Origin of the sequence: Myxococcus sp. CA051A, from assembly GCF_013336705.1 — a bacterium.
In the GTDB taxonomy this organism is placed as follows: domain Bacteria; phylum Myxococcota; class Myxococcia; order Myxococcales; family Myxococcaceae; genus Myxococcus; species Myxococcus llanfairpwllgwyngyllgogerychwyrndrobwllllantysiliogogogochensis.
On sequence record NZ_JABUMS010000003.1, the window covers coordinates 170,936 to 286,278 of the forward strand.

The window sequence follows — 115,343 nt, forward strand, 5'->3', positions numbered from 1 at the left end:
GCCGTGATTTCCACATGGTCGATGTGGTTGCGGTTCCACAGCGGCTCGAAGATGGCGTTGGCGAAGCGGAAGACCAGGATGTTCTGGACGGTCTCCTTGCCCAGGTAGTGGTCGATGCGGAAGATCTGCTTCTCGTCCAGCACCGCCGCCAGCTCGCGGTTCAGCTCGCGGGCGCTCTCCAGGTCGTGACCGAAGGGCTTCTCGATGACCAGCCGCCGCCAGGGCTTCGCCTGCGGATGCTCCTCGCGCTTGAGCAGCCCGGCGCCGGCCAGGCTGTGCAGAATCTGGGGGAAGGTGGAGGCGGGCGTGGCCAGATAGTAGAGCTGGTTGCCCTCGGTACCCTGGCGCTTGGCGACCTGCTCCAGCCGCTCGCGCAGGCGCTTGAAGGACTCCGCGTCGTCATAGCCGCCGGAGATGCCCTCCAGGCGCGGGGCGAACTTCTGCCACGTCGCCTCGTCGAGCGGCTGCGTGCGCGCGAACTTCCGCAGCCCTTCCTTCACGTGGTCGCGGAAGGCTTCGTCGTCGAGCTGCGAGCGACTGAAGGCGACGACGGAGAAGTGGTCCGGCAGGAGGTTGGCGCGCGCCAGCTCGAAGAGGGCGGGGAACAGCTTGCGCTGCGCCAGGTCTCCCGTCGCGCCGAAGAGCACCACCGTGCATGGGTCCGGGCGCGTGGCGCGCAGCAGCGGGTCTCCCTCTCGGGGATGCGTCTCGATGTGCAGGCCCTGCGCGTCCATTCCGCTGCCTCCTCCGAGTGCCTTCGTGCGGGGCCACCTTACGCCGCTCCCGTTGCCTCGCGGCAAGCCAGAGTGCGCGCAGTGATGTGCGCGTGACGTCTGGAGCGTCCGAAAGAGCGCCTCGCGGGGCCTGCTCTAACGGCGGGCCTCCAGAGTCGCCACGCTCAGTCGAGGGAGGACCGTGCGTGGCGACCCTGGCGCGGACTCAGCGGTCGCCGCCGAAGGTGCCCACGAGCCGGATGTGGCTCTTGCCCGTCTCCGAGCACGTGAGGTCGAGGCTCACGCTCCAGGTGGGGACCTCGGAGTTCCAGGTGAGGCGCCCCGTCCAGGAGCCGCACGCGGAGGTGGGCAACTGGCTGTTGAGTCTTATGCTGGTCACCCGGGAGTCCGGCAGCGTGTAGACGGTTCCCGGCGCCGGCAGGGGACGCTTGATGCGGAAGCTCACCCCGGTGAAGGCGACTCCGCACGTCGGAGCCCGGGAGGTGAAGTGGGTGAGGCTCACGTCGAAGCCGTCGTCCGTGGCGCAGTACGTCGGCGGCGAGCAGAACCACTCACCGGTGGTGGGCGTCGTGGAGTAGGTGCTGGCTTCGTAGAACACGCCCGTGGAGCTGGGGCTGGTCAGGTTCCAGTGGCAGGTGGGCTTCACCGTGCGACAGCACGCGGCGGCGTTCCCGTTGCAGCCGGTCGTGAAGCAGCCCATGGGATTGGTGGCCGTGCCATCTCCCTCGCACTTCATGCCCAGCACCGCATCCGTGCCGGTGCGCGTGCAGGACCACAGCGAGGTCCCTTCGCAGAAGGACTCGCCCGGCGTGCAGAGCTGGGGCGCCTGGCCCATGGGCCCCATCGGTCCCTGCGCCCCTGTGTCGCCCTTGGGGCCCTGGACTCCCTGGGGACCCATCACGCCGCGAGGCCCTTCCATTCCCTGCGGACCCTGTGCCCCCGTGGAGCCTGTCTCGCCGCGAACGCCTTGCGCGCCCTGAACGCCCTGCGGCCCGCGCTCACCGGTGTCGCCCTTGGGCCCCTGGGCGCCCTGGAGCCCCTGCTCTCCCTGAGGACCCGGCGGACCGCCCTCGGGACCTCGGGGGCCCTGGGGACCTTGCGGACCCTGGGTTCCGGTGGGGCCCTCGGTGGTGCAGGCGGCGGTGGTGAACAGGCAGCACAGCAGCAATGGCGCGAGTGCGCGCCAGGGGGTCTTCGTCATAGGGCGCGCCCGGTATCAGCTTGCCCTGCCGGGGGCAATACATCGCATGTGCCGAGACACGGCGAGTACGTGCCCTCGAATCCCTCTCCTCCACGGCGTCTGCCTTCTGGAGCCCCGGGTGAAGCGACCCGGGTTCAGATGCCCGGGGGCGGTGGAAACACCTGGGCGCGCAGCAACTCCGTTCTCCGGCGTCGGTGGGCATTGCCCTCGTCCAGCAAGGTGGCCAGCGAGTAGAGCCGGAGCGCGGGCATGCGCTGCTCTTCCTCCTCCAGGGCTTCGCCGCGCTCCGTGGCCAGGTCCGCGAGTCGCTCGCGCTCCCCGGGCGAAGGCAACTCGCTCGATGGCTTGTACGTGAGCACGCAGCGCCAGCGCTTCAGGCCCCGTTCCGCTTCGCCGTCCCGGATGTCCTGCTCGAGAAGGCGTGTCAGTGCTTCCCGGTCCGGCGCCAGCGCCGCGCTTTTTCCTCCCGGACAGCGAGGGTCCTCCGTGGCCGACAGGCCGATGAGCTGCCACTCCGTCCCGCCGATATGCCGGAAGTTCGGCATCAGGCCGGGCAGTCTCGTCAGGTAGTGGCTCGGGCCGTGTGAGTCGAGAAGGAAGGGGGGCCCTTCCGACAGGAGGTAGTCCGCGAGGGCCTGGGGATTGCCCGAGTGATGCGCGATGGCATAGTCGCCGAGTCCCGCCACGTCGACGAGCTCCGCCTCGCGGAGCACCATGGACTGCCCGCCCAGGTCCGGTGCCGCCACCAGCGGCCGGAGTTGACCGAGCTCGGCGGCGAGCCGCTTCACGCCCACGTAGTGACTGGCGACGTATTGGAAGGGCAGCTCCGGGGATGCCTTGATGCGAGGCGCGCGCAGCGTCGCCTCTCTCAGGGCGGGAAGACCCAGCCAGAGGGCCGCCACTCCCACGGCGCCCACGCCGATGCGCGCGGGCCAGCGCCAGCGCTCACCGCGCGTGGTCAGCCCCGCCGCGCGCGCACGCACGCCCGACAGACCCGACGCCATGCACACGCCCAGCAGGGGCACCAGCGGCGCGATGAAGCGCCACTCGCGCATCCAGTCACCCGAGCGCCATGCGAAGAACCCACCCGCACCCAGGAAGAGGGCGCCGAGCGCCGCACTCCTCGCGGAGGCCACGCCTCCCATCAACCCCAGAGCGGCGCCTGCCAGGGCGAGCTGAACCAGCGGGAGGGAGAGGTGGAGGTAGTCCTTCAGATATTTGCTTCCGTCGAGTTTCCAGAAGCGCTTGGCATAATAGGTGTTGGGGAACAGGTCCGCGAAGTAGGTCCACCGCACCGCGTACCATCCGCCCACCAGCACCAGCAGCCAGCAGGCGATGCCCAGCGCCTGTCGTCCGGTCCAGCGTCGCTCCAGGGTCCGGTGCGTCAACCACAAGAGGCCGGCGCCCAGCAGGTAGAGGAGTCCCTCGGGGCGGGTGAGGCACAGCAACGCCAGCGCCAGGCCCGCGCTCGCGCCCCGGCCCGTGCGCAGCTCGCGCAGGAGCAGGACGCCGGCCGTGGCCAGGAGGAGGGCCTGGAGTCCGGTCTCCATGCCGCTGGAAATCCACGTCATGTAGATGGGGCTGGTCGCGGCCACCCAGGGCGCCGCGACGTCCTCCAGTCGCGGACGGCGGCGCGCCGAGACAGGCCCCCAGAGCGCGAAGAGGGGCAGGGCCAGCAGACCCAGGATGATGCCCAGCGAGTGCGCGTACGTGTCGGGCGCCAGGCCCAGGGGCTGGCTCAGCCCCAGCAGCAGCGTCCACAGGGGGTTCGAGAAGCCCTCCACGGGCTGCGAGTGAGGCGTGACACGCAGCCCCGCCCCCTCGAAGAAGCTGTGGCCGTAGGCGATGGAGATGGCGGCGTCGTCCACGACGGGCGTGGCGAGGTAGCCGCAGTGGTACGCCCCCGCCGCCACCGCGGCCAGGACAAGGCCGGCGGTCAACGCCAGCTCCCAGTCGGTCTTGAAGCGAGGGAGCGGTGGGTTGCTGGGCGTGGGGAGGCTCATGTACTCCGGACTCGAGGCAGGGCGCCGGGATGATAGCAGCGCCAGGCGGGCGGGCGTCCCGCGCACGTCGCGGGGGCCAAAAGGTGATATGCCCGGGCGTCCGTCTCGACCTCTCCCCGGCTTGTCGCGAGAGTCCCCTTCCGCTGCGCCGTGCACCGCGATGAAGTACCTCGTCACCGTCTGGTTCTGGCTCGTCTTCCTGCTCACGGCGCCCGTGCTCTTCACGCTGGGGGCGCTGCTGCTGCTCGTCACGTTCCCCGTCGACCGGGACCGCCGGATGTTGCACTGGCTGGTGTGTGGCTGGTGCCACTGGCTGTGGCTGCACCTGTCCCCAGGCTGGCGCACGCGCTTCGAGGGCCGTGAGCACCTGCCCCAGGGCCCGTGTGTCATCGTGGTCAACCACCAGTCCGCCATGGACATCCTCGCCGTCATGGGGCTGAACCACCCGTACAAGTTCGTGGCGAAGGCCTCGCTGTTCAACCTGCCGCTGGTGGGTTGGATGATGACGCTCCTGGCCTACGTGCCCATCGTCCGGGGCTCGTCCAGCGCCATGCACCAGTTGCTGGACCCATGTCGCAAGTGGCTGCGTCGGGGCATGCCCGTCCTCATCTTCCCGGAGGGCACCTATGCGACGGGCGGACAGCGACTGCCCTTCAAGCGCGGCGCCTTCCAGCTCGCGTTGGAGGAGCACGTTCCGGTGGTGCCCATCGTCGTGGAGGGCACGACGCAGCTGCTCGACGGAGACGGGCCCTGGATGAACGCGCGGGCGTCCATGCGCGTGCGAGTCCTGCCGGCCCTGCCGCCGGAGTCACTGGGCGAGGACGCGGTGGAGCTGGCGGAGCGGGTGCGTGCGTTGTACGAGCGCACCCTCGCCGTCGGCGGCTGAGTCACGCGCATGGGCTGGCTACTCTGGACCTTGGAGACCTTGCTGGCGGTGGCCGGTGCGTGGGCGCTGTCCGCCGCGCTCCTGCGTGAGCGGTCCACGCTGGAGCGCTGGATGGCCGCGCTCCTGTTCGGCGCCGCGAGCATCCTCACCTGCGTCCAGGGGCTGGGCCTCTCGGGGCAGTTGGGCCGCGTGCAGCTCGCCGTCGCGGGGCTCGTGCTCCACGGGGCCATGCTCGCGGTGGCCGTGCTGCGCGTCGGCGGCGCGGAGCTGCTCGCCCGACTGCGCGCGGACCTGGGCGCCCCGGTGCGACTGTTGCGCGACATCCATCGGCGCCAGGAGCTGGCCGCCTGGGCGCTGCTGCCAGCGGCGTGCGCGCTCGTGCTCTCCTGCGTCGTCGCCTGGTACTACCCGAACTGGGCCTGGGACGTCGTCTGGTACCACGTCCCCAAGACGAACTATGCGGTGCAGACGGGCAGCATCACCTGGGTGGACACCTCCGTCTGGTACGTCAACGGCTACCCCGAACTCACCGAGCTGCTCTCCGTCTGGAACGTGCTGCTGCCCCGGCACACGCGGCTGGATGACCTGTCGCAGATTCCCTTCGGCCTGCTCGGAGCGCTCGCGGTGGCCGCGCTCTGTCGCCGGGCGAGCGCGAGCCCCGCGCTGGCCGCCTCGCTGGGCGCGATGTGGCTCACCCTGCCGGCAGTGTTCCTCCAACTGCACACCTCGCACGCCGACGTGGTGGCCGGCGCGCTGTTCATCACCGCCTTCTACTTCCTCACCGAGCGGGACTGGAGCCCCGTCGCGCGCACGCTGACGCTGCTAGCGCTGGGCCTGTATGCGGGCACCAAGGTGACGGGCCTCTTCCACCTCGCGCTCCTGTCGCCGTTGCTGCTGGTGCGAGGAGTGCTCGTCCTGCGACGCGCGAAGGGCGCGCGCTGGCGGACGCTGGGACAGGCGGGGCTCGCGGTGCTGCTGCTGCTCTGGCTGGGCGCACCCACGTACGTGGAGAACGCGGCGCGCACCGGCAACCCGTTCTGGCCCGCGCGCATGCGGGTGCTGGGACGTGAGCTGGCGGGCCCCATCGGCGCGGAGGAAATCGCCGGACCGCCGGCGTTCTTCGGTGCGCCCGGGGCCTTCGCGCGCATGGTGGACAACTGGAGCGCGCGCGAGGGGATGTACTGGCCCGACGTGCGCGAGCGCGCCTTTGGCTGGCTCTTTCCGTACCTGCTCCTGCCCGTGCTGTTGTGGGTGAGCGCGTCGGCCCTCTTCAGTCGTGAGCGCTGGTTCCGGTTGTCGCTGCCGCTGCTCGCGAGCCTGGCGGTGCTGGTTCCCGCGGCGTGGTGGGGCCGCTTCACGCTGGGGCTTCCCGCCGCGGGGCTGGTCGCGTTCGCCGTGCTGCACCGACAGGTGGGCACGCGCTATCTCCAGGCGCCGCTGTCCGCCCTCGCGGCCTTTCTCTGCGTGGCGTCCTTCGCGAAGGCCTCCGTGGGTTATCGGGTGTTGCCCACGCTGGGGCCGCGCGCCACCCCGGACGTGCGAGACGAGGACCGCCTCCGGTTGCAGATTGGCTGGCTGTGGCCACTGGAGGCGATGCACCTGCGCGAGCAGGAGCTGCGCTCCGGTGACGTGGTGGCGTACGACAGCGCGACGTCCTTCCTTGGCGAGTACTGGACGGACGACCTGCGCAATCGCGTCGAGTACGTCAACCACGAGGGCAATGACGGCGTGTACCTCGACAAGCTCCGCGCCCTCCGGCCGCGCTGGGTGAGCGTGCGTCGAGAGAGTCCCGCCGAGCATCTGCTGCGCGCACGGAGTCAGGCCTTCGAGCGGCTCTTCGATTGTCCCCTCAGCTCCGCCGTCATGTATCGAGTCACCCGCGCGGACTGGTAGGTGTCTCGGCGGAAAGCTCCGTGTCGTGGCGCCACCTGGGAGTGAAGGCCACAGCCTCGCTGAAAGAAATCGGTGAGCGTGCGAACTCGCACGACGCATTCGGTTCAGTTGACGGACGGGGCGCACGGGCCCCGTGCTGTATCTTCCGGGCCATGCGCCAACTCTTGATTCTGCTTCTATTGCTCGCAGCGCCAGTCTGGGCCGCCGTACCCACCGGCTTCACCGAGACCGTCTTCCAGTCGAGCACCCTGAATCAGGCCACGGGCATGGCGTGGGCCCCTGATGGCTCGGGGCGCCTGTTCATCACCATCAAGTCGGGGGCCATCCGGGTGGTTTCGACGGAGAACGGCCTGCCGCAGACGACGACGCCAGGCGGCGCCGCGCTGGTGACGAGCCTGTTCGCGACGGAGCCGGTCGTCCACACCAACAGCGAGTGCGGCGTCATCGGCATCGCGTTCGACCCGAACTTCACGGTCAACCGCTACGTCTACATCTTCGTCACCGTCTCCGCGTCGGAGCAGCAGATTGTCCGCTACACGGACTCCAACGGCACGGGCACGGCGCGCACGGTGATTGTCTCGCGGCTGCCCACTCGCGGAGAGAATCACGACGGCGGTGGCATCGGCTTCGGGCCGGACGGCAAGCTGTACTTCGCCGTGGGCGACCTGGGCAACGGCACGGGTGTGGATGCGGACCTGACGTCGATGGCGGCGAAGGTGAGCCGGGCCAACCGCGACGGCACGCCCGCCAACGACAACCCGTTCAACGACGGCGTGGGGCCGAACAACGAGTACATCTGGGCCCGAGGCGTCCGCAATCCGTTCACGCTGACCTTCCAGCCGAGCACCGGCCTGCTCTGGGTCAACGTGGTGGGCGACGGCTACGAGCAGACCTTCGTGGTGAACCGGCGCAACCACGCGGGCTACAACGACTATGAGAACAACCAGCCGGCCGGCAACGACTACATCACCCCCGTCATCAAGTACCGCACCAACAACATCGACACGCGCACCCTCACCGCGACGGGCGCCGCGCGCGCGGGCGGTATCGCCACCTTCACCACCACCGGCAACCACGGCTTCCGCAAGGGCGAGAAGCTCACCATCGAGGGCGTGTCGGATGCCTCGTTCAACGGGGACTTCTACGTCGCCAGCGTCCCCAGCGCGACGACCTTCACGCTGACGCAGACGGGCTTGCCCGATGTCGGCAGCGGCGGTGGCACCGCGAAGACCCAGGCCCTGGGGGCCTGCCTGAACGGCGGCGTCTTCTACGACTCCACGCTCTTCCCAGCCGAGTACCGCGGCAACTACTTCTTCGGTGACTATGTCTCCGGCAAGTTCGCGCGCGCCACGCTGGCGCAGGACAATACCGTGGCGACGGTGGACCTGTGGGGGACGGAGTTCAGCTCGTATGTCGACGCGACGGTGGGACCCGACGGCGCGCTGTACACCATCGGCGTCACCAACGGGCGTCTGCGCCGCATCGTGCCCAACGCTCCCGGACAGCGCCTGGTGGTGACCGGACTCTACCCGCGCGTCGTGGAGGGCGGCCGGGCCACCTTCACCGTGCGGCTGGCGGAGGCTCCCACGGCCTCTGTCGTGGTGGATGCCTTCAGGGCGGCGGGCGGCAGCACCGACCTGCGCCTGTCGGGTGTCTCCACCTTCACCTTCACGCCGGGGAACTGGAGCGTTCCGCGCGTCGTGACGATTGAGGCGCTGGAGGACGCGGACGCGGTCGTGGACACGGCCACCTTCACCGTGGCGTCCAGCGGGCTGACCTCCGAGTCCGTGCTCGCGACCACCATCGAGGACAATTCCGCGCAGTTCGTGCTCTCGTCCAGCAACGTGAGCATCAACGAGGGCGGGACGGCGACGTTCGACGTGTCGATGAACCGCGCGCCCGCGAGCAACGTGAGCGTCACGGTGGCGCGCACCGCGGGCGACACGGACCTCACCGTGCAGTCCGGGGCCGCGCTCACCTTCACGACGACCAACTGGAGCACGCCGCAGACCGTCACGCTGAGCGCCGCCTCGGACGCCGACAACGCGGATGGCGTCGCCACCTTCACCGTGTCGGCGACGGGCCTGGATTCGCGCGCCGTGACGGTGACCGAGGCGGATGACGAGCCGCTGGCGCCCGTCATCACCTCCACGGCTCCCCTCACCGCGGTGGTGGGCAACCCGTATCGCTACGATGTGGAGGCGCGCGCGAGGCCGGTGCCCACGTACACGCTCACCACCTCGCCGCCGGGGATGTCCATCGACGCGGCCACGGGCCTCATCTCCTGGACGCCCACCACGGCGATGACGGTGCCCGTCGAGGTGCGCGTGGCCAACACCGTGTCCCCGGATGCGACTCAGACCTTCTCCATCACCGTGAAGGAGGACGAGGCGCCCCGCGCGGTCCTCACGCGTCCCACGGCGGAGGAGCGCGTGTCCGGTGCGTTCTCGGAGTTCTACGGCGACTGCATCGACGACTACGGCTGCACGCGCGCGGAGTTCTTCGTCGACGGAGTGCGGCGCTACGCCGACGAGCGCACGGACAATCACTTCCACTTCGGCGGCGAGCACAACCGCTGGGACACGACGGATCTGGCGCCCGGTGGCCACCTGGTGAAGTTCGCGGTGGTGGACACCTCGGGGAAGCGGCACGAGGTCGAGGTGAAGGTGTGCGCCGGTGACGGTGACTGCACGCTGGTGCCGCAGGGGCCTCCGGATGCCGGCTCGGAGCCGGACGCTGGCGTGTCACCTGACGCGGGTTCGCAGCCCGATGCGGGTTCGCAGCCCGACGCTGGCCCCAGCCCTCAGTCGCCGGGGGAGGATGACGGCTGCGGCTGCGGCGCCGCGCCCGTGGGCTCGCTCGCGTGGGTGGCCCTGGCCGCGCTGGCGATGTCGCGCCGACGTCGCCGTCAGGCCTGACGGCTGCGTGCCTTGAGCACCGGTGCTCGCCCGGCGGCCTGAATCAGGGTGTCGGCCAGGGCGAGCGCCGGAGCGATGTGGGTCTCCAGCGCCGAGGTGGATGCGGGGACGCCCCGGTGCTCCGCCTCCAGCAGTCCCGCGACGATGGAGAAGCGCTGGTAGTGACGGTGGGCGCGCAGCAGATGCTCGCCCACCTGGGGCGTGGTGAGCAGGGCGTGCGATTCCGGCGACAGGCCCTTCAGGTTGAGCGCCGAATCCAGCGCCACGTCACCCAGTTCCTCGTCGCGCACGCTGAACAGCTTCAGGAACTTGTCGCCCAGCCCCTCGGTTTCCAGGTGCAGCTCCTGGGGCACCACGTCGCTCACGTCCAGGCGCAGCACCATCACGTGGTACGAGCCCTGGTTCTGGCCGCGGACCTCGGTGAGCAGGGAGAGCTGCCGGTCCTGGTGGAGCCCCTGCACTTCCATGAAGTCCTTGGACTGGGTGAAGCTCCAGCCTCTCCGCGTCGCGAAGACGAGCCACGCCTTGCGTTGCCGACGCTTGTCCCTGGCGGCGAGGGTGAGCACGACCACGACGAAGAGCACCGTGCCCAGGAGCGCGAGCCATGGGACGAACGTGGATTCCATGCGGGAAAGCATCCCCCCGAGAGGACGGGCTCGGCCAGTCTCCCTGTCGGGTTCACCGCGCCCCCAGGACGCGTGGGGCCGGGTGGGGTCGCAAAGGCGCGAAATTCCAGGGGCTTGTCCGCATGTCAGAGGGAGCGTGTAAGGGAGCAGGCGCCCGGCGCTTGGAGCAGGCGGCTTCCCCGGAGGAGGCTGCCGGGCGGCCTGAGTGCCGTGGGGTGAGGGAGGGTGAACGCGGGATGCGCTTGCTGCACACGTCGGACTGGCACCTGGGACACACGCTGTACGACGTCTCGCGGGAGGCGGAGCACGGCGCGTTCCTGGAGTGGCTGCTGGACACGCTGGAGGCCCAGGCGGTGGACGCGCTGCTGGTGGCCGGCGACATCTTCGACACCTCCAACCCCAGCGCGGAGGCGCAGGCGGCCTGGTACCAGTTCGTCGCCAAGGCCCGGCGGCGGCTGCCCCGGCTGGACGTGGTCGTCATCGGTGGCAACCACGACTCCGCCGCGCGGCTGGATGCGCCGGACCCGTTGTTCGCGGCGCTGGGCGTGAAAGTGGTGGGCGGGCTGCCGCGTGCGGGGGGCTCGCTGGAGTTGGAGCGACTGCTGGTGCCGGTGCACGACGCGAAGGGACACGTGGGCGCGTGGGTGGCGGCGGTGCCCTACCTGCGGCCCGCGGACCTGCCGCCGGTGCGGGAGGAGGCGGGGGACCGGTTGGTGGAGGGCGTTCGCGCGGTGTACTCGGAGGTGCTGGACGCCGCGCGGCACCGACGTCAGCCGGGTCAGGCGCTGGTGGCCATGGGCCATTGCTACATGACGGGCTCGGAGCTCTCGGTGCTCAGCGAGCGGAAGATTCTGGGCGGCAACCAGCACGCGCTGCCCGTGGAGCTGTTCTCGGACGATGTCGCGTACGCGGCGCTGGGGCACCTGCACAAGGCGCAGCGCGTGGGTGGGCGCGAGGGCGTGCGCTACAGCGGCTCGCCCCTGCCGCTGTCGCTGTCGGAGGCGGGATATCGGCACCAGGTGTTGCTGGTGGATTTGAAGGGGGACGCGCTGGAGGCCGTGCAGTCGCTGCCCGTGCCGCGTCGCGCGGAGATGGTGCGCGTGCCGGCGCGGGACGCCGCGACGCTGGAGGAGGTGCTGGCGTTGCTGGAGGCGTTGCCGGCGCTGGAGGAGGACGCGGTGGAGTGGCGGCGTCCCTACCTGGAGGTCTGCGTGTCGCTGCCCCGACCGGAGCCGTCGCTGCGGCAGAAGGTGGAGAAGGCGCTGGAGGGACGCGCGGCGCGGCTGGTGAAGCTGACGCCCGCGTACACGGGCACGGGCGGCGCGCTGGCGGAGGTCCAGCCAGGGCTGTCGCTGCGTGAGCGCACGCCCGAGGACGTCTTCCGGGCGAGGTATGCGCGTGACTACGAGGAGCCGCCCTCGGAGGTGTTGCTGGAGGCATTCCACACGCTGCTGACCCAGGTGCAGGAGGACGCGTCATGAAGGTCCTCTGCATCCGGGGCAACAACCTGACGAGCTTCGCGGGGACGTTCGCGCTGGAGCTGGACCGGCCGCCGCTCGACAGGCTGGGACTGTTCGCGATTACGGGTGCGACGGGCGCGGGCAAGAGCACGCTGCTGGACGCGCTGTGCCTGGCGCTGTTCGACCGGACACCGAGGCTGGGCGGACGGGGTGGTGTCCCGGTGGGGCGCGCGGACGAGGAGGAGGAGGCACGGCTGTCCGCGTATGACGTGCGCGGCATGTTGCGGCGGGGCGCGGGCGAGGGCTTCGCGGAGGTGGACTTCCAGGGGAAGGATGGGAAGCGCTACCGGGCCCGCTGGTCGGTGTGGCGGGCGCGCAGTCGCGCGGAGGGGCGCTTCCGGCCTCAGGAGATGACGCTCACGGAGGTGGCCACGGGACAGCAGTTCGGCCGCACCAAGGGCGAGGTGCTGGCGGCCATCCAGGAGCGGCTGGGGTTGTCGTTCGACCAGTTCCGCCGCTCGGCGTTGCTGGCGCAGGGGGAGTTCGCGGCCTTCTTGAAGGCGGATGCGAGCGAGCGCGCGGAGCTGCTGGAGCGGATGACCGGCACGGAGGTGTACAGCCGGCTGTCCATGGCCGCCCACGAGAAGAACAAGGGCGAGCAGGAGGAGCTGGCGCGCCGGGAACTCGGGCTGGCGGCGATTTCGCTCATGGAGGCCGGGGAGCGCGGCGCGGCGGAGGGGCGGCTCGTCGAGGAGGCCGAGGCGCGCAAGGGCGTGGAGGCGCGGCTGGGGGAGGCGGAGGGCGCGGCGGCGTGGCACGCGGAGCTATCGGCGCTGGTGGGGGCGCAGCGAGACGCGGAGGAGAAGGAGTCGCGCGCGGCGGAGGCACTGGCGGCGGCGGCGCCTCGGGCGAAGAAGCTGGAGGAGGTCCGCGCGGCGGAGTCGTTCCGAGGGGCGGTGACGGCGGCGGAGGGGGCGGAGCGTCGGTGCGAGGAAGCGGACGCCACGGGTCGGGTCCGTGGCGCGGAGGTGGAGGAGGCGAAGGCTCGGGCGGCTCAACTGCTGGGGGCGTTGCGGGTGGCGGAGGAGGGGCGGCAGGAGGCGCGGTCGGCGCAAGAGGTCGCGGCGCCGGCGCTGGAGGCCGCGGCGGAGCTGGATGCGCGGAGCGTGGCGGCCGCGCGTGACGCGGAGGAAGCGCGGGCGCGGGCGCGGGTGTCGGAGGACGAAGCGGCGAAGGCTCGGGCGGTGCTCGAGGAAGTCGTGGTCCGCGAGGAGGCCGCGCGGGTGGCGGGAGAGGGGGCTCGGGTCTGGTTGTTGGAGAAGGCCCACTGGGAGGCGCTCGCGAGGGAGTGGCCTCGCTGGCAGCGCGAGCTGGAGCGCTACGAGGTGGCGCTGGGCGAGGGGAAGACGGCGCGGGCGGCCGTGGAGAAGCTGCGCTGGGACGTGGACTTGCTGAAGGACGCGGAGCGTCTGAGGCGTCAGGAGCGGGACTCGGCGGCGGAGGCCGAGGCGCGGGCGCAGGCGGCGGCGACGCACGCGGAGACCTCGTTGGGGGAGGGGACGGGCGTGGAGCGGCGGGTGCTGCGGGAGTCACTGCTCGCGAGGCAGGAGACGCTGCGCGCACTGGAGCTGGCCCGGCAGGGCCTGTGTTCGGGAGAGGTCGAGGCGCGAGAGGCCGCGCGTGAAGCGGCGACGGCGCGGGAGGAATCGGAGTCCGCGTCGGTCGCGGTGCGGGACTCGGCGGTGCGGCGGTTGGAGCGTGAAGCGGCGCTGAAGGAAGCGCGCCGTGCGCTGTCCGTGGCGGAGGCGACACAGGGGCATGCGGCGCAGCGGGCGCTGCTTCGCGAGGGCGAGGCGTGCCCGCTGTGTGGTGCCACGGAGCATCCGTATCGGCATGAGGTGCCGGCCCTGGCGGGGTTGGTGGCGGAGTCCGCCGCGCGGGTGGAGACGCTGGAGTCCGAGCGGAATGAGTGCTCTCGCGAAGAAGTGGATGCGAGCGCGAGGCAGGCGGCGGCGCGAGCGCGAGTCACCCAGGCGGAGTCGCGGCGAGAGGGCGCGGCGGCCCGCTGTGGAGAGCACCGTGACGCGTGGGCGCGGGGCCGCGAACAGTGGCGGCGGGTGCGGACTCAGGGCTCGGCGTCTTCGGGAGGTGGGCCTGGACTCAGTGCGCGAAAGGGTGTTGTCGGGGCCCATGACTCCGAGTCGCCGGGCGGCGAAGAGGGTGCGGGAGTTCGTGACGCCACATCGGCCCCGGGAGTCGCCAGCGCGCGTGATGCCGCGTCTGCTCCCGAAGAGGGCTCGGGCCCGGAGGCGAGCGTCTGGCTGGAGGCGATGGTCGCCGAAGTCCAGGCACGGCTGTCCGCGCTGAAGTCCGAGGAAGAGGCGGCGGAGGGACTGGCCCGGACGGCGCGCGAGGCGAGAGCGGCGCTGGAGGCACAGCGCACCCGACGTGAGGTGGCGGCCGATGCGCTCCGGCGCGCGGAAGAGTCCTTCACGCGAGTGGAGGGCGCGCTGAAGGAGGGGCTGGCCCGGATGGAAGCGGCGGACGCGACGGTGCGACAGGTCCTGGCGGACGTGTCCCCCATTTTCGCCTCGGACGCGGGATGGGAGGCCAAGCTGGAGGCCGCTCCGGCGGACTTCCGCCAGAAGTGCGGCAAGCGCGTCTCCATGTGGAAGGAGCGCGAGGACATCGTCCAGAAGGCGAAGTCTCGGGAGGACGAGGAACAGCGACACCGTGCTCACGCGCAGGGCTTGCTGGAGGTGAGCGCTCGCCGTGCCGAGGAGGACGCCGCTCAGGCGACGCTCAAGGGTCAGGCTCGGGATGCAGCGGTGCGGGCCCGCGCCGCGCTGCTGGAGGGCCGCCCCACGGAGGAGGTCCGCGCGGAGCTGCGCGCGAAGCTGGAGTCGGCGCTGGCGGCCTACGAAAAGGCCCGCGTGTCAGCCGAAGCGGCACGACAAGCCGAAGGGGTGGCGCTGGCCCGCGCGGAGGATGCGGCACGCGACCTCACCCGTGCGCGGGAGTCCCGCGAGTCGGCGCGGAAGGAGCTGGAGCAACGGCTGGCGGCCCAGGGTGTGTCGCTGGACGTGGTGAAGGCGCTGCTGGCGAACGATGCCGCGTGGTGCGAGGCGGAGGCTCGGGCGCTGGCCGTGCTGCGCGAGGCCCAGGCCCAGGCGCGAGCGGTGCGCGACGAGCGACGTGAGCGGCGCACGGGCCACGAGTCGAGCGGGCCGCCCCGCTTGTCGGAGGAGGAGGCGACCGCCGCCCGCGAGCACCTGCGAGGGGACGTGGAGGTGCGGCGCCGAGCCGAGGCGATGCTGCGCGCGAAGCTGGAGGCGGACGACGCGGCCCGTGCCCGTCACGGCAGCGAGGCCCAGGCGCTGGCGGAGCGCAGGCGTGCGGGCGAGGTGTGGAAGGCGCTGGGTGACCTCATCGGCTCGCATGACGGCAAGCGCTTCAAGGTCTTCGCCCAGAGCCTCACGCTGGACGCGTTGTTGCTGCACGCCAACGCGCACTTGCAAGAGCTGGCGCGCCGTTACCGCCTGATGCGCGTGCCCGGGCATGACCTGGACCTCCAGGTGGTCGACGGGGACATGGGTGACGAGGTGCGTGGCGTGGCCAGCCTGTCGGGTGGCGAGAGCTTCCTGGTGTCGCTGGCGCTCGCGTTGGGGTTGGCCTCGCTGTCGTCGGAGACGACGCAGGTGGAGACGCTCTTCATCGACGAGGGCTTCGGGACGTTGGACCCGGAGACGCTGGAGGTGGCGCTGGCGACGCTGGACGCACTCCAGGCCACGGGTCGACAGGTGGGCATCATCTCCCACGTCTCGGGGCTCGCTGAGCGCATCGGTGTGCAGGTGCGCGTGGTGAAGCAGGGCGGAGGCCGCAGCCGGCTGGTGGTGGAGGGCGACCTGGGCCTGCCGTACGTCGCGGTTCAGCAGCTCGCGTGAGGTCCAGGCCTCACACGCCCGTGCCCATCAACCCGCGCACCACGGCGGCCACGGCCAGCGGCGTGGCCACACGGTCATCGGAGAGGGCGGCGAGGGCCCGCGCGAACTGCTCCGCGGAGCCGAAGCGCTGCGAGGGGTGAGGCGCCAGCGCGCGGTCCAGCACCAGCGCGAGCGCGTCCGACACCTCTGGCACCTGCATCCGCACGGGCTTCACCCGGCCCCCCCGGATGGCGGACTCCACCTCCTCACCGGGGCCAGAGGGGAAGGGCGACTCCAACGACAGCAGTTCGTACAGCAGCACCGCGGTGGCCCACAGGTCCACCGCCACGGACACCTCGCCCGCCAGCAGCTCCGGCGAGCGGTAGTGCTGCTTGCCCAGGCGTCGCGCGTCGAGCGCCATGCCCGCCCGTGAGCGAGCCACGCCGAAGTCCGCCAGCTTCACCTCTCCAGTTCGCGACAGCAGCACGTTGTGCGGGGACACGTCGCAGTGCACGACACCCAGCGGACGGCCCGTGGTGCTCGTGGCCTGATGCGCGTGCGCGAGGGCCTCCAGCACCTGCCGGACGATGAGCACGGAGATGTCGATGGGCAGCTCGATGCGCCGCCGTCGGCACTGCGCCAGCACGCGCCCCAGGTCCGGCCCCTCCACCAGCTCCAGCGCGAGGTAGCCCCCGTCGGGCAGCTCTCCATACTCGACGAAGCCGACGATGTGCGGATGCCGCAGACACCGGGCCAGCTCCGCTTCATGCAGGAGCTGCTCGTGCGCCTCGTCGTCGTGCGCGCGCTCGGGGCGCACGCGCTTGAGCGCCACGTGCTCTCCGGCCCGCGCGCCGTGCTTCACGCGCGCGAGGAACACCTCCGCCATGCCGCCGCGTCCCAGGCGGGACAGCAACTCGAAGCGGCCACAGTCCCTCGGCCAGGTCTCCTCCACCACGTCCATGACTCAGCTCACCCCACCCACCAGGCTCGCCAGGTAGCCGTCGAGCGTCCGGGAGAAGGTGACGTCGTCACTGAGGAACGCAAGCCCCACGCCGCCGCTGTAAGGGTCATCCAACACGTGCACCACCACCGCCTCGCCCTGCAGATGCTCCCCGTTGGGCAGCTTCACGTCCACGGTGACGACGCTGTCGGGCGGAGGCCGGTGCGCGGTGCGCACGAAGAGGCCGCCGTTGGAGATGTTCAGCGCGTGCTCCCGCACGAAGTCCAGCTCGGTGCGGAACTCCAGCTCCAGCCGCACCGCGAACCGGCGCCCCCGGCGCTGGGGACCGCCCGTTGGCGCGGAGGGCACGCGGCGTGGATCATCCTCCGACGTGGGCACGGCGGCGGGACTCGGTGGCGCCGAGGGAGCAGGAGCCGCGGGTCGCGAGGCCAGCGCGCTCACGTGCTGCTCCAGCGCCCGTGCCGCGGCGGTGCGCTCCTCGCCCCCGTAGGCCTTTCCTCCCGCGAAGATGCTGGTGCGAAGCGCGTCGCGCTCCGGCTTGGGCAGACGCCACAGCTCCACGAAGGTGCCGCCGCTGCGCTTCACCTCGTCGGCGAGCCGCTCCACCGCGGCACGCGGATAGCCCGGGGCCTCCACCTTGAGCTCGATACCGGCCTGCTCGGCCTGCACGGAGACGACGAGCTGCATCGATTGCGCGGAGGGCAGCAGTTCGCCAAGCCCCTCCACCACCGCCGCGGCGCGTTCTGGTGAAGCCCCTCTATTCCACAATGCCGCGAGACCGAAGACAGGCACGAAAGAGACGATAACCGACGCTTCCCACCCCGCGAACAGTGTTCGCCAACAGTCATGCCGCAATCCGTCCATGAGGTTGGACAGAGAGCATACGAAGAGCGACGAAGAACTCGTACCGAGGGGAATAGTCACTGACCAAAAGGCGCAGGTCTTCATAGACTTCAGGTTCCCCCTGACTCATCCCAACCCCCCCGGAGTCAGGGAAATGGAGTCGAATGATGCGTACGTCCTTCACCCGGCTCATCGCCTGCGTGCTCGTGTCAGCTTCGTTGCTGGCTGGCTGCGGCGGGTCGGACCCCGAAGACCCCACTCCGCCCGGCAATGAAGATGCGGGTACGACCCCAGACAGTGGAACACCGCCCCCGGAGGATGCGGGCGTCGAGCCTGACCCGGACCCGGATCCAGGTCCGGTGCCCACGGATGTCGACGACAGCAAGAACCCCACCAAGGACTCCGACTGCGACGGCCTCACGGACGCGGAAGAGTTCGCCAATGTCTATGCCGGCGGGTTGAAGACGGACCCGGGTCGGCGTGACACCGACGGTGACGGCATTCGTGACGGCGTCGAAGTGGGCCGCACCTCGAGCATCAACACCACCTGTTCGTTCCGCGCGGACCTGGACCCGGACTCGCGCACCTCGCCGGTGAAGGCGGACACGGACGGCGACGGCATCCCCGACGGCCTGGAGGACACCAACCGCAACGGCGCGAGGGACCCGGGTGAGACGGACCCCAACGCCCTCGACTCGGATGGTGACGGGCTGAAGGACGGCGAAGAGGACGTCAACCACAGCGGCACGGTGAGCCCCGGCGAGACGGACCCGCGCAAGCGCGACACGGACGGCGACGGCCTGTCGGATGGTCAGGAGCGGACCATGGGCACGGACCCGCTCAAGCCCGACACGGACGGCGACTCGTGCAGCGACGGCGAGGAGGACCGCAACCGCAACGGCGTGCGCGACAGCGGCGAGACGGACCCGAAGGTGGCTGACTGCGCCGCCTCCATCCCCGACGCGGACTTCGACGGCATCCCGGACGCGGTGGAAGTGGCCACCGGCACGAACAAGGACAAGGCGGACACGGACGGCGACGGCCTCGACGACGGCGTCGAGGACGAGAACAAGAACGGCAAGGTGGAGGCGAACGAGTCGGACCCGCGCTTGACGGACACCGACTGTGACGGCCTGCAGGACGGCGCGGGCCGCGATGGCTTCCTGGGTGAGGACGGCAACGGCAACGGCAAGGTGGACGCCAACGAGACGGACCCCACCAACCCGGACACGGACGGCGACGGCCTGCGCGACGGCTTGGAGCGCGGTGTGACGACCGCCGCGGCGCCGCGCAAGGACTGCGGCTACGCGGGCGACGCGCACCCGAGCAGCACCACGAGCCCCACGACGGCGGACTCGGACGGTGACGGCATCGCGGACGGCGCGGAGGATGCGAACCAGAACGGCCAGGTGGACGCGAACGAGCTGGACCCGAAGAACCCGGCGGACGGCGCGCCCAACACGCCGGCGGGCCAGGCCTGCCGCGCGAACAACCTGCGGCCCGTCACGTTCAAGGAGGACAACGGCGCGGACGTGCGGCTCGCGCTGCCTGCCACCTTCAAGGACGCGAACATCACCAACATCACGGTGGCTGGCGCCACGGTGGGCGTCATCGGCTGGGACGACACGAAGCAGGTGACGCTGATTGCGTACAAGCGTGGCGCGGTGGGCGGCTCCATCACCCCCGCGGGCGACGAGGCGGGCATCCGCGGTGCCTCGTTCAACACCGCGACGAGTGACTACGCGCAGACCTTCAACACCTGGGACGGATACGCCGCGCTCGCGGCTCGCTACTCGCTTCCGGGCAGCGAAGACCTGAAGGCTCGCACCAACTCGCTGGTGCGGTCGCTGGTGCCAGGCAGCGCCGGTTCGCTCGCGGGCTCGGCGGGCATCACCGGTCCGTTCACCATCCAGGCGCAGTTCGTCCACCGCTCCAACGACAGCGTGCTGGTGGTGGTCGCCATCACCCCCACGTCCCGCTACAACGAGGCGGGCAGCCTCTTCTCGCTGGCGGACACGGCGGGCGGCTCGGCGCTGGCGCAGTTCGGTGACGCGGACGCGGTGCAGTGCGAGCTGTTCACCTCGCGCCAGGCAGTGGTGGACTTCATCTTCGTGGTGGACGACAGCGGCTCCATGGCCAGCTCGCAGCAGTCGCTGGCGGACGCGGCCACGGCCGTGGCGAACAAGCTGGGCAACTCCACGCTGGACTGGCGTGTGGCGATGGTGACCACGAGCTACACCTCCACCAACACCAACCATGCCAACCGCAACGTGGTGCGTGGCTTCACGCGGAACATCAACCAGTTCCGTGCGTGGCTGACGCAGAACAGCACCTGCGCCAGCGGCCAGTGCAACACCCTCACCATTCCCCCGGGGACGACGCCCACCACCTGCACGAACAACCAGTCGTGCTGGGTGGGTTTGAGCGGCTGGGGCGACGAGAAGCCCATGGAAGCGGTGCGAGCGGCCATCAACACCACGCTCGTGCCGAATGGCACGTCTTCGGACTCGCGCATCCGCGACGGCGCCAAGGTGGTGGTCGTCATCCTCACGGACACGCATGACTACTCGGCGGACTCCATTCAGACCTTCGAGCAGTACTTCAAGAGCACCGGCAACACGCCCGCGACGAAGAACCCGCTGAACCAGGTCATCCAGGTCCACGGCATCATCTGCCCGCCGGAGTTCGCCACCAGCAACACGGCGACGTGGTGTCACAACCAGGAAGACCCCCGCGACCCGAAGCACCTGGACATCATCCAGGCGACGGGCGGCGTGGTGGGCAGCATCCGCAACTCCACCTCCATCACCACGACCATCAACGGCATCATCGACAGCGTCATCGCGTCGGTGGGCTACCGCACGCAGCAGCCGCCCATCGGCGCGTCGGTGAAGGTGTCGGTGGCGACGGTGGCGGACGCGGTGTCGTGCCCCACGGCGGCGGACCTGCCGCGCAGCCGCACCAACGGCTTCGACGTGGATGGTATCAACCGCACGCTGTCGTTCTTCGGCGGCTGCCGGCCGCAGGCGGACAACACGCAGGCGGCGGTGTCCTACCGCTACTGGAGCGACCGGACGACGAACGCCAACGGCGTGCCGCCTCCTTGCAAGACGGACCCGTATTACGACGCGACGGAGGCGGACTACTGCGACGGCAAGCTCTCCTGCAACCGCACCACGGACAAGTGCGAGTGCCCGTCGGACTGCGGTGGTGTCGGCGCTCCGGGCCAGGTCTGCAACACGGACCCGGCGGTGTGCGCCTACACGTGCGCTTCGGATTGCGGTGGCACGTGCGGCACGTATGAGTCGTGCAACTCGGCGACCTGCGCGTGCTCGTGCGTCCAGACGGCCACGTGCGCGGCGGGCTACAAGTTCGACCCGAGCGTGTGCGCCTGTGCGTGTGACACCTCGTCGCTGAGCTGCGGCTCCACGACGCAGCCGGACGCGGCCTCGTGCTCCTGCGCTTGCAAGGCGGACTGCGGTGGCTGCCCGTCGAACACGGCGTGCAACCCGAGCACCTGCGCCTGCGAAGGCGTCATCGGCTGACGGTGACGTGAAGCACCGGCCTTCACTCGAGGGCCGGCGTGGCGGAGTGCTTCCTCGGAAGCTGTCTGGGTCCGAGGAAGCCAGGGGCCTGGTGACGAAACGTCGCCGGGCGTCTGGGACCCGGCTCAGGACATGAAGAAGGCCCCGGTGGCGACGTGCCTCCGGGGCCTTCGTGTTTCTGGGGACTCAGCGGTGGTGACGCGCTACCGGCCCGCGGTGAGGCCCGTGGGCGCGGTGGCCGTGCGGAGGATGGGGTAGACGCGGTGCTGGGTGTCGCGAGCGGGGTGGCGCTCGTAGAAGAACCGCAGACGCGCGCGCGGGTCCTTGGCGAAGGCGGGGTCCTTGAGCTTCGCGTCCCACTCGGCCTTCACGGTGGCGTCCCTGGCGAGCAGCTCCCGCGCGAAGGGCTCCAGCACGTAGTCCTCGATGTATTCCTTCTGCTCGAAGTGGGCGTTGAAGAAGCCCCACGCCAGGAGCGAGTCCGGCGCGGAGGGCTCCAGCAGGTGGGCCACCATCTCCACACCCGGCTGCGCGGTGGGGACGTACAGCGCGCCGGCGGAAAGTGACTGCGTCTGCTTCTCCCACGCGCCCTTCACAGACAGCGTCTGACGGCCCTCGTTGGACTGGGGACTCCACTTCGCCTCGGTGGCGCGGAACACCTCCACGTCGGTGGCGGGCGTCGGGCGGGACAGGCGCTGGAAGCGCAGGCCGTGGGTGGTGAGCTTCTGGGCCACCCAGGCGGCATGGGACGGCGGCACCAGGTAGCCGCCCGAGGGGATGGAGACGGTGAGGGCGGGCTCCACCTTGTCGAAGTACGGCACGGTCCACACCTGCGGCTTGGAGTCGTCGTAGCGAATCCACGTCTGCCCGGAGACGTCGGAGGCGCCGCGCTCATAGGCGTAGCCTCGGAAGGCGATGGGGTGGCTCTGCGGCGTGTTCTTCCACGCGACGACGACGTCGCGCACCTTGCCGGACTGGGCCTCCGCGTCGGCCGCCTTCACGGCGCTCATCATCCCGGCGCCATCGCGGGCGACGAGGCGCAGGAGGCCCGCGACGACGTCGCGCGTGGCCTTCACGCGCTCGGCATAGGGCTTCCACGAGTGCGTCTCCACGAGCACGCCGAACCGGTGGTACGCGGCGGCGTAGGCGTGGCTGAAGCGCGGGGGCGGCACGCCGTAGGCGAAGCCGGACGTCGGGTCATCGTCCTGGAGGAACGAGGGGTAGAACTCCAGGGGCTGGTGGCCTTGCGTCTCCAGTTCCTGGAACAGCTCCTGGCGCAGCTTCACGCCGAGGGGGCGCAGGCTCTCCGGGCCGGACTTCTGCGGCTCGATGCCGACGGCGACGTCGGGCTCGAACTTGGCGCCGTCGGTGACGTGCAGGTCCGCGTAGACGAGCGCGTCCCAGGAGTGGAGGTAGCGCAGCAGGGCCACCATCTCCGGGCTCTCCGCCTTGGCGTAGTCGCGGTTGAGGTTGAGGTTCTGCGAGGTGACGCGCCAGCCCATCTCCTCGGGGCCCACCTGGTTGGGGCGGTTGTTGTGACCGAAGCGCTCGTGGCCGTCGACGTTGAAGACGGGGACGAAGACGGCGGTGACGCCCTTGAGGACACCCGGCAGCGTCTTGCCGGAGAGGATGTCTCGCAAGAGCGCGAAGCCGGCGTCCTTGCCGTCGATTTCGCCGGCGTGGATGCCGCCCTGGAAGAAGACGACGGGGCGATTCTTCTTCGAGTTGGCGGCGGGGGTGAGCGTGCCGTCGGCGCTGGCGACGAGGGCGAGCATGGGCCGGCCCTCGGGCGTGGTGCCGAACGTGTCGCAGCGCACCTTGCCGGGGTAGGCCTTGGGGAAGGCGCGGCAGAGCGACTCCACCTCGGGGTAGCGGCCGGTGCGTGTCCAGCCGCTCTGCTCGGACACGGTGGTGAGAGGCGGTGGAGCCTGGGCGAGCGCCAGGGAGAGGGCGGTGGCGAGGAGCATGGCCAACCCACAACACAGGCTCCCGTGGGTTTCAACCGCCTCGCACGGTGAGCGTTCCACCCACCGGTAGGACGTGGACGTGCTCGTGCGGCCAGCCTCGGCGGTTCCACTCGGCGTCCAGGCGGCGGGGCGGTTCGTCGAGCGGCTCGTCGGTGAGCTTGAACGTGCCCCAGTGCATGGCGAGGAACTCCCGGGCTCCGAGTGCCTCGAAGGCGCGGACGGCCTCTTCGGGGTTCATGTGCTGGCGGCTCATGAACCACTCCGGGTCATACGCGCCAATGGGGAGCAGGGCGGCGTCGAGCTTGGGAAAGCGGCGGCCGATTTCCTGGAAGCCATCGAACCAGGCGGTGTCACCGGAGTGGTAGACGCGGGCGCTGGAGCCCTCGACGACGAAGCCGCCCCAGAGCATCTCGTTGGCGTCGTTGAGGCCGCGTCGGCTCCAGTGTTGCGAGGGGACGTAGTGGACGGTGACGGGGCCCACCTGGGTGGATTGCCACCAGTCCAGTTCGGTGACGGCGAGCTTGCCGCCCCGGAACACGGGGGACTGTCCCAGGCCCGTGACGATGGGAGCGCCCACGTCGGTGAGCGTGGGCAGGTCCAGGTGGTCGTAATGGTTGTGGGAGACGAGGCTCGCGGCGATGGGAGGCAGCTTGTCGACGGGGACGCCGGGCGGGACGTTGCGGCGGATGACGACGTTGATGGCGTCGCGCAGCACGGGGTCGATGAGAAGGGAGAGGCCGTCGAGCTGGACGAGCCAGCTTGCGTGGCCCAGCCATGTGAGGCGCGCGCCCTCGCCGGGGGCGGGCGGTGTGGCGAGCAGGGCGAGGTCCGGCTCCACGCGAGGGACGGGTGCATGGTCGGGCGACTTGCGGCGGCGGCCGGAGAGCTTGTCGGCCACTGCCCATTTGAAGACGCTGCTGAACGGCTGAGGGCCGCTGCCGTCCAGGTTCTTGAAGCGCAAGGCCATGATGCGTGCTCCTCGAAGGACACCGGAGCGCGGAGCTCCGAGCGTCTGTCATGCTCGCGGGACGGTGCGGTTCGCAAGGGGAATGGAGCCCCTACCATGGTCGACATCACACATCGCATGCTCGAGACGAACGGGATTCGCCTTCATGTCGCGGAGGCGGGGAAGGGGCCACTCGTGCTGTTGCTCCATGGGTGGCCGGAGTCCTGGTACTCGTGGCGGCATCAGCTTCCGGTGCTCGCCGCCGCCGGCTACCACGTCGTCGCGCCGGACGTTCGAGGTTATGGGCGCAGTGACAAGCCGGGGCCCGTCGAGGCGTACAGCATGCGGAACCTGGTGGCGGACTTCGTGGGGCTGCTGGATGCGCTCGGGGAGAAGACGGCGGTGGTGGTGGGGCACGACTGGGGCGCGGCGATGGCGTGGACCTGTGCCGCGCTTCATCCGGACCGCTTCAGGGCCGTTGTCGGCATGAGTGTTCCGCATCTGGGGCGTACGCCGATGCCGCCCACGCAGCTCTTCAAGGCCGTGTTCGGTGAGAAGTGGTTCTACATCCAGTACTTCCAGCAGCCGGGTGTCGCGGAGGCGGAGCTGGAGGCGGATGTGCCGCGGACGGTGCGCACTGTTCTGGCGGGCTCCGTCGCGGGCTTCGACACGAAGTCGGAGTTGGTGCGCGCGAGGAAGCAGGGGGACGGGTTTCTCACGGGCATCGAGACGCCCGCGACCTTGCCCGCCTGGCTCACGGAGGAGGATGTCGCGTACTTCGTGAAGGAGTTCGAGGGCAGTGGGTTCCGGGGTGGGTTGAACCGTTATCGCAACATGGACCGGGACTGGGAGGAGCTGCCCGAGCTGGCGACGGTGCGAATCGAGCAGCCCGCGTTGTTCATCACGGGAGAGAAGGACCCGGGGCGCGCGCTGGCGCCGGTGGAGGTGATGAAGCCGCTGGTGCCGAATCTGAAGGACGTGCTCGTTGTTCCTGGAGCGGGGCACTGGGTTCAGCAGGAGCGTCCCGCGGAGGTCAACGCCGCGTTGTTGTCGTTCTTGAAGTCGCTGCCCGCGTGACGTCGCGGTGGGGCGGGTCTGTCACCAGTCGGGGTGACAGACCCAGGGACTGGAGGGACGGCGCTGGAAGCAGCGGTATCCGTCGTCACAGGTGTTGGGGCCCTTGGGGTCGCAGGGCTGCTCGCAGGCCCATCCGTCACAGACGCGGCCGTCGAGGCAGGGTGGGAAGTCCTTGCCACAGCGCAGCTCGCACTCGGACCAGATGCGGTCGGGTAGATGGGACGCGTGGATGAACTCGCACGTCTGGCCCGAAGGGCAGGGGGTTTGTTGGCACTGTGGGCCGAACACCCTGGCGCACGCGGAGGCGCCTTCTTCGTGGCGGATGCAGTGCTGTCCCGCTGGGCAGCCGCTCTTCTCGCAGGTGGGGAGGCAGAGCGGTTCTGGGTAGTCGTCCACACAGAAGAACTGAGGCGGACAGGTGTTGGCGTCATCCAGACTGCACGGTCGTCCGCAGAAGCTTCCTGCGCTGGAGCAATGCAGTCCGGGGCCGCAGGCGCCTTCCTGGGTGTCGGAGATCTCCACGCATCGCTCGCCTTCCTTGCGAATGCCCACGGGCACGCAATAGCGCACCACGGGGTCTTGTCTCGCGGTGGCGAGGAGTCGACAGACATGGCCATCTGGGCACTGCGCATCGGTGAAGCACTGGCTGTCCGCGCAATAGAGCGCGCGAGCGCGCGCATCGAAGAGGCAACCCAGTGGTGGATCGCACCCAACGCGTGTGCCGCAGTTTCGATGGTAGGTCTGGAACCGTGAGCGTTCTTCTGGCGTGAATACAGGACTGACTTGCCGGCCTCTGACGTACTCGGGAAGGTTCGGTTGCAGGAGGCTGCTCGTCGTGAGGACAAGGGGTAGCGGTATCAACAACGCGATGCCTGCCCCCAGCATCGTTCGCACGTTCATTGCTCGCCGCACCTTTGGATGCACGTTTCGCTTTGCTCGCGGCCGCCGTCGCAATAGCGCGTGTAATCGTCCACCGAGCATTTCGTGGGAATGCTCTCCAAGGCATCCTGATGCGCGGCCCGGTCCACGAGGCCGTCACGCCGGTGCACCTCGGGGCAGCCCATGACGGCGCAGGACAGCGCACAGACCCAGAAGGTCATCCACGGCATCGCTGTGTCCCCCCGACAGAGGAAACGACACAGGCATTCTACCGAAGGTAGGAAGTCGCGGAGACAACCTGGTTGATGGGGCGAGTGAGACTGTGCACGCGCCGACATCGCTCACCCACATAGCCCCGCACTCCCTTATATAGAGCGCGATGCTTCCCACCTCCGGCTCCACGACTCGCAAGCTGCTGCTCGCCTTCGGTGCTCTGGTGGCGCTGTTCACCGCCGCATCGGGCTTCGCGCTTGCTCGGCTGGCGGACATCCACGACGCCTCGCACGAGCTGCGTGAGGCCGGCGGCCGGGTCCGCGAGGCACTCGAGCTGGCCACCGCCGTACGAGACCAGTACGCGCATCTGGCCCACACCATCATCCTCGGCAACGCCAGCCACGTTCACTTCCACGAGGAGTCGCGAGCACGCGTCGAGACGCTCACCCGCCGGCTCCGAGAGCAGGCTCAGGACGCCGAGGAGCGCGCCTGGGTGGCGGACATCCAGGAGAACGGTGACGCGCTGGACCGGCTGTATCGCGAGACACTCCTGCCCGCCGTGCTGGCGAAGGACCACGCCGCCGTCACCACCGCCCACGGCCGCGCCCTGGAGCGCGTCTCCCTCATCCAGGCCCGCGCCGAGGCCCTGGCGCGCCGCTTCGACACTTCCATCGGCTCGTTCGAGGAACACGTCGCCGCCGTCGAGCACACCAGCTTCCGCTGGGCCCTGCTCTTCCTCGGAGGCGCGACGCTGTTCGCCGTGGGCGTGGGCATCTACATCGGCAACTCCGTGGCCCGCCCCGTGGCTCGACTGTCCGAAGGCGCTGCTCGACTCGCCCAGGGCGACCTGGACACGCGCATCCCCGAGGACGACCCGGGAGAACTCGGCCGACTCGCCGCGCAGTTCAACCGGATGACCGATGCCCTGCGCACGCACCAGGCCCAGCTCGTTCAACACGAGAAGCTCGCCAGCGTCGGCCGACTGGCGGCGGGCGTCGCCCACGAAATCAACAACCCGCTCGGCGTCATCCTCGGCTATGTGCGCATCCTCCAACGCAAGGCGGAGGGTGCCCTGGCGGAAGACCTGAAAGTGGTGGAGGAGGAGGCCGTGCGCTGCCAGCAGATTGTCGAAGGGCTCCTCGACCTCTCCCGCCCGGGCCAGGGCCCGGTGGAAATAGTCCCCCTGCGCGAGACGTGTGAGGACGTGGTGGCGAGGCTGCGCGAAGCAGAGAGACTCGGACAAGTGGACGTGCGCGTGGAGGGCTCGGCGAGCGCGTGGGCCCAGCCGTCGCGGCTGCGCCAGATTCTCCTCAACCTGGTGAAGAACGCCGCCGAGGCCGCCGGAACCGGTGGCACCGTCGAGGTCCGAATCGCGCCCGCGAAGGACGGCGGCGCGAGCGTCTCCGTCTCCGACTCCGGCCCCGGTGTGAAGCCCGAGGACCGCCGCCGCCTCTTCGAGCCCTTCTTCACCACCAAGTCCACGGGCACGGGCCTGGGGCTCGCCGTGAGTCAGGCCATCGCGGAGGCACACGGCGGACGCATCGAGGCGGACACGGGCCCGCTGGGAGGCGCGCGCTTCACGCTGCGCCTGCCCCCCGCGTCGGCGGAGCGGGAGGCCATGGCATGAGCACTCCAACCCAACCCGGCGTCCTGGTGGTCGACGACAAGGAGAACATGCGCAAGCTGTTCTCCCGCATCCTCGGAGACGCCTACGCCGTGACGGAGGCCGCCGATGGCGAGCAGGCCATGTCGCTGCTGGCCTCGCGCGACTTCGACGTGGTGGTGACGGACATCCAGATGCCCGGCGCTGACGGCTTCGCGGTGCTGCGCGAAGTGAAGCGCCGCGCGCCCGACACGGAGGTGATTCTCGTCACCGCGTTCGCCAGCATCCCCAAGGCCGTCGAGGCCATCAAGGAAGGCGCCTACGACTACCTCTCCAAGCCGTTCGACCCCGACGAGGTCGCGCTCGTCGTGGCACGTGCGTTGGAGAAGCGACGCCAGGGCCGAGAGGCCGCGGGACTGAAAGCCCGGCTCGCGTCGGCCCCCGAGCTCCACGGGTTGCTGGGCGGAAGCGCGGCGATGCACGCCCTGCACGGCCTGCTCTCCCAGGTCGCGGCGAGAGACCTCACCGTCCTGCTCACAGGCGAGACAGGCACGGGCAAGGAGCTGGCCGCGAGGGCCGTCCACAAGGAGAGCCCTCGCGCCGCGAAGCCCTTCGTGGCGGTGAACTGTGGCGCGCTCCCCGCGGAGTTGGTGGAGAGCGAGCTGTTCGGCCACGCGAAGGGCGCCTTCACGGGCGCCACGGTGGCGAAGCCCGGACTCTTCGAGGAGGCCCACGGCGGCACGCTCTTCCTCGACGAGATTGGAGACCTGCCGCTGCCCGTGCAGGTGAAGCTCAACCGGGCCCTCCAGGAGAAGGAAGTCCGGCGCGTGGGCACCACCGTGCCGGTGAAGGTGGACGTCCGCGTGGTGGCCGCCACGCACCGTGACTTGTCCGCCGAGGTGGCCGCCGGTCGCTTCCGCGAGGATCTCTACTATCGCCTCAACGTGGTGACGGTGCGACTGCCCGCGCTGCGAGAGCGACGTGAGGACGTCCCATTGCTCGCGATGCATTTCCTGTCTGGCGCGGGACGGTCTGAAGTGGAGAGCTTCACCGCCGAGGCCCTGCGCGCGCTCGCGTCCTACGACTGGCCTGGCAACGTGCGACAGCTCGAGAACGCCGTGGCGCGAGCCGTGGCCGTGGCCCGAGGTACGCGCATCACCCCAGAGGACCTCCCTCCCGAGGTGGCCACGTCACGCGGTGTCACCTCGGGCGCCACGGCTCCGGGAGTGAGGGCCACCGCCGAATCCCTGGCGAAGCTGCCCTACCGCGAAGCGGTGGACGGCGCCCGAGACACGGTGTCCCGCGAGTACCTCACCGCGCTGATGCAGGAGTTCAGCGGCAACGTCACCCACGCCGCCGAACGCGCCGGAATGGAGCGCGAGAGCCTCCACCGGTTGCTCAAGCGCTACGGAGTGCGCTCGGAGGACTTCAAGCGCTCCGAGTGACGAGCGTCTCAGAACGCCGGTACCACCAGGCCTCCGCGGGATGCGGCACTGCTCTCCGCCTGAAGCGCCCTGCGCGGCGAACCGCGCGACTCAGAACGCCGGAACCACCGCGCCGCCGTACTGGGACTCGATGAAGCGGCGCACCTCTCCGGACTGAAGCGCCTTGAGCAGCACCCGGACCTCGGGGCGGGACTCGTCGCCCTTCCGGACGACGAGCACATTCGCATAGGGATTGCGCGTGGAGGACTCGCGAGCCAGCACCTTCGCGTCCAGCTTCAGGTGCTTCTGCGCCTCCAGGAAGTAGTTGCCGTTGATGACGGCGGCGGCCACGTCCTCCAGCGTGCGCGGCTGCTGCTCGGCGTCGATCTCCCGCAGCTCCAGCTTGCGAGGGTTGCCCACCACGTCCTGCACCGTGGCGACGGCGCCCGCGCCCTCCTTCAGCCGCAACAGGCCCTGGTCCGCGAGCAGATGCAGCGCGCGAGACGCGTTGCTCGGGTCTGACGGAATCGTCACCTGCGCGCCCTCGGGCAACTCCGCGAGCTGACGGAACTTCGTCGAGTACAGCGCCAGCGGCTCCAGGTGCACCGCGCCCGCGCTGCGCAGGGAGAGCTGACGGTCCGCGGAGAAGCGCTCCAGATACGGCACATGCTGGAAGTAGTTGGCGTCGAGCTGTCCATCCGCCAGGGCCACGTTGGGCTGCACGTAGTCGGTGAACTCCACCACCTCGATGCGCACGCCGTCACGCAGGGCCACGGGTACCGCGGCGCGAAGAATCTCGCCATGCGGCACCGGGTTGACGCCGATTCTCAGCGTGGGCACTCCGGGCGCCTCGCCGATGGCGGGAGCCTCCGACTTCTTGCAGCCCGTTCCCACGAGCAGCGCAATGGAGACGGCGGCGAAGGCCAGGGGGATGATGAAAAATGATGCAGGTGGCTTCATGGGGTGTGGATTCCGGAGGAGAGGCCGCGGGCAACAGCGTGACCGGGGGGATATTTCAGTCGTGCGCGCGGCGGGAGTGGGGCGAGGTGTGGTCGAAGCGCGAAGCCACGCCATCCCCAAGCCACTGCACGAGCTGCACCAGCGCCAGCAACACGGCGAGGCAGCCCAACATGACGTCGGTGCGGAAGCGCATGTACCCGTACTTCACCGCGAGGTCTCCCAGCCCACCTCCGCCCACGGCTCCCGCCATGGCGCTGTAGCCGAGCAGGCTGATAACCACGAGCGCGGTACCGCGCACGAGAGATGGCAGGGCCTCGGGAATCAGGACGCGGAAGATGACGCGCCGGTGGGTGGAGCCCATGGCGATGGCGGCCTCCACCAAGCCGGAGTCCACCTCGCGCAGCCCCTGCTCCACCACGCGCCCCATGAAGGGAATCGCCGCGACGACCAGCGGAACGATGGCGGCGGTGGTGCCAATCGTGGTGCCCACCAGCAGGCGAGTCAGGGGGACGATGGCCACCATCAAGATGATGAAGGGCACCGAGCGCCCCACGTTGACGAGCGTGCCCAGCACGCGGTGCAGCGCCGGGCGCTCCCACAGTCCGCCCCGGTCCGTCAGCACCAGCAGCACGCCCAGGGGCAGCCCCGCGAGCACCACCAACACCGTGGCCACCGACGTCATGTAGAGCGTCTCCAGCGTGGCCACCCACAGCGAATGCGTCAGCTCACCAGGCATGGGCCGCCTCCTCCGACGTCAAACCCTGCTCGCGCAGGAACGCCAGGGCCTGGCTCACCGCGTCCGGAGCACCCGTGAGCTCGAAGAGCAGCCGCCCCACGCGCGCCTCGCCCACGCGCTCCAGCGAGCCCTCCAGCAGATGCGCGTCCACGTCGAAGCGACGCGCCAGGGTGGAGAGGATGGGACGCGTGGAGTGCTCGCCCGACAGTGACAGCTCCACGCGCTGACCGCCCCGAAGGACGGCGCTCTCGCCCGTCGTGAAGGGTGGGTAGCACAGCCCATGCAGATGCGAGCCCGGACGGGAGAGCAGCTCCACCACCTTGCCTTGCTCCACGAGCCGTCCCTGCTCCAGCACGGCCACCGAGTCGCAGATGGCCTTCACCACCTCCATCTGATGGGTGATGAGCAGGATGGTGAGGCCGAGCTGTCGGTTCAAATCCCGGAGCAACGCCAGCACCGAGCGCGTCGTCTCCGGGTCCAACGACGACGTCGCCTCGTCGGACAGCAAGATGCGAGGACGCGGCGCCAGGGCGCGGGCAATGCCCACCCGCTGCTTCTGCCCACCCGACAACCGCGCCGGGTAGGTGTCCGCCTTGTCCGACAGGCCCACCAGCGAGAGCAGCTCCGCGACGCGCGCGCGAATCTGCTCGCGTGGCAGCCCCGCCACCTCCAGCGGATACGCGACGTTGGCCGCCACCGTCTGCGAGGAGAACAGGTTGAAGTGCTGGAAGATCATCCCGATGCCCTGCCGCGCCAGACGCAGCTCATCGGGATTCAGCGACAGCAGCTCCTTCCCATTCACCCGCACGCGGCCCTGGGTGGGACGCTCCAGGAGGTTGACGCAGCGGATGAGCGTGGACTTGCCGGCGCCGCTCTGCCCGAGCACGCCGAACACTTCTCCTGGGTCCACCCGCAGCGACACGTCCTGGAGCGCCGACACCTCGCGCCCGCCCTGCCTGTACACCTTGCTGATACCGCGCAGCTCAATCATCCACCGACTCCCTGCGGTGTGTTCGCCAGCTCTTCGGCGAACGCCGCGAACGAACTCCAGTACCGCTCACCGGTGTCGGGCAGCACGGTGAGCACCGTCTTGCCGGGGCCCAGTCGCCGCGCCACCTGCCGGGCCGCGTGCAGCGCCGCGCCACTGGAGATGCCCACGAGCAGACCCTCCCGGCTCGCCAGTTCCCGCGCGGCGAGGTACGCGTCGACATCCGCGACGTCGATGACCTCGTCACAGACGGAGCGGTCCAGCACCTCCGGCACGAAGTTGGCGCCAATGCCCTGGATGCGATGCGGCCCCGCCTTGCCCTGGGTGAGCAGGGGCGAGCGCAGCGGCTCCACGGCGATGACCTGCAGGGACGGGTTCTCCTTCTTGAGCACGCTGCCCGCGCCCGTAATCGTGCCGCCCGTGCCGATGCCCGCCACGAAGGCGTCGAGCTTGCGCACGTCCAGGTCTCCGAGAATCTCCTTCGCCGTGGTGCGCCGGTGAATCTCCGGGTTGGACGGGTTGCGGAACTGCTGCGGCATGAAGCCCTTGTCGCCCAGCTCCTTGATGAGCTCGTCGGCCGCCTCGACGGCGCCGTTCATTCCCTTGGCCGCGGGCGTCAGCACCAGCTCCGCGCCATAGGCCTCCAGGATGCGGCGGCGCTCCACGCTCATGCTCTCCGGCATGGTGAGGATGATGCGGTAGCCCTTCACCGCGGCGACCATGGCCAGGGCCACGCCGGTGTTGCCGCTGGTGGGCTCGACAATCGTCATGCCCGGACGCAGGCGGCCCTTGTTCTCCGCGTCCTCAATCATCGCCAGACCGATGCGGTCCTTCACGCTGCCACCGGGATTGAAGGACTCGACTTTCGCCAGCAGCGTGGCCGCGTCAGGGCCTCCGACGCGCGACAGGCGGATGATGGGCGTGCGGCCAATGAGCTGCGTCACGTCGGGGTAGATGTTGTTGGGCATCCGCGTCTCGGGGTTGGGGCCGGGACTTCGATGCAGCGCCCCGGCGTGTGGGGAAAATGGAACGGCCCGTCTCCAGGTTTCTGGGGGGACGGGCCGGACACGCCTGCGCGCGAAAGACGCTCAGTACGCTCGAACGGACGGACCCGTCGTGACGCGGCAACACATGCCGCGACAACAGGACCCGAACGGAGCGACGAAGCAGAGCATCGGCTTCAGGACGTAACCAATCCGCCGGAGACTGTCAACCCGACCTCCCTTTCACGCGGCCTCCTTCAAGGCCCGGCCCAGCGCGAGCGCGAGGTCCGCTTGCAGGTCCTCCAGGTCCTCCAGACCCACGGAGAAGCGGATGAGGCTGTCGGTGATTCCCCGTCGCTCGCGCTCGGCGGCGGGCACGGAGGCATGCGAGTGCCTCGCCGGCACGGTGATGATGCTCTCCACCGCGCCCAGCGACACGCCGAGCAGCGGCAGCCGCAGCGAGTCCACGAACGTTGCCGCCATCGAGTCGTGGGCGAGTCGGAAGGACACCACAGCGCCGGTGCCTGGATAGAAGACCTCTCGAATCTCCGGCCTGCCTCCGAGCCAGCGAGCGAGCGCCCCGGCCGTGCGCACCTGCCGCTCCATGCGGACCTGCAGCGTCTTGATGCCGCGCTGAAGCAGGAAGCAGTCCTGCGGCCCAAGCACCGCGCCCACCGCGTTCTGGAGGAAGTAGACCTCCTTCGCCAGCTCCGGCGTCCGCACCGCCACGGTACCCGCGATGATGTCGCTGTGTCCGCCCAGGTACTTGGTGGCGGAGTGGATGACGATGTCCGCGCCCTCGGTGAGCGGACGCGAGAGGTAGGGGGATAGGAAGGTGTTGTCCACGATGAGCAGCGCGCCGTACGTCCGCGCGAGGATGGACATGGCGGTGACGTCGGTGCGCCGCAGGAAGGGATTGCTCACCGTCTCGACGAGGAGCCCCTTCGTGTTGGGGCGGAACGCGGCGCGCACCGCGTCCGTGTCCGAGGTGTCCACGAAGGTGGCTTTGAGTCCAAAGCGGCTGAACACCCGGGTGAGCACGCGGTACGTGCCGCCGTAACAGTCGTCGGTGACGACCAGGTGGTCCCCCGCGCTGAAGAGCATCAGCACCGTGGACAGCGCGGCCATGCCGGAGCCGAAGGCGAACGCCCCGGCGCCCTCGTCCAGACTCGCGAGCACGCCCTCCAGCGCCTTGCGCGTGGGGTTGCCGGAGCGCGCGTAGTCGAACTCGCCGGAGTGCTCCAGACCCGGCTGGTCGAACATGGAGACCTGGTAGATGGGCACCGCGGCGGCGCCCGTCACCGGGTCGACTTCATGACCCGTGTGCAGCAGTCGGGTGGCGAAGTTCGACGGGCTGGGAGCGCCCTTCGAGCGCCTGGGCCAAATCGGAGATGATGTCATGGCAGTCCTCGATACCCACGGAGAGGCGAAGCAATCGGTCGGTGATGCCAAGCTGTTCCCTGCGCGCGACGGGGATGTCGGCGTGGGTCTGCGTGGCGGGGAAGGTGATGAGCGTCTCGACGCCGCCCAGGGACTCGGCGAAGAGGCAGATGCGCACGGCGGCGAGCACCTGGGGCACCAGGGCCGCGTCGGTGACGTCGAAGGAGAGCATCCCGCCCGAGCCCGGGTAGTAGACGCGCTCCACCTGGGGGTGGCTCGACAGGAACGCGGCCACCTCGCGAGCGTTCGACTGGTGGCGCTCCATGCGCAGCGCGAGCGTCTTGAGCCCGCGAATCACGAGGTAGGAGTCCTGCGGCCCGAGGATGGCGCCGATGCCGTTCTGGACGAAGGCGAGCCGTTCGCCCACCGCCGCGTCCTTCACCACGAGCGCTCCGGCGACGACGTCGTTGTGTCCGGCCAGATACTTCGTCGCGCTGTGGACGACGATGTCCGCGCCCAGCTCCAGCGGGCGCTGGAGGAACGGTGTGTTGAAGGTGTTGTCCACGATGAGGAGCGCGCCCGCCTTCCGGGCGACGTCCGCGAGCGCGGACAGGTCCGCCGTCTTCATCAGCGGGTTGGTGGGCGACTCCACCAGCAGAGCCTTGGTGTTGGGGCGCAGCGCCGCGCGCACCGCGTCCAGCCGCGTGGTGTCCACGAAGGTGTGGGGGATGTGGAGCAGCTTGTCCACCAGTCGGAACGTTCCGCCGTAGAGGTCCTCGGTGAGGACCAGGTGGTCCTCGGGGCCGAGGAGCTGGAGCGCGCAGTGCAGCGCGGCCATGCCGGAGGAGAAGGCGAGGCCCCGGCTGCCGCCTTCGAGGCCCGCGAGCGCGTCCTCGAGCGCGGCGCGGGTGGGGTTCTTCGTGCGCGAGTAGTCGTACCCGGTGGACTGCCCGAGCGCGGGGTGTTGGTAGGTGGCGGAATGGTAGATGGGCACCGCGACCGCGCCGGTGGTCGGGTCTCTGCGTGTGCCGGCGTGGACGAGGGCGGTGGCGAGTTTCATGACGTGGCTCCAGTTTCCGGGTGGACGGGGCTCAGCGGCCCCGAAGCGTCTGGGAGACGCGGAGAATATCGGCGAGCACGCCCGACGCCGTGACAGCGCCCCCCGCGCCCGCGCCTCGCACGGTGAGGGGGAACTCGCTGTGTCGCGTGGTGGTGAAGGAGACGAAGGACTCGGAGCCGCGCAGGTCCGCGGCCGGCTGGCCCGCTTCGACGGCGGTGAGTCCCACGCGGATGACGGGCGCGTCGGTGCCCAGCCGCGTCGGGTCGATGCGCGCCAGGTAGCGCAGCACCGTGCCGGACTGTCGGCAGCGCTCCACCTTCTGTGTGTACTCCGCGTCGAGTGCGCGGAGGCTTCGCAGATAGGACTCGGGGGAATCGCCCGCGTCCGAGGGCTCCGGGACGAAGGGCTCCAGGGCGACGTCGGAGAGTGACAGCGACAGGCCCAGCTCCCTGGCGAGGATGAGCGCCTTGCGTGCCACGTCCGCGCCGGACAGGTCCTCGCGCGGGTCCGACTCGGTGAAGCCGCGCTCGCGGGCCGTGCGGACGGCCGTGGACAAAGGGACGCCGGCCGTCAGCTCGTTGCAGATGAAGCCCACGCTGCCGGAGAGGGACGCGGTGATGAGGCGCACGGTGTCGCCGGTGCGCACCAGGTTGGCGAGCGTGTCGATGACGGGGAGGCTGGAGGCTACCGTCGTCTCGTAGTGGTACGCGACGTGGTGACGGCGTGCCTCGGCGAGCAGGGCCTCGCGCTCGTTCCAGGGCAGGGCGAGCGGTTTCTTGTTGGCGGCCACGACGTGGATGCTCCGACGGAACGCCTCCGTGTAGAGCGAGGCCACATCGCCGTCCGCCGTGCAGTCGACGAGGATGGGCACGGGCAGCCGGCGCAGTTCGTCCAGCAGCGGCGCCAGTGCGCGCGTGCCCGGCTCACCTCGGACGACGCGAGCGAGCTGCTCCTCGATTCCGTCCAGGGAAAGGCCGGCCGGGTCGAACAGGGTGTGTCGGCTGTCGGCGATTCCGACGACGCGCAGCGCGATGCCGTGGCGCTGGCGGAGCTGTTCCTGCTGGGCGCGAAGCTGCGCGAGGAGCTGACCTCCCACGGTGCCCTTGCCGAGCAGGAAGAGGCTGACTTGTTGATGGGCGAGGTTGAAGGCGGCGTGTGTCGTACGCACCGCGATGGCGGTGTCCTCCGCGTCCACCACGCAGGAGATGGAGCGCGAGCTGGCGCCTTGTGCGCTGGCTCGCACGCCGACGCCGACCGCGCCCAGAGCGCTGAAGAAGCGGCCGGCCACATTGACGCCGTGGCCCATCGCCTCGGCCACCAGGGTGACGAGCGTCACCGGCTCGCGGACGCCGAGCGGCTCCACCTCACGGCGCGCCAGCTCCTGCGCGAGCTCTGCTTCCAGGGCGTTGCGGGCGCGCTGCGCATCGGGTCGGGGGACGACGAGGGCGATGGACTGGCCGTTGGCGGACTGGGCGGTCATCCACACCGTGACGCGGGCGGCGCGCAGCGCGGAGAGGGCGCGCTCGCCGAGCTGGAACTGGTCGGAGAGCTTGCGCACCTCGATTCCCAGCAGGGCCAGGTCCTCGCGCGTGGCGATGCACGTGGGGCGCTGCCCGTCGCGCGAGCCGATGGCGTCGATGAGCGTGCCCGGGTGGTCCGGGTGCATGGTGTTGCGGATGCGCAGGGAGATGCCGGCCTCGATGAGGGGAATCATCGTGCGCGGGTGCAGCATGCGGACGCCGACGGCGGCCAGCTCCAGGCCCTCGCCATGGGTGAGGTGCGCCACGGGGTACGCGTCGCTGACGAGGTCCGGGTCGGCGGTGTGCAGCCCGAGCACGTCGGTCCACACGGTGACTTCAGAGGCTCCCAGTCCCTGCGCCACCAGGGCCGCCGTGTAGTCGGAGCCGTTGCGGCCCAGGGTGGTGGTGCGTCCGTCCAGCGTCGCGGCGATGAAGCCGGGGATGATGGGGACGGTGGTTCCCCACTCGGCGGTGGCTGACTGGAGGCGCTCGCGGGTCCGCGTCACATCCACGCGCGCGGTGCCGAAGGTGTCGTCCGTCACGAGCAGCAGGCGGGCGTCGCGAAAGTGAGCCTCGGTGCCCGCGGCCCTGAGCAACTCGGCGAGGAGGGTGGCGGAGATGAGCTCACCGAAGGAGAGGACCTTGTCCTTGGAAGGCGGGGAACACTCGCGGGTGAGGGAGATGCCCTGGAGGAGTTGCTGGAGTGGGGCGAGGAGCTGGTCGACGCGCGCGGCGAGCGTGGTGGACTGCGCGGGGTGGAGCGCGGCGGCGTTCGTCTTGGCGAGGTGGGCGATGCGGGCCACCACGGTGAGCGAGCCCTCCAGCTCGCCTCGGGTGGCGAGGTCGGCGGCCTCCAGGAGCCAGTCGGTGGTGTCGCCCATCGCGGAGACGACGACGGCGAGCGGGCCCGTGCGGGAGTGTTTGCCAATCAGCTCGATGACCTGACGCAGCCGGCGGGGTGAGCCCACGGAGGAGCCGCCGAACTTCATCACCCGAAAGGAATTGCTGCTCATCTGCGAACCTCGAACGAGGGCCGTGGCCCTGAAGACATGAGAGGGCGCGAGGCCGCGCTGTCGACACACGTCGAGCGAGCGCGGCGCCTGGGCGCCGACGAAGGAAGGAAAGGGAATGGGAGCGGAGTGGGAGCGCTAGCCGACGTGTAGCGGCCCGCGCATTCGCGGGACGGTGACGTGGCGGGCGCGGCGCATTCGAGCGCTCTCGCGGCGGGGGCGCTGCGTGGCGCGAGGGGATGCGGCGGAGGTGGATGGAACCACGGAGGTCCTCTCTCACCGAAGCTGAGGAGTTGCCTCGCTTCGGACGCTTGGTTTGCCCGTGGAGCACCTGCTCCCTGAGCCGCATCGTTTGGACACCTTGGAGGTCCGTCTCCAGGTTGTCGGGCCACCGCCGAAGCGGTACCGCTCTTGATGCTGCACGCGAGATAAACGGGATGCGGGGCCTTGTCAATCCCTCGCAGCGCGACTGCGGCTAGGTTTCGCCAGATATGCCGCTCATTCGCGACTCATTGTGGTTGCTGGTTGCCGCGCACTTGCTGGCTTGCTCCACCGCGCAGCACGTTCCTGACCCTCATGAGGTGGGTGGGACGGAAGTGGAGTGTTCCGCTCCGAGTTTGGACCGGTGTGTCGCGCTCCTGTGCCTGGGGGACATGTGCGGTTTCTATCGGTGTGAGGATGTGGCCAGTGACTTCGAACTCGCGCGCTTTCCTCCGTCACGTCCGCCAGCGGCGGCAGCGGCTCCCGGGATGGGGCCTCGACGGAACTGGGGCGGTGCCCAGCAACTCCCCAAGGGCGCCGTCATGGTCTTCCCGAATTGGAATGGTGCCCCCGAACGCGTCATCCCACCGTCCCATCAGCTCCCTCGGGGCCGGTTCGAGAAACACCACATATTCCCCCAGGCGGAAGATCTGGCGCGGTGGTTCGAGCGCCAGGGTCTCAAGATTCACGACTACACCATGCCCATTCCTCGAGACCTCCACAGAAGGATTCACGAAGGAGGACCCTCGGGAGGAGCTTGGAACAACGCCTGGCGGGAGTTCATCCGGAGCAACGACGATGCGCGGCCCGAGGAGATCTTCAAGCACGCAGGGGAGCTCATCTATCGATTCCAGCTCATGGGAGGTCCCATTCAGCCCTACCATTCCAGGCCGGGAGCGTGATGCGCGTCTTCGAACTCAGGTGGGACAAGTCACTCTGGCCTCGCTTTAACGGAGGCCTCAACGCCGCGCACAGGTGGGGGCTTCCTGGCGCGCACTGCACGATGTGTGGTGCGACCTGGAGTTCCTCGGGACACCAGTATCCGGCGGTCGACCTGTCCGGACTGCCAGACCAGGATGAGTTCTTGAAGGCCCGGCCCGAACCCTTCCCTGAGTTCGCACGTCTCCGAGAACGAGTGAGGCCGCTGGCACCGTCGACCGCGACGTTGCCTCCTGGAACGGCATTCGGCCCGCTGGTGGGGACTGCTTCTGGCAGGTTCGCAGCCTTCGCCTGGTTGGGCGACAGCTTGCTGCTGGTTCGGAGTGAAGTGCTGGAGCCGCTTCAAGCGGAGGGCGTGCGCGGACTCGTGGACTGCCGAACAGAGCTTCGCTTCCGTCAACAAGAACCCCTAGCGTTGCTGGAGCTTCAGATCGAACCACGCGGACGGCTGCACCCGGATTGTCTTCCTCCGGATTTGCCTCCGCCGTGTTCGACTTGCGGACGGGTCGGGCTCCGGCTGCCAGAGGAGCCCATCCTCGACGCCGCGACCTTGCCCCTGGACCGTGACCTCTTCAGGGTGGGCGACTTCGCCACGGTGATTGTGGGAACCGAGCGGTTCATGGAGGCGGTGCATCGGTTGGCCTTGGAAGGAATCTCCTTTCGCGAGCTGCCGACGCGCTGAGCAGGTCGCCCCACTGGGAGCGCTGGTCGCTCGGGCCCATCACAGTGTGATGGACATGGTCACACCTGGTGCGGCCTCACTTGTGCCCAACTTGTTGGAATCCTTGGCCTTCGGGTTGGGTACGCGACTTGCGTTGGGACGTGGACATGTTGCTCGTGCCCGCTGCCCTGTCGCTCGTGCTGGCTGCCTCGCCCCTGGAGGCGTGGCCGCTGGCGCGCGTGGCGTCGGAGGCCGTGGCTCGAAGTCCCGAGGTCGCGGCGGCACGCGCCGAGGAAGAAGGTGCCGAGGGAACTCGCGCAGCGGACGGCCGCTGGCTTCGAAACAATCCCTCCCTCGAGGTCGCGGTCGTCAGTGATGCCCTCACGGGCGCACAAGGTGAGCAGCGCACGGAAGTCGTGCTGAGCCAGATGCTGGAGGTCGCTGGACAGCGCGGCCTGAGACTGGACCGCGCGAGGTCTGCTCAAGAGGCGGCGCGTGCGCGGCGTCAGGCCGCGATGCTGAGCGCTTCGTCAGGTGCGGTGGATGCGGCGGTGGAGTTGGAGCGGCGCGAAGCTCGCTCCTCCCTGGCTCGCGAGGCGCTGGAGCTGACCCGGGAGATGGAGACCGCCACGGTGCGCCGCTTCGCCGCGGGTGACGTGTCGGAGCTGGAACGCAATGCCGCGACCTTGGAGCGAGCCCGCGCGGAGGCTCGGGTCGCACAGGCCCACGCGGAGGCGCAGGCGGCTCGCGTCGAACTGAATCGGAGACTGGGCCGCCCGGCGGACGCGCCGCTCACGGTCGCCCTCCTCGACTCGGCGACGGACACCCTGCCGTCGGAGCTGACGGGCGAACAGCCGACCCTGGTGGCCGCGCGCGCGGAGGTGACGGCGGCGGGCTCCGAGGTGGACCTGCTGCGCCGCGAGCGCATCCCCAATCCCACGCTGTCCCTGGGCTACGAGCGTGAACGTCGGCCGGAAGCCCACGGTGCCTTCACGGACCTGCACACCGAACACCTGCTCATCGCCCGACTGTCGGTGCCGCTGCCGTTGTGGGACCGCAACCAGGGCGAGCTGGCGCAGGCTCGGGCTCGACACAAGGTGCGTGAGTCGGAGCGCATCGCGCGAGCGCGTGAGGTGGAGTCAGAGCAGGCCGTGGCACGCACGACGTTCGAGGCCGCGCGAGCCGCGCACACGGCCTTGATGTCGGTGCGTCCTTCGGTGGACCGAAATCTGGAATTGGTGCGCCGTGCCTACGAGGCGGGGCAACTGGGACTGGACTCGTTGTTGCTCGCCAGGGACCGGTCCTTCGCCGCCTCGGCGGACGCGGTGGACGCGGCGGCGGCGCTGGCACGTGCGCGCACGGCCTTGCTGCGCTCGGTGGGACGGATGCCTACGGGCGAGGTGCCGGAATGAGGACCGATGAACGGCTCGGGTTCGCGACCCAGATGCGGCGAGAAGCAGGGACGAGCCGCTCTGCTTCCGCACGAGGTGTCGCGATGAGGGCAGCGCGGTGGTGGGTGTTGATGGCCTGCATGTCGCTGCCAGCCCTGGCGCATGAGGGCGCGGCCCACGGAGACACCGCCACCGCGTCCGTGCCGGGTGAGGCCTGGCATGTCCTCTCCGCCACGGGAGAGGTGTTCGAGGTGGTGCTCAAGCACCCGGAGCATTCAGAGGCGGCGAAGACGCCTGTTCGCCTGTGGGTCGCGGACGTGGAGACGAACGCGCCGGTGAGCAGCGCCCATCTGGAACTCACCCTCACCGGGTCGACCGTGCAGACGCTGGCGCCGAAGCTGGAGTCCCCCGGCGTCTACGTGGCCGACGCGGAGCTGCTACCCGGAGCGGAGCTGGCGGCGGTGGTCACTGTGACTCGTGGCAACGACCTGGACGTGCTGGCGCTGGGGACGGTGCATCTGTCCTCGGAACACGACGCCACCGATGCCGGCCCTGGCTTGCGCGGGCCCCTGGGCTGGCGTGCCACGGGTGGCATCGTCCTGTTGCTGGTGGCGGGTGCGTGGTGGATGAACCGACACAAGAAGGTGCGGCCATGAGCGGGTCTGCTATCTCCCTCACTGCTCGTGGGATGCTGTCGCTCACGCTGCTCCTCACGAGTCCCCTCGTCCTGGCGCACGCTGGTGAGCAACACGGGAAGCCCGCTGCGGCGCAGCAGCCCATTGTCGCTGGCGCCTCCTTCACCGTGCCGAAGGAAACACAGTTCCTGCTGGAAGTCCGGACGCAGCGAGCGGCGGTGCGCTCCCTGGAGTCGCGGCTGGTGACCCCGGGAAAGGTGGTGCCGCGCACGGACCGCTTCGCACAGGTGTCCGCGCCCGTGTCGGGAAGGGTGCTCGCCGCGAATGGCACCGTGCCGCTCGTGGGCCAGCGCGTGAAGCGCGGTGAGGTGCTCGCGCTGGTGCAGCAGAGCCTGTCCACGTCGGAGTCCACGGGGCTGTCGACCAGTCACTTCCAGGCCGAAGCGGAGGCCGTACGCGCGCAGGCGGCCCTGGAGCAGGCCCGTCGGGATTTGACGCGCCTGGAGTCCCTTCAGGGCGTGGTGGCGGAGAAGGAAGTCCAACAGGCGCGGCTCGCGGTGAACACCGCCGAACAGGAGTGGAGCCGAGCGAAGTCCGCGCGAGACGTGCTCGCGGGCGCACGACAGGGTCAGGGCACCGCGCGCTTCTCGCTCGTCTCGCCCATCGACGGAGTGCTGGTGGAGGCCCGCGCATCCGTGGGCGAGCAGGTGGACCCGTCTCGCGCCCTCTTCGCGGTGTTGGACTCTTCCGTCCTCTGGGTGGAGGCGCGGGTCTTCGAAGGAGATGTGTCGCGCGCGGAGGGCACCACGGGCGCGCTGGTGACCACGCCCGCCTACGCGGGCCAGCACTTCCCCGCGCGGCCCTACCACGTGGGGCAGATGGTGGACGAGTCGACGCGCAGCGTGCGCGTGCTGTTCGAGGTCGACAACCGCGACGGTCGACTGCGGCCGGGCATGTTCGTGGATGTGGCCCTCGGAGAAGGTGGCCAGAAGGACGCGCTGGCGGTGCCGAAGGACGCGGTGGTGGAGGAGGAAGGGCGGACCTTCGTCTTCGTCCACACCGCGCCAGAGGCCTTCGAGCTGAGGCCCGTGGTGCTGGGTGGCAGTGACGGCGCGTGGCGCGCCGTGCTCAAGGGCTTGCAGGCCGGTGAGCGGGTCGTGGTGACCGGGGTGGCGGCATTGAGGTTGGCCAGGGGAGGGCGGTAGTGCTCGACCACGTCATCCTGTTCTCGCTGCGCCACCGCCTGTTCGTCGTGCTGGCGGCCGTGGCGGTGCTGCTCTACGGCGGCTGGGCCGTCACGCGTCTGCCCGTGGACGTGTTCCCGGACCTCAACCGTCCCACCGTGACGGTGATGACCGAAGCGGGCGGCCTGTCTCCCGAAGAGGTGGAGACCCTCATCACCACGCCCATCGAGACGGCGATGAACGGCGCGCCGGGCGTGCAGCGCGTGCGCTCGTCCTCGGGCGTGGGTCTGTCCATCGTCTACGTGGAGTTCGATTGGGGCACGGACATCTACCTGGACCGACAGCTCGTCTCCGAGCGACTCCAGGTGGCGAGCGAGCGACTGCCGCGTGACGTGGCGCCCCACCTGACGCCCGTGTCCTCCATCATGGGAGAAATCCTCCTGCTCGGCGTGCAGAGCGAGGAAGGCCGCACGTCACCGCTGGAGCTGCGCTCCCTGGCGGACTGGGTGCTGCGTCAGCGGCTCCTCACCATTCCGGGCATCGCGCAGGTGACGGTGCTGGGCGGCGGGGTGAAGCAGTTCCAGGTGCGCGTGGCACCGGAGAAGTTGCTGTCATTCGGTCTCACCTTCGAGGACGTGGAGCGCGCGGCGGGACTCTCGCAGGGCAACACCACGGGCGGCTTCGTGGACCAGGGTGGGCGTGAGTACCTGGTCCGCAACCTCGCGCGCAGCGCCTCCGTGGAGGACCTGCGCGGGACGGTGGTGGCGGTGCGCGAGGGCGTGCCCGTGCGACTCTCCCAGGTCGCGGAAGTGGACGTGGGGCCCGCGGTGAAGCGCGGTGACGGCGGAATGAATGGGCGGCCCGCGGTCATTCTCGCCGTGCAGAAGCAGCCCGGCGCGAGCACCCTGGCGCTCACGGAGCAGGTGGACGCGGCGGTGAAGGACCTCCGGCTCACGCTGCCCGACGACGTGCGGGTGGAGACACTCTTCCGACAGGCGGACTTCATCCAGGCCGCTGTCGGCAACGTGGTGGAGGCGCTGCGAGACGGCGCGCTCCTCGTCGTGGTCGTGCTGTTCCTCTTCCTCGTCAACCTGCGCACCACGGCGATAACGCTCACCGCGATTCCCCTGTCGTTCGTCATCACCGCGCTGGTGATGAACGCGTTTGGCCTGTCCATCAACACGCTGACGCTCGGCGGACTGGCCGTGGCCGTGGGCGAGCTGGTGGACGATGCCATCGTCGATGTGGAGAACGTCTATCGACGCCTGCGGGAGAACCGCGCGAAGGACACGCCGGAGCCCGCGCTCCGCGTCATCTACCGCGCCTCCGCCGAGGTGCGAGGCTCCATCGTCTTCGCCACCCTCATCGTGGTCCTGGTGTTCCTCCCGCTGTTCGCCCTGGGTGGCATCGAGGGACGACTCTTCGCGCCGCTCGGCGTGGCCTATGTGGTGTCCATCCTCGCCTCGCTGCTCGTGTCCCTCACCGTGACCCCGGCGATGTGCGCGTACCTGTTGCCGCGGGGCCGCTTGCTGGAGCATGGCGACGGAGCGCTGGTGCGGTGGTTGAAGGCGCGAGCGCGGCGAGTGCTCGACGTGGCCCTGGGCCACCCGAAGCCCGTGCTGGTGGGCGCGACGCTGCTGGTGCTCGCCGCCGTGGCGGTGGTGCCCTTCCTGGGCCGCTCCTTCCTTCCGCCGTTCAACGAGGGCACCGCGACGGTGAATGTGCTGGCGCCTCCGGGCACCTCGTTGGAGGAGTCCAACCGCTTCGGGTTGCTCGCCGAGCGGCTCATCGCCTCCGTGCCGGAAGTGAAGACGGTGGGGCGACGCACGGGCCGCGCCGAGCAGGACGAGCACGCGGAGGGCGTGCACTACTCGGAGCTGGATGTGGACTTCAAGGAAGGGGGCCGGCCTCGCGACGTGGTGCTGGCCGACCTCCGCGAGCGACTGGCGGTGCTGCCCGGCCTCTCCGTGTCCGTGGGGCAGCCCATCTCCCACCGCCTGGACCATCTGCTGTCGGGCATCCGCGCGCAGGTGGCGGTGAAGCTCTTCGGCCAGGACCTGGATGCGCTGCGGAGCAAGGCGGAAGAGGTCCGCGCGGTCATGGCCCAGGTGCCCGGCGTCGTGGACCTCCAGGTGGAACAGCAGACGTTGATTCCCCAGCTCCAGGTGCGCCTGAAGCGCGAGGAGTCGGCGCGGCTGGGCGTGCAGCCGGGGGCCATGGCGGAGCAGCTCGAGAAGGCGTTCAACGGCGTGGTGGTGGGGCAGGTGCTGGAGGGACAGCGCACCTTCGACGTGCTGGTGCGGTACGAGGAACGCGCGCGCGTGGACGCGGAGGCTTTTCGCCGGGCGCTGGTCGACACGCCGTCCGGCGCGCGCGTGCCCGTGGCCGCGATCGCCGACGTGGTGGAGTCACGGGGCCCCAATGTCATCCACCATGACCACCTCCAGCGGCGCGTGGTCATCATGGCCAACGTGGCCGGGCGTGATTTGGGCGGCGCCGTGGAAGAGGTCCGCGAGCGCGTGGCCGCGAGTGTGACGCTTCCGACCGGGACCTTCCTCTCCTACGAGGGGCAGTTCGAGAGCCAGCAGTCCGCCACGCGGCTCATCGCCTTGCTGTCGCTGCTGTCGCTCGCGGGCATGTTCCTGGTGCTGTACGCCCACTTCCGCTCGGTGCGACTGGTGGCGCAGGTGATGCTCAACATCCCGCTCGCGTTGGTGGGCAGCGTGACGGCGGTGGTGCTCACCGGCCAACCGCTGTCGGTGGCGACGCTGGTGGGCTTTGTCACCCTGTGCGGCATCGCCAGTCGGAACACCATCATGCTCATCTCGCACTACCTCCACCTCGTGGAGCAGGAGGGCGAGGTGTTCAGTCGCGAGCTGGTGCTGCGCGGCTCGCTGGAGCGACTGGTGCCGGTGTTGATGACGGCGCTCACGGCGGGGCTGGCCCTGGTGCCACTGGCGCTCGCCTCGGGGGCGCCGGGCAAGGAAATCCTGCACCCGGTGGCGACCGTCATCCTCGGCGGGCTCATCAGCTCCACGCTGCTGGACCTGCTCGTCACCCCGGCTGTGTTCTACCGCTTCGGGCGTCCGGCCCTGGAGCGTTACCTGGCGCGCAAGGCCGCGGCGCGCGCCGAAGATGACCTGACGCTCCCCGGGCCGAAGCCCGAGGGAGAGCGACTCGCGAGCGCGGGCTGATGACCGGGCCTCGCGTGGCATTGGATTCAGGAGACAGGGTGCGTTCGATGGGACAGAGAATCATCGCGGTGTTCGCGGCGGCGGGGCTGGTGGTCGGATGCAGCAAGAAGGAAGCGCCCGCGCCCGAGCCCACGCCGACCGAGATGGCCCACTCCGCGCGGCAGGCCCACGCCCACGCGGCGCCTCACGGTGGACAGGTGGAGTCCACGCCCCGAGGGCACCTGGAGTTGGTGACCACGCGTGGCGGTGGCTATCGCGTGTACCTGTTGGACGACGCGCTGGCACTTCGTCCGGTGGCGGGTGCCACGGGCTCCGTGAAGGTGGCGAAGGGGGGCTATCCGAACGTCGTGCTGACTCCGTCGGGAGACCACCTGTCGGGCCAGGGGCCGGAGCACGCCGATGACCACCTGGCCATGGTGGTGACGGTGGTGCGGGACGGGAAACCAGAGGTGGCTCGCTTCGCCGCGCACCTGGAGGCCCAGGGGCATGGCGGTGGAATCGTGGGGACGCTCCGCCTGGCTCCGTGCCCGACGCCACCCGCCGAGGGACTGAGCGCCGAGGCCTGCGCGAAGCAGGGCGGCGTGTACTCGCTGGAGAAGGAGGGGGGCGCCACGGCCCTCGTACTCGCCTCGCCGGGACAGGACGTGAAGACCTTGCTGGGGGCTCGCGTGGGCCAGCGCGTCCACGTGAAGGGCACGGAGGCCGAGGGACGCGTGGTGGCCGAGGCCGTGGCCCTGGAGCATGACCACACTCCGTTCCATGGCGGTGTCGTGGCCATGAGCGGAGACACGCATCTGGAAGTGGTGTCCCTGCGGTCCGGCGAGGTGCGGGTGTGGGTGACGGATGCCTTCCGCCAGCCGCTCCCCCTGGCGGGCCGCAAGGGAACGGTGGAGGTGGGCGGTGTGTCCGCGCCGCTCGTGCCCGAGGGGGGAGGGACCTTCCTGACGGGAACGCTCCCCGCGGCGGACGCCGAGCGCGAAGTGACGGTGCGCCTGCCCCTGCCCGAAGACCCCGAGTACTTCATCGGCTTCCTGCTGACGCCCATGGACGCGCCGAAGCCGTCCTCGAAGTCCCCGGAGTCGAAGGGCGACGCGGTGCAGGAGGTGACGATTACCGTGCAGGGTGGCTACCAGCCGAGCGAGGTCACGCTGAAGCAGGGTGTGCCCGCGCGGCTGCGCTTCGTGCGCAAGGACTCCGGTGGGTGCGGTGACGAGCTGCTCATCCCCGACCTCGGCATCCAGCGTCCCCTGCCTGGTTTGTCGGAGACCGTGGTGAGCTTCACGCCGGACAAGGTCGGCGCGTTCCCTTTCACCTGCGGCATGCAGATGATGAAGGGCATGCTGGTGGTTCAATGAGTGAGACCGGACATACGGGCGTCGAGGCGACACGGGAGGACGGCGACGCGGTGACACGCGCGCTGGTGGAGAACCATCGCCAGTTCCTGGCCTTCGTGGAGCGCCGCGTGGGCAATCGCGCGACGGCCGAGGAAATTCTCCAGGCCGCCTTCGTGAAGTCACTGGAGAAGGGCGAGACGTTGCCGGAGCCCGAGGGCGCGGTGACGTGGTTCTACCGGCTCCTGCGCAACGCGCTGGTGGACCATCGCCGTCATCAGCAGGTGGAAGGGCGGGCCCTGGCGCGCGAGGCCCGCGAAGCCGAGGAGCCCTCCGAAGACCCCGAGCTGAAGCAGACCGTCTGTGCCTGTGTGGGAGCGCTCCTGCCCACCCTCAAGCCGGAGTACGCGGAGCTGGTGCGCAAGGTAGACCTGGAGGAGCGCGCCGTGCCCGACGTGGCGCGCGAGGCCGGCATCACTCCGAACAACGCGGGCGTGCGACTGCATCGGGCGAGGCAGGCCCTCAAGAAGCAACTGGAGCGGAGCTGCGGCTCCTGCGCGGCGCATGGCTGCCTGGACTGTTCGTGCAAGGCACGCTCCTGAGCAGGCGGTGGGCGGGGCGCTCGCGGCGCGAGAGAAAGCCCTTGCCGAAGTTCCGCCCCCGCCGTTAACTCTTCACAGAGGTGCCGAGGGGCGCCTTCCCGAAAAGACGACGTCACCCTCGTTTCTCCCGGCAGGCCCACAGTTTCCGATGAGTTCCTTCCACGGCCCGTGACACGGGTGGGGCCGCCAACGAGGGACTTTTCATGGGAACCGTCTCACCCGCCGCCGAGCTCCTCTCCCTCCACGAGTGCAAGGTCCGCGCTTCGCTCCTGCTCAAGGAGCTGGGCTCGACAGACTCGGCGCGAGCGACGCGGGCCGCCGAGCGACTGCGGGCGCTGCCTGTCTTCGCGGGACTGCCGCTGGGCGAGGTGCTCGCGCGTCGGGAGTCGGTGCAGCGCAAGCACGTGCTGGCCGTCATCGCTCGGGAGCAGGGGTACGCCACCTGGAGCGAGCTGAAGCACGCGCTGGAGGCTCGGGACGCGCCTCGGGTCGACTTCGAGCGGCTCCTGGAGCGCGTGGGCCCCCACTTCCTCAACCACTGGTTCGCCACGTACGAAGACGCCGTCGCCTCGCTGCGTGTCTCGGGAGGTCATCTCTTCCCCTTCCGTGAGCAGTTCTTCATCTGCCAGTCCGCGGTGTTGACCGCGCTGGGCCTGGACCCTTCCGACGTCGATTGGAAGCTGGCGGGGCCCAACTGGCTGGAGCCGCTGGATGCGCAGGCGCATGCGCGACTGGAGCAACGCCTGCTGAAGCTGTGCGGCGATGACGCCGCCGAAACACTGTCCCCCCCTCACCCAAGGAAGTCCGCCATGTCGTCCACGGATTCGAGCCGAGCGCGACGCTCGGACCTGAAGCGCGAGTACAAGGAGAAGCCCCCGCCGATGGGCGTGTATGCGGTCCGCAATCGCGCCAACGGGAAGGTGCTGGTGGGATCGAGCCTCAATGCCCCCGGCATGCTCAACCGCATCCGCTTCGAGCTGACCAGCGGGATGCCTCGCATCCCCGCGCTCCTGGAGGACTGGAGGCGCGACGGCGCGGACAGCTTCTCCTTCGAGGTGCTCGACGTGCTGGAGCCTCCCAAGGAGCCGGGCGTGGACCTGAAGGCGGAGCTCCAGGTGCTGGAGAACCTCTGGCTGGAGCGCCTGAAGCCCTACGGGGACGCGGGCTACAACGAGCCGCCGAAGTGAGCCAGGGAGCGCTCGGCGGCCCCCTGGCCCGGCGCTGATTCGCCGTCGGTGGACACCTGGGCCACTCGGGGTGCGCATTCTTTCGAAAAGTCACCTGTAAGAGCTGGCCGGGTATCTCGTTGGCCTGGGTGAAAGGAGAGACGCACCATGAACCGCCACTCCCACCCGGGCTCGCATCATCACTCGCATCCGACGCCCCCTCTGCCTCCAGGCGAGGGGACTCACGTGGTCGACCCTGTCTGCGGGATGAAGGTGGACCCCCTGGCTCCCAAGGGCGGCAGCCTGGAGCACGAGGGGCACACCTTCTCCTTCTGCAATCCGAAGTGCCGGGAGCGTTTCCGCGCGGACCCGGCGCGTTTCCTCGCGCCTCCCGCCGAGAAGCAGGAGGAGCCGCCCGCCGCGCCGGGGACGATGTACGTGTGCCCGATGGACCCGGAGGTGCGTCAGGACCACCCGGGGGCCTGCCCGAAGTGCGGCATGGCGTTGGAGCCGGAGACGCTCTCCGTCCCGGAGACGCGCGTCGAATACGTGTGCCCCATGCACCCGGAGGTGGTGCGAGACGGGCCGGGGAGCTGCCCCATCTGCGGCATGGCGCTGGAGCCTCGCACCGTGCTGCCCGAGGACGTTCCGGACCCTGAGCTGAAGTCCATGTGGCTGCGCTTCCGTGTCGGCATGGGCCTCACGGTGCCGCTGCTGGTGCTGGCGATGTCGGACATGATTCCGGGACAGCCCGTGCAGCATGCGGTGCCGGCCTCGGTGCTGGCCTGGGCGCAGCTCGTGCTGGCCACGCCCGTGGTGCTGTGGGGCGGCTGGCCCTTCTTCCAGCGCGGCTGGACGTCGGTGCGCAACCGGCACCTCAACATGTTCACGCTCATCGCCCTGGGGACGGGCGCGGCGTATGCCTTCAGCGTCTTCGCCACGCTCTTCCCGCATGTGTTGCCGGAAGGGCTGCGCACGGGACATGGCGGCACGGCGCCCCTCTACTTCGAGGCCGCCGCCGTCATCATCACCCTGGTGGCCCTGGGGCAGGTGTTGGAGTTGCGGGCGCGCCACGCGACGTCGGGTGCGCTGCGCTCGCTCCTGAGCCTGGCGCCGCCGGTGGCTCGGCGGATGCGTGACGACGGGCATGAAGAAGACGTGCCGCTGGCGCATGTGCATCCAGGGGACCGGCTGCGGGTGCGGCCGGGCGAGAAGGTGCCCGTGGACGGTGAGGTGCTCGAGGGCGCCAGCGCGGTGGACGAGTCGATGGTGACGGGCGAGTCGCTCCCGGTGGAGAAGTCCTCGGGCGCGAAGGTGACGGGCGGCACGGTGAATGGGACGGGCTCGCTGGTGATGCGGGCCGAGCGGGTGGGGAAGGACACGCTGCTGTCGCGCATCGTCCAGCGGGTGAGCGAGGCTCAGCGCACCCGCGCGCCGATTCAGCGACTGGCCGACAAGGTGGCTGCGGTCTTCGTGCCGGTGGTCATCGTGGTGGCGGTGGTGACGGCGGTGGTGTGGGGTGTGTGGGGGCCGGAGCCTCGGCTGGCGCATGCGCTGGTCAACGCGGTGGCGGTGCTCATCATCGCGTGCCCGTGCGCGCTGGGTCTGGCCACGCCCATGTCCATCATGGTGGCCACGGGGCGGGGCGCGCAGGCGGGGGTGCTCATCCGTGACGCCGCCGCGCTGGAGCGTCTGGAGGCGGTGGACACGCTGGTGGTGGACAAGACGGGAACGCTCACCGAGGGCAAGCCGCGCCTCGTGTCCGTGATTCCCTCGGAGGGCTTCGACGAGGCGACGCTGTTGCGGTTGGCCGCCAGCCTGGAGCGTGGCAGCGAGCACCCGTTGGCGGAGGCGATTGTGTCCGGTGCGAAGGAGCGCGGCGCGGTGCTGACGGCGGTGGAGGACTTCCGCTCGGACACCGGCAAGGGCGTGGTGGGGCGGGTGGATGGCGTGGAGGTGGCGCTGGGCAACGCGGCGTTGATGACAGCGCGTGGGGTGGAGGCCACGGACCTGACGGCCCGCGCGGAGGCGCTGCGAGGGGAGGGTCAGACGGTGGTGCTGGTGGCGGTGTCGGGGCGCGTGGCGGGGCTGCTCGGCGTGGAGGACCCGGTGAAGGAGTCGACGCCGGAGGCCCTGGCGCTGCTGCGTCAGGAGGGGCTGCGGGTGGTGATGTTGACGGGGGACAGCCGCACCACGGCGGAGGCGGTGGCTCGCCGGCTGGGAATCTCCGAGGTCATCGCGGGGGTGTTGCCGGAGGGGAAGGGGGACGTGGTGAAGCGGCTTCAGAAGGAGGGCCGCGTGGTGGGCATGGCGGGGGACGGGGTCAACGATGCGCCGGCGTTGGCCCAGGCGGATGTGGGCATCGCCATGGGGACGGGCACGGACATCGCGATGGAGAGCGCGGGTGTCACCCTGGTGAAGGGAGACTTGAGGGGCATCGTCCGGGCGCGGCGGCTGAGCCAGGGCTCACTGCGCAACATCCGGCAGAACCTCTTCTTCGCCTTCATCTACAACCTGCTGGGGGTGCCCCTGGCGGCGGGGGTGCTGTACCCCTTCTTCGGCCTGCTCCTGAGCCCCATCTTCGCCAGCGCGGCGATGAGCCTGTCCTCGGTGTCCGTCATCGTCAACGCGCTCCGGCTGCGGCGGCTGAAGCTGTAGGCGGAAGGGGGCCTCCCGTGTGGGTGCCGACTGCTCGGCCCCCGGCGGGAGGCCCGGGCGCTCACGGGAAGGCGTGCACTGGCCGTGCGCGCCATTAGACTGCGTCTCATGAGCTCCCGCGAGGAGGCGCGCACCCCAGGTGCGGCCGCCGGTCACGTCTCCGTCGTTCACCTGCCGAATGCCTGGTTCATCCTCTGTGCGTCGCGAGAGCTGGGCGACAAGCCGCTCGCGCGCACGCTTCAGGGCACGCCGCTCGTCCTCTTCCGGGGCGAGGGCGGCAAGCCCGGCGCGTTGATGGACCGCTGCCCTCACCGCAACGTGCCCCTGTCGCTGGGGCGGGTGAAGGAGGGGCAGCTCCAGTGCGGCTATCACGGTTGGCGCTTCGACACGGGAGGGCAGTGCCGCGCCATTCCGGGCTTCCTAGGCGAGCCCGAGGCCCGCACCCGCTGTGCGACGTCCTATGCGACGCGTGAGCAGGATGGCTTCGTCTGGGTGTACTCCACGCCGGGCGTGGAGCCGACGACGGAGCCGTTCCGTTTCCCACTGCTGGACGCGCGCGAGTACACCACGGTGAGACGCGTGCTGCGTGCGCCGGGCTCGCTGCATGCGACGCTGGAGAACACGCTCGACGTGCCACACACGGCCTACCTGCATGGGGGCCTGTTCCGCACGGAGGAGAAGCGCAACGAGATTGACGTGGTGGTGCGCCGGAGCGCGGACCGGGTGGAGGCCGAGTACATCGGTGAGCCTCGTCCCAGTGGAGTCGTGGGTCGGCTGTTGGCTCCGGGTGGCGGCATGGTGCAGCACTTCGACCGCTTCCTGATGCCGTCCATCGCGCAGGTGGAGTACCGCATCGGCGAGGGCAGCCACATCATCGTGACCTCGGCGATGACGCCCGTGGCGGACTGGGACACGCTGGTCTACGCGGTGGTGACGTTCCGACTGCCGCTGCCGCGTTGGCTGCTTCGCGCGGTGCTGCCGGTGGCCATGCCCGTGGCGCTCCACATCTTCAGCCAGGACGCGCGCATCCTCCGGACGCAGACGGAGAGCATCCGCCGATTCGGAACGGAGACGTATGCGTCCACCGAGATTGACGTGCTCGGGCCCGGCATCCTCCGATTGCTGCGCGCCGCGGAGCGCGAGAAGCCCGGCGCGGTCGGTGATGCCGTGCATGAGACCCGACTGAAGATGCGGACTTGAGGCTGGGCGTCAGCGGGAGGCTTGGCGCGGTGCACGAGTCCCGGCTGAGGATGCGGACCTGTGCGACTGCCCGTCGCCAACCGTGAGAAGCCCGGTACGATCCGCGACGCCGTGCATGGGACGCGACTGAAGCTGCGGAAGTGCGTGGCTTCATGCGGGCCAGGCCCGAACTCGCGGCCAGGCTCAGGTGTGTCGTCAGTCTGATAGGCGCTTTGGTGCGAGGGTTCGCCCAGCCAGTACGAGCCTCGAGCTGGGCGAACCACTGTTGTTGCTCAGCCCTGCCCGAGTCCCGCCGGTGACGCGGGCAGCGCCTTGGGTGGCGCATTCACGTCGATGCCGTCCTGGCGCAGTTCCTCCGTGTTCGCCGCCACCGCCAGCGTGCCGGGCGGGTTGTCGTACCAACCCGGGTCTCCATCGCCGGCAAGCCGCTCGCGCACCTTGAGCACGGTGAACATTCCTCCCATGGTGATGACGTCGTGCTTGCCCCGCGCTCCGCTCATGGGGATGGAGTTGGCGGGCACCGGCATGCCCATCTCCACCATGTCGCCCATGCCCGTCTGCCCCATGGTCATGTAGCCCGGCAGCAACGTGCGCACCTTCGCGTCGAGCCCACCCGGCTTCACGCCGATGAGGTTGGGCAGGTCATGGCCCATCTGGTTCATCAGGTGGTGTGTCATGTGGCAATGCATGGCCCAGTCGCCGGGCGCATCGGCCACGAACTCGACGGTGCGCGTGCTGCCCACCGGGACGAGCACCGTGGTCTCCGGCCACTGCGCGGACTCGGGGATGCGTCCCGCGTCCGTCTCCGTGATTCGGAAGTGGTAGCCGTGCAGGTGGATGGGGTGATGGTCCATCGCGCTCAGGTTGCCCAGGCGGATGCGCACCCGCTCACCCTGTCGCACCACCAGCGGCTCCGTGCCGGGGAACGCCTTCGCGTTGAACGTGAGCAGGTTGAAGTCCGTCATCTCGTTCGGGTCCGGCCGGCTCGCACCCGGGTCCACGCGCCACTCGTGCAGCATGAGCGCGAAGTCGCGGTCCACGCGTGGGCCCACGGGCCGCCGCGGGTGCATGATGAACAACCCCACCATGCCGAGCGCCATCTGCGTCATCTCGTCATGGTGCGAGTGATACATGCCCGTGCCGGACTGGCGGATGGTGAACTCGTAGCGGAACGTCTCTCCCGGGGCGATGGACTTCTGGTTGAGCCCACCCACGCCGTCCATGCCGTTGGGCAACAGCAGGCCGTGCCAGTGCACGGTGGTGGGCGCGGGCAGTCGGTTGGTGACGTAGAAGCGGACGCGGTCGCCTTCCACGACTTCGATGGTGGGCCCGTGCACCTGGCCGTTGTAGCCCCAGCAGTGGACCTTCAGCCCGGGAGCCAGCTCGTGTTCGACCTCCTCGGCCACCATGTGGAAGACCTTCACGCCGTCCACGACCTTCCACGGCAGCTTCGAGCCGTTCGGCACGATGACGGGGCGATAGTCCCGGTTCGGCATTCCCGGAGCCAGCCAGTCCCGCCGGCCCGCGCGCGGAGCGGGAGGACGTGGCGCGACTTGTGCCTGCGCGACACCGCCTCGGAGCAGCAACGCACCACCCGCGAGCGTTGCGCCGGCCGTCGCCAGCATGCCTCGTCGGGTCATCGCGCCCGGAGCGGTCGTCGTCTCCGTCGTGTCCTCCGCATCCTGCGCGCGGAGAGAGGAATCAGGGGAGAGGGGGTTCATGGAGTCGCTCCGTGGCCGTGTGCGGGGGGATGGCCGTTTCCAGAAGGGGGTTCAGTGGGAGGCGAGGACTCAGGAGGGGTCGCCTCCGGCGGACGCTCGGATGCCGGGGGCGTGTCGTCGCTCGGTGCGTCCTGGCGCGAGGCCGTTCCGGGCAGACTGCCGCCGACGAGTTGCTCCAGCTCCGCGCGGGTCATCCAGTAGTCGCGGACGGTCTCGATGAAGGTGCGGTACGCCTCGACCTGGGACTGCTTCGCGTCGAGCAATGCATACAGGCCAATCTGCATCGCGTTGTATTGGAGCTGGGACTGCTCGACGACCTTCTCGCGCAGGGGCAGGACGACGCGCTGGTAGCGCTCGGTGACGCCTCGGAGCGTGAGCAGGCGGGCCCTCGCGGCGCGAACTTCCGAGCGCGCGTTGATGGACAGCTCCGCGAGACGACGCTCGCCTTGGCGATGCTGTGCCTCCAGCCGGGCGATGAGTGCCTGTCGCTGGTCGAAGATGGGCAGCTCCAGCGTGAGCGTGGGCCCGAAGAGTCGCGGACCGTTCGCGTCCCGGTGCGTGTGGAGACCCACGTCGACGCGGCCGAAGAAGCGCGTGCTGCGCGCCAGCTCCAGCGCGTTCCACAGGAGCTCCGACTGCTTGCGCGCGGCGTCGATGTCGAGCCGCTGCCGGATGGCGAGCGACTCCAACCGCTCCAACGACGCCTCCTCCAGGGGCGGTGCCGGGAGCTTCTCGGAGATGGCCCACTGGGTGCGCGGCCCCCACAGGCCCAAGAGGCGGTTGAGCCGCTCCCGGTCTTCCACCAGGGTCAGCTCCTCGCGCGCCAGCTCCAGGCGGGCCTCCTCGGAGGCGGCCTGCTCCGTGACCAGCTCCAGGTCGGTGATGTTGCCCGCGCCGTGTTGGAGCGTGGCCAGCTCGGCGGCGGCCTCGGTGGCCTGGAGGACCATGCGGCGCAGCTCCACGAGCTGCTGCCGCGCCTGGACCTCGCTGAACAGCTTGCGCACCTCCGCGGCGGTGGAGAGCGCTTCGTGCGCGACGCGCAGCGTGTCCGCCATGAACTGCTCCTGGGCCACGCGCTTGCGCAGCGGCAGGGTGAACAGCTCCACGAAGCCCTGCACCAGCGAGAACTCCGTCTCGCTGACACCGTCGTTGGAGAGCGGGAAGCCGATGCTCGCATCGAACGTCGGGTTGCTGAGCAGGCCCGCCTGCACCATGTCGGCCTGGGAGATGCCCAGGTCTTCATAGGTGGATTGCAGGGCGGGATTGTTGAGGAGGGCCACCTCCACCGCGTGGTCGGAGGTGAGGTCGCCCTTCAACAGTCCGTCGAGGTGCCGCGACACTTCCGCGTCCTCGGGCGTGCCCTGGTTCCACCGCGTCTTGCGGCCGATGCGCTCCTCGACGAGCGTGGCGACCTCCGCGTGGCCTTTCTCCTTCTGGATGGAAGCGCAGCCGCCCGCGAACAGCAGCGCGCAGGCGAGGGTGAGCAGTCTCACGGATGGGCTCCGTGTCCTTCATGACCGGGCGCGGGCTTCTTGGCCGGCGCGGTGTCGTCGGGCTTCACGGGCGTCAGCTTCATTCCGCACTTGGGGCAGGTGCCGCCCGGCTTGTCGGACTGGACCTCGGGGTGCATCGGGCACGCGTAGACGGTGGTGCCTGCGTCCTCTTTGGCGGGCTTGGACGCGTCGGAGTGCTGCGGTCGGGAAGGTGGCGTCGCGGCGAGCGCGGTGGGCAGCGAGGCGAGCGGGGACTCGGGCGCATTGGGGCTCGACGGGTCCACGGCGGGAGCGAGCCTCTTGGGCTCGGAAGCACAGGCGGCGAGCGTGATGAGGCTCGCGAGGACACAGAGGAAGGAACGCATGGAAGACCTCGAAGTGGCGCGACGCGGCGGCGCCAGGAATCGCAGCGGTGTTGAGCAAGCTCCAGGCCACGAGGACCGGAGACACAACTCCGCGGACTGACGACGCACGAGAGGCCAGGGAACGCAGGTCCGCGCGGTCCCGGTGTAACCGGGGTCATCACACTGTGATGGCCGCAACCGTGCCTGGTTGTTCACCGGCGCACTTCATGCGGCGCGCGCTTCCGGGGAACAGGCGGGACACCTGCCCGTTTCAAACACGAAGCGCGGGGAGCGTCCCGAAAGGACCCTCGACCCGCGCCTCACCACACCTGCTTCACCGCGTCAGCTCAGGAGATGCCCTTGCGCAGCCGCGACCAGTCGAAGTTGGGGGCCGGGTCGTTCTTGCGGCCCTTGGGCACCGCCACGTCCGCGTGGCCGACGATGTTCTTCATCGGCACGTCGTACTTCTCCTTCAGGTGGCTGGTCAGCTGGGTGAGCGCCTTGTACTGCGCCTCCGTGAAGGGCGTCTTGCCGCTGCCGTCGTTGACGATTTCGATGCCGATGGAGCGCGCGTTGACGTCCGTGGGAACGCCATGCAGCTCGCTCTTGCCCGCGTGCCACGCGCGCTTGTCGTCACCCACGAGCTGATAGATCTTCCCGTCGCGGTCCACCATGTAGTGCGCGGACACGCCGCTCTTCGGGTTGCGCATCCACGACAGGTCGGCCTTGCCGTCGTTGGACGCGGTGTGGTGCATGACGATGGTGTCGATGTCCGCGCCGTTGCGGCTGTCGGAGTTGGGCGAGGGCGCGCTGATGACCGCCGGCTTGGTGCCCGGCGTCGTGGGCGTCGTCGGAGTCGTGGGCGTGCCCGCCAGCGCCTTCTTCAGCGCCGCCTGCGTCTGCTCGCCGTAGTAGCCGGTGGTGGGCAGCTTCTTGTCGCCCTGGAACTTCTTCACCGCCGCTTCGGTCTGCGCGCCAAAGGTCCCCGGGCCCGTGTTCACCTGGGCCTTGGTCAGGTAGCCCAGCTTCAACAGCGCGTCCTGGAGCTGTTTTACCTTCGGGCCTGAGTCACCCTTGCGAAGTCCCGCCGGAGGCGCGGTGACGGTCGTCGCCGCCGCTGAAGCCTTGGTGGAGGTGGTACGGGTCGCGGTGGCGGAAGGAAGGCGAACGCTCATGAGAGGCCCCGACGTGTGGAATAGGGGAAAAACACGGGATTGTCGGTGTTCCGGGCCGAAAGTTGCCGGTCCAAGGCCCGGAACACCTTCCCTGTCTCTCAGGACACAGTTGACCTGCGATCGGCCACACGCCGGCTGATGCGCTCTCTCACGCCATGAACAAATGCGTAGAAAGTGGGAAGAACCAGCAGGGTGAAGAGGGTCGAGGTCACCAGTCCGCCCACCATGACGACGGCCAGGGGCCGCTCGATTTCCGTCCCGTGCAAGGGCAGCACGAGCAGGGGAAGCAGGCCGAGGATGGCGGTGGCGGCGGTCATCAGCTTGGGGCGGACGCGACCGAGGCTCGCCTGACGGATGGCCTCGTCGAAGGGCATGCCGCGTGAGAGCAGGTCCTTGGTCTGAGAGACCAGCACGAGGCCGTTCTGCACGGCGATGCCGAACAGGCCGATGAGGCCCACGAGGCTGGAGACGTTCCACGTCTCTCCGGCGATGAGCAGCGCGAGGATTCCGCCGACGAAGGCATCCGGGAGCGTGGCGAGGATGACGAGCGCCTCCGCCACCGAGTCCAGCGCGAGGTACAGCAGGATGAACACCGCGAGGATGGCGACGGCGATGGCCATGGCCAGCGACTGCGCGGCGCGCTGCTGACTCTCCACGCGTCCTCCCACGTCGAGGAAGTACCCGGTGGGGAGCTTCAGCTCCGCGGCCAGCCGCTCGCGCACCTCGGCCGCGGTGCTGCCCAAGTCCCTGCCGGACACGCTGGCCTCCACCGCGAGCCGACGGCTGCCGGCCTCGCGCCGCACGCTGCCCGCGCCGAAGGTCTCCTCGATGGTGGCGAGCTGACTCAAGGGGATGCGAGTGCCGTCATGTCCGTCCACCAGGAGGTTGCGCAGCGCCTGGAGGTCTCCCCGCTTGTGGTCCGCCAGCCGCAGCACCAGGTCGTGCCGCCGCTGACCCTTCCACACCTGGGAGGACTCCTCGCCCACCAGGCCCACGCGCACCGCGCGGATGACGTCGCCGGGCGTCAGCCCCACCCGCGCCACCGCGGCGCGATTCACGGTGATGCGAAGCTGCGGCAGACCGCTGAGCTTCTCGACGCGCAGGTCCTCCACGCCGTCCACCTTCGCGAGGATGGCGCGGGCCCGCTCTCCCAACGTGGCGAGCGTCTCCAGCTCCGGCCCGAAGATGCGCACGGACAGGTCCGCGGGGCTGCCGCCCAGGCCCTCGTCGATGCGCATGCCCAGCGGCGTGGTGAACAGCGTGGTGACGCCGGGCACGCGCGCCACGGCGACTCGCAGGTCCGCCTCCAGCTTCTCCAGGTTTCTGCCCCGGTCCTTCTTGAGCACGACGAGCACGTCCGACACCGTGTGAGGCATCGGGTCCTCGGTGCGCTCGGCGCGGCCGGTGCGCCGCACGACGTCCTCCACCTCCGGGAAGCCGAGCAGCACGTCCTCCACCAGGTGGTTGAGCCGGTCCACCTCCTCCAGTGACGCCTCGGGCGGCAGCACCGTCTGGAGGAGGAAGGCGCCTTCATCCAGTCGAGGCATGAAGTCGCTGCCCACCGCGAAGGCGAGCCCCAGCGCCGGCACGGTGATGGCGAGCGCCACCAGTCGCACCAGTCCCGCCCTGCGCATGCACGCGTCCAGCATGGGCGCGTACACCGTCTTGATTTTGCGGATGAGCCACACGTCCTCGGGTTGTCCCGGACGCGGGGCCTTGAGCAGCAGCGAGGAGGCCACCGGCACCAGGGTGAGCGCGAGCGCCAGCGACGCGGCGAGGCACGCCACCACGGCGGCGGCGAGGGGCTGGTACATGCGCCCCTCGATGCCCGTCATGGCGAACAGCGGGATGAAGACGGACACGACGATGAGGGTGGCGAAGGCGATGGGACGCCCCACCTCCAGCGACGCGGACAGCGCTTCATCGCGCACGGACTTGCGCCCCGCGCCTTCGCGCAGGTCATGGATGATGTTCTCGGTGACGATGATGGCCGCGTCCACCAGCAGACCCACGGCGATGGCCAGGCCGCCCAGCGTCATGGTGTTGATGCCGATGCCGGCGAGCTTCAGGAGGATTCCCGCCAGCGCCAGCGACAGGGGCAGGGTGAGGGTGACGATGAGCGCGGCGCGCCAGTCCCCCAGCAGCGCGAACAGCACCAGCACCACCAGCAGCGCGCCCAGGAGGATGGCTCGGCTGACACCCCCCAGCGCCTCGTCCACCAGCACGGACTGGTCATAGACGACGCGCAGTTGCACGCCCTTGGGCATTGATTGCTCCAACTCCTTGATGGCCTCACGCACGCCCGCCGCCACCCGCTGCGTGTCCGCGCCGAACTGCTTGATGACGCGGCAGCTCACCACCTCGCCTTTGAGGCGGTGCGCGATTCCCCGGCGCAGCGCGGGGCCTTCGCGCACGTCGGCCACGTCCGCCAGCAACACGGGCGTGCCCGCGCGCAGCGCCACCACCGTGCTGTTCAGGTCCTCCACCGTCTGCGCGCGTCCAATCGCTCGCACCGTCCACTCCATGGGGCCCTGCACCACGAAGCCGCCGGACGCGTTGAGGTTGGCGCCCTCCAGTGCGTGCTCCACCTCGTTGAGGCTGATGCCGCGCGCCACCATCTGGTCGGGGTCCAACAGCACCTGGAACTGCCGCAGGTAGCCGCCCAGCCGCTCCACGCCCGCGACGCCGGGCACGGCGAGCAGCCGGTTCTTCACCTCGAACTCGGCCAAATCCCTCAGCGCCATGAGGTCCGCCGCGCCGGGCTCCGCTTCGAGGGTGAACTCGAAGACTTCATTGAGCCGGCCGGTGAGGCTGGAGACGAGGGGCGCGTCCGTGCCGGGGGGCAATTCTCCCTGGGCCTGGGCCACGCGCTCGGCGACGTACTGCCGGCTGCGGAAGTAGTCCGCGTCCGGCTCGAACTCCACCGTGACCTGGGTGACGCCCAGTTGCGAGGTGGAGCGGATGCGGCGCACGTCGGGCAGGCCCGCGAGCGCGACCTCCATGGGAATGGCCACCGCCGTCTCCAGCTCCTCCGCGCCCATGGCGGCGTTCTGGACGATGACGTTGAAGATGGGGGCCGACAGGTCCGGGAAGACGTCGCGGCGAAGCCCATGCAGCGCCACCGCACCGAAGGCGGACAACGCCAGGGCCAGCACGACGGTGAGGCCGGGCCGCGCGAAGGACGTGCGCAGCACGCGCCCCACCAGGGACGACGAGGGCTCAGTGGCCATGTTCTGCACCTCCGCCGGCGGACTTCTCGACTTCCGCCTTGAGGAGGAAGGCGCCGTCCACCACCACCTGCTCACCGACCTTCAGGCCGGAGAGCACCTCCACGTGGTCTCCCAGCGTGCGGCCTCGTCCCACCTCGCGCCGCTCGAAGGAGCCGCGCTCTCCGGTGGGCAGGAAGGCGACCCAGCCATTCTCCAGGCGCTGGAGCGAGGCGGCCGGCACGGTGGTGATGGTTCCATCCGGACTGCCAAGCGGAATGGATGCGGTGGCGGACATGCCCGGCTTGAGCAGGCCCTCGCGGTTCTCCAGCACCAGCCTCACGGGGATGGTGCGCGAGGAGGCGTCCACGCGCTGCCCCACGTGGCCCACCTTCGCGGTGTGCTCCTTGCCTGGGAAGGCGGCGAAGGTGACGCGCGCCTCGGCGCCCTTCTGGATGCGCACCGCGTCGCGCTCGAAGGCGTGGACGATGAGCCACAGCGAGCCCAAATCACCGATGCGGAAGAGGGGATGTTCGGCGTCCGCCATCTGTCCCATCCTCGCGTCACGCTCGATGACGGTGCCCTGGATGGGCGAGCGCAGGATGAAGCCCGGCGTGCCCGCGCCCTGACGAAGGTCCCCTTCGCTCGCGCCCAGCGCCGCCAATTCCGCGAGGGCCGCGGCGACCTCCGCATCGGCGCCCGCGGCGTCCACGTCCGCGGCCTGCACGTCCTTCTGCGCGACGATTCGCTCGGCGGCGAGCGCGCGCTTGCGCTCGGCGGTCTGTCTGGCGGAGGCGGCGCGGGCCTTCGCGGACTGGAGGGCGGCGCGGGCCTTGCCCAGCTCGGGGCTGCGCAGCTCGGCCAGCTTCTCGCCTTCCTTCACCTCCTGGCCGGTGGTGACGAAGACGGTGCCCACCCGGGCGGAGATGGGGGAGGCCACCTCCGCGTAGGCGTCCTCGCTGAACATCAGCTCGCCCAGCGCGGTGACGCTTTCTCCTCCGGGACGCGCCGACGCGGGCGCGGTGGTGACGCGCAAGTCACGGAGCATCTCCGGCGCGATGTGGACGTGAGACTCATCGTGTCCCTCGTCATGTCCCTTGGGTTCGGCGCCTTCTTCGTGCGCGTGGTCGTCTTCATGCTCGGGCTTGTCGGACTTGCATGCGGCCAGCACGACGAGGGCGGACAGGAGGAAATGGGAGGGCTTCATGGCAGGGCTCCTGTCTCGACGGCGAGCTGCACGCGGGCGAGCGCGGCCTGGAGGTGACTGTCGAGCAGCGCCACGCGCGTCTCGAGCGTTTCACGGCGGACGAGGAGGAACCCCGCGAGGTCCATCTCCCCGGCTTCATAGGACTTGCGGGCGAGCGACTCGTTCTCGTCCAGCAGCGGCAGGGCATCGCGCGTCAGCACCTCCAGCGCTTGCTGGCGCCGGGTATCGCGGACGCGGGCGGCTTCCACCTGGACATCGCGCGTGCGGCGCGCGGCCTCCAGCAGGGTGCGCAGCCGTCGCACGCGGGCCTCTCCCGTCACCTTCTCTTCCTGACCTCGGGAGAACACGGGCAGCGGCACGCTGAGGGTGCCGAGCCACGCGGACTCGTCCACCTCCTTCTCGTAGCGCACGCCCACGCTCACGTCCGGCAGCGCCTGGCTGCGTCCCAGTCGAAGCTCCGCCTCGGCCTGGGCGAGCGCCGACTCCAGGGCGCGGATGTCCGCGCGCTCGGAGGGACCCGTGGGCTTCGCTACCGGGAGCGAGGAGAGTTCCTTGAGCGCGCCGCTCACCGCGAGCGGCTCCTGGAGGGGCAACCCGAGCTGCGCGCGCAGCTCGCTCACGAGCGCCTCCTCCTCGCCCTCGGCCACGACCACGGCCGCATGGGCCCGGGCCTGCGCCACGCGCGCCACGTTGACGTCCACCACGGGCACGTCACCCGCCTCGAAGCGCTTGCTCGCGGAGCTGGCCAGGTTTCGCGCGGCCTCCTCCGTCTCGTGCATCAGCCGCGAGAACTCGCGGGCGTAGAGGGCGCGCAGGAACGACGCGGCCACTTCACCGAGCACGCGTCGCTCGGCGTCCTGCTGCTCGGCGCCCTCGCGGGCGAGCCCCGCGCGAGCGGACTCCCGACGCGCGCCCTGCTTGCCACCCAGCTCGAAGGGCTGCGCCAGCCCGAGTGAGAGTTGGAGGCCCCGGGTGCCATCGTCGAGCCTGCGAGGGCCCACCTCGGCGCTCAGGGTCGGGTTGTCACGCAGCCAGGGCGCGGAGCCCGCGACGGCCCCCTGTGCCTCCGCGACGCGGCCCGCTGCATCCAACAGGGAAGGAGCGCGCTGGCGGGCCAGGGCCAGCGCGTCTTGGAAGGACAACTCGGAAGGTGAAGCGGTGCTGGCGCAGGGCCAGACCAGGGCGGCGGCGAGCCCAAGGGCCGCCGTCGCGGAAGGATTGAACACGGAAGTAGACCTCGCGAAAGGGAAGCGAGCGTCAGGCGCGAGGTGTCCTGGTACTGCAGTGGACGCACCTCACCTGGAATCGCTCGCGCGAAGAGACGGACACTGCCTCAGGCGAGGAGGGCTTTGGGGACGTGGAGGATGTCGTCCAGGTCCGCGGAGGCGGGCGCATCCTCATCCTGAAGGACGAGACGCGGCCGAGGTGCTTCCAGGAGCAACGAGGGAGGGGAGACGGGCGCGGCGATTGAGCGCACATGGCCGCAGCAGGTGCAGTCCGCGCAGTCCGGCGCGCACTGACCGCTCGCATCGTCATCCGGGCAACGTTGCGCGCACACGGTATCCGTCACGTCGGCGATGACCTTCCACAGGCCACCTTCCGTCGGGGCGAACAGCAACAGGCTGAGGCACAGCCAGATGCGTGTGAGCACGAGTTTGGCTTCTAGCATGACCCCGGACGGTGCGCACGCGGATGCATGCTCAGCGTGAACCAGGCATCGGAAGAGGGCGTGCCTGCTCGCCCGTGAGGGCCGGCGGAGTGTTGTCGCGCCGGCCCTTTGCGTGAGTGTGCGTCAGGCCACGACGCGCGGCGGCGCGGGCCGGTGCTGAATCAGCTCGGTGGAGAAGTAGCGCTCCATCCGGTCCGGGAACACCGTCACCACCTGCGCGCCGGGACCCAGTCGCCGCGAGGCTTCCACGGCCGCCACATAGTTGAGGCCGGAGGACGGGCCCACCGGGAAGCCCCGGCGGATGAGGGCGCGCGCGGTGCACATGGCCTCTTCGTCCGACACGTCCAGCTCCACGCGCCCTGGCATGTCCGAGTCGCGGTACAGCTTGGACATGCCGTCCACGACACCGGGCACGCGCGGACTGAAGCTGCAACACTCGATGTCGCAGCCCAGCCCCGCGATGGGACGCGCGATGAAGGCCGTCACCGGACAGCCCGCTTCCGCGAACGCCTGGTACAGGCCCACCACCGTGCCGCCCGTGCCCACGCCGCTCACCACGCCATGCACCAGGCCGCCCGGAATCTGGGAGAGGATCTCCTGCCCCGTCCACACGCGGTGCGCCTCGGCGTTGTCCGGGTTCTCGAACTGGCGGGGCGCGAAGGCCTTGCGCTCCCGGGCAATCTGCTCCGCCTTGGCGATGGCGCCACGCACGCCCTCCGCCCTCGGCACCAGCACCACGTCGCCGCCGTAGGCGCGGATGGTGAGCACACGCTCGTCGGTGACACCCTCGGGCATCACCGCGGTGAAGCGCACGCCCATCTGCGCGCTCGCCAGCGCGAGCGCGATGCTCGTCGAGCCGCTGGACGCCTCCACCACCTCGCCGCCGGGCTGCAACTCGCCCAGGCGCCAAGCCTTCTCCAACATGTAGCGCGCGATGCGGTCCTTCGTGGAGCCACTGGGGTTGAGAAACTCCAGCTTGCACCAGATGGTGGGGCCCTCCGGGTCCAGTCGGACGGGGACAAGGGGCGTGGGAGCGATGGCCTGAAGAAAGCGGCCATCCGCGGGCAGCGGGCGACAGGGAGGACGCATGATGTCCTCCCTATCGCGAATCGACCCGGCCCGTTAGCGTCCTGAGCGTCTTCCCGACGGACGGGGATTCCATGGGCTGTCCGCCCGGCCTGTCAGGAAGCACCCGTGGGCGGCGATGGATGTGGCGCGACCGGAGTCCGGCGGGTACGAAGGAGTACCTCTGCCCCGCACGTCATGAGTCCTCCATCTCCGGTCATTCTCAACGTCAATGATGATGAGGCCAGTCGCTACGTCACCAGCCGCGTGCTGGGGCTCGCGGGCTTCCAGGTGGTGGACGCGGGCTCAGGCAGCGAGGCCCTGGCCCTCGCGGATGAGCACACCGACCTGGCCATCCTGGACGTCCGGTTGCCGGACATCAGCGGACTGGAGGTCTGCCGGCGCCTGAAGCAGGCCCCTCGCACCCGGGGCATGCTCGTCCTGCACCTGTCCGCACAGGCGGTGGGGCCAGGCGACCGGGCGCACGGCCTGGAGCACGGCGCGGACGGCTATCTGGTGGCCCCGGTGGACCCCGAGGAGCTGGTCGCCCAGGTGCACGCCCTGCTGCGCCTGCGCCGCGCCGAGCGCGAGGTGCACGCGCTGTCGCGGGAAGTGGAGCGCCAGCGTCGACTGCTGGACATGGCCATGGCCTCCGCCGCAGACCCCATCGCGCTGTTCGACGCGTCGGGACGTCTGCTGTTCGCCAACCAGGCGGCGCATGCGGCGCGAGGCAGCCACGAGGTCCTCGTCTCGGGTGAGTCGCTGAGCGCGCGGGAGGAGAAGGACCCGTCGCTCGCGCCCTTCATCCGGTTGATGGAGGTGGCGCTGAGCACCGGACAGGTCCAGCGCGGCGCAATCACGCTGTCGACGGACCAGGGGCCCCGTCACTTCGACTACACGCTGTCACCCACGCTGGATGGGGACGGCCAGGTGGCCGCGTTGATGGCCACGTCGCGGGACGTCACCGAGGAGCGCAGCGAAGAGGAGTTCCGCGAGCAGTTCATCGGGATGCTCGGGCATGACCTGCGCAATCCCCTCAATGCGCTGTCCATGTCCGCGCAGCAGCTCAAGCGCAAGGGCAACCTGGACGAGCGCCAGTCCTCGCTCACCGAGCGCATCCTCACCAGCGCGGACCGCATGGACCGGATGATTCGCCAGCTCCTGGACTTCGCGCGCTCGCGCCTGGGTGGCGGTGTCCCGGTGGTGGCCTCGGACTGCGACGTCTTCGACGTGGCGCGTCGCACACTGGAGGAGATGCGCGCCAGTCACCCCGGTCGGATGCTGGTGCTGGAGGTGGTGGGGGACGGGCGCGGCGCGTGGGATTTGGACCGGCTGGAGCAGGCGTTCAGCAACCTGCTGGCGAATGCGCTGAAGTACAGCCCCGTGGACAGTCCCGTGCGGATGTGGGGCCAGGCGAGTGCGCGGGAAGTGGTGCTGCGCGTCCACAATGGCGGACCGCCGATTCCTTCGGAGGAGCTTCCACACATCTTCGCCGCATGGCGTCGAGGCTCGCGAGCCGTCCAGCACGAGGCGGCGGCGTCCTCGGGGCTGGGGTTGGGGCTCTACATCACCCGGCAGATTCTGCTCGCCCATGGAGGCGAGGTGACGGTGGAGTCCAGTGCGTCGGGTGGGACGACCTTCACGGTGCGGCTGCCCCGGTGATGATGACCATCTGACGTTTGACATGCGGAATGGCTCGCCGTTGCGGGGGGCCATTGCCACTTATCCGTCATGTCGCCCGAGAAGCTCATCTTCGCGCAGTCCGTGGAAGCCCTCTTCGTGAGGGCCCTGGGCCCCTATCTGACGCGGGAGGGGCGCCAGCGCCTGAAGGGAGTGGGCCTGGATTTGTCGGAGCGGCTGCGGCCGGCCTACTCGCTGGAGCAGTGGCGAGGCTTCCTGCGGGTGGCCGTGCAGGACATCTTCCCGTCGCTGCCGGCGAAGGAGGCCTGGCTGGCGTTGGGTGCGCGCTATCTCCAGGGCTTCCGGCAGACGCCGGTGGGGCGGGCCAGCCTGTCGCTCGTCACCCGCCTGGGGCCGATGAGGACCCTGGAGCGGGTGCCCTACAACGTGAGGGCCGGCAACAACTTCAACGAGGTGCGGGTGGAGGAGTCCGGCGAGGGCGCTGCCACGCTGTGGATGAAGGACGTAGCGGCGGACAACCCGTACTTCTCCGCGGGCTTCCTGGCGGAGTCGCTGCGCGTGGCGGGCGCCGGGCACGTGGAGGTGGAGCCCATCGCCTTCGATGGCACGGCGGCGACGTACCGCATCGTCTGGAACAGGACCGCGGCGGCTCCAGTGGGGGAGGCCGCGCCCGCGCCGGGGGCGTAAGGCCCTCCGCGCTCACTTCATGAGGAAGGCCCGCAGGTGCTCCCGCTCGTTCTCCAGCGATGCGGTGAGCCATGCCCGTTGGAGTGAGGGCAGGGGCCACAGGTCCATGCGCTGGGGCTGGGTCACGCGCGCGAGCTTGAAGGCATGGCACTGTGCCGCGCCGACTTCTTCCCGTCGCTTCGGGTCGTTGAGCATCTCCACGCCCTGAATCACCATGCGCAGGCCTACCAGATACTCCACGAGCGTGGTCTCTTCGACGATGCGCTCGCCAATGGAGGACAACACGTGGCCCAGTCGCTCACGGTCCCCGGCCGTGAGCGTGTCCGAGACGAGTGCTCGCTGGGTGAGGCGGTAGGGACCGGTGAGCGCCAGCTCTCCCACGAAGGCTGAGAAGGCACTGGCTTGAAGGCGGGAGACCTTCGCCAGCGTCAGGAGCCGCATGGCCTCGGTGTACATCGAGAGGGTGGAGGCGGTCCGGTAGTCAGGGAGGTCGGCGATGCGCTCCAGCTCGGCGAGCTCTTCTGGAGTGAAGGGCGCTTTCGGGTCGGTGTCCCCCAGCAGCACGAGCAACCGGAGTTGAATCTCCTGGGGCGATGTTGCGGCGAGTTGTTGAAGGCGGGGCTTGAGCGTGGTGCGCGCCTTCGCGAGCGCCTCGGGATGTTGGGGGGCCGCGGTCAGGAAGTGCTCGAAGGCGGCGCGCAGGAGGACGGGGTCCTTCACCTTGTCGAGGTGCGTGGCGAGCCACTCCAGGTCAGGGCTGCCGAGCATGTTTCCCGAGAGCGCGAGGATGAGGCGGACGTCCGCTGCTTCGGTGCGTTCCCAGGCGGCGTCGAACTCAGGCTTGCCATCGCTGGATGAGGTGGGTGGTTCCAGCAAGAAGCGGCTCTCCGCGAAGAGGGGGCGCTCTGCCTGGGCCCACGCGTGAAGGAAGGCCTCACGCCAATCGAACTTCGGTTGACGGGTGCGTTGCTCCACCAGGGACGAGAGGATGACGACCTCCGGCTCCTTCGCGGCGACCGCGCGAAGCCGCTTCAGGGTCTGCTCCGCCTTGGGCAACGCGCCCTGCTCCAGGAAGACGCACGTCTGGACGAAGAGGGCGCTCGCGTCTTGGGGCGCTTCCTTGAGCGCTACCGTGAGTTCCTTCTGGGCTTCCGCGCCATTGCCGGACCGGGCGTACTCGGAAGCGCGTTGGATGCGCGCGACGAGCGGTTCCGACGCGGCCGTCTCCGGAGGGGCCGCTCCGAGGCTGAGGGCCGCGATGATGAGCCAGGGGACGATGGGTGTGCGCATGTCCCCAGCCTAACGGCGCGGTCGCCTGCTCTGGGAGTACCCGAGCGGAGGGTGTGGGCGAGGCCGTTCCCCACGCCGCGTGCGCGTTGACGCCCGCCTGTACCTGTGTTCAGGCTCCGGGTGGAGAGGTGCGCATGCCCCCGCAGATTAGTCTCGACTTCGCCGCCGAGTGCGCGGCGCACCCGGCACTGGCGAGTTTCCACCCGGTGGTCCGCCGCTGGTTCGCCGAACGACTGGGCGAGCCCACGCGTCCCCAGGTGGAGGGCTGGCCGCTCATCCAGGCCGGGCATGACGTCCTCATCGCCGCGCCCACGGGCAGCGGCAAGACGCTCACCGCGTTCCTCGCCGCGCTCGACTCGCTGTTCCGGCTGGCGCTGGAGCGGAACCTGGAAGACCGCACGCAGGTGCTCTACGTCTCGCCCCTCAAGGCGCTGGGCAACGACGTGCAGAAGAACCTGCTCCAGCCCTTGGAGGAGCTGCTCTCGCGCGCCCGCGCGGAGGGGTACACCCCGGGCGAGCTGCGCGTGCAGGTGCGCAGCGGTGACACGCCCGCCTCCGAGCGCGCGAAGATGATTCGACGTCCGCCGCACATCCTCATCACCACGCCGGAGTCGCTCTACCTCTACCTCACCGCCGAGCGTGCCCGCGCCACCCTGCGCGGCGTGCGCACCGTCATCGTCGACGAGATTCACGCGCTCGCGCGCGACAAGCGGGGCAGTCACTTCACGCTGTCCATGGAGCGACTCAAGGCGCTCACGGAGATGCGCCCGCAGCTCATCGGCTTGTCCGCGACGCAGAAGCCGCTGGATGCGATTGCCGGCTTCCTCACCGGCGCGTCCCACCGCGAGTGCCGCAAGGTAGAGGTGGGCCATCTGCGCCCGTGGGACTTGAAGCTGGAGATTCCCGACGCGGAGCTGTCCTCGCTGGCGAGCCACGAGATGTGGGGCCAGGTCTACGACCGGCTGGTGGCGCTGGCGGGTGAGCACCGCACCACGCTCATTTTCGTCAACACGCGGAAGATGGCGGAGCGCGTGGCCCATGATTTGGGCGAGCGATTGGGCGAAGGTCTGGTGGCGGCCCATCACGGCAGCATGTCGCGGGAAATCCGGCTGGCGGCGGAGGAGAAGCTCAAGGACGGCCGGCTACGCGTCATGGTGGCCACCGCGTCGCTGGAACTCGGTATCGACGTGGGCAACGTGGACCTCGTCGTCCAGTTGGGCACCACGAAGGCCATCTCCGTGCTGCTCCAGCGCGTGGGCCGCGCGGGCCACCACAAGGCGGCCATCTCCAAGGGCATCGTGTTCGCGATGACGCGCGACGAGCTGATGGAGTGCGCCGCGCTCCTCAACGCCGTGCGCGAGGGTGACCTGGACGCGGTGATCATCCCGCAGAAGCCGCTGGACGTGCTCGCGCAGCAGGTGGTGGCCGCGTGCGCGTGCGAGGAGTGGGACGAGCGCGCCCTCTTCAGCCTCTTCCAGCGCGCGTACCCGTACCGCGAGCTGACGTGGGAGGAGTACCAGGGTGTGCTGGAGGTGCTGTCGGAGGGCATCGCCGACCGGCGTGGACGCGCGGGCATCCACCTGCACAGAGACCGCGTGAATCAGCGCCTCAAGGGCCGGCGCGGCGTGCGCATCACCGCGCTCACCAACGGCGGAGCCATCCCGGACACCTTCACCTTCAGCGTCACCGCCGAACCTGAGGGCAAGGTGGTGGGTACGTTGGACGAGGACTTCGCGGTGGAGTCGTCGCCCGGAGACGTCTTCCTCCTGGGCAGCACCGCCTGGAGAATCCAGCGGGTGATGGGCAGCACGGTGATGGTGGAGGATGCACGCGGCGCGGCGCCCAACGTGCCCTTCTGGCGTGGTGAGGCCCCAGGACGCACGGACGAGCTGTCGCTCCAGGTTGGCCGGCTGCGCGACGAACTCCTCAACCGCGACGACGCGGCCAGCTTCCTGGAGAAGGAGCTGCGCATGCCGCCGCCCGCGGTGGATGCGCTGCTGGGCTACCTGCGGTTGGGCAAGAAGATGCTGGACGCGGTGCCCAGCAATCAGCTCGTGGTGGCCGAGCGCTTCTTCGACGAAGCAGGCGGCATGCAGCTCATCATCCACGCGCCCTTCGGCAGTCGCATCAACCGGGCCTGGGGAATGGCGCTGCGCAAGCGCTTCTGCCGCTCGTTCGACTTCGAGCTCCAGGCGGCGGCGACGGAGGACGGCATCCTCCTGTCGCTGGGCGAGCAGCACTCCTTTCCGCTGGCGGACATCTTCGACTTCCTTCACCCGGACCAGGTGGAAGAGGTGCTGGTGCAGGCGGTGCTCCAGTCGCCGCTGTTCGGCACGCGCTTCCGCTGGGTGGCCACGCGAGCCCTGGCGCTCAACCGGATGATGGGGGGCAAGCGCGTGGCGCCCAACCTCCAGCGCGCGCGCAGCGAGGACCTGCTGGCCGCCGTCTTCCCGGCGCAGGTGGGCTGTCAGGACAACCACGGTGGCGGCGACGTCGAGCTGCCGGACCATCCGCTGGTGAAGCAGACGATGGACGACTGTCTGCATGAGGCCATGGACGTGGAGGGCCTGCGCGAGGTGCTCCGTCGCATGAAGGACGGCCGCATCCGCCTGGAGGCGCGCGACGTACCGGAGCCGAGCGTCTTCGCGCACGCGATGATTCACAGCCAGCCGTACACGTTCCTGGATGACGCTCCGGCGGAGGAGCGCCGCGTGCGCAACGTGGCCCTGCGCCGCGCGCTGCCGGCCGAGGACGCGGCGGCCTTCGGCGCGCTGGACGCGACGGCCATCGCCACGGTGGTGGAGGACGCCGCGCCGCCAATGCGCGACGAGGACGAGCTGCACGACATGCTCCTCCAGTGGGTGCTGGTGCGGGACGCGGAGGTGCCGAAGGGACTGGCGACGCCGCTGTTCGAGCAGGGCCGGGTGGCGTGGTTGGACCTGCCCGCCGGACGTTTCCTCGTCGCGGCGGAGCGGGGCAGCGCGGTGCGAGCGCTGTTCCCCGACGGGGTGACGCAGCCTCCGTTGCCGGTGCTGGCGCATGACCGGCCGGTGGAGCGGGAGGCCGCGGTGCTCCAGGTGGTGCGCGGGCGGATGGAGAACGTGGGCCCCACCACGGTGGCGGAGCTGTCTCGCCTCTGCGTGCTGAGCGAGGACGAGGTCAACGCGGCGATGCATCAACTGGAGATGCAGGGCACCGTGCTGCGGGGCCGCTTCCGTCCGTTGGAGACACCGCTCGCGCCGGGAGAGACGCCGCCGCTGGAGTGGTGCGACCGCCGTCTGCTCCAGCGCATCCACCGGATGACGGTGGGGCGGCTGCGCCGGGAAATCGAGCCGCTGAGCGGGCGCGACTTCATGCGCTTCCTCTTCCGGTGGCACCACATGGAGGACGTGGACGCGCTGCGCGGCTCCACGGGACTCATGAAGGCGGTGCGGTTGCTCCAGGGTTACGAGGCGCCTGCCTCCGCGTGGGAGCGCTTCCTGTTGCCCGCGCGCATGCGGGGCTACACGCCGGACATGCTGGAGCGCGCCTGCTACGCGGGTGAGGTGGCCTGGGGCCGGCTGACGATGAAGGACCAGCCGAAGCCCGTGCCGGGACCTCGTCGCGGCGCGCCCGTGACGCCGCCGGAGCCGGAAGTTCCAGCACCCACGCGCTCGCGAGCCTCGCCCACTCGCAACGCGCCGCTGACCTTCACGCTGCGCGAGGACCTGGAGTGGATGCTCGCGGCGGCGCGGCCTCACGCGGTGCTCGCGGATGGGGACGTGTGGACGCCGCCGGACCTCAGCGTGGCCGCCAAGGATGTGGTGGCGGTGTTGGAGCGCCGGGGCGCGTGCTTCTTCCAGGACCTGGTGTCCCGCGCGCGACGACTGCCCGCTGAAATCGAGGACGCGTTGTGGGAGCTGGTGGCGCGCGGCCTGGTGACGGCGGACGCGGTGCAGAATCTGCGCGTGCTCCAGAGCCCCGCGCATCGCAAGCGGCAGAAGCTGTTGCAGCGCGGTGGACCCGGACGCTGGAGCCTGCTGGCGCCCGCGGAGCCGAAGACGTCGGACGAGGTGATGGACTCGCTGGCGCGCCTGTTCCTCCAGCGCTACGGCATCGTCTGGCGAGACCTGGTGATGCGAGAGGCGCTGGCGCCCACGTGGCGTGAGTTGCTGTTCGTCTACCGACGCATGGAGGCGCGAGGCGAGGTGCGCGGTGGTCGCTTCGTCGCGGGCTTCGTTGGAGAACAGTTCGCACTGCCGGAGGCGGTGGACATGGCTCGCGCGGTGCGACGGCAGCCTCCTTCCGGGGTGCGAGTGCAGCTCTCCGGCGTGGACCCGCTCAACCTCACGGGTGTGGTGACTCCAGGGCCGCGCGTGCCCGCGATGCCGGGCAACGTCGTCACCTACGTGGATGGCGTGCCGGGCGGCGTGGACGCGCTGGAGGACGATTCCGAGGAGAACGTTGGCGAGGACACGGAGAGCGGCGGCGGGGTGGCGCAGGCCAGCTGAGAATCCCCGTTCGTCTGGACACGCGGTGTTAGGGTCCCCCCCACTGTTTCCTGGAGGGGGTTCTCTCGAATGCGTCGTCTATTGCTCGTCGGAATGTTGCTGCTCTCCGCCACGTCGTGTGACGAGGACGGCGGGGGCGGGCCTGATGCGAACTCCGGCACCGTCGCGGGGACGCTGACGCCGTTCCGCAGCAACGAGCAGTCCTCCGAGGGTGGAGTCTCCCGAGCCACCCACCTTCCCTTCGGCAAGGGCGTGCTGGCGCGGCTGAAGGACTCGATGCGCGGCGCGAAGGCACAACGCGTGCGCCGCTCGGCGGTGGACCAGACGGACCCGGGCCTGCCCATCATCCCCGCGCCGCTGGGGCCGCCGCCCCTGGCACGCATCCCCCAGGAGGACCCGACCATCGCTGGTGACGTCGTGGTCCGCTTCGAGGAAGCGGGCGTGTCACCCGAGCACGTGTTGTCCGCCGCGGCGCTCCCGGGCTACCGCGTGGTGCACAAGGGCCATGCGAGCGAGTACCTGCACCTGGTGGGCTTCGAGGCGGAGGACGGCCACGCGGTGACGACGGACGAGACGCGAGAGCTGGTGTCGAAGCTCGCGGCGGTGCCGGGCGTGCGCTACACGGACCGCAACCTGCGCATGTACAAGACGGCCGTTCCCGACGACAAGGGCTACGGCCTCCAGTGGCACTACCCCACCATCAACCTGCCGGCCGCATGGGACATCGAATTCGGAGCGGACGGCGTGGTGGTGGCGGTCATCGACACCGGCATCGTCTCGCACCCGGACCTCAACACCCACGTGGTGCAGGGCTACGACATGATTGCCGACCCGACCAACGCGGGTGACGGCAATGGCCGCGACCCGAATCCCCTGGACGAAGGGGGCGATGAGCCGCAGGGCGGCTCGTCGTGGCATGGCTCGCACGTGGCCGGCACCGTGGCCGCGGTGACGAACAACGGCGTCGGCGTCGCGGGCGTGGCCTGGAACGCGCAGCTTCTGCCGGTGCGCGTGCTGGGCAACAAGGGCGGCAACAGCTTCGACATCGCTGCGGCCATCGCCTGGGCCACCGGAGGTGATGTGCCCGGCATCACCCAGCGCCCGGCCAAGGCCGCCAAGGTGGTGAACATGAGCCTGGGTGGCAGCGCGCCGCCGCAGCCGCTCTACCAGGACGCCATCGACGCCGCCGTCCGTCGCGGCGCCATCATCGTCGTCGCCGCCGGCAACGAGAACGTGGACGCCTCCAACAGCACGCCGTGCAACCAGGAGAACGTCATCTGCGTGGGCTCCACGGGCCTGTCGGGCCGGCGCAGCAGCTTCTCCAACTACGGTGCGCGCGTGGACGTGGTGGCCTCCGGCGGTGAAATGGTGGAGGACATCAACGGCGACGGCTACGCGGACGGCGTGTTGTCCACGGTGCTGGATGACAACCGGCAGCCCGCGTATGCCTTCTCCCAGGGCACCAGCATGGCGGCGCCGCACGTGGCCGGCGTGGTGGCGCTGCTGGCGGCGACCGCGGCCAAGCTGAGCGCGGACCTCACGTCGAGCCAGGCGGAGAGCGCGCTGAAGACCACCGCGACGCCGATTCCCTCCTCGCTGTGCGCCGGAGGTTGTGGCGCGGGACTCATCAACGCGCAGGCGGCGCTGCGGCGCATCCAGAGCACGGACCCGGCGTTGGAGCCGCCGAAGCTGAGCGTGTCGACGAGCACGCTCTTCTTCCGGCAGAGCGTCACGCAGCAGCTCACGCTGAGCAACGTGGGCGGCCGACAGGGCGGCGACCTGGTGGTGACGGCCACTGTTTCGGGCGCGCAGCAGTCGGCGGTGTCCTTCCCCGGGGGAAGCACCAAGACGGTACCCGCCTACGGCTCGACGACGCTGGACGTGGCGGTGAACACGGCGGGCCTCGCGGATGGCGACTACGTGGTGAACCTCAACCTCGCGGGCTCCGGAGCGGCCGGCTCGGCGACGGTGGCGCTGAAGATTGGCGTGGGCACGTCGGACGACCTGGATGCCATTGTGGCCTTCGTCTGGCAGAACGCGCTGACGGGCGAGTGGGAGGCGGCCCAGGAGGCCATCACCGTGGCTCGCGCGTCGCGCGGTTACGACTACTCCCTAGCGCTGGAGCCCCGGACCTACTACGCGCTGGCGACCATCGACGACGACGAGGACGGCGAGCTGTTCGAGGACGGGGAGCGCACGGGCTTCTGGCGCAACGTCGACTCCTTCGAGCCGCTCGACGTGGAGGCCGGTGACTCCACGCCCGGTATCAGCTTCGACCTGCTCCCGCTGGCGCCCATCGACGATGACCCGACGCTGGACGTGGGCGCATCGTGCACGGATGACTCCGACTGCGCGGAGGGGTTCTGCAACACGAACTTCCCTGGAGGCTACTGCTCCCTCGTGTGCAACACGACGGCGTGTCCCGCGGGCTCGAAGTGCTACACGGTCAGTTCGTCGGGGCTGAAGAACTGTCTGGACAGTTGCTCCCGCGAGGTGGGAACCGGTCAGGGTGACTGCCGTTCGGGCTACGTCTGCTACAGCGACGGCACTGGCATTGGCGCGTGTCAGCCGAGCTGCATCGGCTCCGGCCTCAACTGCTTGCCTCCGGCCACGTGTCGGAGCGACGGCTTCTGTCGCTGAGTCGCCGTCCGTGGCGAAGCGGGTTCCCGGTGAGGTCGACCGGGGACCGCGCGGCGCCTCACGTCTTCACGCGGACGGCTTCGCGCGTTCGAGCAGCACCGCGCGACTGTCCACGTTGAGCACCTGGGTGCCGCCAGGAAGGGTGGCGAGCGGCGTCTCCCAGTGGGCATGGCCGCAGACCACCAACAGGTTTGCGCGCCTCTGCACGGACTCCCGGATGACGGGGCTGCCGCGCAGCCGAGTGCCCTCGACGTCCGGCCCCTGATGCAGCACCAGCACGTCCGGTGTCTCGCGCAGCGTCGCATCGAGCTGTCGCAGGAAGTCCGTCTCCCCGCGTCGGCCGGCCTTGTCCGGGTTGCCGATGATGCCACCCACGCCGCCCACGCGAAGGCCCTCCAGGTCCACCACCTCGCCGTCGAGCAGGTGGATGCCGGGGCGCTGCTGGAAGCGTACTTGCTCGCGCGCACCGCCGAACGTGTCGTGGTTGCCGGCCACGCCCACCACCCAGCGGAAGTGCTCGGCGAAGGCCTGCCAGACGGCGCGCACGTCACCGGAGGCGCCGCGCACATTCGCATTCGCTTCCGAGTACAGGTCTCCCGCGAGCACCACGCCGACGGTTCCCGGCTGGGGCAGCGTGCCCAGCTCACCAAGAATCGCCAGCTCATCGGCGAGCACTTCTCCGAGCAGCGCCACCGCACCGTCCTGGAGTGCATGGGGAGCCACGCCCTGGAGGTCGGAGAGCACCAGCAGCGCGGCGACTTCGTCCGGGAGCGCATCCACCGTGCCGCGCAGCAGGGGGAACAACACGGTCTCGCACCCACCCCGTGGCGCGGCGGCTTGGTAGGGCAAGCTGTAACAAGGCACTTCGTCGAGCGTCAGGATTCGCATGGCGCCCCGGTCGGCCGCCTCCCCGCGTTCCTGACAGGGAGCCCCGGCGGCGTTGGTTGGGATTTAGCCATTCCCTCCGAGCCCGGGTGGGGCCATCTTGGTTGGACCGTGTCCCTGCTGCCGCGACTCAAGACGGAAACCCGCCCCCACCACGAGCGCACCGAGTCCGCCGTGCGCTTGCTGGAGCCTGGACTGACGCTCCAGGGCTATCGCCGCCACCTGGAGGCGCTCCACGGCTTCCATCTCCCGGTGGAGGACCAACTCACCACACTGCTGGGAGCCGCGCTGCCCGGGCTGCGCCTTCAGGAGCGGGTCAAGGTGCCGTGGCTGGAAGCGGACCTGCGCGCGCTCGGCCATGACACGCCGTCGCTCGCGCGGCTGCCAGGGTGCCCGGAGCCACCGCCGCTGCTCGGTCTGCCCGAGGCGCTCGGGAGTTGCTACGTGCTGGAGGGCGCCACGCTCGGAGGCCAGCTCATCCTCCGACACCTGCGCCGCCACTTCGAGGGAACCCCCGCGGGCGACTTCGTCTTCTTCCGCGCCTACGGTGACGACGTGGGCCCCCGGTGGCGCGCCTTTGGCGAAGTGCTCACGCGCGCATCCGTGGACGCGGCCGACCCTGCCTTCGATGACCGCGTGGTGAAGGGTGCCCAGGACACTTTCGACGCCTTCGAGCGCTGGCTCCGACGCGCGCTGCCCTGAGCGTCGCTACAGGGACGTCAGGCCGCCGCGCAGCATGAAGTACACCACCACGCCCGTCACCGACACGTACACCCAGATGGGCGCCAGCCACCGCGTCACCTTGCGGTGCCGGGGGAACTCTTTGCGCCACGCGAAGTAGAAGGCCACCAGCGCCAGGGGCACGACACCCATGGACAGCAGCACATGGCTGGCCAGGATGCACAGGTACAGCCCTCGCCAGTCGCCCACGTAGCGCGTGTCTCCGTGCACGTAGTGGTAGGTGAGGTAGCAGACCAGGAACAGCGCCGACGCCGCGAAGGCCGCCACCATCAGGTACTGGTGCACGCGCCGCGCGCCGCGCTTGATGGCCACCCATCCGGCGATGAGCAGCGCCGCCGCTGTCGCGTTCAGGCTCGCGTTGACGGCCGGAAGGAAGCGCAAATCCACACCCTCCACGCCGTCGCGACGGCCCATCAGAATCCACGCGATGAAGGCGAGCGCGAGCGCGGAGACAACACCGGTGAAGACATAAAAAGCCCGGTCGCTCACTCGGGGCTGAAGCGGAGCAGAGGTGGCGTTCGACATGCGCCCTATCTCTCGCGACACGTCCGCCGATGCAACCAATGCAGTAGCGATACACCGTTGTGCCGACATGTCGGATGAAGCGTTCTGTTAGGCCGACTGGATCTTCTCCCTGTAATTCTTGCATACTCAGTCACGGTCGCCCCCGACTCCCCCCCTCCACGGAGGTTCCCCGTGCTCCGCGAGCGTTGCCTTGCCATCCTGGCTGGCGCCGCCTTGTTCCTGGCTCTGCCAGCCTCCGCCGATGAGGCCGCTGTTTGCGCGCCCGTCGCGAAGGTCCCTCCCGAAAGACATCTGCGGCAGCTGACGCTCGACCTGCTCGGTCGGCCGCCCACTTGGGAGGAGTACAAGGCAGTCCAGGCGAAGGGCTCGGTGTCTGAAGAAGACATCCGCGCCATGATGAATGACGAGTTGTTCTACACGCGCGTGCGCAACTTCCACCGCGCCCTCCTGCGCTCGAACATCAGCGCGAGTGTCTTCGACAACGGCAACTCGCGCCTGGGTGGCAACGGCACCAGCGCCGCCTTCGGCTTCGCGAACAATCCGTCCACGGCGCTGCGAGGCGTCAACGGCCAGTCCTGCAACTCCGACATCGAGCAGAGCTCCTGCTTGACGACGACGCAGGACGGGCACGCCGTGGCGCCGCGCACCAGCTGCACGGATGCCATGGGCGTGCCCATGCCGGTCAGCTACGACTACGACACCAACTTCTTCGAATGCACGGAGTTGGCCGTCAAGACGGCCAACGTGGTGACGACCTGTGCCCAACTGGCCGCCCTGCCCGCGACCGACGAATGGGGGAAGTACCGCTACTTCTGCGACAACCGCGGCGCTGCGGCGACGGTGAAGTCGTACCTGTGCCTGCCCGACTCGAAGAAGAACACGACCTCCGTGCTGAAGGAGAAGACGGATGCGGCGACCGGCGGCTTGGGCCTGGTGGTGTCCTTCGACCATCCCAATCCAGAGACCAAGCCGAGCCTCCTGACACTCACTCGCTGCACGCTGGACCTCGCCATCAACAACAACATCAAGGGCGCCTACTCGACCACTCGCGGCTGCATCCAGCGCGAGGGCTTCGTGACGAAGCCCGCACCCTACTGGGCCCCTGCGGGCTCGCCCGCGACGGTGAAGGTGTGCGCCATCGAAGCCCAGGAGCGCGACCACAACCCCTGGACGCGTGAGTCCTGTGAGACGGGCCGCTTCGCCAATGACCGCAGCTGCGGCTGCGGCGTGGGCATGCGCCGCTGCGGCGTGTCGAACATCGGCCAGACCACGGACCCGCTCTACGTGCGCAACGTTCACGACATGCGCGTGGCCGCCTTCAACGAGGAGCCGCTGCGCATCGCCGAGTCCGTCGTCCGCCGCGACGAGCCCTACTACAACATCCTCACCACGCGCCGCTCGTTCGTGAACGGCACCCTGTCGGAGTTCTACCGGCAGCGGCAGGGCGTGGGTGTCTTCAGCGCCACCGCGCCCGCGCCGCTGGAGTCGATTCCCGCCATCGCCTACACCGACGCCGCGAACTGGAAGGAATACACCCGGGATGAGTCGCACTCCGGCGTGCTGACGACGCCCGGGTTCCTCTACCGGTTCCCCACGCACCGGGCCCGCGTCTCCGAGTTCTACGAGGCGTTCCTCTGCAAGACCTTCGTGCCCGGCTCGGAAACGTCCCTGCCCGACCCCGAGGATGCCTGCAACCGGGAGAACAACCTGGCCAAGCGCTGTGGCTGCAACTACTGCCACGCCACCATCGAGCCCACCGGCGCCCACTGGGGCCGCTACGCCGAGCGCGCCGCGCAGTTCCTGCCGGCCAACCAGTTCCCGCGCTTCGACCCGAAGTGCCGCGACTGCGCCATCAACGGCGACACCAACTGCGGCGGCGAGTGCTCCCAGTACGTCATGCAGGCGTACGACGGCGACGGCGCAAGCAGCCTGGGCATGCTCAAGACGTACCTGTACCGCACGGCCGACGAGGAGCAGAACATCGAGGCGGGTCCGCGGCTGCTCGTGGAGCGCATGTACCAGTCGGGTGAGCTGGAGCGCTGCACGGTGAAGCGGGTCTGGAACGAGTTCCTGGGCCGCCCGATGACGGCGGAGGAGCAGCGGATGTACCTGGCGCCGCTCGCCAGTGACTTCGCCAAGAGTGGCCACCGCTTCAAGTCGCTCATCGAGCGCGTGGTGACGACCGACGCCTACCGGAGGATTGACTGATGCGCCGCTCGCTCCTGATCGCCGCGTTGCTCACGCTGAGCGCCGGCTGCAACAAGTCCACCGAGGAGAAGCCCGGCCCCACCCTGGACGGGCAGCTCGAACCGGTCGCCAACCCCCACCAGCCCGGGGACTTCGACCCGCTGCCGGACCCGGAAGCGCAGGGCGGTAGCGTGGGCCGCGCCCCGCGCCGGCTCACCGTCGCCCAGCTCGACGCCGCCATCCTGGAGGCCGTCGGCCGCCGCTGGGTGAACGGTGGCGACGGCATCGACGCGCGCGCCTCGTCCCTGGGCCGCGCCGACTTCGCCCTCGTCTCCAGCGAGAACACCGAGCCCAACCTGGTGTTCGCCAAGTTCCTGGAGGATGGCGCGCGATTCGTGTGCATCGCCCAGGCGGGTGATGAAGTGAAGCAGGCGGATGCCTCCAAGCGCACGCTGTCGCGCACGCTGCCGGGCACCTGGGATGACCTGCGCAAGCTGACGGACGCCCAGGTGCGAGAGTTCCTCGTCTACAACTCCCTGCGCTTCTGGGGTGCGCCCCTGGAAGGAGAGGAGCTGACGAAGTGGGTCGGTTTCTTCACCCAGGCCACGGCCCGGGCGGAGACGGCCAAGCGGCGCTCGGACGCGCTGGCGGTGATGTGCATCGCCATGCTGACCGACGCGCGGTTCATCACCTACTGAAGCTCGGAGTGACTTCGATGAAGAAGAATCGACTCGACGAGAACCACCGTCCCGAGCGCCGCACCTTCCTCAAGGCCGCGGCCGGCTTCATGGGCTCCACGCTGCTGGGCGGCCTGCCCTTCCGCTCCTTCGCGCAGGCGGCCTCGCTGGCCCCGGCCGACCGCTGCTTCGTCTTCGTGTACTTCAACGGTGGCTGGGACCAGTTGCTCGCCTTCGACCCGAAGGACCCGGACGAGTTCACCCCGGACCGCGCGGCGGAGACGCGCATCCTGCCGGGCTACAACCTCATCAATGACGCGCGCTTCTCCGCCATCCCCCTGCGCCCGGAGAAGTCGGGCGTGGGCCGGTCCAACATCGACTTCGGTCCCGCGGTGGGTGACCTGTCGAAGCACTTCGACCGGATGACGGTGGTGCGCGGCATCAACATGAACACGCTGGGCCACGAGGTGGGCTATCGCTACTTCCTCACCGGGAAGATGCCCATCGGTAGCGCGGCGCGTGGCTCCTCCACGGCGACGGAAATCGTGGGGCAGATGAAGCCCCGCGTGCCCATCTCCAACATCGCGTTCAACGTGGAGTCGTACAACGACCGGTACCCGGGCTACGCCAACGCGCTGCGCGTCAGCCGCAAGGACGACCTGCTGCTCACGCTCAAGCCCAGCTCGCAGCTGCTGGACAGCGAAATCGAGAAGCAGCTGGTCGACTTCCGGGGCCAGCCCATCACCTGCGAGGAGGCCGCCTACGGCGCTCGCGGCGTGGGCACCACGTACCAGAACAGCCGGGACCAGATGCAGCAGGTGATGGCCCAGAAGCTGGAAGCGTCGTTCAAGTTCGACGCTCAGACCCCGGAGATGGCGGCGGTCCGGGAACGCTATAGCCTGCCAGAGAGTGGCAACTACGACACCGAGGCGGGACGTGCCGCCATGGTGGCCACCGCGCTCAAGAAGGGCATCGCCCAGTGCCTCACCATCAACCTCACGGGCGGCCTGGACACGCACTTTGGCACGCAGCTCACCCACGCCAACAACCAGCGCCGGGGCTTCGACGCGCTGTCCGACCTGGTGGATGACCTGATCGACACCCCCCACCCGGCGGGCGATAGCTTCATGGACCACACCACCATCATGGTGTTCTCCGAGTTCTCCCGCACGCCGCTCATCAACAGCGCGGGCGGCCGGGACCACCACATCTCCAACTCCTGCATGCTCATGGGCGCGGGCGTGAAGCACAACCATGTCTTCGGGAAGAGTGGAGACATTGGCATGTCGCCCGGCACGTTCGACCTGCGCACCGGCGCCATCGACCCTCGGGGTGAGAACATCTTCCCCGAGCACATCATCGCCACGGTGCTGGCGTCGGCGGGCCTGGACTACAGCATCACCCGCGTGGAGCCCCTTCGCAGCATCCTCGCCTGAACCGCATGCGCACCCATCCCCGAGCCCCCCGGGAGATGGACGAGGGGCGGTCCGCCGCCCCCGTTCTTCTTCGTCTCCTTCCCCTCTGCGCCGCCGTCCTCCTCACCGCGTGCGGCGACGACTCCCTCCCGTTGGACAGGCCCCGGCCCGTCTCCTTCCGGCCCACCGAGGTCCGGTCGAAGACGGCGCTGGCGTCGGCTCCGGGCTTCGCGGACCAGGCAGGTGGCGGCATCTTCGCCAACACCACCGGCACCGTCGTCCGCATCCGGTTGGATGGCTCGCTGGGGGCCCTGGCGCCCCACCCGGGCAACAGCGCCGAGCTGGGCACGGTCAACGCCGTGTTCCGCATGGGGCCGCACAGCGCGCTGGTGGAGGCGCGGAACGGCCTCTTCCTCGCCGAGTCGGGGTGGCTCATCTCCCCGCCGTGGCGTGACGCGCTGGGCCTGGGCATCACCGCGACCACGCAGTCCTCGGATGGCGCGGTGTGGCTGGCGCATCCCACGGGCCTGTTCCAGCTGCGCGACGGCACGCTGTCCGCGCTGAAGGTGAAGGGCGAGGCGCTCACCGGCATCACCGCGCTGGCCGCGGCGCCGACGGGCGAGGGCTCCGCGGGCGTGTGGTTCCTTCGCGACGGCAAGCTGCACGTCGCGGTGGCCACCAGCCTGGTGCACTTCGACGTGCGCGAGGCGGGCGCTCCCTTGGAGGAGGGCGAGGTGGTGGAGTCGCTGGCCGGACTGGGCCCGGGCCTGGGCACCTCCGGAGAGCTGTGGCTGCTCACCAACCAGGGCCTGCTGCGTCGGCCGAGGGAAGGCTGGCGGCGCGTGACGCTGCCTCAGCGGCCGGTGCAATTGCTCGCGTCGGGCCGCTTCCTGTGGGTGAAGTCGAGCGACGCGCTGCTCCTGTACGACGCGGACGCGAACGAGTGGGGCCTGGCGCAGGGCATCGACACGCGTGAGTTCCGCTTCCTGTCCGCGGACGAGAGTGGCTGCGCGTGGGTGCAGCTGGGCGGCGAGACGGTGGCGGTGAGCCGCTCGCCGGCGCCGCGCGTGACGGGCCTGCACCAGGGCATGCAGGTGGTGGAGGACGGGCTCGTGGTGCGCGCGGTGATGCCCACGGGCGTGGAGCCAGACTCCGTCGTCTTCCAGCTGGGCGGCGTGGAGGTCCCCGCCACGGGAGAAGGACCTGTGTACAGCCTGGGGGGCCAGGAGGCGGACGGCACCCCGAAGCCGTACTCCTTCGCGGGCCTGGAGGCGGGACGCCAGGCGCTCGGCGTGGTGGCGCGCTTCCTGGATGGCACCGAGGCCAAACGCCTGGTGCCGTTCGACTACCAGCCCGTGAGCACCGTGGCGCTGAGCTGGGCGACGGACATCCAGCCCATCCACGTGTCGCGCTGCGAGAAGTGCCACGCCACCGGCCCCGGCCGGGCGCTCAACACGTACGAGTTGTGGAAGGAGAACGCGGCGCTCATCACCGCCGCGGTGAGAGACCAGCGCATGCCCGCGGATGGGCCGTTGGACCCTCAGCTCATCTCCCTCATCCAGCGCTGGGCCGCGTCCGGCGCGAAGCCCTGAAGCCCCCGTCGCACCCGCCTGACTCCCCTCGAGGCACACCATGATTCGATTTCCTCGCGTGGCCCCCCTCCTCGCGCTCCTCGTCACGGCCTGCTCCGATGACCTGGACCCCGCGCGTGAGAACGAGCCACCTCCGGAAGTGGACCAGTGCACGGGCCTGGCCCCGCTGGCCTTGCGCGCCGAGCCCGCCCGGGTTCGCGTGGGCAGCCCGGTGTCGCTGGTGGCCAGCGGTGGCAGCGGCCAGTACCGCTACACGCTGGAGGACGGGGGCTCGTCCGGTGAGTTGCGCGCGTCGCGCTTCATCGCGGGGCACACCCCGGGCACCGACACGCTGGTGGTGGAGGACGCCCGCTGTCCGGGTGATGCCCGCACCACGCTGGAGGTGTTGGCCCTCTTCGACATCGCGCCGGCGCGGGCGCAACTGCGGCCGGGCACGTCCTTCCAGGTGTCGACGAAGGGCCTGCTGGGCACGGCCACGTACAACCTGACGCAGAACCTCTCTGGTAGCACGCTCACCGCCGAAGGGCGCTACACGGCGGGCCCCACCGAGGGGCTGGACCTCATCACCGTGCGCGACTCGCAGACGGGTGACGAGGCCATCCTCCAGTACGACGTGAGCAAGGCGGCCCGGCTCGGTGGCGCGCCCGCGTTCCTCGCGGTGCCCTCGGGCTCGTCCGTGCCGCTGGCCACGCGCGGTGGCAGTGACACGGTGGTGTGGACGAAGGTGTCGGGCCCCGGGACGATTGCCGCCGGGCGCATCGGCTTCCTGGCGGGCGACACGGGCGCGGCGGTGCTGGAGGCGGCGGACCCCTTCACCGGAGACAAGGCGTCGGTGACGGTGGTGGTGCTGGACGAGCTGACGCGGCCGGGCCTGGCGCATGGCCGGCTCACGGATGCCGCCACGATGGTGACGGCGGACTTCGACGGTGACGGCACGCTGGACCTCGCGGTGGGCCAGCGCGAGAGCGACATGGGCCGGCCCACGGGCGGCGCCGTGTTCATCTACAAGGGCGGCACGGGCGGGTTGGAGGCGCAGCCGCTGTGGGTGCTCACGGGCGACACGGACACCGCGCAGTTCGGTGACGCGCTGGCCGCCGGTGATTTGGACGGTGACGGGCGCGCGGAGCTGGTGGTGTCCTCGCCGGGCGCGGACGTGGCGACGAGCAACGCGGGCGCCGTGTACCTCTACACCTTCAAGGGAGGCGCCCCCGCGCCGCTGCGCCTGCAGCTCGCCGGCCTGCTGCGGGATGCCGCGTTCGGCGCGGGCCTGTCCGTGGCGGACATCGATGGTGACGGCAAGGTGGACCTGGTGGTGGGCTCGCCAGCGGGAGACCTGGCGCCCAGCAACAACATCCGCGCGCGCGGTACCGTGGACATCTACCTGGCCACGGCCAGCGCCCCCGTTCCGGATTTGCCCACCATCCGCCTGGGTGGCTCGGACCTGACGAAGGACGGCGTGCCCATGGCGCGCACGGGCTCGGACCTGGGCCGCGCGCTGGTGACGGCGGACTTCAACAAGGATGGGCGGCTGGACATCGCCGCGCTCAGCCGCGTGTCCCGCTACACCGCGGAAGGCGCCGTCTCCGGTACGCAGGTGGCCATCTCCGTCTTCTTCGCGCGCTCTGAGGGGATTCGCTTTCGGGCGAGCCCGGACGTGTATGTGCTGCCCGCGAACCTCGCGGACTCCAATGAGGGCACGTGGCGGCTGGCCGCCATCGCGGGTGACGGCACGCGTCCTCCGTTGTTGATGGCGGTGGCGGACCGCGCGGACTCGCCGGACCTGAGCGCCAGCGGGGGTGTGCGCTCCGGAGCGGACGCGGGCGGCGCGCTGCTGTTCGACCTGAGTGCCTATGCGCCCACCGGCGACCCGGCGACCACGCCGCCGCAGGTGAAGCGTGAGGAGGCCTTCGCGCGCATCTACGGTGACGCGGCCGGTGTCGTCGCGGGCCGCAGCTTCGCGGTGCTCGATGTGGACGGCACGCCGGGGCCGGAGCTGGTGCTGGGCGCGCCGTATGCCGCGCCGCCCGGGCCGAACAACACCACGCTGCGCTTCGGCGGCAAGGTGCTGGTGTATCCCTTGTCGACGCTGACGAAGGGCGCCGTCATCAACAAGTCGCTGACCGCGCTCAATGGCATGGCGAAGTCGGACACCCTGGGCTCGGGCCTGGCGGTGTGGCGCCTGCCGGACGGTGAATCGCTGGCGGCCTTCTCTGGCCGAGCCTCGTCGGACCAGGGGGCCTTCACCGGCCGCGTGGAGCTGTTCCGCCGAGGGGGCGCCTCGCTGGTGGAGTGGGCGCGCACCAGCGCCAACGTGCCGGCGAAGCCCAGCGTGGAGCGCGTGGGTGAGCAGGTGGCCGTGGCCGTGGGGCCCAAGGGCGCGGTGGCGCTGCTGGGAGCGCCGGGCTGGTCGGGTCCGGGAGCCAACGGCGATGGTGATGCGATGTCCATTGGCCGGGCCTACGTGCGCGAGGTGGCTCGGACTGCCTCCGCCGTGGTGGCCGAGGAGGGCGCGCCTTCCCCGCACAAGGCGGGGCGCACCGTGGGCGCGGACGTGGCCTTCACGGACTTCGACGGGGACAAGCGACCGGACCTGGTGGTGGGCGCCCCAGGCTTCGTCGTTCCGGCCAGCAACAACGCGGAGCTGGCCGCGACCTACCAGACGGTTCGACCGGAGTGTGTCACCACGGCCAACCAGTCGGTGGGCGGCGTGTTTGTATCGCTGGGGCAGCCGGACGGTTCGTTCAAGCCCGCCTATCGCTTGTGGGCGCCGCTGCAGATCGCCACCTGCGTGCCGGAGACGGACGCGAAGTGCAAGCGCTCGGCGCTGGGCCGCGGGTTGGTGGGCGGCTTCGACTTCAATGGGGATCGCAAGGAGGACGTGGGCGTGCTGCGGGACAGGGGCATGGAGGTGTTCCTGGGCCGGCCTCCGGACGAAGCGTCGCTGACGAAGCTCACCATGACGTGTGACCCCGTCTACTCGTGGCCCTCCGAGGCCATTCAGACGAGCGCGCCGACGTCGCTGGGGGATATCAACGGGGACAGCTGCGACGACCTCGCGTGGCGGTACGCGGAGGGCAGCCGCTCGGGCGTGGCCATCCTCTTCGGCTACGACGCGGGCGGTGTGCGCTGCAGCGGGCGCACCACGCCGACCGTGTGGCGCATCGCGGGCGACAGCGAGGTGCAGCTCAACAACATCGGCCTGGGACTGGCCATCACCCGCGCGGGCAAGGTCATGCGCAACGCGGGCGGCACGACGGGAGACGGGCGGGACTTCCTGGCCATCAGCGCCACCGCGGTGCCGTTCAACGGCGTCACGCAGCCCGTGGTGCTGCTCTTCGACATCGCGCAGCTCACCACGGTGATGGCGACGCTCCCCTCGCGGAACAGGCCGTTCGTGCTGGGCGCCTTCGGCGACGACCTGACGCCGGTGGTGGTGGTCCACAAGTCGCGCGCGGTGGGCTTCGGCACGGCGCTGGCGGGCAACGTGGACCTGTCTGGCGACAATGTCCCTGACCTGGTGGTGAGCGCGCCGGGCTCCTCCGAGGCCTCGGATGGTGGTGGCGCCGTGTTCGTCTACGCGGGTGCGCCCAACCTGGGCGGCGCGCTCTCGCCGTACTTCACCGTCGTGGGTGATGGCGCCGAGCGAGCCCAACTGGGACAGGACCTCGCGCTCGTGCCGGGCTCGGGCGGAACCCCGCCAACGATGGTTATCGGTGCTCCCCGGAGCTTCCGGACAGGCACGCAGAACGGGACAGCGTTCGCGCTGCCGCTGCGCTTCTAGCTCGGGGGCCATTGGGAACCGCGGGCGGCCGGGCCTATCCTGGGCCCGGCCTCATCGCGGGAGTCTCATGGCAAGGGATTGGGAGCAGGAGTGGAGCCACGGCGAGCAACGCGCGTGGCTGGAAGCGCCGGACATCCTCTGGGCGCGCTTCCGGGGCGCCATCACCGAGGACACGTCGCGCTGGTCCTGTGGCCTCTACAAGACGCTGTCAGCCGAGGGGCGCTTCTACCTGGCGGCGGACATCACCGACTCGCAGCTCAGTCCGGAGTCCCGCCGCTACCTGGTGGACCACGCGAAGGCGGACTGGTTCCTGGGCATCGTCTACATCGGCGCGGCGCTGGAGCAGAAGGCCACCACCAAGAGCCTGATGGTGGGCTCCATGCTCAGCGGTGGGCGTCCGCTGGACGTGCGCTACGTGGACACGCTCGACGAGGCCCGCGCGTGGGTTCAGGAGCACCGCGCGCTGAACGCCTCGCGTTGACGCCAGCGCTTCAGCTCGGAGTGCCCTCGTCGGTGGGACGTGGCGCGGCTTCCTTCGGCAGCACGTTGGCCAGCGCGGCGCCTCCGAGGATGAGGGCGCCGCCCACGACGAGTGACAGGGTGAAGGGCTCGCCGAGGAAGGCGACGCCCAGCACCACCGCCACCAGCGTGTCGAGCAGGGCCATGGCGCCCAGCGCGGTGAGAGAGATTCGCGGCAAGAGCCAGTAGAGGCACAGGTACGTGAAGGCCGTGCCGAACACCGCCAGATAGAAGACGGCGCCCATCGCGCGCGGCGTCCAGTTCCCCGGCGAGTCCGCCTCCAGCAGGAAGGAGAGCGCGAGCAGGGGCACCGCGCTGCTGAGCGTCTGGCCGAAGACGAGCACCTGCGCGGGGACGTGCGACATGTAGCGCCGGGCCAGCACGTTGGCCACGGCGATGATCGCCACGGCCACCAGCGTCATCACGACGCCGAGCAGCACCTTGCCGGACAGCGCGAGCCCCTCGACGCCCGAGGAGTGGAGCACCACCACGCCCACCGCGCCCAGGCTCGCCGCGAGTAGCTTGCCCGGCGTCAGGGGCTGGTCCGGCATCAGCACTCGGCCGATGAGCAGCAGCCACAGCGGGAAGGTGGAGAACAGCAGCGCGGCCCAGCTGGAGGGAATCCACTGCTGCGCGAAGAAGAGCAGTCCGAAGGGCACGGCGAGCTGGAGCAGTCCCAGCGCGGCGATGCGACCTCCGGTGCGCGCGTCCACCCGTCCGCGCGAGCGCGCGAAGGGCAGGAGGAAGAGGCCCGCCACCAACATGCGGGTGCCGAGGAAGCGCAGCGGCGGCAGGTCTTCCAGCCCCACCTTCACCACGGACCAGGTCGAGCCCCACAGGATGAAACACGTGCAGTAGGCGAGGGCGACCTTCAGCGAGCCAGCCGGCTTCACGGTGCCGGATGCGGTGGCGGAGTCCATGGTGGCGTCGCCATAGCACCCGTTCCGGGCACATGCACTGAGCGCATCATGCGCGCGGGAGAGCAGGCGACCGGGCGTCAGTCCGGCAACTTCTGCGAGTGCTTCAGCGCCGGGGCGAACAGGTCTCCCACCGCATCCAGGCGTTTCTTCAGCGTGCGGAGGTTGAAGCGCGCGGGGTCCAGTCTCCGCGTCACCTCGCTCCACTTCAGGGGCGCGGAGAAGGGAGCGGCCTCGCGTGCGCGCAGCGAGTAGGGCGCCACCACCGTCTTGCCGCGCGCGTTCTGTCCCGCGTCCAGATAGAGCCGTCCCTTGCGCGCGCTGATGCCGCGTGTGGTGGTGGCCAGGTCCCCCAGCCGTGCCGCCAGCGCGTGGGCCAGTTGGTTCGCATGGGCCTGGACCTTCGCGTAGGTGTGCCCAGGGCCCAGCGGTATCAGGACATGCAGGCCGCGTTTGCCGGAGGTCTTCGGGTAGCTCTCCAGGCCCTGGTCCTCCAGCAGCTCACGAAGCGCGAGCGCCGTCGTCACCACGTCCGACCAGCCGCCCTTGCCCGGGTCCAGGTCCATCACCAGGAAGTCCGGCTGCGAGAGCTGGGGTGCATGGCTCAGCCACATGTGGAGCGTGAGCGCGGACTGGTTGGCGAGCCAGAGCAGGGGCTCCTCGCCGTTCACATTCACGTGGCGCAGCGTCTTGTCCACGTGGCGGACGCGCAGCGTGGGCACCCATTCAGGGGTGCCGGACAGCTCGTGTCGGAAGAAGCCGGGGGCCTCGATGCCAGCGGGCCACTGCTGCACGGAGATGGGTCGGTCCGTGAGGATGGGGACCAGCAGCGGCGCCACCTCGCGGTAGTAGGCGAAGACGTCCGCCTTCGTCAGGCCGCTGCGCGCGAAGAGGACACGGTCGCCATGGGTGAGCTTCGCGCGCCCGGACTCCGGGGCCTCGCGACGCTCGGGCGCGGAGGTCCGCGCCGCCTGCGCTCTGGGCGCACGGAGCGCTCCCGTGGTGCGGGGGCGTGCATTGGGGCGGTTCACGTCCCAACGGTTGGCATCCGGGGAACCCGTCGCAATGTCGTGCGCGCTTGGGGGGTGTGCTCTTCCGCCCAGAGTCGCCAGGCAACCGAGCCCCGTCTGGCCCGCCGACTCATCCAGCGCCTCCCGAAGCCTCACGGTGTCAGGAGCAAAGCGCGGACACCCTGGCTGACAGCGAGCGAGCGCATGCGCATCTGTATTCGGGAGGATGCATGGGCACCGAGGCCGTGGGCTGGTTCAGTTCCTTCGTCTTGTTGATGACCTTGGGAACGCAGATCCACAAACAGTGGAAGTCGGGCTCCAGTCAGGATGTCTCCAAGTGGCTCTTCGTGGGGCAGATGACGGCCTCGCTGGGCTTCACCGTCTACAGCGTGCTGGTGGGCAACTGGGTCTTCGTGGTGACGAACGCGCTCTTGCTGGTGAGCGCCGTGCTCGGGGAGCTCATCGTCCTCAAGCACCGTCGGGTTGCTCGCCGTGACGACGCGCTCCCCTTGAGGCCCGCGCACCCGCGCCCCTGAGCTGCTGCCCGCTCGCCCGGCGCGAGGGCGGTCGGACCCGGGACTTGAGGGACGGGTTGGCCTTCGGGAAGAGACTTCTCACATTGCACACGTCCCTGGCGCGGAGGAAGTCGACATGGCCGAGAAGTCCGAAGTGGCACGGCTGCGAAGCCTGGCCCAGCTCGACGCGGATGCGGTGGGCGCGTACGACGCGGCGCTCGCCCGAATCCCGGAGCCGCTGGTTCGTGAGCGGCTCGGCGAGTTCCGCGCCGACCACCTGCGCCACGTGCGGGAACTCAATGGCTTCATCCACCACTTCGGCGGCGCGCCGGTGGACCTGCGTCCGGACCTGAAGGGCGCGGCGATGAAGGGGCTGACCGCGATGTCCAGCATGATGGGCACCGAGGCGGCGCTGGTGGCCATGCTCGGCAACGAGGAGTTCTCCAACCGGGCCTATGACCTGGCGCTGCGCTTCGACTGGAGCCCCGACGTGCGCGTCCTCATCGAGCGCCACCGCGAGGACGAGAGGCGTCACATCCTGTGGATTCGTGAGGCCGTCCGGACCCGTCCCTGGGAACGGGCCTCCGCCCATGATGGCTCCGAGGTCCAGGCCTGACCCTGTCTCTCCGGAGGCAGGGCTCCTGGCCGATATGCGAGACACATGCCGTCGTTCTAGTCTCCCGGAGACGGGTTCCTTGGAGGCGGCATGATGCGCTTGGCCACTGTATTGGCGTGTGTGTTCATGGTGACGGGCTGCGCGGCCCATCGCGGTGAGCTGGACTACCCGGACCGTGAGGCCGTCTACGACCGGCCGCTCGCCGAGATGTGGCCCGAGGTCCGGGGGTTCTTCACCCGCAACGAGCTGTCCTTCCGCGAGGACAAGGGCAGCATGGTGCTGGAGACGGAGTGGCGGCAGGAGTTCGGCGGCTCGAGGATTTCGGGCTTCTTCCACCGGTACATGGTGGTGGGCCGGCGAGAGACGCCCACGTCGAGCAAGCTGCAGATCTTCCGCATCACCAAGAGCGTGAACAAGACGCTGTCGCCGCCGGGCAACCAGATTGACTGGGGTGTCAACCGCAACATGGGTGGGCCCAACCAGGAGGACAAGGGGCAGAGCGTGGAGGACTTCGAGGACCGGCTGGCCTTTCCGCGAGGGGAGAACGGCTTCTTCGCGGAGTCGGGTCAGGGCCAGCGCGACATGGTGATGGAGTGGCGGGTGTTCCGCGAGGTGGCGCCGCTGCTGGCGAAGGAGGAGAACGCGCCCCAGCCGGTGCGGGTGGCCAAGGCGCCGGACGCGAAGGAAGCCCCGTCGCAATTCGCGGTGGAGTGCGGGCTGCCCATCATCGGTCTGGGCAAGCAGGCGAAGCCGGGCGCGGTGTTGCTGCTGGGAGAGATGCACGGCACGCAGGAGGTGCCGCGCTTCGTGGCGCAGGCGTCCTGTCAGGCGACCGTGGCGGGAATCCCCGTGACGGTGGGTCTGGAGCTGCCGCTGGAGAACCAGGGCCGCGTGGACGCGTTCCTGGAAAGCCAGGGCGGGGAAGAGGACTGGCTGAAGCTGATGGAGGCCCCTTTCTGGCGCAGCCCGTATCCGGACGGCCGAGGCAGCGCGGCGATGGCGAACATGCTGGAGCACCTGCGCCAGCTGCGCGCGCAGGGCCTGGACGTGGACGTCTTCGTCTTCGACCACCCGAAGGCCAACGGCCAGCAGCGCGAGGACGCGATGGCGGGCACGGTGGCGTTCCAGGTGGAGTCGAGCCCGCGGCGCTTCCACATGGTGTTGTCGGGCAACATCCACGCGCGCACGAAGCAGGGCCTTCCGTGGGACAAGAAGCACCGGCCCATGGGCCTGCTGTTGAAGCAGCGGCTCGACAGCGTGGTGTCGCTCGACATGGCCTACGACACCGGCACGACGTGGATCTGCTCGGTGGACTCGAAGGGCGTGCGGGACAGGCTGGACTGCGGCGTGCGCGAGGCGAAGGGCAAGGACAACGGCGAGCGTTACTTCGTGCACACCTGGGACTCCACGAACGCGGAGGGCTACCACGGGGTGTTCTATGTGGGCGCGGTGAACGCGTCCGCGCCGGCCATCCGACTGGGTGAGCAGGGACCGGGCAAGGAGGGCAGCAAGAGCCCCTTCGCGCGGGAGGAAGGGAAGCTCGCGTCCTCGCACTGAGCCGTGGCGATATGGTGCCCTCCTGGCTCCGTTCCATTTCGGGAACGTGATGCCCGGAGGGTGGATGCGCTCGGTACTCTACGCGGTGGTGTTGTTGGCCTGGGGCTTGGGGGGCTGTGCGGCTCACCGAAGCGACCTGGAAATCCCGGACCGTGAAGCCATCTACGACCGGCCGCTCGCGGAGATGTGGCCGGAGGTCCGAGGCTACTTCACGCGCAACGAGCTGCCCTTCCGCGAGGACAAGGGCAGCATGGTGCTCCAGACGGAGTGGCGGCAGGAGTTCGGCGGCTCGAGGATTTCGGGCTTCTTCCACCGGTACATGGTGGTGGGCCGGCGCGAGACGCCCACGTCGAGCAAGCTGCAGATCTTCCGCATCACCAAGAGCTCCAACAAGACGCTGTCACAAGGCGGCAGGGAGCTGGACTGGGGCGTCTCGCGCGGTGTCGGACTGGGGCCCACCGGTCAGGAGGGCAGCGCAACGCATTCGATTTCGGAAGGTGATCAACCCCTGACCAGTGCCGAGGACTGGGAGGAGGTCATGGACACGCCGCGGGGCGAGAACCTCTTCATCGAATCGGCGCAGGCCCAGCGAGACCTGTTGATGGAGTGGCGGGTGTTCCGCGAGGTGGCACCACTGCTGGCGAAGGAGGAGAACGCGCCCAAGCCGGTGCAGGTGGCCAAGGCCCCGAACGCGAAGGAGGCGCCGTCGCAAATCTCCATGGAGTGCGGGCTGCCCATCATCGGCCTGGGCAAGCAGGCGAAGCCGGGCGCGGTGCTGATGTTGGGCGAGCTGCACGGCACGCGCGAGGTGCCGCGCTTCGTGGCGCAGACCTCCTGTCAGGCGACCGTGGCGGGCATCCCGGTGACGGTGGGTCTGGAGCTGCCGCTGGAGAACCAGGGCCGCGTGGACGCGTTCCTGGAGAGCCAGGGTGGGGAAGAGGACTGGTTGAAGCTGATGGAGTCGCCGTTCTGGCGCAGCCCGTACCCGGATGGCCGTGGGAGCGAGGCGATGGCGAACATGCTGGAGCAGTTGCGCCAGTTGCGCTCGCGGGGCCTGGACGTGGACGTCGTCGTGTTCGACCACCCGAAGGCGAATGGTCAGCAGCGCGAGGACGCGATGGCGGCCACGCTCATCCACCAGGTGGAGTCCGCGCCCCAGCGCTTCTATGTGGTGCTGTCGGGCAACATCCACTCGCGCACGAAGAAGGGCCTTCCGTGGAACAAGCAGCACCGGCCCATGGGTCTGATGCTGAAGGAGAAGCTCGACAGTGTGGTGTCGCTCGACATGGCCTACGACACTGGCACCGCATGGATATGCTCGGTGGACTCGAAGGGCGTGCGGGACAGGCTGGACTGCGGCGTGCGCGAGGCGAAGGGCAAGGACAACGGCGAGCGCTACTTCGTGCACACGTGGGACTCGGTGAACTCGGAGGGCTACCACGGGGTGTTCTACGTGGGCGCGGTGAACGCGTCCGCGCCGGCCATCCGCGTGGGTGAGCGAGGGCCCGGCAAGGAGGGCAGCAAGAAGCCCTTCGCGCCCGAAGCGGAGTCTGTCGTCTCCGCGCGCTGAGCCGTGGCGATATGCCACCCTCCCGCTCCCGTTCCATTCCCGGTACGCGATGCTCGGAGGGTGGATGCGCTCAGCTGTGTATACGGTGTTGCTGTTGTCCTTGGGTTTGTCGGGCTGCGCGGCCCATCGCGGCGCGCTGGAGTACCCGGACCGGGAGGCCATCTACGACCGGCCGCTCGCGGAGATGTGGCCGCAGGTTCGGGAGTTCTTCACCCGCAACGAGCTGCCCTTCCGTGAGGACAAGGACAGCATGGTGCTGGAGACGGAGTGGCGGCAGGAGTTCGGCGGCTCGAAGATTTCGGGCTTCTTCCACCGGTACATGGTGGTGGGCCGGCGAGAGACGCCCACGTCGAGCAAGCTGCAAATCTTCCGCATCACCAAGAGCCTGAACAAGACCCTGGCCAACTCGGGCAATCAGGTGGACTGGAGTCCGACCCGGGCCTGGGGCATGGGGGCGACGATTGAGGGCCCGGCCGAGGATTACAAGGCCGAGCCGATTCAGCCAGCGAGCGCGCCGCTGTCGTCGGCCGAGGACTGGGAGGAGGTCATCGCCACGCCTCGGGGAGAGACCTCGTTCTTCGCGGAGTCGGGCCAGGGGCAGCGAGATTTGGTGATGGAGTGGCGGGTGTTCCGCGAGGTGGCGCCGCTGCTGGCGAAGGAGGAGAACGCGCCCAAGCCGGTGCAGGTGGCCAAGGCGCCGAACGCGAAGGAGGCACCGTCGCAGTTCGCGGTGGAGTGTGGCCTGCCCATCATCGGCCTGGGCAAGCAGGTGAAGGAGGGTGGGGTGCTGCTGCTGGGTGAGGTGCACGGAACGCGCGAGGTGCCGCGCTTCGTCGCGCAGGCCGCCTGTCAGGCGGTGGTGGCGGGCATCCCGGTGACGGTGGGCCTGGAGCTTCCGCTGGAGAACCAGGGGCGCGTGGACGCGTTCCTGGAGAGCGCGGGTGAAGAGGCGGACTGGCTGAAGCTGATGGAGGCTCCCTTCTGGCGCAGCCCGTATCCGGACGGCCGTGGCAGCGAGGCGATGGCGAACATGTTGGAGCACCTGCGCCAACTGCGCTCACAGGGCCTGGACGTGGACGTCTTCGTCTTCGACCACCCGAAGGCCAACGGGCAGCAGCGCGAGGACGCGATGGCGGGCACGGTGGCGTTCCAGGTGGAGTCGAGCCCCCAGCGCTTCCACATGGTGTTGTCGGGGAACATCCACTCGCGCACGAAGCAGGGCCTGCCGTGGGACCAGAAGCACCGGCCCATGGGGTACTTGCTGGAGCAGCGGCTGGAGCATGTGGTGGCGCTGGACATGGCGTACGCCAGCGGCTCGGCGTGGATCTGCTCGGTGGACCAGAAGGGCGTGAAGAGCGCGCTCGACTGCGGTGTGCGTGAGGCGAAGGGCAAGGACAACGGCACCCGCTTCTTCGTGCACACCTGGGACTCCACGAACTCGGAGGGCTACCACGGGGTCTTCTACGTGGGCGCGGTGAACGCATCCGCACCGGCGGTGCAGCGCGGCCTGGGGCGTCCGGGCGCGGATGACAACACCGTCCACCCGGCCCCGGACGAGGGCTCGAAGATGGCGTTCGCGCGCTGACAGCCTCGCCGGCGGACCGTGTCGTGGCTGCTGCGGGGCGCGGTCCGCTGGCATACGCTGTCGGGGTGAGCGACATCACTGTCTACCAGCCGGACTTCCTGTACGTGGGAGGCCGGCTCATCGAGGGTCGTGCCCTGGCCGTGGGTGCCGGGGGCCGCGTCGTCGAGGCGTCGTCCGTGCCCGCCGGGGCGAGCGTCGTACGGCTCCCGGGCCGCGCGCTGCTGCCGGGGCTGGTCAACGGCCACTCCCATGCCTTCCAGCGCCTGATTCGCGGACGCACGGAGTACGTCGTCTCCGGACGCGAGGCGGATGACTTCTGGAGCTGGCGAGAGGCCATGTATCGCGCCGCCGAGGCCCTGGGCCCCGAGGACGTGTACGTGGCCTCGCGGCAGGTCTTCGTGGAGATGGCGCTGGCGGGCATCACCACCGTGGGCGAGTTCCACTACATCCATCACCAACAGGACGGCACGCCGTACGCGGACCGGAACGCGCTGGCCCACGCCGTCATCCGGGCCGCGCGGGACGCGGGGCTGCGCATCTGTCTGTTGCGCGTGGGGTATGCGCGCGCGGGCTACCAGGTCGCGGCGAATCCGCGGCAGCGTCGCTTCATCGACCCGGACGTGGACACCTTCCTTGCGTCGGCGGAGTCGCTGGCTCGCGAGGTGCGGGACGACGCGGCGGTCAGCGTGGGACTGGCGCCGCACAGCGTGCGAGCGGTGACGAAGGACTGGCTGGCCGCCGTCTCGAAGGCGTCTGGTTTCCCCGTACACATGCATGTGGCGGAGCAGCCGAAGGAAATCGAGGCGTGCCTCGCCGAGCATGGGCGACGGCCGGTGGAGCTGCTGTCGGACCTGGGGCTGTTGAGCGCGGGCTTCACCGCCGTGCATGGCGTGCACCTGACGGACGAGGAGGTGGCCATGCTGGGCACCGCCCGGGCGACGGTGTGCGCGTGTCCTTCCACGGAGCGCAACCTGGGTGATGGCATCGTTCCAGCGGATGCGCTGGTGAAGGCGGGGGCGAGCATCAGCCTGGGCTCGGACAGTCAGGCGCTGGTGGACCTGCTGGACGAGGCGCGTCAGCTTGAAGGCCACCTGCGGCTCGCGAGGCTGCGGCGCGCGGTGCTGGACCCGGGAGGCGGCGAGGTGTCGGGCCTGGCGGCGCGGCTGTTGGGCATGGCCACGGTGGAGGGGGCGCGCAGTCTGGGCCTGTCCACGGGGACGCTGGAGGCGGGCGCGCTCGCGGACTTCTTCACGGTGGACGTGGGGCACCCGTCGCTGGTGGGCGCGGGGCCTTCATCGTTGCTGGCTTCCATCGTCCTGGGTGCTGACAAGGCGGCGGTGCGCGAGGTGGCGGTGGCCGGACGGCTGGTGGTGAGGGATGGCCGGCATCCGCTCGCGGAGGAGAGTGGACGCGCCTTCCAGGCGCTCGCGCGCACGCTGTACCCCTGACGGGGCGTGGGAGACAGGAGCCCCTCCGGGGGCTGGCGCCAGACGCCAGGGGGTGGCATGACGCGGCCACCGGAGGTTGTCTTCATGAGCGACACGCTGCCCGCGCTGCGGGCCACCCTGACGGAGTTGGTGGCGATGGACACCACGTCCGCGCGACCCAATGCCCCGCTCATCGACTATGCGCAGGCGCGCCTGGAGAAGGCGGGCTTCAGCGCCGAGCGTCAGCGGTACACGGACGACGCGGGCGTGGAGAAGGTGAATCTGGTCGCCGTGAAGGGCGGCTCCGGACGCGCGGCGCTCGCGCTGGTGGGACACTCCGACTGCGTGCCGTTCGATGCGGCGTGGACGGATGCGCTGAAGCTGACGGAGAAGGAAGGCAAGCTCTACGCGCGCGGCGCCTGCGACACGAAGGGATTCATCGCCTGTGCGCTTCATGCCGCGGAGCGGGCCACGAAGCTTCAGGCCCCGCTGATGGTGGTGCTCACCGCCGACGAGGAAGTGGGGCTGGTGGGCGCCAAGAAGTTGGTGGCGGCGGGACTGGGCCGCGCGCGCCACGCCATCGTCGGAGAGCCCACGAAGCTCACGCCGGTGCGCGCCAACAAGGGCTATTGCCTGGCGGAGGTGGAGGTGCTCGGCAAGGAGGGCCACAGCGCGTATCCGGACACGGGCGCGTCCGCCATCTTCCGCGCGGGACGCTTCCTGAACCGGCTGGAGCAGCTCGCCACGACGGTGCTGCGCGAGGAGCTGGATGAGGGTTTCCAGCCGCCCTTCACCACGGTGAACGTGGGCGTCATCCAGGGGGGCAATGCGAAGAACATCCTGCCGGGCTCGTGCCGCTTCACGGTGGAGTGGAGGCCCATTCCGGGACAGCCGGTGCAGCGGGTGGCCGAGCTGCTGGAGTCCATCCGCCAGGAGCTGGTGCGCGACGAGCCCGCCTACGAGGCCCACATCCGCGTGCTGCGCACGGACCGGGGTGTGAATACGCGCGCGGACGCGGAGGTGGTGCGCTTCCTCGCGGAGGCCAGTGGCAACGCGTCCACCACGGTGCCTTTCGGCACGGAGGCTCCGCAGATGACGGAGCTGGGAGCGGAGGCCGTGGTGTTCGGCCCCGGCGACATCCGCGTGGCGCATCAGACGGGCGAGTACGTGCCCACCGAGGACCTGGTGCGCTGCGAGGCCGTGCTGTCGCGCGCCGTCGTACACTTCTGCGGCGAGCAGTGAGGCAGGCCGGGTCGGCGCGTGTCGGAGTGCGCCGACCGGTTCTCCAGGCCGGAAGTCACCGGTGTGAGGTCACCCACGTGAGTGGCGCTCGCGTGGAGTCGTCGCTGGAGCACGTTGGCGGTGGCAGAGGCACCTGAGGGCGCGCGCTTCGTGCGTCGCGAGGCTCCCATCGTTGGTGGGTTCACTCACGTGGGCGCCGCTCGTGTTTGTCGTCGCCGGAGCGCAGGGGTGGGGACAGAGGCGCCTGAAGGTGCGCGCGCCTCGTGCGTCGCGAAGTTCCCGGCGTTATGAAGATGCCGCCGGTGCACACTCCGTGCTTTCTCTCCGGCTCCTTTCTGGACCGACGACATGAGTTCCTCCTCCGCGACGCCGCGCAACGTCCTCTTCCTGCTCGCCAGCGCCCGTGAGAACGGCAACGCGGAGCAGCTCGCTCGCAAGGCGGCCGAGTCGCTGCCTTCCGGCACGGTGACGGACTGGCTCCGGCTGGACGCCTACCAGCACGAGGCTTTTCGAGACCTGCGTCATGCTCCCGGCGGCTACGCGGCACGGCCCGCGAGCCCGGAGATGCTGGCGCTCGCCGAGCGGACCCTCGCCGCCGACGAACTGGTCATCGTCGCCCCCGTGTACTGGTACAGCCTTCCCGCCAGCGCGCAGTCCTACCTGGAGCACTGGTCCTGGTGGTTCCGGCTGCCGGAGCTGCGTTTCCGCGAGCGCATGCGCGGCAAGGTGCTGTCGCTCGTGACGACCCACTCCTCCGACGAGGATGACGGCGTGGCGCAGCCGCTGCTCATGAGCCTCCAGCTCAGCGCGGATTACATGGAGATGGGGTGGAGAGGCGCCCTCATCGGCCATGGCAATCAGCCCGGAGAGGTGCTCCAGGACCCTCGCGCCATGGCCAACGCTCGTGAGTTTCTCCGGCGTCCCGTGACTGTCGCGAAAGTCGAAGCTGCCTGAACTTTTGGGAGTGCGGGGCACTGAATTGACGCGTGCTCCCGTGCGCCGCTAGGTTGCCGCGCCTTCGGACCCGGGGGGCTTGCGAGCGCATTGCGCCGCACGCTGTGTCGTCAGTGATTCTGACGTGTCACGTCCCTCCGGCCATCCGTGTCTGAATTCCCTGGAGGGGGAGTCACATGCAGCGTGGCAGGTGGTTGTTCGCGGTGATGTCGCTGGTGGCGGTGAGCGCGTGGGCCCAGGTGCCCGAGCAGGCGGGTGACTCGGAGGAGGTGGAGGCCCCGGCGCTTCCCGAACTCCACCCGCGGACCGGTGAGGTCGTGCTGGGAGGCGGCCTGGCGAAGATGGTGGTGCCGGAGAGCTTCGGCTACCTCTCGCCCGAGGAAGCGGAGAAGGTGCTCGTGGAGGTCTGGGGCAACCCGCCCGGCTCCAAGACGCTGGGCATGGTGATTCCGTCGGACGTGAGCGTGGACTCGCCCGAGGGCTGGGGCGTCGTCATCCAGTACGACGACGATGGCCACGTGGAGGACGAGGACGCGGCGGGCATCGACTACGCGGACCTGCTCGAGGAAATGCAGGGGAACACCCGCGATGAGAACGCCGAGCGCGTCAAGGCGGGCTACGGGGCGGTGGAGCTGGTGGGTTGGGCCGCGACTCCGCGCTACGACGCGAGCACGCGCAAGCTGTACTGGGCGCAGGAGCTGGGCTTCGGTGACTCGAAGGAGCACACGCTGAACTACAACGTCCGCGTGCTGGGCAAGGAGGGCGTGCTGGTGCTCAACGCCGTCGCCAGCATGGTGGCGCTGCCCCAGGTGGAGAAGGATATGCAGCAGGTGCTGGCCTTCACCCACTTCCAGCCCGGCCACCGCTACGAGGACTTCGACCCGAGCACCGGCCGCGTGGCCGCGTACGGTGTCGCGGGTCTGGTCGCCGGCAAGGTGGCCGCGAAGGCGGGGCTCTTCAAGGGGCTGATCGCGGTGCTGGTGGCCGGCAAGAAGGTCATCTTCGCTGGCCTCGCGCTGCTCGTCGTCGCGCTGGGCAAGCTGTTCAAGCGCGGTGGCAACGACGGCACGCCGTAATCATCAGCGCGCTGGAGTGCGAGACAGAGGCTCGGGACCCCGCGGTCCCGGGCCTCTTCTCGTTTCGGGACGGCTCAGCTCCGGGGCAGCGAGCAGTGGTCCAGGTCCCTCAGCACCTTGCGCGCCTCGGCGATGAGGTCATGTCCCTGGAGGCCCTGCGCCACGCGGGCGATGAGCTTCATGTCTGGCGTGAGGCGGTAGTAGCCCTTCGAGCGCTGCACCAGCCCGGCGACCTTCGGTCCGTCCAGGAGCGCGTCCGCGCCCAGCGTCACCACCAACCGCTGGGTGCCGACCTCCAGGCCCCGCAGTCGCAAATCACGCATGTCGATTTTCAGCAGCGTCAGCTCGGACAGGTGGTCCACCTCGTCCGGCGCCTCGCCGTAGCGGTCCACCAGCTCCGCGCGCAGGTCCGTCACTTCGTCGGGGTGGCCGGCCTGGCTGAAGCGCTTGTAGAAGACGAGCCGCTGGTGCACGTCGCTGACGTAGTCGTCCGGGATGAGCGCGGGCATGGGCAGCGTGACGTCCGGCTCGATTTGCACCTTGGGCGGCTGGCCCTGCAGCTCCGCGACGGCTTCCTCCAGGAGCTGCGCGTACATGTCGAAGCCAATCTCGGCGATGGCGCCGGACTGCTTCTCGCCCAGCAGGTTGCCCGCGCCGCGAATCTCCAGGTCATGGCTGGCGATGGAGAAGCCCGCGCCCAGCTCGGTGAAGTTCTGGAGCACCTCCAGCCGCCGCTGCGCATCGCGAGTCACCGCCCGACGCGTGGGCACCAGCAGGTACGCATACGCGCGCTCCTTGGAGCGGCCCACGCGGCCTCGGAGCTGGTAGAGCTGCGCGAGGCCGAACTGGTCCGCCCGGTTCACAATCATCGTGTTGGCGCTGGAGATGTCGATGCCGCTCTCGATGATGGCGGTGCACAGGAGCACCTGGTGCTTGCGCTCGGTGAACTCCAACATCACCTTCTCGAGCTGCCCTTCACCCATCTGTCCGTGCGCCACGCCGACGGACAGCTGCGGCACCAGCTCGCGCAACTGCTGCTCCATGGACGGCAGGGACTCCACGCGGTTGTGCACGAAGAAGACCTGCCCGCCGCGAGCGACCTCCCGCTCAATCGCCTCCTTCACCACCATGGCGTCGTACTTCATGACGAAGGTGCGGATGGCGCGCCTGTCCTGCGGCGGCGTGGCGATGATGCTCATGTCGCGCACACCCGACATGCTCATGTGCAGCGTGCGGGGAATGGGTGTCGCCGTCAGCGTCAGCACGTCAATCTGGGAGCGCCACTTCTTCAGCGACTCCTTCTGCTTCACGCCGAAGCGCTGCTCCTCGTCGACAATCATCAGCCCCAGGTCCTTGAAGGCCACCTCGCCGCCCAGGAGCTTGTGCGTGCCGATGAGGATGTCGACCTTGCCCTCCTTGGCGCGCTTGAGGATGTCCCGCACCTCCGGCGGCTTCTTCAGTCCGGAGATGACCTCCACCGTGACGGGGTAGTCGTTGAAGCGCTTCCTGAAGGAGAGGAAGTGCTGCTGCGCCAGCACCGTGGTGGGCACCAGCACCGCCACCTGCTTGCGGTCCAGCGTCGCCTTGAAGGCCGCGCGCATGGCGACCTCCGTCTTGCCGTAGCCCACGTCGCCGCAGACGAGCCGGTCCATGGGCTCCGGCTTCTGCATGTCCGCCAGCACGTCCTCAATCGCCTTCGCCTGGTCCGGCGTCTCCTCGAACTCGAAGTCCGCCTCGAACTGGGCGAAGTAGCGGTCCGGCGCGCTGAAGGAGTGGCCCGGGTGGGCGCGGCGCGAGGCGGCGATTTGCAGCAGCTCCGCCGCCATCTTGAGGAGCTGTTCCTTGACGCGCTTCTTCGTCTTCTCCCAGCTCGTCGTCCCCAGCTTGTCGAGCTGGATGGTGTCCGGGTTGCCGCCGGTGAACTTCTGGATGAGCCGCATGCGGCCCACCGGCAGGTAGATTTTGTCCCGGCCCGCGTACTCCAGGACGAGGAAGTCCCCGGGCACGCCGTTCACCTGCATCTTCGTCAGGCCCGAGTAGCGGCCGATGCCGAAGTCGGTGTGGACGATGAGGTCGCCTTCCTTCAGGTCCTTGAAGCCCGCGGCGAAGGCATCCAGCTTCTTGCCGCGCTTGACGCGCCGACGCGCGCGGACGCCGAAAATCTCCTCGTCCGACAGCACGGCCAGCCCGCCCGAGCCGTCCACGAAGCCCTGGCTCACCTCCCCCGTGAAGAGGTGCGCCCACACCGACGGCTCGTACAGCACCGACGCGTCCGTCATGGGCTCGGTGTGCACCTTCACCATGACGTCGCGGTCCAGCAAGAGCCGCTTGAGCCGGTCCGCCTGGCTCAGCGTGCCGCACGCCACCGCGCACGCGACGCCCGAGTCCCGCCAGCGCTGGAGCCGGTCCACCAGCGGCGAGAGCGCGCCCTCCTCGCCATGGTGCGCGAGAATCGCCTCCCGCAGGTCCTGCGTGCCGCCGAACTGGAAGAGCACCGGCGGCTTCTCGGACTGCGTGAGCGACAGGCCTCCACCCTCGACGACGCGATAGCCGCCCAGCAGCTCCGCGACGGCCTCGCGCGAAAGGAAGTGCTCGGCCGGCGGGCGCACCAGGTCCTTGCGCTCCTCGGCCGCGACGAAGGTGCGCTCCAACTCGTCCCACAGCGCGTCCGCGGCGCGCCCCAGCTCCAGCGGGTCGTCCAGGTAGAAGACCGGCGCCTCCGGGCTCCACGTGCGCAGGAAGTCGAACACCGTGGCCAGTCCGCCCTCGAACAGCGCGGGCAGCAGGCCCTCGAGTCCGAAGCCGGGCATCCCTTCTCGCAACGCGTCCAGCCGCTCGCGCAGCTGGATGGTGGGCAGGTTGATGTGCTCGGCCACTTCGCGGGCGGCGGCCTCGGCGCGCGGACGGGTGTCCTCGGTGAGCAGCAGCTCCCGCGCGGGCACCAGGTCCACTTCCTTCAGCGCGTCCACCGTGCGCTGCGACTCCGGGTCGAAGGCGCGGATGGAGTCGATGGTGTCCCCGAAGAACTCCAGGCGCACCGGCTTGTCGTAGAGCGGGCTGAAGACGTCCAGCAGACCGCCGCGCACGGAGAACGTCCCCACGTCCTCCACCATCGGGCTGTTCTGGTAGCCCATCCGGGAGAGCTTCCGCGCCAGCGCGTCCCGGTCGTACTCCTGGCCCACCACCACCCGGTCCGTGAGCGCGGCCATGACGTCCGGGCGCAGCACGCGGCGGTGCAGCGCGCGCAGGGACAGCACCAGCACCGGGAAGCGCGTGCCTTGAGACAAGTGAAACAACGCGCCCAGCCGCTCGGTGACGGCGACCGCCTCCGGGGACAGCTCGTCGTAGGGCAGCACCTCGTCGGCGGGCAGGCGCAGCACGCTCGGCCGCAGCAGCGTGCCGGTGCCACCCAGGAAGAAGGCGAGGTCGGCGGCCAGGGCATCGGCTGCTTCCTCGTCCGCCGCCACGCAGACGAGCGGCGCGCGTGCTTCACGGTGCAGGCGAGCCAGCACGTGGCCCCGGGCGGAGCCCTTCAGTCCCTGCGTCCGCGCGCGGTGTCCCGGGCGCAGCTCCGCCAGCAACCGGGCGAAGGTGTCACCCGCCACGAGCGGCACGCCGCCAGGCTGCGCCGCCTCGTCATCCCGCCTCTGTGTGAAAGGAGTGTCCATGAGTGGACCCCTGAGGGCCGCAGGGTAATTAGGGGCATGCCCCTGACAGGTCAACGACAGAGCGCATTGCGTGTCGTGTGTCGGAGCCGACGCGGCCACGAATGCTGTGTCCGCCACGAATCAGCCGTACCTGGGGTGGGTTGGCCGCATGCCCGGGGCAGGAACTACTCTCCTGCAAGGCATCGCTGGGGGGTGCCACACGCCAGCCATGCAATCCGGCCGTTGGAGCAACAGGTTGATGAGCGGGGCGGGCGCACCCCCCTCCGAAGCAGTGATGGTGCTGCGCAGCGTCCGCTCCGCTGGGCACGGCATCCTGGACTTCGAGTGCGTCTCCGCGAATGTCCACGCGGAGCGCTGGCTGGGGCGCGACGAGCGTCCGCTCGTGCGCCAGCGCCTCCTCGAGGAAGCGCCGTGGGTGGGCGAATGTGGCCTGTTCGCCGCGTGTGTCCGAGTGGCGGTGCGCCGCGAGCCGGAGGTGGTGCGTGTCTCCCGCCAGTCCTCCGTGGGGCTCGTCTGGCTGCTGGCGCGGGTGTCGCCCTGGGAGGACGGCGTTGTCGTCTTCCTGGAGGACCTGACGGAGCGGATGGCCGCCGAGGAGACGCTGCGCAGGGACCATGACCTGCTGCACGCCGTCATCGAGAGCGCCACCGACGCCATCTACGTGAAGGACGTGGATGCGCGCTACGTGCTCATCAATCCCGCCACCGCGCGGGCGTTCAATCGGGCGCCGCAGGACATCCTCGGGCGCACGGACCTGGAGTTGCTGGGCGAGGACGTCGCCGGGCCCACGCTGGCGCATGACCGCGCGGTGATGGAGTCCGGCGTCACCGCCACCTACGAGGACTCAGAGGGCGGGCCGGGAAGCGACCGCATCTGGCAGACGACCAAGGGCGTGCTCCGTCGGGGCGACAGCACCGTCTATGGCCTGTTCGGCATCAGCCGGGATGTCACCGCGCGCCGCCGCCAGGAGCTGGAGCGGGACGAGGAGGCGCGCTTCCAGGAGCGCTTCATCGGCGTGCTGGGGCACGATTTGGGCAACCCGCTGGCGGCGGTGCGGCTGTCCGCCGCGGCCCTGCTGGCCCAGGCCACGCTGACGCCGGAGGCGCGGCGCGTGGCGCAGCGCATCGACGGGAGCGCCGAGCGCATGGCGCGGCTGGTGAAACAGTTGCTCGACTTCACCCGCGCGCGCATGGCGGGAGGCATCCCCCTGCGTCCGCGCGAGGTGTGCATGGAGTCGGTGTGCCGTCGCATCATCTCCGAGCTGGAGCCGGCCCATCCCCAGCATCAGGTGGACCTGGAGGTGGATGGCGAGTCGCGCGGCGTCTGGGACGAGGAGCGGCTGGGACAGGTGCTCTCCAACCTGGTCGGCAACGCGCTGCAACACAGCCCCAGTGGCACGTCGGTGCGCGTGCGGCTGGCGGCGAGCGACCCGCTCTTCCAGCGCGTGGAGGTCCACAACCTCGGGCCGCCCATTCCGGACTCGCTGCGCCCGCGCCTGTTCGCGCCCTTCCACCGCGCCACGCCCGAGCCGGGCATGCCCCGGCCCCACCGACACGGGCTGGGCCTGGGGCTCTACATCGTCTCGCAAATCGTCACGGCCCACGGCGGGTGGGTGGATGTCGCGTCCTCACTGGAGGCCGGGACGTGTTTCTCGGTGACGCTGCCCCGCGTGGTCCAGGCCCAGGACGAGACCCAGACGCGCTGGGCCTGAGCCGAGGGCACGCCTGCCTGCTCAGTAGCGGCCGTACCGGGCCGCGGCGCGCAGGCGCATCAAGTCGTTGAGGACACCGGGGTCCACCAGCTCCAGCGCCGCGGCTCCGGAGACACCGGCGTAGCGGGAGCGGTAGTCCTCCTCGTCCTCCTCGTCGTCGCCACCCTTGTCGTCGCCGCCCTTGTCATCCCCGTCCCCACCTCCCTTGCCGTCGCCAGGACGCAGCGAGAGGGGCTCGGGCCGGGACACTCCCGGCTCGATTCGCGGGGAGGTCAGGGCATCGGCGCGAACCGAGGCGAACAGACCGGCCATGGACAGGCAGAACACGAGGGCGGTGGAGAGGGTCTTCATGGTCGGCTCCGTTTCTCTGTCCGGCTGACGCGCACCCCGGAGGGATATTCAGCGAGCCGCGGGGCCCTACTTCGCCTTCATGGTGCGGATGTATCCCACCAGCGCGTCAATCTGCGCGGCGGTGAGCTTGTCCTTGAAGGCTTTCATCTTCGTGTTGCGAGGGGAGCCGTCGGCAATCGCCTGACGGATGTCCGCGTCCGACTCGGCCGCCTGCCAGGCAGCCTGGCTCATGTCGACGATGGACTCCTTCTTGCCCATCTTGGTCTGCGCCTTGCCGTCGTCGCCGTGACACGACTTGCACTTGGCCTTCCACACGTCCGCGACTTCATCCTCCGCGTAGACGCTCGGGGCCAGACAGAGGCTCATCACCAGGGCAACCCGCTTCATCATCGTCACTGCCTCCTTGGGAGGAGACAACTGTGGCACGGAACGTCGTGCCCGGGGAGTGCCGCTGGCGGCGAGGAGGTCGTCGCCATGGAAGCCGCCCAGGGAGTTGGACGCGCCTCCGGTTACTCATGCGTCTCAGTGAGGCGGACGGGGCCAGAACGACACGTGGCCCTGGGGAGGCGCGAGCCACACGGACTCCAGGAACCGCACGGCATTGCGGTCCGCGTCGTCATGTTCGGTGGTCTGGTAATGCAGGGTGGTCACCAGCAGCAGCGTCGCGAGACCCGCGGCCACGGAGGGCAGGGCGGGCCAGCGCCGCCCGGGGGGCGTGGCGAGGGTGGCGAGGACCCAACCCGTCACGGCCACCAGGAGGACGAGCAGCAGCACGCCCGCGATGGATTGGGGCACACCGAGGAAGGACAACACGGAGGGAGGGAAGAAGCCGGCGTGCAGCAGCGGCAACGTCAGACCTCCCAGGGCGTTGGAGACGTCGTCTGGGATGTAATTGACGAAGGTGGCCAGCCCCGTGGTGAGGATGGCGGCTCCGCACAGCATGGCGCCCGCGCCCAGGGCGGTGAGGCTTTGACGCTCGCGCAGGCGCTCCAGCCACAGGCCCGCGGGTAGCAGGAGGAAGGGCACCAGGCCGGTGAGGTGGCGCGGTCCCGTCGTCCAGCCCCAGGAGTCATAGGAGAAGGAGGACGTGAAGTAGAGGTAGCCCGCGAGGAGCGCCGCCGTCATCCACGCCAGGGCGCGCTGCTCGGCGGAGACGTCGGCGCCGCGCCGGAAACGCAGCCGCGAAAGGCCGGGCACGGCCAGCAGCAGGAAGGGGGCGAGCGTGAACAGCCCCCGCAGCGGAGAGACGAGCGACAGGGTGAAGGCGCGCGGGTCCGGCGTGCGGATGCCCAGGAAGCCGCCCAGGTGCCACGGCTGGTAGCCGGAGTCGTTGAGGTACTTGTACCCGCTCGTCAGCGGATGTCCGAAGGTGGCCTGGTGGTACGCCATCAGCGCGAGCACGAAGGGCAGCGCGCCCAGCGTGGCGAGCCCGGCGGCGCGGCCCAGGCCCCGCAATCGCTCGCGGGCCGGGACGTCGCGGAAGAGGAAGGTGAGCGCGGCGTACAGCACCAGCCCGAGCACCCCCAGGGCGCCGGTGTACTCGGCCGCCACGGTGGCTCCCGCGCACGCCCCCGCGAGGACATAGCCCCGCTCACGCCACTCCCCTCGCGCGCAGCGCCACAGCGCATAGAAGCCGGCGAAGAGCAGCACCGCCGTCGTCTGGTGGCTCATGAACAACAGGGAGTAGCTGAACGCCAGCGAGCCCAGTCCGTACGTCACGGTGAGGGCGTCGGCGACGGGCGCAGTGAGGGTGGCACGCAGGTAGCGCCGCACCAGCCACAGCAGGCCCAGCGTGGGCAGCACGGTGAGCCACAGGCGCGAGAAGAAGACGAGGGGGACCTCGGGCACCGGCTCCGGACCCGAGGCGGCGCGCAGCGCGGCGTACACCGGCGCGGCGGCGAACGAGAGCAGCGGCGCCTTGCTGGGGTAGTACTTCCCATCCTTCACGGACAGGTCGCCCACGTAGCCCCGGTCGCGCAGCACCTGGTTGATGTCGAGCGTGCCGTGCTCCACCAGCGCGATGCTCTGCCAGAGCCGACACAGCTCATTGGGTGAGCGCAGCTTCGGGTGGTACGGAAACAACAACACATACAGCGCCGCCAGGGCGGCCCAGACCGCGCGAGGCGCGCCCCGGGAGGCCATGACGGGCTTCCCGGTGGGGCCGGGCGCCGAGGACTCCGAAGGGGTCTGCGAGTCGGTGGCCGGCCCTGGCGCCAGACTCACGGCGTGGTGCTCCCCGCGGTGTGGTGCGTCGTCGCCGGGAGGCGCATCCTCAAGCGTCGCCTCCGGTGACGCGGGCCACGGCGAAGAGGCTCATGCCCACCGGCAGCTTCACGTTCGCCTCGGCGCGGGCGAACAGCGGGGCCAGCGTGTCGTACAGCTTGAGCTGGAGCTTGGGCACGGAGCGGCGGCGCAACAGCCGGCTGTTGACGAACCAGCCGGGCATGCCCACCAGGTTCATCCACTCCAGCTTCTCCACCTCGAAGCCATTCTCCTCCAGCACGGCGCGCAGGCTGGCGGGGGTGTAGCGGCGGTAGTGGCCCACGGCCTCGTCGATGCTGCCGAACAGCTGCTCCAGCGCGGGGACGAGGATGAGCACCCGTCCGCCGGGCGCCAGAATCTGACGGAAGCGGCGCACCGCGGACCCGTCGTCGGGGATGTGCTCCAGCACGTTGGAGAGGACAATGGTGTCCAGGCGCTCCTGCTTGAGCGACTCCCAGTCCGCCAGGGCCACGTCGGACAGGTACGGGCGGACGTGGGGCCGGCCGCGGAAGAGGTTCTTCAGGCGGTCGACGTAGAAGCGGTCGACCTCCAGCGCGATGAGCAGCTCCGCGCCGGACTCCAGCTCGCGGGTAATCGTGCCGATGCCGGCGCCAATCTCCAGCACGCGGCGGCCCAGGTGCGCGCGGAAGCGGCGGCCCAGCCACTGGTTGTAGTGGGTGGCGCCGTCCATGCGCTCCAGCGTGGTGTAGCCCTCGTGCTGGTTGTCTGCGTCGTCGCGCACGGTGGCGTAGCGCATCAGCGTGCGCAGCTGCGACAAGCGCGCGGCGCGCGGGCGGCGGGGCACGGCCTGCATGGGCGGCAGCGACACTTCCGTGAGGCGGTAGAGTTGCGCGGCCAGCTTCACGACGAGCTCGGCGTCCACCGCGTCGTCATCGCTGGTGAGGGTGACGGAGCGCAGGGCTTCCGTGCGAAACGCGCGCACGCCGCTGAGCGGGTCCTTCACCGGCACGTCCGTGACGAAGCGGGCAACATGGCCCATCGCGCGCTCGGCCCACAGCTCCGGCGTCAGGCCGGGGGTGCCACGGCGGCCGAAGACGGCGTCCGCGGTGTCCGCCTGGAGCGGGCCCATGAGGGCCTCATAGGCGTCCGGTGCATAGGCCGCATCCGGGTCCTGGAGCACCGTCACGGCGCTCGTCACGTGGGACAGCGCCGCGCGGATGGACGCGCCCTTGCCTCCCTGGACGCTGAGCACATGGAGGCCGGGTCTTGATGCCACATCAGGCTGGCCGTCTCCGGCGAGCACCACTTCCGCGCGGCCCGCCAGGGCGCGGGCGAAATGGGCGGCGGCATCTACAGTGGACGAGTCGAAAGGGATGATGACGGAGTGCGGAAAGCTCACGTCGCGCTCCCTAGCACAGGCGGCCCGAATGCGCGCGTTCCTCCCTCGAAGAAGGGTGGAAGGGGGGCGTCCAGGCGACGGCGGAACGATGGACAACCCGGGGCGGACACGGCACGCTCGACGACGGTGTCCATGGGTGTGGGTGAAGGTCGGCCCCGGCCCAGGCGCTCCAGGCTCCAGGAGAGACAAGACGTGGAAGGAACCGTGTTCGACCCGGCCGGTGGCAACAACGGCCCGACGCCCGCGGGATTGATGCTCCGCGCGCGGGCGCTCTGGCGACGCAAGTGGGTCGTGCTCGGCGTGGCGGTGGTGGTGGCGGCGCTCGCGGCCGTCTACACGCTGCGCCAGCCCAAGGTCTTCTCCGCCAGCACCTCGCTCATCATCGACGTGATGGCGCCTCGCTTCCTGGACGGCGAGGTGAAGGAGGTCATGGGCGAGGAGCGCAGCAACTACTGGTTCAACAAGGAGTACTACGCCACGCAGAGCGAAATCATCACCTCGCGCGCGGTGGCCAGCCGGGTGGTGGACAAGCTCGGACTGTCGACGGACCCAGGCTTCCTGGGGCTCGCGGGCCTGCAGGACGAGAAGGCCCGCGTCCAGGCCATGCAGGGCTCGGACGCGGTGGGGCTGCTCCAGTCGCGCATCCGCGTGCTGCCCGCGAAGGACTCGCGGGTGATGAACATCGCGGTGGATGACCTGGATGCCCAGCGCGCCGCGCTGCTCGCCAACGAAGTGGCGGGCGCGTACATGGCGGAGAACCTGGCGCTCAAGCTGCGCATGACGGAGGACGCGCAAAGCTGGCTGGAGGGGCGGCTGGAGGACCTGGAGAACCAGTCCAAGGCGAGCGAGATGGCCGTCTACGACTTCAAGAAGGACGCGGACATGTTGTCCACGTCGCTGGAGTCGCGGATGAGCATCGTCAGCGACCGCATCAACAGCTACAACCTGAACCTCACCGAGGTGAGCACCCGCATCGCCGCGCTGCAGGCGCGCGTGGAGGCCATCCAGAAGCTGCGCAAGGCCTCGCCCGACGACGAGCTGTGGGCGGAGGCGCTGCCGGGGGCCAAGGATGGCTCCATCCAGGACCTCAAGAAGGCCTACACGGACGTGCGCGTGGCGTGCGCGGAGCTGACCGAGCGCTACCTGCCCGAGCACCCGAAGCTCCTGGAGTGCCAGGGCAAGCTGGCGGTGATTCAGGCCGACTTCCTCAAGAGCCTGCGCAACCTGGTTCGCTCGGCGGAGACGGAGCTGTCCGAGGCGGAGGCGCAGCGCAAGAACCTGGTGCGGCTGCTGGACGACGCCAAGGCCGAGGCGTTCCAGGTGAACAAGAAGTCCATCGAGTACGACCGGCTCAAGCGCGAGTCGGACAACAACCAGCGGCTCTACGAGCTGGTGCTCAAGCGGCTCAAGGACATCGAGCTGTCGGGCCTCTTGCGCACCAGCAACGTGCGCGTGTTGGACTCGGCCCGGCCGCAGTACATCCCGGTGAAGCCGAACGTGAATCGCAACCTGCTGGTGGGGTTGGTGATGGGGGTGCTCGCGGGGCTGGGCGTGGCGCTGCTCCTGGACCTGCTGGAGAACAGCGTGGCCACGCAGGCGGACGTGGAGGAGCGGCTGGGGCTGGCGTTCCTGGGCGTGATGCCGCGCATCGAGGGGCACCACCCGCCGAAGGACCGGGACCTCTACGTGCACCGCGAGCCGAAGTCGTCGGTGGCGGAGTGCTGCCGGGCCATCCGGACCAACCTCCTGTTCATGTCTCCGGACACACCCTTCAAGACGCTGGTGGTGACGTCCAGTGGTCCTCAGGAAGGCAAGTCCACCACCAGCATCAACCTGGGCGTGGCCATGGCCCAGAGCGGCAACCGGGTGTTGCTGCTGGACACGGACATGCGCAGGCCCCGGCTGCACCGGGCCTTCGGCGTGCCGAACGAACTGGGCATCTCCTCGTTGGTGGTGGGCGAGGGCACGCTGGACGCGGCGGTGAAGAGCACGGAAGTGCCCGGCCTGTTCGTGTTGCCGTGCGGCCCCATCCCACCCAACCCGGCGGAGCTGTTGCACACGCGGGCCTTCACGGAGCTGTTGAAGGCGGCGGCGGGGAAGTTCGACCGCGTCATCCTGGACAGCCCGCCCCTCAACGCGGTGGCGGACGCGGCGGTGCTGGCGACGCAGTGTGACGGCGTGGTGCTGGTGCTCAAGGCGGGCAAGACGAACCGCGAGTCGGCCCGGCGCGCGCTGCGCTCGCTGGCGGACGTGCAGGCGCGCATGTACGGCGCCATCCTCAACGACGTGGACTTGAAGGCGCCGCGCTACGGGGACTCGTACCTGGCCTACCAGGGTTATGGGCAGTACGCGGAGGAGTCCAAGGACGGGGTGACGCAGTCGTGAGCACGCCCCCGGCGGGAGCGGGTCTGCGGGTGTTGCACCTGGGCAAGTTCTATCCGCCCGCGTCGGGTGGAATGGAAGCACATGTCCGGACGCTGGCGCTCGAGCAGGCCGCGCTGGGCGCGCGGGTGGAGGTGATTTGCGCCAACCACTCAGCGGATGGGACAGGGACGAGCCACGAGTTCCTGGGGCGAAGTCCCACGCGCGAGGACTGGGACGGTCCGGTGCGCGTGGTGAGGCTGGGCCGCCGCGCCTCCGTGGCGCGGATGGACCTGCTGACGGACCTGCCCGGGGCGCTGTGGCGCGCGCTCGGACGGGGCGTGGACGTGGTGCACGTTCACACGCCCAACCCCACCATGGTGTTGGCGCTGGACGCCGTGCCCCGACTGCCGCCCGTCTTCATCACCCACCACAGTGACGTCATCCGTCAGAGGGTGGCGGGTGCGCTCTTTCGTCCCTTCGAGGCGCTCCTGTATGCGCGGGCGTGCCGGGTGCTGGCCACCAGCGACGCCTATGTCCCCGGCTCCGCGCTGCTGCGCGCGTTCCGCTCCAAGGTGCGGGCGCTGCCCCTGGGCATCGACGTGTCGCCCTTCCTCCATCCGTCCGCCTCCGCTCGGACGGAAGAGGCCCGGTGGCGTGAGGTGGCCGCGGGCGAGCCGCTGTGGCTGATGGTGGGGCGGCTCGTCTACTACAAGGGATTGTTCACCGCGCTGGAGGCCCTGACGCGGGTGCCGGGGCGACTGGTGGTGGTGGGCGAGGGGCCGGTGGAGGCGGAGGCGCGGCGCCAGGCGAAGGCGCTGGGCGTGGAGGCGCGCGTGATATGGGCGGGCTACCTGTCGCCCGACGCGCTCGCTGGAGCCTATCGCGCGGCGACGGCGCTGTGGTTTCCCAGCAACGCCCGGAGCGAGGCGTATGGCTTGTCTCAAGTCGAGGCCATGGCCAGCGGGCTGCCCGTGTTGAACACGGCGATTCCTCACTCGGGCGTACCCTGGGTGAGCCGCCACGAGGAGACGGGGCTGACGGTGCCGGTGGGTGACGCGGTGGCGCTGGCACGCGCGGCGCGCAGGCTGCTGGACGAGCCGGAGTTGGTGCGGCAGCTGGGACGTGGAGGGCGTGAACGCGCGATGGGGGCGCTGCGGCACGACGTCATGGCGGCCCGCAGTCTGGGGCTGTACGCCGAGGCGCTGGGGCGCCCCATGTCGGTGGCGGAGGCTCCGTCCGAAGTGCCAGCTCGCGCCGCGTCGGGGAGGTCTTGAGGCCCACCATGCGCGCGCTGCACGTCTACAGTGGCAATCTCTACGGCGGCATCGAATCCCTCCTCGTCTCGCTGGCGCGCGTGGCGGCGCGCCACCCGGAGGGCACCGTGCACGAGTATGCGCTGTGCTTCGAGGGACGCCTGGCCGACGAGCTGCGCGCCGCGGGCGCGACGGTGCATCTGTTGGGGCCAGCGAAGGTGAGCCATCCCTGGACGGTGTGGCGCGCGCGGCGGGCCCTGGGCGCGGTGTTGAAGCAGGGCGCGTACTCGGCGGCGGTGTGTCACTCGGTCTGGCCCCAGGCGCTGTTCGGTCCGGTGGTGCGCGCGGCCGGCGTCCCGCTGGTGTTCTTCCAGCACGAACCGTTGGCCGGCGCGCATTGGCTGGAGCGCTGGGCGAGCGTCACCCCCCCGGACCTGGTGCTGTCCAACAGCGCCTTCGCGGCGCGCTCGCTGGGGTCCGTCTATCCCCGGGCGGCCTATCGGGTGCGGCACCCGCTGGTCGCCGAGGCAGCGCGTGAGCTGGAGGCGGCGGAGCGGGCCTTGCTGCGTGCCGACCTGGGCGCGAGCGAGGACGACGTGGTCATCATCCATGTCAGTCGCATGCAGGCATTGAAGGGGCATCGGCTGCTGCTCGAGGCCCTGGGCCGCATGCGCGAGGCGCGAGGGTGGCGACTGTGGGTGGTGGGGGGCGCTCAACGCGAGGAGGAGACGCGCTACGTGGACGGGCTGCTCGCGCAGTCGAAGGCGCTCGGGCTGCAGGGGCGGGTGCGGTTCCTCGGGCAACGCTCGGATGTGCCCCGGTTGCTGCGCGCGGCGGACCTGCACTGTCAGCCCAACACGTCGCCGGACTCTTTCGGGCTGGCCTTCGTCGAGGCGCTCCAGGCAGGACTTCCCGTGGTGACGACCGCGTTGGGTGGCCCCCTGGAAATCGTGGACGAGACGTGTGGCAGGCTCGTCGCGCCCGAGGCCGGCGCGCTGGCCTCGGCGCTCCTCCGCCTGGTGGTCGACGCGGAGGCCCGGCGCAGGCTGGGGGAGGGCGGGCCCGCTCGCGCGGCGAGGCTCTGCGCGCCCGAGGTCTTCCTCGCGAGCCTGGACGAGGACCTGCGCTCCGTCAGGTCCGTTTCCCGAGTGGCCGCGTGAGTGCTCCGCGCCCACCGCTCGGGGTGAGACCGGGGCTGCAGGGGCCGGGCGTGCTCGGGCGCAAGTTCGTGCGCCGCGCTCCGGATGTGCCGCTGGAGGTGGTGACGCGGAGGGCCGAGCCCAGGAGGGGCCTGCTGTCGTCGGGCAAGCTGGTGCCGCTGTTCATCGGCCTGCTCATCTTCTGTCAGCTCGCCTTGCTGGTGGACGCCATCGGTCCGCTGCGCCTGGTGGTGCGCATCCTGGCCTTCGGCATGAGCCTGGCGTTGCTGGTGTGCGTGCCAGGACGGGGCCTGAGGCATCCGGCCCTGCCCTTCGTGCTGGGCTCACTGGGCATCACCGCGCTCAACTTCTTCAACCCGGGCACCGTCAGTCCACTGGGCGCGGCGGCGCAGCTCGGCATCCAGCTCTCCATCATCGCTCCGCTGCTCTGGGTGACGCGGCTGTCCATCGACCCGAAGGTGTTCCGCCTCACGCTCGCGCTGCTGTTCTTCTTCAACGTGGCGAGCGCGGCGGTGGGTGTGCTCCAGGTCTACTTCCCGGGCCGCTTCCAGCCCGCCGTCTCCTCCGCCGTGCAGTCGCAGGGTGACTCCTACCTGCGCAGCCTGGAGTTCGAGACGGCGAGCGGCGAGCGCGTCTACCGTCCCATGGGGCTGACGGACATGCCGGGTGGCGCGGCGACGGGCGCGTTCTACGCGGTGTTGCTCGGCAGCGGTTTCCTGCTGTCGTCGCGTCGCGGGCTGACGCGCGGGCTGAGCGGCGGTGGCATCCTGATAGGGCTGCTCAGCCTCTACCTGTGCCAGGTTCGCGCGATTGCGCTGATGCTCGTCGTGTGTC

81 protein-coding genes and 1 riboswitch (2 of these 82 running past the window's edge) are annotated in these 115,343 nt (G+C 69.8%); of the genes, 46 read left to right on the forward strand and 35 right to left on the reverse strand.

Translation table 11 applies throughout. The annotated features are described in order from the left end of the window. The 3 genes from zwf to HUA74_RS10730 all read right to left on the reverse strand — a co-directional run. Nucleotides 1-734: the beginning of a glucose-6-phosphate dehydrogenase gene (zwf, locus tag HUA74_RS10720; protein WP_174454484.1), read on the reverse strand. It extends 808 nt beyond the left edge of the window; the window shows 734 of its 1,542 coding nt (coding positions 1-734); its start codon is at nucleotides 732-734; the stop codon falls past the left edge of the window. Between the two features lie 205 nt (nucleotides 735-939). Beyond that, the gene (locus HUA74_RS46620) at nucleotides 940-1,935 is read right to left on the reverse strand and encodes a collagen-like protein (RefSeq protein ID WP_174454485.1); all 996 of its coding nucleotides are present in this window, start codon (nucleotides 1,933-1,935) and stop codon (nucleotides 940-942) included. Nucleotides 1,936-2,069: 134 nt separating this feature from the next. Next, complete coding sequence (locus HUA74_RS10730) at nucleotides 2,070-3,938, reverse strand: hypothetical protein (RefSeq protein WP_174454486.1); 1,869 nt, start codon at nucleotides 3,936-3,938, stop codon at nucleotides 2,070-2,072. 160 nt (nucleotides 3,939-4,098) lie between these two features. On the opposite strand from HUA74_RS10730, the gene HUA74_RS10735 reads away from it, so the two are divergent. The 3 genes from HUA74_RS10735 to HUA74_RS10745 all read left to right on the forward strand — a co-directional run bounded on the left by HUA74_RS10735 (nucleotide 4,099) and on the right by HUA74_RS10745 (nucleotide 9,635). After that, nucleotides 4,099-4,824, forward strand: a complete 726-nt coding sequence (locus tag HUA74_RS10735; RefSeq protein ID WP_141643486.1) for a 1-acyl-sn-glycerol-3-phosphate acyltransferase — start codon at nucleotides 4,099-4,101, stop codon at nucleotides 4,822-4,824. 9 nt (nucleotides 4,825-4,833) lie between these two features. Beyond that, nucleotides 4,834-6,717 carry a hypothetical protein gene (locus tag HUA74_RS10740; RefSeq protein WP_174454487.1) on the forward strand — a complete coding sequence of 628 codons (1,884 nt, stop codon included), beginning with the start codon at nucleotides 4,834-4,836 and terminating at the stop codon, nucleotides 6,715-6,717. A 152-nt stretch (nucleotides 6,718-6,869) separates the two neighbouring features. Next, nucleotides 6,870-9,635: a sorbosone dehydrogenase family protein gene (locus HUA74_RS10745; protein ID WP_174454488.1), complete on the forward strand. Its 2,766-nt coding sequence runs from the start codon at nucleotides 6,870-6,872 to the stop codon at nucleotides 9,633-9,635. On the opposite strand, the gene HUA74_RS10750 is transcribed toward HUA74_RS10745, so the two are convergent. Further along, on the reverse strand, nucleotides 9,626-10,261 hold the full coding sequence (locus tag HUA74_RS10750) for a hypothetical protein (protein WP_174454489.1): 636 nt from the start codon (nucleotides 10,259-10,261) through the stop codon (nucleotides 9,626-9,628). The two genes, HUA74_RS10745 and HUA74_RS10750, sit on opposite strands and share 10 nt — an antisense overlap. Before the next feature lie 236 nt (nucleotides 10,262-10,497). On the opposite strand from HUA74_RS10750, the gene HUA74_RS10755 reads away from it, so the two are divergent. Both HUA74_RS10755 and HUA74_RS10760 read left to right on the forward strand, forming a co-directional pair. Continuing rightward, a complete protein-coding gene (locus HUA74_RS10755; RefSeq protein WP_174454490.1) occupies nucleotides 10,498-11,742 on the forward strand; it encodes an exonuclease SbcCD subunit D C-terminal domain-containing protein in 1,245 nt (414 codons plus the stop codon). Next, entirely contained in the window at nucleotides 11,739-15,665 is a 3,927-nt protein-coding gene (locus tag HUA74_RS10760) for an AAA family ATPase (RefSeq protein ID WP_174454491.1), read from the forward strand. The genes HUA74_RS10755 and HUA74_RS10760 overlap by 4 nt, the downstream gene beginning before the upstream one ends. A gap of 10 nt (nucleotides 15,666-15,675) precedes the next feature. Here the strand turns inward: HUA74_RS10760 and HUA74_RS10765 are convergent, their stop codons facing one another. Continuing rightward, nucleotides 15,676-16,605 (reverse strand): serine/threonine-protein kinase, encoded by a 930-nt coding sequence (locus tag HUA74_RS10765; RefSeq protein WP_141644692.1) that lies wholly within the window; start codon nucleotides 16,603-16,605, stop codon nucleotides 15,676-15,678. A gap of 3 nt (nucleotides 16,606-16,608) precedes the next feature. Beyond that, on the reverse strand, nucleotides 16,609-17,397 hold the full coding sequence (locus tag HUA74_RS10770) for a TIGR02266 family protein (RefSeq protein ID WP_174454492.1): 789 nt from the start codon (nucleotides 17,395-17,397) through the stop codon (nucleotides 16,609-16,611). Between the two features lie 218 nt (nucleotides 17,398-17,615). On the opposite strand from HUA74_RS10770, the gene cglD reads away from it, so the two are divergent. Next, entirely contained in the window at nucleotides 17,616-20,993 is a 3,378-nt protein-coding gene (gene cglD / locus HUA74_RS10775) for an adventurous gliding motility lipoprotein CglD (protein WP_174454843.1), read from the forward strand. A 203-nt stretch (nucleotides 20,994-21,196) separates the two neighbouring features. Here cglD and HUA74_RS10780 read toward each other — a convergent pair whose 3' ends face one another. Then, a complete protein-coding gene (locus tag HUA74_RS10780; protein WP_174454493.1) occupies nucleotides 21,197-22,960 on the reverse strand; it encodes a M14 family zinc carboxypeptidase in 1,764 nt (587 codons plus the stop codon). 31 nt (nucleotides 22,961-22,991) lie between these two features. Beyond that, nucleotides 22,992-23,927: an MBL fold metallo-hydrolase gene (locus HUA74_RS10785; RefSeq protein ID WP_174454494.1), complete on the reverse strand. Its 936-nt coding sequence runs from the start codon at nucleotides 23,925-23,927 to the stop codon at nucleotides 22,992-22,994. A 96-nt stretch (nucleotides 23,928-24,023) separates the two neighbouring features. On the opposite strand from HUA74_RS10785, the gene HUA74_RS10790 reads away from it, so the two are divergent. After that, complete coding sequence (locus HUA74_RS10790; protein ID WP_174454495.1) at nucleotides 24,024-24,983, forward strand: alpha/beta fold hydrolase; 960 nt, start codon at nucleotides 24,024-24,026, stop codon at nucleotides 24,981-24,983. A gap of 609 nt (nucleotides 24,984-25,592) precedes the next feature. Further along, nucleotides 25,593-25,736, forward strand: coding sequence for a hypothetical protein (locus tag HUA74_RS10795; protein WP_174454496.1), 144 nt, complete (start codon nucleotides 25,593-25,595; stop codon nucleotides 25,734-25,736). Nucleotides 25,737-25,879: 143 nt separating this feature from the next. Here the strand turns inward: HUA74_RS10795 and HUA74_RS10800 are convergent, their stop codons facing one another. Beyond that, the gene (locus HUA74_RS10800; protein WP_174454497.1) at nucleotides 25,880-26,083 is read right to left on the reverse strand and encodes a hypothetical protein; all 204 of its coding nucleotides are present in this window, start codon (nucleotides 26,081-26,083) and stop codon (nucleotides 25,880-25,882) included. 158 nt (nucleotides 26,084-26,241) lie between these two features. Between HUA74_RS10800 and HUA74_RS10805 the strand changes: the two genes are divergently transcribed. After that, nucleotides 26,242-27,702, forward strand: coding sequence for an ATP-binding protein (locus HUA74_RS10805; protein WP_141644698.1), 1,461 nt, complete (start codon nucleotides 26,242-26,244; stop codon nucleotides 27,700-27,702). Next, nucleotides 27,699-29,123 carry a sigma-54 dependent transcriptional regulator gene (locus HUA74_RS10810; protein WP_174454498.1) on the forward strand — a complete coding sequence of 475 codons (1,425 nt, stop codon included), beginning with the start codon at nucleotides 27,699-27,701 and terminating at the stop codon, nucleotides 29,121-29,123. The genes HUA74_RS10805 and HUA74_RS10810 overlap by 4 nt, the downstream gene beginning before the upstream one ends. 90 nt (nucleotides 29,124-29,213) lie before the next feature. On the opposite strand, the gene HUA74_RS10815 is transcribed toward HUA74_RS10810, so the two are convergent. The 7 genes from HUA74_RS10815 to thrA form a co-directional block, all read right to left on the reverse strand. Then, on the reverse strand, nucleotides 29,214-30,062 hold the full coding sequence (locus tag HUA74_RS10815) for a MetQ/NlpA family ABC transporter substrate-binding protein (protein ID WP_174454499.1): 849 nt from the start codon (nucleotides 30,060-30,062) through the stop codon (nucleotides 29,214-29,216). A 55-nt stretch (nucleotides 30,063-30,117) separates the two neighbouring features. After that, nucleotides 30,118-30,798 carry a methionine ABC transporter permease gene (locus HUA74_RS10820; protein WP_174454500.1) on the reverse strand — a complete coding sequence of 227 codons (681 nt, stop codon included), beginning with the start codon at nucleotides 30,796-30,798 and terminating at the stop codon, nucleotides 30,118-30,120. Continuing rightward, a complete protein-coding gene (locus tag HUA74_RS10825; RefSeq protein ID WP_174454501.1) occupies nucleotides 30,788-31,789 on the reverse strand; it encodes a methionine ABC transporter ATP-binding protein in 1,002 nt (333 codons plus the stop codon). The genes HUA74_RS10820 and HUA74_RS10825 overlap by 11 nt, the downstream gene beginning before the upstream one ends. Next, nucleotides 31,786-32,754: a cysteine synthase A gene (gene cysK / locus HUA74_RS10830; RefSeq protein WP_174454502.1), complete on the reverse strand. Its 969-nt coding sequence runs from the start codon at nucleotides 32,752-32,754 to the stop codon at nucleotides 31,786-31,788. Before cysK ends, HUA74_RS10825 begins: the two co-directional genes overlap by 4 nt. A 258-nt stretch (nucleotides 32,755-33,012) precedes the next feature. After that, on the reverse strand, nucleotides 33,013-34,170 hold the full coding sequence (locus tag HUA74_RS10835) for a PLP-dependent aspartate aminotransferase family protein (RefSeq protein ID WP_141644704.1): 1,158 nt from the start codon (nucleotides 34,168-34,170) through the stop codon (nucleotides 33,013-33,015). Next, nucleotides 34,082-35,209, reverse strand: coding sequence for a PLP-dependent aspartate aminotransferase family protein (locus tag HUA74_RS10840; protein WP_174454503.1), 1,128 nt, complete (start codon nucleotides 35,207-35,209; stop codon nucleotides 34,082-34,084). The genes HUA74_RS10835 and HUA74_RS10840 overlap by 89 nt, the downstream gene beginning before the upstream one ends. Nucleotides 35,210-35,240: 31 nt before the next feature. Then, nucleotides 35,241-37,742: a bifunctional aspartate kinase/homoserine dehydrogenase I gene (gene thrA, locus HUA74_RS10845; RefSeq protein ID WP_174454504.1), complete on the reverse strand. Its 2,502-nt coding sequence runs from the start codon at nucleotides 37,740-37,742 to the stop codon at nucleotides 35,241-35,243. A 299-nt stretch (nucleotides 37,743-38,041) separates the two neighbouring features. Continuing rightward, nucleotides 38,042-38,162: riboswitch (SAM-I-IV-variant riboswitch) on the reverse strand. Between the two features lie 68 nt (nucleotides 38,163-38,230). Between thrA and HUA74_RS10850 the strand changes: the two genes are divergently transcribed. The 11 genes from HUA74_RS10850 to HUA74_RS10900 all read left to right on the forward strand — a co-directional run bounded on the left by HUA74_RS10850 (nucleotide 38,231) and on the right by HUA74_RS10900 (nucleotide 52,961). Then, nucleotides 38,231-38,902: a TIGR02269 family lipoprotein gene (locus tag HUA74_RS10850; RefSeq protein WP_174454505.1), complete on the forward strand. Its 672-nt coding sequence runs from the start codon at nucleotides 38,231-38,233 to the stop codon at nucleotides 38,900-38,902. After that, nucleotides 38,899-39,621, forward strand: a complete 723-nt coding sequence (locus HUA74_RS10855; RefSeq protein ID WP_371817223.1) for a double-CXXCG motif protein — start codon at nucleotides 38,899-38,901, stop codon at nucleotides 39,619-39,621. The genes HUA74_RS10850 and HUA74_RS10855 overlap by 4 nt, the downstream gene beginning before the upstream one ends. Nucleotides 39,622-39,767: 146 nt before the next feature. Further along, nucleotides 39,768-41,012 (forward strand): TolC family protein, encoded by a 1,245-nt coding sequence (locus HUA74_RS10860; RefSeq protein ID WP_174454507.1) that lies wholly within the window; start codon nucleotides 39,768-39,770, stop codon nucleotides 41,010-41,012. Between the two features lie 83 nt (nucleotides 41,013-41,095). Next, nucleotides 41,096-41,647, forward strand: a complete 552-nt coding sequence (locus HUA74_RS10865; protein ID WP_174454508.1) for a hypothetical protein — start codon at nucleotides 41,096-41,098, stop codon at nucleotides 41,645-41,647. Next, nucleotides 41,644-42,831, forward strand: coding sequence for an efflux RND transporter periplasmic adaptor subunit (locus HUA74_RS10870; RefSeq protein WP_174454509.1), 1,188 nt, complete (start codon nucleotides 41,644-41,646; stop codon nucleotides 42,829-42,831). Before HUA74_RS10865 ends, HUA74_RS10870 begins: the two co-directional genes overlap by 4 nt. Beyond that, complete coding sequence (locus tag HUA74_RS10875) at nucleotides 42,831-46,004, forward strand: efflux RND transporter permease subunit (RefSeq protein ID WP_174454510.1); 3,174 nt, start codon at nucleotides 42,831-42,833, stop codon at nucleotides 46,002-46,004. Before HUA74_RS10870 ends, HUA74_RS10875 begins: the two co-directional genes overlap by 1 nt. A 47-nt stretch (nucleotides 46,005-46,051) precedes the next feature. After that, complete coding sequence (locus tag HUA74_RS10880; RefSeq protein WP_174454511.1) at nucleotides 46,052-47,359, forward strand: cupredoxin domain-containing protein; 1,308 nt, start codon at nucleotides 46,052-46,054, stop codon at nucleotides 47,357-47,359. Beyond that, the gene (locus HUA74_RS10885) at nucleotides 47,356-47,937 is read left to right on the forward strand and encodes an RNA polymerase sigma factor (RefSeq protein WP_174454512.1); all 582 of its coding nucleotides are present in this window, start codon (nucleotides 47,356-47,358) and stop codon (nucleotides 47,935-47,937) included. The genes HUA74_RS10880 and HUA74_RS10885 overlap by 4 nt, the downstream gene beginning before the upstream one ends. A 203-nt stretch (nucleotides 47,938-48,140) precedes the next feature. Beyond that, on the forward strand, nucleotides 48,141-49,124 hold the full coding sequence (locus tag HUA74_RS10890; RefSeq protein WP_174454513.1) for a GIY-YIG nuclease family protein: 984 nt from the start codon (nucleotides 48,141-48,143) through the stop codon (nucleotides 49,122-49,124). A gap of 147 nt (nucleotides 49,125-49,271) precedes the next feature. Continuing rightward, entirely contained in the window at nucleotides 49,272-51,761 is a 2,490-nt protein-coding gene (locus tag HUA74_RS10895) for a heavy metal translocating P-type ATPase (protein WP_174454514.1), read from the forward strand. A gap of 108 nt (nucleotides 51,762-51,869) precedes the next feature. Then, on the forward strand, nucleotides 51,870-52,961 hold the full coding sequence (locus HUA74_RS10900; protein ID WP_174454515.1) for an aromatic ring-hydroxylating dioxygenase subunit alpha: 1,092 nt from the start codon (nucleotides 51,870-51,872) through the stop codon (nucleotides 52,959-52,961). A 272-nt stretch (nucleotides 52,962-53,233) separates the two neighbouring features. On the opposite strand, the gene HUA74_RS10905 is transcribed toward HUA74_RS10900, so the two are convergent. From HUA74_RS10905 to HUA74_RS10945, 9 genes are all read right to left on the reverse strand, one after another. After that, a complete protein-coding gene (locus tag HUA74_RS10905; protein WP_254613960.1) occupies nucleotides 53,234-54,682 on the reverse strand; it encodes a multicopper oxidase family protein in 1,449 nt (482 codons plus the stop codon). Continuing rightward, nucleotides 54,679-56,175, reverse strand: a complete 1,497-nt coding sequence (locus HUA74_RS10910; RefSeq protein WP_174454516.1) for a TolC family protein — start codon at nucleotides 56,173-56,175, stop codon at nucleotides 54,679-54,681. Before HUA74_RS10910 ends, HUA74_RS10905 begins: the two co-directional genes overlap by 4 nt. Next, complete coding sequence (locus tag HUA74_RS10915) at nucleotides 56,172-56,540, reverse strand: heavy metal-binding domain-containing protein (protein ID WP_174454387.1); 369 nt, start codon at nucleotides 56,538-56,540, stop codon at nucleotides 56,172-56,174. The genes HUA74_RS10910 and HUA74_RS10915 overlap by 4 nt, the downstream gene beginning before the upstream one ends. A 326-nt stretch (nucleotides 56,541-56,866) precedes the next feature. Further along, complete coding sequence (locus HUA74_RS10920; protein ID WP_174454517.1) at nucleotides 56,867-57,694, reverse strand: N-acetylmuramoyl-L-alanine amidase; 828 nt, start codon at nucleotides 57,692-57,694, stop codon at nucleotides 56,867-56,869. 98 nt (nucleotides 57,695-57,792) lie between these two features. Continuing rightward, a complete protein-coding gene (locus HUA74_RS10925) occupies nucleotides 57,793-60,924 on the reverse strand; it encodes an efflux RND transporter permease subunit (RefSeq protein ID WP_174454518.1) in 3,132 nt (1,043 codons plus the stop codon). Continuing rightward, nucleotides 60,914-62,107, reverse strand: a complete 1,194-nt coding sequence (locus HUA74_RS10930) for an efflux RND transporter periplasmic adaptor subunit (RefSeq protein WP_174454519.1) — start codon at nucleotides 62,105-62,107, stop codon at nucleotides 60,914-60,916. Before HUA74_RS10930 ends, HUA74_RS10925 begins: the two co-directional genes overlap by 11 nt. Beyond that, the gene (locus HUA74_RS10935; RefSeq protein WP_174454520.1) at nucleotides 62,104-63,333 is read right to left on the reverse strand and encodes a TolC family protein; all 1,230 of its coding nucleotides are present in this window, start codon (nucleotides 63,331-63,333) and stop codon (nucleotides 62,104-62,106) included. Before HUA74_RS10935 ends, HUA74_RS10930 begins: the two co-directional genes overlap by 4 nt. A gap of 107 nt (nucleotides 63,334-63,440) precedes the next feature. Then, a complete protein-coding gene (locus tag HUA74_RS10940) occupies nucleotides 63,441-63,758 on the reverse strand; it encodes a hypothetical protein (protein WP_141641740.1) in 318 nt (105 codons plus the stop codon). Between the two features lie 141 nt (nucleotides 63,759-63,899). Beyond that, nucleotides 63,900-64,865 carry a PLP-dependent cysteine synthase family protein gene (locus HUA74_RS10945; protein WP_141641741.1) on the reverse strand — a complete coding sequence of 322 codons (966 nt, stop codon included), beginning with the start codon at nucleotides 64,863-64,865 and terminating at the stop codon, nucleotides 63,900-63,902. A 174-nt stretch (nucleotides 64,866-65,039) separates the two neighbouring features. Here HUA74_RS10945 and HUA74_RS10950 point away from each other — a divergent pair, with 174 nt between their 5' ends. Continuing rightward, nucleotides 65,040-66,503, forward strand: a complete 1,464-nt coding sequence (locus HUA74_RS10950; RefSeq protein ID WP_141641742.1) for an ATP-binding protein — start codon at nucleotides 65,040-65,042, stop codon at nucleotides 66,501-66,503. A gap of 69 nt (nucleotides 66,504-66,572) precedes the next feature. Next, the gene (locus HUA74_RS10955; protein ID WP_174454522.1) at nucleotides 66,573-67,169 is read left to right on the forward strand and encodes a DUF2378 family protein; all 597 of its coding nucleotides are present in this window, start codon (nucleotides 66,573-66,575) and stop codon (nucleotides 67,167-67,169) included. 12 nt (nucleotides 67,170-67,181) lie between these two features. On the opposite strand, the gene HUA74_RS10960 is transcribed toward HUA74_RS10955, so the two are convergent. After that, on the reverse strand, nucleotides 67,182-68,459 hold the full coding sequence (locus HUA74_RS10960; RefSeq protein ID WP_254613958.1) for a M48 family metallopeptidase: 1,278 nt from the start codon (nucleotides 68,457-68,459) through the stop codon (nucleotides 67,182-67,184). Nucleotides 68,460-68,593: 134 nt separating this feature from the next. Here HUA74_RS10960 and HUA74_RS10965 point away from each other — a divergent pair, with 134 nt between their 5' ends. Both HUA74_RS10965 and HUA74_RS10970 read left to right on the forward strand, forming a co-directional pair. Beyond that, complete coding sequence (locus HUA74_RS10965) at nucleotides 68,594-72,949, forward strand: DEAD/DEAH box helicase (protein ID WP_174454523.1); 4,356 nt, start codon at nucleotides 68,594-68,596, stop codon at nucleotides 72,947-72,949. A 69-nt stretch (nucleotides 72,950-73,018) separates the two neighbouring features. Further along, a complete protein-coding gene (locus HUA74_RS10970) occupies nucleotides 73,019-75,589 on the forward strand; it encodes a S8 family peptidase (RefSeq protein WP_174454524.1) in 2,571 nt (856 codons plus the stop codon). A gap of 66 nt (nucleotides 75,590-75,655) precedes the next feature. Here HUA74_RS10970 and HUA74_RS10975 read toward each other — a convergent pair whose 3' ends face one another. Next, nucleotides 75,656-76,477, reverse strand: coding sequence for a metallophosphoesterase (locus HUA74_RS10975; protein ID WP_174454525.1), 822 nt, complete (start codon nucleotides 76,475-76,477; stop codon nucleotides 75,656-75,658). Nucleotides 76,478-76,585: 108 nt separating this feature from the next. Between HUA74_RS10975 and HUA74_RS10980 the strand changes: the two genes are divergently transcribed. After that, nucleotides 76,586-77,176: a biliverdin-producing heme oxygenase gene (locus HUA74_RS10980; RefSeq protein WP_371745658.1), complete on the forward strand. Its 591-nt coding sequence runs from the start codon at nucleotides 76,586-76,588 to the stop codon at nucleotides 77,174-77,176. A 6-nt stretch (nucleotides 77,177-77,182) separates the two neighbouring features. On the opposite strand, the gene HUA74_RS10985 is transcribed toward HUA74_RS10980, so the two are convergent. After that, nucleotides 77,183-77,740, reverse strand: coding sequence for a DUF420 domain-containing protein (locus tag HUA74_RS10985; RefSeq protein ID WP_174454526.1), 558 nt, complete (start codon nucleotides 77,738-77,740; stop codon nucleotides 77,183-77,185). Nucleotides 77,741-77,911: 171 nt separating this feature from the next. On the opposite strand from HUA74_RS10985, the gene HUA74_RS10990 reads away from it, so the two are divergent. From HUA74_RS10990 to HUA74_RS11015, 6 genes are all read left to right on the forward strand, one after another. Next, complete coding sequence (locus HUA74_RS10990; protein ID WP_174454527.1) at nucleotides 77,912-79,948, forward strand: DUF1585 domain-containing protein; 2,037 nt, start codon at nucleotides 77,912-77,914, stop codon at nucleotides 79,946-79,948. Beyond that, complete coding sequence (locus HUA74_RS10995; RefSeq protein ID WP_174454528.1) at nucleotides 79,948-80,625, forward strand: hypothetical protein; 678 nt, start codon at nucleotides 79,948-79,950, stop codon at nucleotides 80,623-80,625. Before HUA74_RS10990 ends, HUA74_RS10995 begins: the two co-directional genes overlap by 1 nt. Before the next feature lie 17 nt (nucleotides 80,626-80,642). After that, complete coding sequence (locus HUA74_RS11000; RefSeq protein ID WP_174454529.1) at nucleotides 80,643-82,040, forward strand: DUF1501 domain-containing protein; 1,398 nt, start codon at nucleotides 80,643-80,645, stop codon at nucleotides 82,038-82,040. A gap of 5 nt (nucleotides 82,041-82,045) precedes the next feature. Next, nucleotides 82,046-83,611 carry a hypothetical protein gene (locus HUA74_RS11005; protein WP_174454530.1) on the forward strand — a complete coding sequence of 522 codons (1,566 nt, stop codon included), beginning with the start codon at nucleotides 82,046-82,048 and terminating at the stop codon, nucleotides 83,609-83,611. Nucleotides 83,612-83,651: 40 nt separating this feature from the next. Then, nucleotides 83,652-87,392: an FG-GAP-like repeat-containing protein gene (locus HUA74_RS11010; protein ID WP_174454531.1), complete on the forward strand. Its 3,741-nt coding sequence runs from the start codon at nucleotides 83,652-83,654 to the stop codon at nucleotides 87,390-87,392. A gap of 67 nt (nucleotides 87,393-87,459) precedes the next feature. Beyond that, nucleotides 87,460-87,873 carry a hypothetical protein gene (locus HUA74_RS11015; protein ID WP_141641754.1) on the forward strand — a complete coding sequence of 138 codons (414 nt, stop codon included), beginning with the start codon at nucleotides 87,460-87,462 and terminating at the stop codon, nucleotides 87,871-87,873. Nucleotides 87,874-87,883: 10 nt separating this feature from the next. Here HUA74_RS11015 and HUA74_RS11020 read toward each other — a convergent pair whose 3' ends face one another. Then, the gene (locus HUA74_RS11020; protein ID WP_174454532.1) at nucleotides 87,884-88,831 is read right to left on the reverse strand and encodes a DMT family transporter; all 948 of its coding nucleotides are present in this window, start codon (nucleotides 88,829-88,831) and stop codon (nucleotides 87,884-87,886) included. 77 nt (nucleotides 88,832-88,908) lie between these two features. Continuing rightward, nucleotides 88,909-89,859 carry a non-homologous end-joining DNA ligase gene (gene ligD, locus HUA74_RS11025; RefSeq protein ID WP_371817224.1) on the reverse strand — a complete coding sequence of 317 codons (951 nt, stop codon included), beginning with the start codon at nucleotides 89,857-89,859 and terminating at the stop codon, nucleotides 88,909-88,911. 209 nt (nucleotides 89,860-90,068) lie between these two features. Between ligD and HUA74_RS11030 the strand changes: the two genes are divergently transcribed. From HUA74_RS11030 to HUA74_RS11070, 9 genes are all read left to right on the forward strand, one after another. After that, the gene (locus tag HUA74_RS11030; protein WP_141641757.1) at nucleotides 90,069-90,374 is read left to right on the forward strand and encodes a hypothetical protein; all 306 of its coding nucleotides are present in this window, start codon (nucleotides 90,069-90,071) and stop codon (nucleotides 90,372-90,374) included. A gap of 115 nt (nucleotides 90,375-90,489) precedes the next feature. Beyond that, a complete protein-coding gene (locus HUA74_RS11035; RefSeq protein ID WP_141641758.1) occupies nucleotides 90,490-90,969 on the forward strand; it encodes a ferritin-like domain-containing protein in 480 nt (159 codons plus the stop codon). Nucleotides 90,970-91,059: 90 nt separating this feature from the next. Further along, complete coding sequence (locus HUA74_RS11040; protein WP_174454533.1) at nucleotides 91,060-92,526, forward strand: hypothetical protein; 1,467 nt, start codon at nucleotides 91,060-91,062, stop codon at nucleotides 92,524-92,526. 64 nt (nucleotides 92,527-92,590) lie between these two features. Then, nucleotides 92,591-94,096, forward strand: a complete 1,506-nt coding sequence (locus HUA74_RS11045; protein ID WP_246137070.1) for a hypothetical protein — start codon at nucleotides 92,591-92,593, stop codon at nucleotides 94,094-94,096. A gap of 64 nt (nucleotides 94,097-94,160) precedes the next feature. Further along, on the forward strand, nucleotides 94,161-95,681 hold the full coding sequence (locus HUA74_RS11050; RefSeq protein ID WP_174454534.1) for a hypothetical protein: 1,521 nt from the start codon (nucleotides 94,161-94,163) through the stop codon (nucleotides 95,679-95,681). A 65-nt stretch (nucleotides 95,682-95,746) separates the two neighbouring features. After that, nucleotides 95,747-97,129 carry a formimidoylglutamate deiminase gene (gene hutF, locus HUA74_RS11055; RefSeq protein ID WP_174454535.1) on the forward strand — a complete coding sequence of 461 codons (1,383 nt, stop codon included), beginning with the start codon at nucleotides 95,747-95,749 and terminating at the stop codon, nucleotides 97,127-97,129. Between the two features lie 84 nt (nucleotides 97,130-97,213). Then, on the forward strand, nucleotides 97,214-98,350 hold the full coding sequence (argE, locus tag HUA74_RS11060; RefSeq protein WP_174454536.1) for an acetylornithine deacetylase: 1,137 nt from the start codon (nucleotides 97,214-97,216) through the stop codon (nucleotides 98,348-98,350). A 348-nt stretch (nucleotides 98,351-98,698) separates the two neighbouring features. Continuing rightward, complete coding sequence (locus HUA74_RS11065) at nucleotides 98,699-99,304, forward strand: flavodoxin family protein (protein WP_174454537.1); 606 nt, start codon at nucleotides 98,699-98,701, stop codon at nucleotides 99,302-99,304. A 176-nt stretch (nucleotides 99,305-99,480) separates the two neighbouring features. Beyond that, complete coding sequence (locus HUA74_RS11070) at nucleotides 99,481-100,380, forward strand: DUF2167 domain-containing protein (protein WP_174454538.1); 900 nt, start codon at nucleotides 99,481-99,483, stop codon at nucleotides 100,378-100,380. Nucleotides 100,381-100,454: 74 nt separating this feature from the next. Here HUA74_RS11070 and mfd read toward each other — a convergent pair whose 3' ends face one another. Continuing rightward, nucleotides 100,455-104,048, reverse strand: a complete 3,594-nt coding sequence (gene mfd / locus HUA74_RS11075) for a transcription-repair coupling factor (RefSeq protein WP_174454539.1) — start codon at nucleotides 104,046-104,048, stop codon at nucleotides 100,455-100,457. Between the two features lie 238 nt (nucleotides 104,049-104,286). On the opposite strand from mfd, the gene HUA74_RS11080 reads away from it, so the two are divergent. Further along, the gene (locus HUA74_RS11080) at nucleotides 104,287-105,759 is read left to right on the forward strand and encodes a PAS domain-containing sensor histidine kinase (RefSeq protein ID WP_254625015.1); all 1,473 of its coding nucleotides are present in this window, start codon (nucleotides 104,287-104,289) and stop codon (nucleotides 105,757-105,759) included. 21 nt (nucleotides 105,760-105,780) lie between these two features. On the opposite strand, the gene HUA74_RS11085 is transcribed toward HUA74_RS11080, so the two are convergent. From HUA74_RS11085 to HUA74_RS11100, 4 genes are all read right to left on the reverse strand, one after another. Then, entirely contained in the window at nucleotides 105,781-106,110 is a 330-nt protein-coding gene (locus tag HUA74_RS11085) for a hypothetical protein (protein WP_141641766.1), read from the reverse strand. Nucleotides 106,111-106,176: 66 nt separating this feature from the next. Further along, a complete protein-coding gene (locus tag HUA74_RS11090; RefSeq protein WP_174454541.1) occupies nucleotides 106,177-106,500 on the reverse strand; it encodes a c-type cytochrome in 324 nt (107 codons plus the stop codon). Between the two features lie 132 nt (nucleotides 106,501-106,632). Further along, on the reverse strand, nucleotides 106,633-108,333 hold the full coding sequence (locus tag HUA74_RS11095; RefSeq protein WP_174454542.1) for a hypothetical protein: 1,701 nt from the start codon (nucleotides 108,331-108,333) through the stop codon (nucleotides 106,633-106,635). Nucleotides 108,334-108,382: 49 nt separating this feature from the next. Next, the gene (locus HUA74_RS11100; RefSeq protein WP_174454543.1) at nucleotides 108,383-109,732 is read right to left on the reverse strand and encodes a bifunctional glycosyltransferase/class I SAM-dependent methyltransferase; all 1,350 of its coding nucleotides are present in this window, start codon (nucleotides 109,730-109,732) and stop codon (nucleotides 108,383-108,385) included. 192 nt (nucleotides 109,733-109,924) lie between these two features. Here HUA74_RS11100 and HUA74_RS11105 point away from each other — a divergent pair, with 192 nt between their 5' ends. The 4 genes in view from HUA74_RS11105 to HUA74_RS11120 are tightly spaced (at most 8 nt apart) and all read left to right on the forward strand, a layout consistent with a single transcriptional unit that may run on beyond the window. Further along, complete coding sequence (locus HUA74_RS11105; RefSeq protein WP_174454544.1) at nucleotides 109,925-112,117, forward strand: polysaccharide biosynthesis tyrosine autokinase; 2,193 nt, start codon at nucleotides 109,925-109,927, stop codon at nucleotides 112,115-112,117. Further along, complete coding sequence (locus tag HUA74_RS11110) at nucleotides 112,114-113,370, forward strand: glycosyltransferase (RefSeq protein ID WP_174454545.1); 1,257 nt, start codon at nucleotides 112,114-112,116, stop codon at nucleotides 113,368-113,370. The genes HUA74_RS11105 and HUA74_RS11110 overlap by 4 nt, the downstream gene beginning before the upstream one ends. Nucleotides 113,371-113,378: 8 nt before the next feature. Further along, nucleotides 113,379-114,509, forward strand: coding sequence for a glycosyltransferase (locus HUA74_RS11115; protein ID WP_174454546.1), 1,131 nt, complete (start codon nucleotides 113,379-113,381; stop codon nucleotides 114,507-114,509). After that, nucleotides 114,506-115,343 carry the 5' portion of a hypothetical protein gene (locus HUA74_RS11120; RefSeq protein ID WP_371745656.1) on the forward strand. The gene runs 617 nt beyond the window's last position, so the window shows 838 of its 1,455 coding nt (coding positions 1-838); the start codon lies at nucleotides 114,506-114,508; its stop codon lies beyond the right edge, outside the window. Before HUA74_RS11115 ends, HUA74_RS11120 begins: the two co-directional genes overlap by 4 nt.

Bases quoted from the DNA above. Each gene is read 5' to 3' on its own strand.
- HUA74_RS46620 (WP_174454485.1), bottom strand. From the start codon at position 1,935: ATGACGAAGACCCCCTGGCGCGCACTCGCGCCATTGCTGCTGTGCTGC.
- HUA74_RS10730 (WP_174454486.1), bottom strand. From the start codon at position 3,938: ATGAGCCTCCCCACGCCCAGCAACCCACCGCTCCCTCGCTTCAAGACC.
- HUA74_RS10735 (WP_141643486.1), top strand. From the start codon at position 4,099: ATGAAGTACCTCGTCACCGTCTGGTTCTGGCTCGTCTTCCTGCTCACG.
- HUA74_RS10740 (WP_174454487.1), top strand. From the start codon at position 4,834: ATGGGCTGGCTACTCTGGACCTTGGAGACCTTGCTGGCGGTGGCCGGT.
- HUA74_RS10745 (WP_174454488.1), top strand. From the start codon at position 6,870: ATGCGCCAACTCTTGATTCTGCTTCTATTGCTCGCAGCGCCAGTCTGG.
- HUA74_RS10750 (WP_174454489.1), bottom strand. From the start codon at position 10,261: ATGGAATCCACGTTCGTCCCATGGCTCGCGCTCCTGGGCACGGTGCTC.
- HUA74_RS10755 (WP_174454490.1), top strand. From the start codon at position 10,498: ATGCGCTTGCTGCACACGTCGGACTGGCACCTGGGACACACGCTGTAC.
- HUA74_RS10760 (WP_174454491.1), top strand. From the start codon at position 11,739: ATGAAGGTCCTCTGCATCCGGGGCAACAACCTGACGAGCTTCGCGGGG.
- HUA74_RS10765 (WP_141644692.1), bottom strand. From the start codon at position 16,605: ATGGACGTGGTGGAGGAGACCTGGCCGAGGGACTGTGGCCGCTTCGAG.
- cglD (WP_174454843.1), top strand. From the start codon at position 17,616: ATGCGTACGTCCTTCACCCGGCTCATCGCCTGCGTGCTCGTGTCAGCT.
- HUA74_RS10780 (WP_174454493.1), bottom strand. From the start codon at position 22,960: ATGCTCCTCGCCACCGCCCTCTCCCTGGCGCTCGCCCAGGCTCCACCG.
- HUA74_RS10785 (WP_174454494.1), bottom strand. From the start codon at position 23,927: ATGGCCTTGCGCTTCAAGAACCTGGACGGCAGCGGCCCTCAGCCGTTC.
- HUA74_RS10790 (WP_174454495.1), top strand. From the start codon at position 24,024: ATGGTCGACATCACACATCGCATGCTCGAGACGAACGGGATTCGCCTT.
- HUA74_RS10795 (WP_174454496.1), top strand. From the start codon at position 25,593: ATGGCCATCTGGGCACTGCGCATCGGTGAAGCACTGGCTGTCCGCGCA.
- HUA74_RS10800 (WP_174454497.1), bottom strand. From the start codon at position 26,083: ATGACCTTCTGGGTCTGTGCGCTGTCCTGCGCCGTCATGGGCTGCCCC.
- HUA74_RS10805 (WP_141644698.1), top strand. From the start codon at position 26,242: ATGCTTCCCACCTCCGGCTCCACGACTCGCAAGCTGCTGCTCGCCTTC.
- HUA74_RS10810 (WP_174454498.1), top strand. From the start codon at position 27,699: ATGAGCACTCCAACCCAACCCGGCGTCCTGGTGGTCGACGACAAGGAG.
- HUA74_RS10815 (WP_174454499.1), bottom strand. From the start codon at position 30,062: ATGAAGCCACCTGCATCATTTTTCATCATCCCCCTGGCCTTCGCCGCC.
- HUA74_RS10820 (WP_174454500.1), bottom strand. From the start codon at position 30,798: ATGCCTGGTGAGCTGACGCATTCGCTGTGGGTGGCCACGCTGGAGACG.
- HUA74_RS10825 (WP_174454501.1), bottom strand. From the start codon at position 31,789: ATGATTGAGCTGCGCGGTATCAGCAAGGTGTACAGGCAGGGCGGGCGC.
- cysK (WP_174454502.1), bottom strand. From the start codon at position 32,754: ATGCCCAACAACATCTACCCCGACGTGACGCAGCTCATTGGCCGCACG.
- HUA74_RS10835 (WP_141644704.1), bottom strand. From the start codon at position 34,170: ATGACATCATCTCCGATTTGGCCCAGGCGCTCGAAGGGCGCTCCCAGC.
- HUA74_RS10840 (WP_174454503.1), bottom strand. From the start codon at position 35,209: ATGAAACTCGCCACCGCCCTCGTCCACGCCGGCACACGCAGAGACCCG.
- thrA (WP_174454504.1), bottom strand. From the start codon at position 37,742: ATGAGCAGCAATTCCTTTCGGGTGATGAAGTTCGGCGGCTCCTCCGTG.
- HUA74_RS10850 (WP_174454505.1), top strand. From the start codon at position 38,231: ATGCCGCTCATTCGCGACTCATTGTGGTTGCTGGTTGCCGCGCACTTG.
- HUA74_RS10860 (WP_174454507.1), top strand. From the start codon at position 39,768: ATGTTGCTCGTGCCCGCTGCCCTGTCGCTCGTGCTGGCTGCCTCGCCC.
- HUA74_RS10865 (WP_174454508.1), top strand. From the start codon at position 41,096: ATGAGGGCAGCGCGGTGGTGGGTGTTGATGGCCTGCATGTCGCTGCCA.
- HUA74_RS10870 (WP_174454509.1), top strand. From the start codon at position 41,644: ATGAGCGGGTCTGCTATCTCCCTCACTGCTCGTGGGATGCTGTCGCTC.
- HUA74_RS10880 (WP_174454511.1), top strand. From the start codon at position 46,052: ATGGGACAGAGAATCATCGCGGTGTTCGCGGCGGCGGGGCTGGTGGTC.
- HUA74_RS10885 (WP_174454512.1), top strand. From the start codon at position 47,356: ATGAGTGAGACCGGACATACGGGCGTCGAGGCGACACGGGAGGACGGC.
- HUA74_RS10890 (WP_174454513.1), top strand. From the start codon at position 48,141: ATGGGAACCGTCTCACCCGCCGCCGAGCTCCTCTCCCTCCACGAGTGC.
- HUA74_RS10895 (WP_174454514.1), top strand. From the start codon at position 49,272: ATGAACCGCCACTCCCACCCGGGCTCGCATCATCACTCGCATCCGACG.
- HUA74_RS10900 (WP_174454515.1), top strand. From the start codon at position 51,870: ATGAGCTCCCGCGAGGAGGCGCGCACCCCAGGTGCGGCCGCCGGTCAC.
- HUA74_RS10905 (WP_254613960.1), bottom strand. From the start codon at position 54,682: ATGAACCCCCTCTCCCCTGATTCCTCTCTCCGCGCGCAGGATGCGGAG.
- HUA74_RS10915 (WP_174454387.1), bottom strand. From the start codon at position 56,540: ATGCGTTCCTTCCTCTGTGTCCTCGCGAGCCTCATCACGCTCGCCGCC.
- HUA74_RS10920 (WP_174454517.1), bottom strand. From the start codon at position 57,694: ATGAGCGTTCGCCTTCCTTCCGCCACCGCGACCCGTACCACCTCCACC.
- HUA74_RS10925 (WP_174454518.1), bottom strand. From the start codon at position 60,924: ATGGCCACTGAGCCCTCGTCGTCCCTGGTGGGGCGCGTGCTGCGCACG.
- HUA74_RS10930 (WP_174454519.1), bottom strand. From the start codon at position 62,107: ATGAAGCCCTCCCATTTCCTCCTGTCCGCCCTCGTCGTGCTGGCCGCA.
- HUA74_RS10945 (WP_141641741.1), bottom strand. From the start codon at position 64,865: ATGCGTCCTCCCTGTCGCCCGCTGCCCGCGGATGGCCGCTTTCTTCAG.
- HUA74_RS10950 (WP_141641742.1), top strand. From the start codon at position 65,040: ATGAGTCCTCCATCTCCGGTCATTCTCAACGTCAATGATGATGAGGCC.
- HUA74_RS10955 (WP_174454522.1), top strand. From the start codon at position 66,573: ATGTCGCCCGAGAAGCTCATCTTCGCGCAGTCCGTGGAAGCCCTCTTC.
- HUA74_RS10960 (WP_254613958.1), bottom strand. From the start codon at position 68,459: ATGCGCACACCCATCGTCCCCTGGCTCATCATCGCGGCCCTCAGCCTC.
- HUA74_RS10965 (WP_174454523.1), top strand. From the start codon at position 68,594: ATGCCCCCGCAGATTAGTCTCGACTTCGCCGCCGAGTGCGCGGCGCAC.
- HUA74_RS10970 (WP_174454524.1), top strand. From the start codon at position 73,019: ATGCGTCGTCTATTGCTCGTCGGAATGTTGCTGCTCTCCGCCACGTCG.
- HUA74_RS10975 (WP_174454525.1), bottom strand. From the start codon at position 76,477: ATGCGAATCCTGACGCTCGACGAAGTGCCTTGTTACAGCTTGCCCTAC.
- HUA74_RS10985 (WP_174454526.1), bottom strand. From the start codon at position 77,740: ATGTCGAACGCCACCTCTGCTCCGCTTCAGCCCCGAGTGAGCGACCGG.
- HUA74_RS10995 (WP_174454528.1), top strand. From the start codon at position 79,948: ATGCGCCGCTCGCTCCTGATCGCCGCGTTGCTCACGCTGAGCGCCGGC.
- HUA74_RS11000 (WP_174454529.1), top strand. From the start codon at position 80,643: ATGAAGAAGAATCGACTCGACGAGAACCACCGTCCCGAGCGCCGCACC.
- HUA74_RS11005 (WP_174454530.1), top strand. From the start codon at position 82,046: ATGCGCACCCATCCCCGAGCCCCCCGGGAGATGGACGAGGGGCGGTCC.
- HUA74_RS11010 (WP_174454531.1), top strand. From the start codon at position 83,652: ATGATTCGATTTCCTCGCGTGGCCCCCCTCCTCGCGCTCCTCGTCACG.
- HUA74_RS11015 (WP_141641754.1), top strand. From the start codon at position 87,460: ATGGCAAGGGATTGGGAGCAGGAGTGGAGCCACGGCGAGCAACGCGCG.
- HUA74_RS11020 (WP_174454532.1), bottom strand. From the start codon at position 88,831: ATGGACTCCGCCACCGCATCCGGCACCGTGAAGCCGGCTGGCTCGCTG.
- HUA74_RS11030 (WP_141641757.1), top strand. From the start codon at position 90,069: ATGGGCACCGAGGCCGTGGGCTGGTTCAGTTCCTTCGTCTTGTTGATG.
- HUA74_RS11035 (WP_141641758.1), top strand. From the start codon at position 90,490: ATGGCCGAGAAGTCCGAAGTGGCACGGCTGCGAAGCCTGGCCCAGCTC.
- HUA74_RS11040 (WP_174454533.1), top strand. From the start codon at position 91,060: ATGATGCGCTTGGCCACTGTATTGGCGTGTGTGTTCATGGTGACGGGC.
- HUA74_RS11045 (WP_246137070.1), top strand. From the start codon at position 92,591: ATGCGCTCGGTACTCTACGCGGTGGTGTTGTTGGCCTGGGGCTTGGGG.
- HUA74_RS11050 (WP_174454534.1), top strand. From the start codon at position 94,161: ATGCGCTCAGCTGTGTATACGGTGTTGCTGTTGTCCTTGGGTTTGTCG.
- argE (WP_174454536.1), top strand. From the start codon at position 97,214: ATGAGCGACACGCTGCCCGCGCTGCGGGCCACCCTGACGGAGTTGGTG.
- HUA74_RS11065 (WP_174454537.1), top strand. From the start codon at position 98,699: ATGAGTTCCTCCTCCGCGACGCCGCGCAACGTCCTCTTCCTGCTCGCC.
- HUA74_RS11070 (WP_174454538.1), top strand. From the start codon at position 99,481: ATGCAGCGTGGCAGGTGGTTGTTCGCGGTGATGTCGCTGGTGGCGGTG.
- mfd (WP_174454539.1), bottom strand. From the start codon at position 104,048: ATGGACACTCCTTTCACACAGAGGCGGGATGACGAGGCGGCGCAGCCT.
- HUA74_RS11080 (WP_254625015.1), top strand. From the start codon at position 104,287: ATGAGCGGGGCGGGCGCACCCCCCTCCGAAGCAGTGATGGTGCTGCGC.
- HUA74_RS11085 (WP_141641766.1), bottom strand. From the start codon at position 106,110: ATGAAGACCCTCTCCACCGCCCTCGTGTTCTGCCTGTCCATGGCCGGT.
- HUA74_RS11090 (WP_174454541.1), bottom strand. From the start codon at position 106,500: ATGATGAAGCGGGTTGCCCTGGTGATGAGCCTCTGTCTGGCCCCGAGC.
- HUA74_RS11115 (WP_174454546.1), top strand. From the start codon at position 113,379: ATGCGCGCGCTGCACGTCTACAGTGGCAATCTCTACGGCGGCATCGAA.